Origin of the sequence: Pedobacter sp. Leaf132, from assembly GCF_920984695.1 — a bacterium.
Taxonomy (GTDB): Bacteria; Bacteroidota; Bacteroidia; order Sphingobacteriales; family Sphingobacteriaceae; genus Pedobacter.
The window spans coordinates 57672-144470 of the sequence record NZ_CAKLBO010000011.1 but is presented as its reverse complement, the minus strand read 5'-3'; the positions used below and the strand labels follow the sequence as shown (position 1 = coordinate 144470).

The following is an 86799-nucleotide window of genomic DNA, read 5'->3' as shown; positions in this document are numbered from 1 at the left end:
GATGGTGGACTACAATTACCATCGACCACACCAGGCATTAAACTTCAAATCTCCTGTAGATTTATTGCAGGAAATTTGAGGACAAAATTATACTTTTGAATGGTCTGAAAAACAGGGGAGCTTACATGCCCAATTCTAAAATATCCAAGTAGTTCTGTGGAAATCAGACCACTCATCCCATTTCCAACAAATTAACAAAAACAACAATGGACAAAATTTTAAACTTGGGAAAGTATATTTTTCCGCTTTCGTTTTTGCTTTACGTTGGCTTACATCTTGGCAAACCCAACGTTGGAGCATCCTTCGTTCCAGACTATATTCCGTTTCCCTTATTCTGGAACTACTTAACCTCAGTTTGCATCTTACTTTTCATTGTCAGTGCTTTAATTGGGAAATATGACAAGTTATCTTATTCGTTGATGGCATTGTATGTAATTTTAATGGCTATTTTAATTCATTTACCAAGGGCAATGGGATATGAATTAGTACCAGAAAATATGACTGCTAACCTGAGAAAGAAATGGAATTGGAAATGGTTAACTTTTTCCGAAATATAATGATTACAGGCGCATTACTTGCGTTTGCAAAATTTGTAGCCAAAGACAAAAGATTAATCGGTTGACTATTACGAAATCAAATTTGTACCGGCGTTTTATGATTTAGAGCGCTAAAAGAAAAGCTTTACTCCATTTTACCTTTGGTTGGTGTTATAACCAAAAACAAAATAAAATTCTCTTACCCGCCCAACCATAAAAATTGACAAAACATTCGTAAATCCAAAAGAATTTGGGAGATAAAAATGCAGGTAAATAACTGAATTTAAACATCATAAACCCAAAAATCTAATAAATATCAAAATTGGATTTACGAATGTTATTTAGTTAATATAGTCGTGTTTTGTAACTTTAGCTGTTTGCAAAATAATTCATCCCACCGCGAGCAACAAGCTGAATTTTAAAAAAATTATCAATAGAAATTCAAATCTAACCAAGGCTATTGAAATCTATTTTACATTTTTTTTATTCCATGTGAGTTTTATCCGGCAGAAGCCGTAAGCAAAGAACCTGGCAAATTATTAACTAAAACAACCTTCATTATGCCTAAGAAAGTAATCAAACATTCTGTTTTTGTAGTGTTTATATTAATTGCAAATATGAACATGCTTTTTGCCCAAAATGGTAATAAAGAGCAAAATCCTAATACAGCAGATGCATTCTACACTCTGGGCACTAAATATTATGCGGAACAGCAATACGATCTTGCCATTGACAATTACACAAAAGCCATAGTGCTTAGTCCTAAATTTGCCAATGCTTATTTAAACCGTGGTGTTTGTTACAAGAAAAAAGAGCAGTATACGGAGGCATTTGCAGATTACGCAAAAGTTATTCAATTGAACCCGAAAGAACCTGCCGTGTATAAAAACCAAGGTATTATTTATGAAATTCAGAAGAATTATGAATTGGCCGTTACAAATTATACAAAAGCTATAGAATTGGGTGGTAAAGAATACCAAGATTTATACATATATCGGGGTAACATGTATTGCGATTGGGAAAAGCCTGACTTAGCACTTGCCGATTTTCAAACGTCTGTTAAGTTATTCCCTCAAGATGCCACCGGATATAATAATATTGGATATGTGTACAGCATTAAGGAAAACTTTACACAAGCCATCACAAATTACACAAAAGCTTTAGAGCTTGACCCAAAGTATCTTTTGTCTTATATCGGTCGTGCTTATTGTTATGATGCTATTGGCAGCACCAAATTGGCAGACCTCGACCGGAAAAAATATAGCGATTTGGGCGGCAAACTTGCGGCCACAGCAGGAAGCTCAAAACGTTCTATCTATCCAAAGGGAACCTTTGATGCAGCGCTGGCCCAATCAGCATTAAGCCGTGGCTTATCTAAAATTGAAGGTAGAGCCTGCTCAAAAATTGATGGCAGAATATTTACAGCCGCAGGAACTAGAGTCGTTTTATTTCCTGTTACGCCCTATCTGGAAGAATGGTATGAACTAAGAGAGAAGAAAGAGGGTAAAAAATTATCGGTGTACATGTCAAAAGAAGCAAATAAATACGCCATTGAGGCATTTACAGACCGTAATGGAGACTTTGCATTTGATGGATTAAAACCCGGAAAATACTTCATCCAGATGATACATAATTTTAACCAGCTTAAAACCAATAGGGTTTATAACGGTCAGAATACGGCAATGCAAGGCAATACACGGGTAATAACCAACTATTATCAAGATCAGGATTACGTGGTTGAGCGTAGCGAGCGTGTAGAAAGATTTGTAGAAATTAAAAAAGATGGTGAACTTAAAAAAGTTGGCTTATCAAAAGGATTGATTAAAGGTTGTGACTGGTAATTAACGCTCCAATTGAATTATATTCTGTTCATCAAAGTAAATATTAAAATAAAAAGGTTTATTCGCTTTGCATAATCTAAAACCATTTTTTGTGTGGTAATTAACCTAAGAGGAAGCTGCGACAAGAATGCCGAAAATTATTTTAATTCTATACTTTTAACATCATCGTGGATTTAACTATCTTCACCAATAAAAATGGGTAAAATGCAATTATCAGTTCAAGATTCTGACACACTCATAGCATTGTTAAAGTTACGTTTCGATAGAAATACAAACCGACATAAAGATGTGGATTGGAGCAAAGTTGAAGCTAAGCTGAAAAGTAATCCAGAAAAACTTTGGTCGCTAAACGAAATGGAACGTACCGGTGGCGAGCCTGATGTAATTGGATATGATAAAGAAACAAACGAGTATTTATTTTGCGATTGCGCTACTGAAACACCTAAAGGTAGAAGAAGTATTTGTTACGATCGTGAGGCACTAGATAGCAGAAAGGAATTTAAGCCAGAAAACACCGCTATAGATATGGCGAATGAAATGGGTATTGAAATACTTGATGAATCGCAATACAGAGCACTACAAAAGCTTGGAAAATTTGATATGAAAACCTCAAGCTGGATAAAAACCCCAGATAATATCAGAAAATTAGGAGGTGCAATTTTTGCAGACTACAGATATGATACGGTTTTTATTTATCACAATGGTGCATCATCTTATTATGCTGCAAGAGCTTTTCGAGGAATGCTAAAGTTTTAAATTACTTTACTAAAGACTGGCAAATCGATTTTATTAAACCCGGCCCTTCGTAAATAAAACCAGTATATAATTGAACCAGACTTGCTCCGGCATCTAATTTTTCCTGTGCATCTTTTGCCGAGTGTATTCCACCAACACCGATGATAGGAAATGCTTTATTCGATTTTTCAGAAAGATATTTAATAACTTCTGTAGAACGTTCTTTAACAGGTTTGCCGCTTAAACCGCCCATTTCTCCTGATAACGTTTTTTCGGTAGCTAAATTTTCCCGGCTAATGGTGGTATTAGTTGCAATGATACCGGCAATCTTCGTTTCTGCCACAATTTCGATAATATCATCCAACTGAGCATCGGTTAAATCAGGCGCAATTTTTAATAAAATCGGACGAGAAATATTGTTTTTTAGATTGCGCTGCTGTAAAGTATTTAAAATATTTTTAAGTGGTTCCTTTTCTTGCAATTCACGCAAGCCTGGCGTATTGGGCGAGCTAACATTGACTACGAAATAATCTACCACGTCAAATAACCTGTCAAAACATTTTATGTAATCGCTTACCGCATTCTCGTTAGAAGTTGCTTTGTTTTTACCAATGTTTCCACCTACAACAATATCAGGATGTTTATCTTTAAGCATACGCAAGCGTTCTGCCATAACATCTACACCCTTATTATTGAAACCCATTCTGTTGATTAAAGCCTCATCATTAGGTAAACGAAACATTCTTGGCTTATCATTTCCGGGTTGAGGCATTGGAGTAACTGTACCAACTTCTATAAAGCCAAAACCTAAATTGCTAAGTGGCTCTACATATTCGCCATTTTTATCAAAACCAGCAGCCAAACCCACAGGATTTCTAAATTTTATACCGAAAACCTCTTTCTCCAGTCCTTTTATACTGAAATCGAAACTGCTGCGAATAATGGTTTTTCCTAACGGAAATTTATCATTAAACCATTTTAACCGCTTAACAACGAAATAATGTACGTTTTCTGGGTCAAACTTGAAGAATATTGGTTTAATAAGGCGATACATGCCACGAAGATAAATAAAATATAGAAAAATGGAAAATGGAGTTGTTTAGAGGATGAATGATGGAAAATGGAGCATGAAAGATGGAAGTGTTAATAACTGCACCTATTCTATTAATGATATATAAACCAAAATTTATATTTATTCTTACCTACCATACCATCTGTAATACATCTTCCATTATAGCTCTGCCATCACACATCCCCACCATCCATCTTCCCTCCTACATCATCTGCCTTACATCTTTATTAGTAAGCTGCTGTAAATTGCTCCTGATGATGTGCATTGTTTTCTAATTCATCAGCCAAAACGATTGATAAATCTTCAACAGATAAAATTGAACGCCCTTCTTCATTAAATACCGGTGATGTTTTTCCTAAACGATATTTACCGGTGCGACCGATGGTGATGCCTGGGTGCATTTCGATTGCCGGACTAAAAAATAACCAATCTAATTCTTTCTCTTGTTTTAAAATATTAAAATAATCTCTCACTGCTGATGCTCCAGGATAAATTTCTGCGGGGAATTGCGGTCCATCAACTAGTTGTTTTCCATCAATTTGCAAAGTACCTGCACCTCCAATAAAAATGTAACGTTTTACACCCGATGCTTTAACTGCTTTGTGAATGGCCTGGGCTCCAGCAAGGGTTTCGTTATAAAGATTTGGATTAGTCCAGCCGGGGTTAAAAGCGCTAACAATGGCGTCGGCTCCGTTTAAAGCTTCAACCAATTTTTCTGTATCCAAAATATCAACTGCAAGTTTGGTTACTTTATCATCATTGCTTTCGATTTTTTCTGTATTGCGGGCAATTGCAATTACTTCGTTTCCACGAGAAACCAACTCATTTAAAAGGGCTTTACCTACAAAGCCAGATGCGCCTATTAATGCTACTTTCATGTTCTTAATTTTTATTTATTGAATTTAAATTTGATTTAATTATTGTAATAAATTTTATTACAGTTTTATTTAAAATTTTTTATTTGAATTTTGATGCGAAATCTGCCAGGCTTTGTTTAGATAAATTATCTACCAAAGCATTTTCTGCATCGCTGTAAAGTGTATTTAAGTGTTGATTAATTTGTTTACCAATTGGACATTTTGGGTTTGGTTCGTTTTTACTTTGTCCCAAAATATTCTGATTTCTGAGAGATTTATAAACATCGCCGAGATTAATATCGCTTGCACTTTTCGCTAAAAAAGAGCCCCCACCTTTCCCCTCTTTACTGTCAACAAAGCCATGTTTACGCAAGTTCATAATTTCTTTACGTACCAAAACCGGATTAATATTAATGCTTCCAGCCAAATAATCAGAACTTACCACTGCCCCATTTGCATCATCGAGCAAAGTAAGTATGTGTAAGGAAATTGGAAAACGGCTGCTTATCATTCTGTAATTATTTTTATTACAGTACAAATGTAAAGATTTATTTAATATTTCAAAGAAATGTAAACCGAATTTTATTTTTTCGTTATTAAGCTAAAATGGTACATCATTAATTTAATGACGCACCTTTTTTTTATTTATGGTTTAAAACCTATTCTACCAAGCCGTTGATTTGTGCGTATTGCAAAAGCATAATGGTTTTTCCGTCTTTAATTGCTCCGGTTTTTATCATATCCAAAGCTTTACTGAAGGGTAATTCTAAAACCTCAATATTTTCTTGTTCTTCGTGATGACCGCCACCTTCACTTACTTTCATATCTTTTGAATATTCTGCTACAAAAAAGTATAAAATTTCTGTAACCGAACCCGGCGACATATAGGCTTCAAACACCTTTTTCACATCCTTTATTTTATAGCCGGTTTCTTCTTCTGTTTCGCGTTTTATGGCTGTTTCAGGATTATCTTTATCCACTAATCCTGCACATGTTTCGATTAACATTCCATCGTTGTTGCCATTTATATATGTTGGCAAGCGGAATTGGCGGGTTAGAATTACAGTTCCATTTTCCTTATTGTAAAGCAAAATGGTTGCTCCATTGCCCCTGTCGTAAGCTTCTCGGTTTTGCGTTTGCACGGTACCATCTTTTTTATGGTATTCGAAGGTAATTTTATTTAAGGTGTACCAATTATCTGATAGAATTTCTGTGCTTAAAATTTTAATATTTTCGTTGCTCATGCGTTTGGGCTTTAAAACCAAATGTATTAATTTTTTAACCGTTGACTGAAGTCAACGGCAATGAAATGCAATGTGAAATTAACTAATGCTCATTTATATTTTTTTTAGATAAATTTTAAGATTAGTCTAATACAAAGATTTCTCCCCTTCGGTGGAAATGATGGTAGATTATGCGGATTGAATGTTTCCTCGCCGTCTTGTTTCAACAGACCGGATTTAGATAGATGCAGCAAGCAACCGTTAATACAAGGAACTAATTTGATTTATAAACCTGATAGCAGCGAAAATCCTTTTTGATGCAGATCTTCGACAAGATCAGACTGACATGAACAAAAAGATTGCAGCGAATAGCAGGAAGATACTTTAAAAAAATGATCTGCCACTGCTTTACAAGAAATCAAAAGAGTTAAACATTTGTCTATTTCGCTTTCCAAAAGAAATTAGCTTTTAAAATTCGTACTTTTGCAGCCGAAATGATTTCAATAAATAATTTAACATTCCTAATTGGCTCCAGAGCCTTATACGAAGAAGCAAATTGGCACATTAAACCTGGTGATAGAGCTGGTTTAATTGGTGCTAACGGAACCGGAAAATCGACACTTTTAAAGATTATTGTTGGCGAATATGCCCCAACTTCCGGAACGGTTTCTATGTCTAAAGACCTGAAAATAGGGTATTTAAACCAGGATTTACTTTCTTATGAATCGCATCATTCAATTTTGCATGTAGCTATGGAAGCTTTTGAGCGCCAAAACCAACTACATGATGAAATTGAAGAGTTGCTGAAGAAAATTGAGAGCGATTATAGCGAAGAGGTTTTAAATAAATTGAGCGATAAACAGCAGGAATTTGAAGCTTTGGATGGTTACAATATCGAATACAGAGCAAACGAAATTTTGGCCGGTTTGGGTTTTAGCACTGCAGACCAACATCGTCCGCTAAATACCTTTTCGGGAGGCTGGCGTATGCGTGTAATGCTTGCGAAAATTTTACTACAAACGCCTGATATTTTGTTGCTGGATGAGCCGACCAACCACATGGATTTACCTTCCATCAAATGGCTGGAAAACTATTTGGCAAGCTTTGAAGGTGCAATTGTAATTGTATCTCACGATAGATATTTCTTAGATAAAATTGTAAACCGTACGGTAGAATCGCGTAAAGGAAAATTAACAGTTTACGCTGGTAATTATAGCTTTTATGTAGAGGAAAAAGCTTTGCGTGGCGAAATTCAAAAGGGAGAATTTAAAAATCAGCAGGCCAAAATTAAGCAGGAAGAACGTTTAATTGAGCGTTTTAAGGCAAAAGCTTCGAAAGCAAAAATGGCGCAATCGCGTATGAAAGCTTTGGATAAAATGGAGCGTATTGATGATGTGGATGATGATAACCCAACGGTAAATTTCAGCTTTAAATTTACTAAACCTTCCGGCCGACATGTTGTGCGTATTGAGCATGCAACGAAGCATTACCCAAATGTTCATATTTTGGAAGATGCTGAAGCTGTGATTGAAAAAGGCGATAAAATTGCCTTGATTGGTGCAAACGGTAAAGGTAAATCTACGTTATTGAGGATGATTGCCGGAACGGAGAAATTTGATGGTTTCTGCGAAACTGGTCATAATGTTACCACAACTTTTTTTGCTCAGCACCAGTTGGAATCTTTACATCTTGAAAATGCAATTTTGGAAGAATTACAGGCCTTTGCGCCTAAACATTCGGATACGGAATTGCGTAGCATTTTAGGCTGTTTCTTATTTACCGGCGATGATGTTTTTAAGAAAATTAAGGTTTTATCCGGTGGAGAAAAATCGCGTGTGGCTTTGGCTAAATCTTTAACCACAGATTCTAATTTCTTAATTCTGGATGAGCCAACCAATCACCTTGACATTCAATCGGTAAATATTTTGATTCAGGCTTTACAGCAATTTGAAGGTACTTTTATCGCGGTTTCACACGATAGGTATTTCCTTGATAATGTTGCTAATAAGATCTGGTTTATCGAAAATGAGCAAATCAAACAATATCCAGGAACTTATGCAGAATACGAAGAATGGAATAGTAAAAGGATAATTCCGGCTTCAAAACCAATTCCGGTAAAAATGCCAGAAAAAGTTATGGAAGCTCCGAAAACGATAACTCCAAACGCAGCAAATCAATTAAAAAAATTAAATGACGAATTGAAAAAAGTGGAAGCTTTAATCGCAGAACAAGAAACAGCTGTGAAAAATATTGAAGCTGAACTTGCTGATGAAAATGTTTATGGCAAGGCCGATAAATTAGCCGAAACCAATAAAAGATACCTTGCTTCCAAACAAGATTTAGATAATAGCCAGGCTAAATGGGAAACCTTAGCCGGAGAAATTATGGAACTGGAAGGTTAACAAATTACGTCATTGCGAAGCCGATTTTTCATCGGTTATGGCAATCTTATAAATAGAAGCCGGAGAATTTTTCTGCGGCTTTTTTGTTGCCATGGAAACAGGTTACTAGCTTCGTTTGAGCCACAGATTAACAGATTTATTGGATAATAAGTTTTTGTCTTCTGCCACGGAAAGCTCGAAGGCACAGACCTATAGCCCAAAAACTTCCGTGTAAATCCGTGTTTCAGTGGCAATATTTTTTTGTCTTTTTTCTTTTTGCCAAGGAAATACAGAAGGCTCGGAGCTATAGCCCAAAAACTTCCGTGTAAATCCGTGTTTCGTGGCAATCTTTTTATCCTTTTTCTTTTTGCCACGGAAATACAGAAGGCACGGAGCTATCACCCAAATACTTCCGGGTAAATCCGTGTTTCCGTGGCAATTTTTTTATCTTTTTTCTTTTTGCCACGGAAATACAGAAGGCTCGGAGCTATAGCCCAAAAACTTCCGTGTAAATCCGTATTTCAGTGGCAATATTTTTTTGTCTTTTTTCTTTTTGCCACGGAAATACAGAAGGCACTGAGCTATAGCCAAAAAACTTCCGTGTAAATCCGTGTTTCAGTGGCAAACTTTTTATCTTTTTTTTTGCCACGGAAATACAGAAGGCACTGAGCTATAGCCCAAAAACTTCCATGTAAATCCATGCTTCCGTGGCAATATTTTTATCCTTTTTCTTTTTGCCACGGAAATACAGAAGGCTCGGAGCTATAACCTAATACTTCCGTGTAAATCCGTGTTTCAGTGGCAATCTTTTTTTGTCTTTCCCGACTCCATATCAAATCTTTTAAAATTGATTTATACTATGTACTTTTAGTTATGCAAAAACTAATCGCAGCACTTTTACTTTTCGTTTCTACCCTATCTTTTGCCCAAACAGAAAGCACATTTACCAACGATAATAAAATTTACCTGCCAAACATTAAAACAGTTTTATGTTATAATAGCAGTAAAGAACAGTCTATACCCATCATTCTTTTAAATTCTACTGAAACCATTTCTTTTAGCTTTGATGATTTATTAGGTGGCACCAAAAACTATTGGTACAGTATAGAACATTGCACATCAGATTGGCAAACATCCAAAATTTCTACACTCGATTATCTCGATGGCTTTAATGAAGACCGAATATTTAATTACAAATACTCATCAAACACCACCCGAAAATACACGCACTATGAATTAAGTTTTCCGAACAATCAGGTCAAACCTAAAATTAGCGGAAACTATATTTTAAGGGTTTTTGAGGATAATGATAAAAAGAAACCTGTAATCTCTCAAAGGTTTTATGTACTAGAAAATGTAATCGCCATCGCTGCAGAAATTACCAATCCTTTGCAGGTAGCCGATAGAAACTTGAAACAAAAGATAAATTTTACGTTAAATCACAACATTTCAATCGCAAATCCTTATCAGGATATAAAAACAATTGTGATGCAAAATTTTAATTATAATACTTTACAGATTAATAAAAGCCCATCTTTTGTGAGGCCAAATCAGCTTGTTTTTAATGATATTAATACAAATGATTTTTGGGCTGATAACGAATTTAGGAAGTTTGATACCAGAAGCTTACGTTATAAAGCGGGCAATGTTAAAGATATTTTTAGAGATAATGAATCGGTTAGCGTAATACTTTTTCAGGATGCTCCAAGAAATAAAGAAGCCTTTGCAAATCAACTGGATGAAAATGGTAATTTCTACATCAGAAATACCGATGGTAGGGATGATAAAACGGAGGCTGAGTACTTGAGCGTACTTTTCACTTTAAATGCGCAAGCCCCATCTACCGCCGGAGATGCTTATGTTATCGGGCGTTTTAATAATTATACTTTATCTAAAGAAAATAAATTACTTTATGATGAAGGCCGAAAACAGTTTTACACTAACATATTACTAAAACAAGGACTTTACGATTACGAATATGCCTGGCTGGATAAAGCTACAAATACTGTAGAAACAAGATCATTCGAATGTTCATTTTTTCAAACCGAAAACACCTACCAGATTTTTGTTTATTACAGAAAACCGGGCGCCAGATGGGATACCTTAATAGGATTTACAAACTTATCTAACCGAATTACCGATAAGAGATAATTCAAAAACTACCTTATTTGTTACAAGATTTTTCTTCCTTTTAAAACATACTTCCTAAATTAGTAATACGATTTAGCGCAACTTAAGAAACATAAATCCCCACTAACCAACAATCATGTCTAAAAAAATAATTGCCATTGCCTTTTTATGCTTACCGCTAAGTTTTATTCAAGCTCAAACCAAATCATATACTCAAAATATAGAAGGAACATCGCTTCAATTTGATATGTTGGCTATCCCTGCCGGAACTTTTGATATGGGAAATAATGCAGGTGCTGCCGATGAAAAACCTGTGCACACAGTAAAACTTGATGCTTTTTGGATGGGAAAACATGAGGTTACCTGGAATATTTTCGAGCCATTTTTATATCGCGATTACGAATTAAAAGCCAGCAACGGGAAAATACCTGCAAATGTTGATGCAGTAACCCGACCCACCAAACCGTATTTAGATATGACCTTTGGTATGGGTAAAGAAAATCAGCCTGCTATTGCAATGACGCAATATAACGCTATACAATTTTGCAAATGGCTATACGCTCGTACAGGTGTATTTTATCGTTTACCAACCGAAGCCGAATGGGAGTATGCTTGCAGAGCAGGAAGTAAAACCAAATATGCCTTTGGAGATGATGAATCTAAATTAATGGAATACGGCTGGTATAAAGATAACAGCGAAAATAAAACGCATCCGGTAGGAAAAAAAAAACCAAATGCATGGGGTTTGCATGATATGCATGGTAATGTTGCCGAATGGACTTATGACCAATATCTGGAAAATTTTTATTCTCTTGCTAAAGATAAAGTTTCAGAAAATCCGGTTGCTAAACCAGAAAAGCTTTACCCAAACAGTGTACGTGGCGGCTCTTACGATGAAAGCGCCGACAAGCTGACCTCTTCAGTTAGATTAGCTTCAAGCCCTTCGTGGAAACAATTAGACCCACAAATTCCAAAAAGCAATTGGTGGTTTCCAGAAGCACCATTTGTTGGATTAAGATTGGTTAGACCAGTTACGCCTCCATCAAAGGAAGAAATTGATGCCTATTACAACAAAAAACCTATTGCAGATTATTAACCTAAACCAAATAAAACCACATGAAAAAATCTATTTCCTTACAAGAACGCCGTGAATTTTTAAAGGCATCGGCTTTACTTGCCGGAAGTGCAATGCTGAGTTCATTCCCGCTGGCTGGTGCTTATGCATCGGGTTCAGATACCATAAAAATTGCATTAATTGGTTGTGGTGATCGTGGTACGGGAGCTGCCTTTCAAGCTTTAAGCACAAAATACAACATTAAATTGGTTGCCATGGCCGATGCTTTTCAAGATAGAATTGATAAAAGCTATGAAGCCCTTTCGAGCAAATTTGCGGCTAAAATGGATGTTCCGAAAGAACGCCAGTTTGTAGGCTTTGATGCGTATAAACAAGCAATTCCACTGGCAGATGTGGTTCTATTAGTAACACCTCCAGGATTTAGGCCCATTCATTTTGAGGAAGCAGTTAAGCAAAACAAGCAAATTTTTATGGAGAAACCAGTTGCGGTTGATGCACCTGGAATAAGAAAAGTTTTGGCTGCCGCAGAAGAAGCGAAGAAGAAAAAATTAAACGTTGTGGTTGGATTACAGAGAAGATATCAAACCAATTATCGCGAAGCCATGAAACGCATTAATGATGGTGCAATTGGCGATATCATGTCGGGCCAGGTGTATTGGAACAGTGGCGGCGTTTGGGTTAACCCACGGAAAGCGGGCCAAACCGAAATGGAATATCAAATGAGAAACTGGTATTATTTTAACTGGTTATGCGGCGATCATATTGTAGAACAACACGTTCATAACCTTGATATTGCAAATTGGATAAAAAATGCACATCCTGTATCTGTACAGGGAACGGGCAGCCGGGCATGGAGAACCGGTAAAGATTATGGAGAAATTTATGATAACCATTCTATAGAACTAACCTACGCCGATGGTGCTGTAATTCACAGTCAATGCCGCCATTTTGAAGGTATTAGCAACCGTGTTGATGAATCTTTTATGGGTACGAAAGGTAAAATTTACTTATCAGGAAGTAACCAGGCCATAATGAAAGACTATAGCGGAAAAGAATTGTATAACCACAATACAAAAGGGAATGCAAACCCCTACCAAACCGAGCACGATGAACTTTTTGAAGCAATTTCAAAAGGCGAATATAAATTCAATAATGTTGAATATGCGGCAACCAGTACGTTTACTTCTATTATTGGTCGCTATGCAACTTATTCTGGCGAAACCATAAAATGGGATGAAGCATTAGCTGCAAATAATAGTTTAATGCCAGATAAATTTGCCTGGGATGCAATGCCAAAAGTATTGCCAGATGCAAATGGATTGTATCCATACGCAATGCCAGGAAAAACAAAAGTTCTGTAAATGCGATTGTTGCTGCTATTGCTTAATTTAATTTTGGTCAATCTTTTTTTTACAAAAAAAGAACTAAATAAATATGAATTAAATGGAATAGCGCAAGGCACAGACTATAGCATAATTTATTACGCAACAGATAGTTTAGTAAAGAAAAGCGATATTGATAGTTTATTGAATGTTATAGATTTATCAATGTCGCTTTATAAAAGCAATTCACTTATTTCAAAATTTAATTCGGGCAATGGCCCAATAAAAACGGATAAATTTATTGCAGATGTTTTGCAAAAAAGTATTGAAATAAACACCGATACAAAGGGCGCTTTTGATATTACCGTTGCACCATTGGTACAGGCATGGGGTTTTGGTCCGGCAGAGGAAAGACAAGAACCAGATGAGGCCGCAATTAAAGGTCTTCTGCATTGTGTAGGCATGAAAAACATCAGGCTAAAAAATGGAATGCTGAGTAAAACTAAACCTTGTGTTAAAATAGATTTAAACGGAATTGCTCAGGGATATAGCGTAGATTTAATTGCAGAATATCTGGAAGCGAATGGCATAACAAAATATATTGCAGAATTGGGCGGCGAGATTAGAGTTTCGGGACCAAAACCAGATGGTAACAACATCAAAATCGGCGTTGAAGGTCCGGATGCAAACGGAATACCCGTAATCAGGCACATTGTAGCCATAAATTCCGGGGCGATTACAACATCTGGCAATCATAGAAAATTTCACCAGTCGGGTTCTAAAAAAATCTCGCACCTTATAAATCCAAAAACCGGCTATCCATTAAATAATGAAATGATAAGTGTTACCGTTTATGCAAATGATGCCATTACAGCCGATGGTTACGACAATAGTTTAATGGCCATGCATATTAATGATGCTTTAAATTTCGTAGAAAAACACAAAAATATAGAAGCATACTTCGTTTATAAAAATACAGATGGTAAAATTACCGACACGCTTTCTACAGGCTTCAGGAAATTAATTTACATCGAAAATCAATCTAAAAACCAAACAGATGAAAAGAAGTGAATTTATTAAAAGCACTTTGCTCACAGCGGGTGCATTAACTACCGGAGGCACAATTACAAGTGCGTTTGCGTCTAACTCCAATCACAATTCTTTGGCCGATAAAACTTTCAATCTCGACTATGCACCGCACCAGGGCATGTTTCAAAATCATGCAGGCAAAAGTTTTTTAGATCAGATTCAATATATGTATGATAAAGGTTTCCGATCGATTGAAGACAATAGCTTTTTAGGCCGGAGCGTAGATGAACAGGAAAAAATTGGTAATCTCTTATCCAAACTTGGCATGAGAATGGGCGTTTTTGTTGTAGATGGCGGCGATAACTGGAAAACATCTTTAACAACAGGCAAAAAAGAATTCAAAGATAAGTTTATAGAAACCTGTAAAAAATCTGTTGAGGCCGCAAAGCGATGTAATGCGAAATGGCTAACAGTTGTACCAGGTTTTTACGAGCGTAATTTGCCATACGGTAATCAGTTTGCCAATGTAATTGATGCCATGCGTGCGGGTGCAGAAATTTTTGAGCCTCATGGCTTAATAATGGTTTTAGAAACCTTAAGTGATACGCCTGAACTTTTCCTTCAAAAAACAAATGAAACCTATGCGGTTTGTAAGGCGGTAAAAAGTCCATCGTGTAAAATTTTATACGATATTTACCACATGCAACGCACTGAAGGCGACTTAATTAAAACGATAGATAGATGTTGGGATGAAATTGCTTACATCCAGATTGGAGATAATCCGGGTAGAAAAGAACCAACTACCGGTGAAATCAACTATAAAAACATTTTCAAACACCTACACAGCAAAGGCTACAAAGGTGTTATGGGCATGGAGCATGGAAATTCAAAACCAGATAAAGCTGGCGAGCTAGAGGTAATCAAAGCTTATCGCGAAGTTGATAATTTTTTAGCTTGATAATAGATATAGCAGTTTTAAGGTTAACCATTTAAGAAATGTAAGTTTGAATAAGTTTACATTTCTTAAATGGTTATTCTTGCAAGGTTTATGCCTTTAAAACCCAAACAGAAACACTTTTACCATTGCAATGGAATTCGGCAAATCCATTTTCATCAATCATAATTTCGCCTTCTCTTTTGCCTAAAGCATCTACAAATGCTTTGCCAGCAAACTTTTGCCCAACTTCCATTTGTTTAAAACCTTCTTCGCCATTACTCATTAAAACAGCTAAGCCGCTATTTCCGTGTTCATCATCGCCTTCTCTTGTCCAGCCGATGCAATTTCCATGATCTAAATATTCTCTTTGCAAGCCATAAGCATGGCTGGCACGCAATTTACTCATCATTTCAACTTCCGGAATAATCGCTAAGTCTATATGTGTGTCTTCCCCTTCTGGGTTTTTATCGTCGTAAATGCCACCGTAAACATCCGGAAAAAACAGACAAGGAATGCCTTGCTCTCTAAGTAAAATTATAGAATAAGCAAGCGGTCTGAACCAAAATTCTACATAAGATTCTAAGGCTTGCAAAGGTTGCGAATCATGATTATCAACAAAAGTAACCGCTAAAGCCGGGTTAATCTGAACCAAAGTATTATCTAAAATGGTTCGCATATCAAACTCACTTTCTTCCTTACTTGCCGTATAAAAATTTTGGTGTAAAAGCGAATCAAAAATCTGTGTTCTGCCTCCTGTGGTGTCAATATATTCCAATTGACCTTCAATATCAGAAACGTTCCAATCCTCTGCAACAACAAAAAATTGGCGGTTAAACTTTTGATTTAAATGATCCAGCCACTCGATAATAAAATCCGGATTGATGTGTTTTACGGCATCAAGTCTAAAACCATCAACTTTTGTCGTTTCCACATACCATTCGCCCCAATATTTTAATTCATCAATCACCGCCTGGTTCCTATAATCAATGTCGTTGTACATTAAATAATCATAGTTACCGAGTTCAGTAGATGGCACTTTTTCAAAGCCTTCTCCTAAATGATTTTGAATGGAATAAATAGCCGTTTCTTTTATGTCTTCTGCCCAATCTACACCGCTAAAACATAAATGGTCCCAAATAAATTCAGAGTATTTGCCTTGTCGGCCTGGAAAAGTAAATTTTGTCCAGGCTTCAATTTCAAAAACATCACTTGTAAATTCTTCTCTATTATCTGGGTTTACAGTTCTAACCTTCACTTTTTCAAGCTCGTCGCCACCTGCCTTATGGTTAAAAACAATATCTGCTACAACGCTAATTTCATTTTCGTGTAAAGCATCAATAGCTTTTAAATATTCTTCTTTATTACCGTATTTGGTATTTACACCACCCTTTTGGTCAAATTCCCCTAAATCAAACAAATCATAAACTGCATAACCTACATCGTAGGCTGCATTATTCGATTTGTAAGCCGGCGGCATCCAAACCATAGTAACACCAATTTCTTTTAAGTGCGTAGCCTCGTTGGCAACTTTGGTCCACAAATTTTGTTCTTCGTTATAATACCAATGGAAAAATTGGATGATTGTTTGATTTTGCATTAATTCGCTTTTTTTTTATGCTAAGATAACAGGATAGCACATCAATTGTTTTTCAAATTATTATCACAAAATTCATTTGTTTTTTTTGGAAATGTAAGCCACCAAATCATCGGCAATTGCAGCCCCGCTTTCGCTAATAGCCGCTCCCGAAGAAACCTGTGCAACAAGCAAGCACACCTTAAAAATGTAAATTCTGTGCTTAAATCGGGATTGCGGGCTATTCCGCTCAATCTGGTTTATTTAACTCAAGTTTTTCGTCCTTTTGATGGGTTTAAACCACGCCCTGCCACTCCTAAATTTAAGAAAGGAGTTGGAAGGAAGTTATCTTATCCGTCACTCCCACAATGGCCAGAATCCTAAAGCACAACAACTTAAATCATACTACATATCAGTATGCCCATTAAAGCCAAGTGTGACCGTACGAGAGCGAAACTAATTTTAAAAATGGCGAATTAAATTACTTTTCAAATGTTTAAAGCCATTATAGCGCATTTTTATTAATTTCGCCCAATTATGAGTTTGAAAAAGAAATTTGCGAAAGAGAGTTTTACAATAATGAATGAATTGGTGTTGCCAAACGATACCAATACATTAAACAATTTAATGGGCGGACGTTTGCTGCATTGGATGGATATTGCAGCAGCAATTTCTGCTCAAAAGCACTGTAACCGCATTGTTGTAACGGCTTCTGTAGATAATGTTTCTTTTAAGCACCCAATAAAACTGGGCGACGTAATTACTATTGAAGCCAAAGTTACAAGGGCATTTAACACCTCGGTTGAGGTACGTTTAGATGTTTGGGCAGAAAATATTCCGAGTGGTGCACGCCAGAAAAGCAACGAAGCATATTATACTTTTGTAGCGGTTGACCAAAGTGCCCGCACCATTCCTGTACCTGAGCTTTTACCCGAAACTGAAGAAGAAATTGCACTTTTTGATGGCGCATTAAGACGCAGGCAGTTACGCCTCGTTTTAGGTGGAAAAATGAACCCTGATGATGCAAGTGAATTGAAAGCTTTATTTTTCAAATCGTAAATTTTACATAAATTTTCTTTCTTGTTAGGCTGATTGTCTTATTTTAGCAAACCATCATTCGCTAAAAATATGACAACATACACCATACTTATTATTTTAAGCGGATTAGTTATTTTTTCTTATCTGTTTGATTTAGTGGCTAGTAAAACCAAAATTCCTTCGGTTTTACTTTTGCTTTTACTCGGAATCGGGCTCCGTTTTTTAGTTGATTACCTTAAAATTCACACCTTCAATTTTCTCTCGGTTTTGCCAACTTTAGGTACTGTTGGACTAATTTTAATTGTATTTGAAGGTTCTTTAGAACTTAAATATGATAGAGAGAAGAATAAAATTATCAAGAGTGCATTTCTTTCTGCACTAACCATTTTGCTTGGCACAACAACCATAATCACACTAATTATTTATCAAATTTCGCATCGAGATTTATATTCATGCATTGCAAATGCAATTCCATTTAGCGTAATCAGTTCTGCAATCGCCATACCATCGGCCGCTGCCCTTGGTAAACATGATAGAGAATTTGTAATCTATGAATCTTCTTTTTCGGATATTTTAGGCATCATCATCTTTAATTTTGCCATTAGCAATCAATCTATTACGCCTTCGGCATTTATCGGCTTAGGTTTAAGCACCTTTCTTATCATATTGCTTTCGGCAATTGCCTGCGTGGTTCTATTGTATATAATGGGTAAACTTTATCACCACATAAAATTTTTCCTAATTATTTCGATACTTATACTGGTATATGCCATCGGACAATCGTACCATCTTTCTTCTTTGGTACTGATTTTAAGTACAGGTTTGTTTTTAAATAATGCTGATGCAATTCAAAATGCCTGGTTTAGAAGTGTTTTTTTGTATAAAAATTTAACCGCAGATTTATCTCAGCTCTACCAACTCTCTGCAGAAAGTGCGTTTATTTTAAGAACATTCTTCTTCGTAATTTTTGGATTTACAATGAACATACACGAACTGAACAACTTACCTATTATCACTAATGGATTATTTATCCTTTTAGCCATTTACTTAATCAGATTGTTCTTTTTAAAGGTATTTAAGGATGGAAATATCACGCCAATCTTATACATCGCACCACGCGGATTGATAAGCATATTGCTGTATTTTAACTTACCAACATCATTAAAAATGCCGGAAGTTGGTACTTCCTTCCTATTTTTAGTAGTTTTAGGAACCAGTATTTTTATGACTTTTGGCTTAATGCTTAGCAAAAGAAAAGCAGCAGAAACTGCTGCTTAAAACTAACTGCCCATTTCCAGAATTTTATCAAATTCTTCGGCTTTTAAGGGCATTACAGATAATCGGCCCTGACGAACCAAAGAAATATCTTTAAGGCTTTCTTCGGCTTTTATTTGCTCCAGAGAAACCGGATTTTTTAAGGACTCTATAGGTACTAAATCAACTACAACCCAGTTTTTATCTTCAGTTGTTGGGTCTTGATAAGATTCTTTAACAACTTTTGCTACACCAACAACATTTTTGCCTTCGTTGCTATGATAAAAAAGAACCAAATCGCCTTCTTTCATATCTCTTAAATTATTTCGGGCCTGGTAGTTTCTTACACCATCCCAAAATGTTCTTCCATCTTCATTAAATTTCTCCCAGCTGTATTTAAATGGCTCTGATTTTACTAACCAATGTTGTGCTTTAGACATGTTTTAATTGTTTGTGCAAAAATAATAATCTAAAACGAACCAACGTACATTCTTGCTTTTAAATAAAGTTTCTTTCCTTTGAACAGATAAAAACAAAACATAAAATGATGTGTTACTAGCGTTGTGTTGCTTCTAACAATTATTTAAAATCCCTATTTCTATTTAACGTAATCTCCATAAAATTCATCAGACAAAACTGATATTGCATTGAGATTAAAATTGTAATTTTATGTATGAATAAGTCTCAGACATTTTTACTTCTATTGATGCTTTCAGCAAGCGCACAAACGTTTTCTCAAACCGTTCAGCCTGATTCAATTAAAAAAATAGCAGCTACTGATGCTGAAAAATTTAAAATTAGTGATGAAAACCTGAAGAAATTTAAGGCAGAACGTAGCAAAGCTAGTTCAGATATCTTTAAACCTATATCAAGTTCTGCAAATAACGTTTCATTACTTAATGATTCTGTATATGTTATGGCTTATAAGCAAGCTGCCCACAAAAACACTAAGAATGCAATCAAATCGAGCAAGAAACATTCTGCTATAGGAACTGTTGGCTATGTAGCCGGTGGACTTGGTCTTGTGGCTTTAATATTTTTGGGATTAAATCAGATTTAATAACATAAAAAAGGGCTTCAAAATAGATTGAAACCCTTTTATTGCTATTTAAAAATATTATTTTTTGCTATCTAAAGCATTCTCAATTCTATCAGATAAATCTTGTAAATGATATTTGCTTAAACCTGTAGCAGTATTTGCACCCGTTTTAATCATAGCATCAAGTGCTCTTAATTCGCCTTTTACAACAGACGATACATCACTTTGTGATGCAGATAAACCGCCTTGAGTGCTACCGCCTCTACCTACTAAAATTGCATTAGTTGCTGTTGTAGCTGGAGTTGCTGGTTTAATAATCGAAATTAATTTATCTACATACATTTTCTGCAGATTTCTTCTGTAAACATCAATTGCCTGGTTAGATTTTAATTCTGTAAAAATAGAACCATTTAAATCGGTAAATAAATCGGTTATTTTATAGGCAGATGCGCCATCCAGAGCTTCAGCAGAAATAAGCTTAGTTAAGGTGCTTGTGCCTAATAACCTATTGATGGTTGTATTTTGCAATCTTCCAACTACTTCCAATCCATCTTCAGAGATGTTATCTAAAATTGGCTTATTCAATAACCATGTTGGTGTTTTAAACAATTGCGTATCTAAAAATGTCATTGCCTCTTTTTGTGTTGCGGCAGGTGTACGCTCATAAACAGCGCCTTCTTGTTCTACAGTTTTTGGATTTTCGTAAACACCACCAATGTTTTTAGCCACATGACCCATATAACGACCGAATTGAGTTGTTAACTGACCGTACATGTTCGAAAGGTTGTCATAACCATCAGCAGGCTCTTTAGTCCATTCAGGAAGGCTATTTAAAATTACTTTTAGATTTTTGATACCATAAGTACTTGCTTTCATCGCATTGTCTGATAAATCTTCATTTTGCGAATGCGGATCATCAGGATTTGTTTCAGTTCCAAACCATAATCTGCGGTTTTTAGCAGATTCGATAACCATTTTATTTAGAATTGGAACTTCTTGCTGAGCATTTTTAGTTTCCGGGAAGTATTTATAACCCCACTCAATTGCCCATTTATCATAATCGCCGATGCGAGGATATAATCCTTTTGGCGAAATTTTATCTTCTGGTTGCGCTACATAGTTAAAGCGGGCATAATCCATTATCGATGGTGTGTGACCGTTAGCTTCAACCCATTTTTTATCTCTCAATAATTCTGTTGGAACGGTTGAGCTTGAACCATAATTGTGACGTAAACCTAATGTATGACCAACCTCGTGAGAAGAAACAAAACGAATTAAATCGCCCATTAATTCATCGCTAAAAGTCATTTTGCGAGCTCTTGAATCAACCGCAGCAGTTTGAATCATATACCAGTCGTGTACCAATTTTTGAACATTATGAAACCAGTTAATGTGGCTTTCCATAATTTCTCCACTGCGTGGATCAGAAATACTTGGTCCGCTTGCATTGGCGATTTCTGATGGTTTGTAAACAATAGCAGAGTTACGGGCATCATCAATACTCCAGGTAGAATCTTGTTTAAAGGTTGGTGCCTCTTTACCCATTACGGCATTTTTAAAACCGGCTTTTTCAAAAGCTTTAGCCCAATCGTTAACACCCGCAATTAAATATGGCACCCATTTTTTTGGTGTTGCAGGGTCGATATAGAAAATAATTGGTTTAATTGGCTCGACTAATTCGCCACGTTTATATTTAGCTAAATCTTGTGGTTTTGGTTCTAATCTCCATCTTTTAATTAATTCTATTTCTTTTACACCCTGTGGATTCAAATCAAAATCTGTATAACCTACTGCAAAATAACCAACACGAGGATCGAAATAACGAGCCTTCATAGGTACTTTAGGTAAAATAACCAGCGAAGTGTTTAACTCAACAGTTGATGAACCTGCAGAAGCTGTACTACCCATTGAAGGCGCAGCACCACCACCAAAAGGATTTGCAGCTGCTGTTAAGCTATAGGTTTTAACCGTGCTGATTTCTACGTTAGTTGGGAAACTCCTTAAATTTAGAATATAACTTCTGTCGGCTTGTTGAGCGCCTAACCTAAATCTGGTTTTTGATAAAGGAGAACTGAAATAGAAAATATCATTATCGCTGTTTAAATAATCGGTAATATCAATTACACTTCCTTTTTTATCTGGTGTGTAAGCAGCAATATTAAAGGATGCTGCAATTGCCTGGATATTTGAATTTTTTAACGACTGGTACATTGAAGTTGTACTATCCGGGCCATAAGTTCTATAGCTTACTTTACGCATAAAAATGCGGTTGCTTGGCCCTTTTTCGAAACGGATAACCGCACTTCCAATCTGGTCGCCGGCGTAACCTTGTACCGCTCTCACTTCTGCACCCGATTTTGAAATTCTGCTAACCACTAAAATATCTCTCCCTAAAGTAGTATCAGCAATTTCAAAAAAGAATTTATCTTCGATTTTGTGCGTGGTAATCATGCCTTTACGGGTAGAGGCTTTTGAAGTAATTACCTGATCGTATGGTTTTGGCTGGGCTTTTACGCCCGAACCTAAGGCAGCTCCAGGAGCTCTTCTGGTAGAATCGCTTGTTGCAGCACCAGCGCCTTGCCTTACCTGCGCCGAAGCAAAGGTAACGGCAGAAACAGCAAACAATATGCTGAGTAAATTTTTCTTCATAACAAATTAGTTGATTTTACCGTAAATATAGCTTAGAACCTATACTAGACAATATTTTCGGTAATAACTTTTAAGTTACAAAGGCATTAATTATTATTTTTTTTTACCTTGATTGATATCTATGCAGAAAACGTGGGATTTTCTATTATTCCGATAACATTTCCGAATGGATCGAAGATACTACCAACCCAAATTGGCCCGCCAACGTTATTGGGTGCCTCATGAACGTCGATATTTAATTCAGCATAACGTTCAAAAGCTTTTTTAATATCAGTAACACCCCAATAAGTTATAGAATGATTGCCATCACTAAAACCAGCATCAACCGGATGCAAGCCCAACTCAAAACCACCTACATTATAGCCTACGTAAAAAGGCTCATCAAAATATGGTTCAATTTCGAAAACCTTTTTATACCATTCTTTTGCAGCTTCTAAATCGCTTACAGAATAAACTATTGTTCTTAATCCTTGTAACATTTTTTGATTGATTAGTTAGGTGATTGATTGGTTAGTTGGTTGTCGAAAGTTTGACAATTGTAATTGGTTTTTGGAAATAATTATTTGATTTTTTGGTTATTGCAATTTGGTAATTGTTTTTTGGCAATTGCACTTTGGTAATTGTTTTTTGGTTATTGCAATTTGGTAATTGTTTTTTGGTAATTATATAACTTAATGTACAATTTTAAAAACCAGTTCTTTTAAAAGTTCACCATCGTTAACATTTCCCGAACTATCTAAACCTTTACTTTTCAAATCATATTCTCTAAGCAAACCAATAATCTGAAAAACTTTTCCGGTATTATAATTACGTGCTGCCATCTCGTAATCTTTAATAAAATAAGGTGAAACACCCAAAGCAGAGGCTGCATCAGCTTTATTTGGTACGTAATGATATTTTAAAAGTTTTGTGAAATAGCCACCCAGATTAGCCATCACCATTACGATTGGATTTGCTTTTGGGTTACTTGCAAAATAATTTATGATTTTATTACACTTTAAAATATCGCGGATAGCCAATGCTTTTTGTAATTCAAAAACATTATATTCTTTACTAATACCGATGTTTTTTTGCACCAAATCGGCATTGATGGTTACCCCTTTTGGCACATTTAGCATTAATTTTTCAATCTCGTTGGCAATTTTTGATAAATCAGTTCCTAAATATTCTGCCATCAAGGCCGATGCCTGTTGATCTATTTTATAACCTTTTTCTTTAATAAAATCTTCAATCCATGGAACCAGTTTATAATCTCTAACTAAATCTGATTGAAAAATTAAACCGCTTTTATTTATGGCTTTATAAACCTTTTTTCTTTTATCAAAATTGGCATATTTATAAGCTAAAACTAAAATGGTACTTGGTAAAGGTTTTTCAAAATAATTTAAAACGAATTCGCCTTCTTTACTGCCAGCATCTTCCTTTCCCCACTTTAAATCTTGTGCCTCTTTAACAATTACAACCTGGTAATCAGACATCATTGGATAACGTTTTGCAGCACCTAAAACGGTTGCCATATCTGTATCTTTTCCGTATAATACAGTTTGATTGAAACCTTTTTCGGCCTCGCTCAATAATTTATCTTCGATGTAATCTGTTATTTGGTCGATGTAAAAAGCTTCTTCTCCATGCAACAAATACACAGGTTTAAATTTTCTGGCTTTTATATCTTTAATAATTTCGGAAGCAGTCATTGCTGTAAAATTACAATTTAGCTTTTACGATTTAGATAAATGTTTATAAACAATATTAACTTTGGCTCTTGTTGCTTAATTGTTCAATAGTTTGATTGATGATTGTTTAATTGTTTGATTGATGATTGCCAAATTGTTTAATTGTTTGATTATCTAAACTAAATGTTTAATCCTACCCCGCTTAACCTTCCGCCATATCCATTTAAAATTACCCAAAAAGATGGTGTGGTTTTTATTTTTGATGAGTTAAGAAAAAAGCATTTGGTTTTAACGCCTGAAGAATGGGTTAGGCAACATTTTATTCAGGATTTAATCCTTAACAAGAAATTCCCGAAAACATTAATTCAAATTGAAGGCGGCCTGATGTTAAACCAACTGCAAAAGCGTAGTGATATTTTGATTTATAACACTGCCGGAGAAAAGTTAATGCTTATTGAATGCAAAGCACCGAAAGTGAAAATTACTGAAGCTGTATTTGAGCAAGCATCGAGGTATAATTCCATACATCAAGCTAAATGGATTGTACTTACAAACGGCTTGCAACACGTATTTGCCAAGATGGATTTAATTAAAGCAAGCTTTGTTTTTACACCAGAAATGCCTGATTATCTGGATTTATAATAGAAGAAATTTTAAACCGTCATTTCGAGCTTAGCCGGGAAATCTTTAAAACTTATAATCGATTGAAGTTTACAAACTCTTTAAAGTAAATTCATTTGGCAAACTGAAGATTATAGTAGAAGATGTTAAAACCTTTACTGTCATCCTGAGGCACGAAGGATCCGTTTCCTAGGAGGCAGATCCTTCGTACCTCAGGATGACAAAGCCTTACAAATTATACTCTGGCTTCCAAACTTGTTTATTGCCAGAATAAATAGCCTCATTACACATGGCTACACATATAGCTGCCTGAGTACCGGTTTTCACATTTGATGCTGGTAGTTTGCCAGAAATAACTGATTCATAAAACTCATCAAGCGCATAAGTTGTTCCGTCTTTAGTTGGTGTATCCAAAATCGGGATTCCACCATCTTTATTTACCACGATTTTTGTTGCTCCGGTAACGCCATCAACAATACCTAATTCTTTTTTAGTTTGTTGTTCCGGATAAAAAATCCCGGTATCGGTAAGCAATGATACAGAACCTTTGGTGCCTTTAATTTTGAAGAGATAACCATCATGAGCATTACCACAAGTAGCACCGAAATTGCCAATCATACCTGCCTTTTCATACCTAAGCATGGTTTGAATATTATCGTAAGTTTCTCTACCATCTTTAAAAACGTCAATTCCGCCTGTTCCGGTAATTACATCAGGCTGTGTTTCAAAAGCCCAATTGATAAAATCTATTTGATGGGAAAGTAACTCGGCTGCTAAGCCACCAGAATATTCTTTGTACATACGCCAGTTAATCTGCCTTTCTAGTTTCGGGTCGTTAACTTTTCTACGCCAGTTTCCATTTCTATCCCAACGGCAATCTACCTGAGAAACTTCGCCCAAATAACCACTTCTTATCATATCTTTTACCTTAAAATATAGTGGCGAATAACGATACTGGTAGCCCACCTGATAAACTTGTTTTGGATGTTTTAAAACCAAACTCCGCAACTCCAAGGCCTGTGCGATGTTGTAAGTCATGGTTTTTTCTACATAAATATGTTTACCGGCCAAAACTGCATCTTTGGCGATGTGAAAATGCTCACTTAAAGGCGTTGCGATAAATACTGCATCTATATTTTTATCGTCTAAAATCTGCTTATAGTTTTTAATGGCTTTAGCCGATGCTGGTACGTATTTCTTGGTTTCATCTAACCTAAAATCTAAAACATCGCAATAAGCAACGATATTAAACTTTGCTGGCATCGATTTAATTACAGACAAAACACCCTTGCCCCTATCACCGCAGCCAATCATTGCAATATTGATTATTTTTTCGCGGTTTAAACTGAGCTTTGCAACTGCAGCATCGGCCACAAGTAAACCTGAACTGAACAAAGCTGATTTTTTAATAAACGAACGGCGGTGCATAATAGAAAAATAATCTGTTTTTAGTTGATAGCTAATTGTAAATATAAGTTTTTGGAGCGCAACGATTTGTAATTCTTGATTTTTTAATCGTCCGTCATTGCGAGGCACGAAGCAATCTATCATATATTCTCAGAGATTGCTTAGTGCCTCGCAATGACGTAATGTTGAGCAGGGCTTTAGCAAAAAAAGCGTTAATTGTAAACCCGATAGCAGCGAAAATCTTTTTAAATAAGCGCTAACCTTTAATATACCTTCATTCTGAGGAACGAAGAATCTCTTTGATAGTTGTAGATTCTTCGTTCATCAAAATGACAGAAGTTATTTAAAAAATTGCAGCGAATAGCGGGACTGTAGTCTGCCATGAAGCGGCTGACATTCATTTTCAAAAAAAAATACTAAAAACAGACCTATTTATCGAATCGGGTTTTAAAACACTCGATAAACTCAGATTACCAATTCGCCAAAGTTATGCTACTTTAAGGTTTTAATTTTGATGGTTCTAAAATCTACTTTGTTACCATGATCTTGAAGTAAAATATGTCCTTTAGCGGCCTGTCCAAAGTTTTCCCAATCTTTATACTTACTTATGGCAACCAATTTTTTAAATTCTTCTGAACCACGAACATATTCTAAAACTTTAACCCCATTTAAATAATGCTCTACTTTATTGTTAGGATAAACCACTAATCGAGCATTATTCCAACTGCCTATCGGGCGAAGATAACGTGGCTCTTTTTTAGCGGTAATTAAATCGTAAAGTGAGGCCAAAGTACGATTACCATCTCTGCCAAGTTTAGCATCCGGATGCAAAACATCATCTAAAACCTGATATTCCAGACCAATTGCCGAACCTGCGCTTTTCTCATTTAAGGTTACAAAATATTTAACCCCGCTATTTGCGCCGGGCGTAAGCTTAAATTCGAAAGACATATCAAATGCAGAAAATTCTTCTTTTGTTACAATATCGCCACCGTTTGTAGATTCTGCACCACCAGATGGCTCGACACTAATTACGCCATCAGCAATTTTCCAGCCCTTTGCCGGAAATGTAGTTTTGTGTGCGGCAACCCAACCGTTGCTCGTTTTACCATCAAAAAGCAATTTATAGCCTTCAGATTTTTCGTATTGTGATAAAGCATTTGGCGTTAAATTAACGGTGTAAATCCCTTTTAGGAATGCTTTTGGCTTTAAATTTTCGGTTTGAATATTGATGTTTTTGAAATAAACCTTTTTGCCATCGTTGCTCAATTCATTTCCAATTCCATGTACCTGCAAACCTATAAAGCCAGATTTATCCAAAGTATCGATTACGTAAGCCACAGGTTTTCCATTAACCCAGGTTTTAAGTTCGTTACCAATGTTTTCTATGCGGTAATGATTAAAGTCATTCCTTTTGTAAAGTGGTTTTGCATCCGGATTTAACTCTAAAGGATAAAGCCATAGCCTACGTGCTTCATCGTAAATACCGCCCGTCCATGCTCTTGGCGCAGGGTCTATTTCCATTTGCCTACCATAAACCAAACCTTTTCCGTTGTTTCCTTCTGGCTTTATATGGCTACGGGTTTGAATGCCCGAATTTGTAGTTTCTCCTTCAAGCTTAACATCAAGCTCGAGAATAAAATCGCCGTATTCTTGTTCGGTAATCAGAAAAGAATTTGGCGTTCCTTTTGTCATGGTGCCAACAATTGCACCTTCTTCTACTTTGTAAGGCGCTGCACCCGCAACGGCTTTCCAACCATTTAAAGTTTTACCATCAAAAAGCGGCTTTGATTTTTGTGCAAAGGCTGATAAACTAATTAATGAAAGGGTTAAAATGCTATATTTTTTTATGTTGAACATTTTTCTAGTGTTTTCGTCATTGAGAGGCACGAAGCAATCCATTAAAGAGATTGCTTCGTGACCCGCAATGACGATGTTTTATATATTAATATTTAAAAACTTTTCCGTTAGCAATTACTTCTTGTTTGCCTTCATCAAAAACTGCTTTTGCGCCTGTACGAACCGCTGCATTAGTCATGATGTTTGCAATTGAATGTGAATAACCAGCTTCTACAGGTGCATTTGGTGTTTTACGACTACGTACGCATTCCATCCAATTTCTCATGTGACCGGAAGTTAGTGCGTCGCCACCCATATTTGCGCCAGTTGCGGCTTTTATTTCCGATTTACTTAAATCTAATTCTGGCAAAAGATTGGCTTTCATACCCATCGCGGCAGCTTCTCTTTCTCTTAAACCACCTTTTGGAGATATTTTATTGGTGATTAAATTTAATTCACCACCGTTAGAATAGTAAACTTCGCCAGTATCGCCAACGCTATTTTGCATTCTCGATGTGAAGGTAACCTGAAATCCATCTTCTGAATTTGGCTGACCGTAATCAAAAACGGCTACCATCGAATCCCAGTTTCTACGTCCATCTTTCCAGGTGTAAATTCCGCCGTTTGCAACCACACTTCTTGGGTGTTTTAAATTGGTAAACCAATGTACGGTATCAATTTGGTGCGACATCCATTGTCCTGGCATACCAGAAGAATATGGCCAAAACAATCTATATTCTAAATATTTCCGAGGGTCGAATGCTTCATTCGGACGATTTAACAAAAACCTTTTCCAATCTATATCTTCTTCCTTTAATTTGGCCACTAATTCCGGCCTGCGCCAACGGCCAGGTTGATTCACATTCCAAACTAAGTCCACGGCAGTAATCGGTCCAAACTTTCCCTCCTGAATAAATTTAGCAGCGTTTGCATAGTTTTCTCCACTTCTACGCTGAGAACCAATCTGAACAATTCTATCTGTAGCTTTAACAGCTTTGAGTGCGGCTTTTGCATCGTCCATTGTTTCGGCAAAAGGTTTTTCTACGTAAGCATCGCAATTGGCTTTAACGGCTTCGATGGTATGTAAAGCATGTTGAAAATCGGCTGTGCTAATAATTACAGCATCTAAATCTTTGGTTGCATAAAGCTCGTCGTTATTTCTGCAAGCCTTTATATCATGTCCGAGTTTTTCTTTTAAATGTGCAATACCTAAATCTCTACGGTAATTCCATAAATCTGAAAGCCCAACAATATCAAAGTTTAATTCTTTGTTGTGATTCAAAAAACAAGGTAACAGCGTATCTTTAAAACGGTCAGAAAAACCGACTACGCCTACTCGAACACGGTCGTTTGCACCAATAATTCTGCCATAGCTTTTTGCGCTCATGCCCATTGTGCCGGCGTAAGTCGCCGCAGCAAATACAGCCGATTGCTTTATAAATTTTCTTCTGGAGTTTTCCATTTGAGGATTTTGGGTTTAGAATCTGATTAGAAAGTGCTCATAACATTAAACGTTTTAGCATCGTTCAATGTTACCAAAATATGATTTTTAGTTGATAGATTTAATAGGTTTTGGTAACATTTTAGAAACGGTGACACATGGGAAAGACTAGAAAACCTACACTTGTGAGGCTTAAAAGAACCTCACCCTCTGAAAGGTAGAAATTATTGAAACTTTAGTGCATTACTCTCCTTGAAGAGAGGGAAACGAAGGCTTGTGGTTTAAACCCTGATTTATAGAACGGAACAAAAACCCCTCTCTTAAAGGAGAGGGAATGTAGCAAGTTGCCTGACCAAAAACATTAATAGGGTGAGGTTATTGAGAGGGCTGTAAAAACCTCACCCTTTGAAAGGTAGAAATTATTGAAACTTTAGTGCATCCCTCTCCTTGAAGAGAGGGAAACGGAGGCTTGTGGTTTAAACCCTGATTTATAGAACGGAACAAAAATCCCTCTCTTCAAGGAGAGGGAATGTAGCAATTTGCCTGACCAAAAACATTAATAGGGTGAGTTTATTAAGAAGGCTTTAAAAACCTCACCCTTTGAAAGGTAGAAATTATTGAAACTTTAGTGCATCCCTCTCCTTGAAGAGAGGGAAACGAAGGCTTGTGGTTTAAACCCTGATTTATAGAACGGAACAAAAAATACCGCTAACTCAAATCCCTCTCTTCAAGGAGAGGGAGCGCAGCAATTTGCCTAACCACAAGCGTTGATAAGGTGAGGTTAAAAAATAATCCATAAAATCTATCCTAAAATTGTTAAGCTTTCTTCAATAATCTGAATTTTAGCTTCAGCATCTGCTTTTTTATTGCGTTCATTCTCAATAATTTCTGGCTTAGCATTTTGAACAAAACGTTCATTGCTCAATTTTGCATCAACTGATTTTAAGAAACCTTGCAGATAAACTAAATCAGCATTTAAACGGATACGTTCTGCAACGACATCAATATTTTGGGTTAGTGGAATAAAAAATTCATCCTTCCCAGCCATAAACGCCGTTGCACCAGCAACTTTATCGTTTACAATTTCAGCTTCAGAAACATTAGCCAATTTGAAAACAATGTTTAACCATCTTTCGTAATCGATATCAGAGTTTACTTTCAAACTTAATGGCAACGCCTCTTTTGGCGAAATTTGTTTCTGGTTACGTACATTTCTAATTTCTGCCACAACAGTTTTAATAACTTCAGCATCTTTTAGCAATTTATCATCAATTGCACCACCTTTAGGGTATTCTGCTACGATACAGCAATCCATTTCACCTCGCTCTGCAAACAAATCATCATGCCATAATTCTTCCGTTAAGAAAGGCATATTCGGGTGTAATAATTTTATAATTTGCTCAAAAAAGCCAATCGTAGCTTTATAACTTTCTGCATCAATTGGTTGCTGATATGCCGGCTTAACCATTTCTAAATACCAGGCACAGAAATCATCCCAAACCAATTTATAAGTAGTCATTAATGCCTCAGATAAACGATATTGCTTAAAGTTGGCTTCAATTTCTACCAAAGCTTCGTTAAAACGGCTCTCGAACCAAGAAATCGCTTGTTTATTTGGGTTTTCTAATTTTTCATCAACTTCCCAACCTTTAACCAAACGGAAAGCATTCCAAATTTTCGAAGCAAAATTACGCCCTTGTTCGCAGTAACTTTCATCGAACATTAAATCATTTCCTGCCGGAGATGACATCAACATACCAACGCGAACAGCATCTGCACCATATTTCTCAATTAATCCAATCGGGTCAGGAGAATTACCTAACGATTTAGACATTTTACGACCTAATTTATCGCGAACAATACCGGTTAAATAAACATTTGTAAATGGTTTTTTACCCATAAACTCATGCCCGGCCATAATCATACGTGCCACCCAGAAAAACATAATTTCTGGTGCGGTAACCAAATCATTTGTTGGATAGTAATAATTTATATCCTTATTATTTGGGTCTTTAAATCCATCGAAAACCGAAATTGGCCACAACCACGATGAAAACCAGGTATCCATAACATCTTCATCTTGCTTAACAAATGGCTCTAACTGATGTTTAAAGCCAGCTTTTTCAGTTTCCGAAGAGTTTTCATCCAAGTGTTTTTTCTTCCAGAATTCTTCTAATGCCTCATCTTTAGTTTTCGCAACAACCCAGTTTCCTTTATCATCGTACCAAGCCGGAATTTGCTGTCCCCACCAAAGCTGGCGAGAAATGTTCCAATCGCGAACATTTTCCATCCAATGGCGGTAAGTATTTTCAAATTTATTCGGAATCAGGTTTACATCGCCATTCAAAACATCATCTAAAGCCGGTTGCGCCAATTCTTTCATCTTTACAAACCATTGCATAGAAAGTTTTGGTTCAATAGCTGCATCAGTACGTTCTGAGAAACCAACCTGCGATTTATAGTCTTCAACTTTTTCTAAATGACCAGCCTCATCCAACAATTTAGCAATCTTTTTACGGGCAACAAATCTATCTTCACCCACTAAAATAACAGCCAACTCATTTAAGGTTCCATCATCATTTAAAATATCTGTAACCGGCAAATTATGTTTAACGCCTAATTCATAATCGTTCAAATCATGCGCTGGCGTAACTTTTAAACATCCTGTACCGAACTCAATATCAACATATTCATCCTCAATAACCGGAATTTCATGGTTAACAAGCGGCACAAAAACCTTTTTACCTTTCAAGTGCGTAAAACGTTCATCATTCGGATTAATACAAATTGCAGCATCAGCCATAATTGTCTCCGGACGAGTAGTTGCAACAGTTAGAAAGGTAGAAGGTTCTGGGTTTAAGGCTGAGGGTTGACCATCCGTCGCCGTATGCCTTTCGCTTTTTACCTCATACCTGATGTAATACAATTTCTGATTTACTTCTTTACGGATAACTTCCTCATCAGAAACCGCTGTTTTACCAGCCGGGTCCCAGTTTACCATACGGATACCACGATAAATCCAGCCTTTTTTGTACAAATGGATAAACGAATCGATTACCGCTTCCGATAAATCTTCCTCCATTGTAAAACGCGTACGGTCCCAATCGCAACTCGCACCCAATTTCTTCAATTGCTCTAAAATAATACCGCCGTATTTTTCCTTCCATTCCCAGGCATATTTCAAAAATTCTTCACGAGAAAGGTCTTTCTTATTGATGCCTTGCTCCTTCAACATCGCTACAACTTTCGCTTCAGTAGCAATCGAGGCATGGTCAGTACCAGGTACCCAGCAAGCATTTTTGCCCTGCATACGAGCTTTTCGAATCAAAACATCCTGAATAGTATTGTTCAGCATGTGCCCCATGTGCAGCACTCCGGTAACATTTGGCGGTGGAATTACAATAGTGTAAGGCTCACGCTCATCAGGTTCTGAGTGAAAAAACTTTTTCGATAGCCAATAGCTATACCATTTATCTTCTGTTTCTGCAGGATTGTACTTGGTGGAAATGCTCATGAAAAATTATTCAATATCAATTTGAGCTGCAAAAATACGTTTTTAAGGGCAAAATTTAAAGTGCAAATCATTTGAAAAGCAAGTCCAGTATTCCATTTTAACGTTAGTCCTGCTTTCATTCAAATCTTTTTGCGATTGGAAGTTTAAGCCTTTAGAATACCTGCAACAAAAAGTATTTCCACTCAATCAGGTTTACTTAACTAAAACCAGTACTCAAAACTCAAGCAATACCTTTCCACCGCCCAAATCTTGATACCTAATACTAAATACTTGATACGAACTAAATACTAATTCATTACCTTTGAAACCATGAATTCTTACCTGATAAAAGCCGCCACGATTGTAAATGAAGGGCAAAAAATAGTTGCCGATGTATTAATTAAAGACGGATTTATAGCAAAAATCGGTCAAAATCTTTCTGCACCAAATGTGCAGGAAATTAACGCCGAAGGACAATTTCTTTTACCAGGAATGATTGATGATCAAGTTCACTTTCGTGAACCAGGTTTAACCCATAAAGCTGATATTTTTACCGAAAGTATGGCAGCCGTTGCCGGTGGAATTACCTCTTTTATGGAGATGCCAAACACCGTTCCGAATACATTAACGCAAGATTTACTTGCAGATAAATATGCAATTGCCGCAGAAACCTCATTAGCTAATTACTCATTTTATATGGGTGCAAGCAATGATAATATTGAAGAAGTTTTAAAAACCGACCCCAAAAATGTGTGCGGAATTAAAGTTTTTATGGGTTCATCAACCGGAAATATGCTGGTTGACAATGAGAAAACTTTAGAAAACATTTTCAGTAAAGCACCAATTTTGGTTGCCACACATTGCGAAGATGAAGCAACTATTCGCCATAACCTTGCCGAATTTAAAGCAAAGTATGGTGATGATTTAACAATTGATATGCATCCTCTAATTAGAAGTGCAGAGGCTTGTTATAAATCATCATCTTTAGCTGTAGAATTAGCTAAACAACACCAAACCCGATTACATATTCTGCATATTTCTACAGCAAAAGAAATTGCCCTTTTTGATAATACCATTCCGCTAAAAGATAAAAAAATTACCGCCGAAGCTTGTGTTCATCACCTTTGGTTTAATGATAAAAATTATGTTGCAAAAGGGAATTTTATCAAATGGAATCCTGCAGTAAAAACAGAGGCCGACCAAAATGGAATTTTAGCTGGCGTTTTAAATGATAATATTGATGTTATCGCAACCGACCATGCGCCTCATACTTTAGAAGAAAAAAACCAGGCTTATGCACAAGCGCCATCCGGCGGACCATTAGTTCAACATGCTTTACCTGCATTACTGGAAATGCATTTGCAAGGAAAAATTTCCTTAGAAAAAATTGCAGAAAAAACAGCACACAACCTGGCCATTTGCTTTAATATTGAAAAGCGTGGATTTATTCGTGAAGGTTATTGGGCCGATTTGGTTCTGGTAGATTTAAAGGATTCATGGAAAGTAACTAAACTTAACAATTTCTATAAATGTGGCTGGAGCCCTTTTGATGGCGATACCTTCCAGGCAAGTGTAACGCATACTTTTGTATCGGGTAATTTAGCTTACCAGAAGGGTAAATTTACTACAGACCAAATTGGCAAACGTTTAACTTTTGAACGTTAGAATTGTTATATTTGGTTATTAAGTATTGTAAAAATGGAAACTTTAATCGCACATCCAAAAAATGAAGAACAGGCTACTGCATTAAAAGCGGTAATGAAAGTTTTAAAGATTGATTATGAAAGCGAAGACCGCCCGTACAATCCGGAATTTGTAGAAAAAGTTATTAAGGGTGTAAATTCAAGGAAATCTGGTAAACCTGGTAAAATAATTGACGCAAAAGCTATGTGGAAATAATTTTTTAATAACCCCTTAATTTACTGCATCCCAATTAAAATGAATATTGGTATGCAAGTAGAATTACACGAACAGGCAATTGTCGATTATGAGTTTTGGAGAAAATCGGGCAACAAATCAATTCAAAAAAAAATTGAACAATTAATTCTTGCCATTCAAGAGAATCCCTTCAATGGTATAGGCAAACCAGAACAATTGAAATACGGTTTAGCAGGTTTATGGTCTAGAAGAATCAATGAAGAACACAGAATAATTTATGATATTGTAGATAATATCTTACATATTTATTCGCTAAAAGGTCACTACAAATAATTAATGATAAATCGTTCCCTGCTCCTTAAAACTTTTATCTTAATAGGCTTTTCAATTACTATCTTCCTTTTCGGCTTCTTCCCCAACCTTATCCTTAAATATTACTCATCTGGTATTTATCCGTACATTTCATCAATTTTAAGATTCATTTCCTCAATATTTCCATTTACTATTGGCGATATTGTTTATGCGCTATTAATCGGTTTTGTACTTTACAAGATTTTCAGATTTTACAAAAAACGTAAATCATTAAAAAAAGCACACAGAATTACTGTACCATTAGAAGTTTTAAATTTCTTCCTAATCCTATACATCGTTTTTAAAATTGCCTGGGGTTTAAATTACAGTCGCCCAAGTATTATCGAGGAGTTAGGCATTGGAGATGAAAAATATACGGTAAAAGAACTGGTAATGTTGGGTAATTACTTTGTTTTAAAAGCCAATGATTTAAAATTGCAACAAAAGAAAATATCAAATTACTCTATTAAGCAATTAGAAAATAGCTCTGCAATTGCTTATCAAATAATGGAAAAGAAGAATTCATTATTTAGGTATTCAAACCCTTGTTTAAAAGCTGTTTTAAACCCATGGATTGTAAGCAAAGCTGGCATAGAAGGTTATTATACACCCTTAACCGGAGAAGCTAATATGAATACAAATCTTCCGGATTTTGTGAAACCTTACGTTTCATGCCACGAAATTGCTCATCAGTTAGGTATTGCTTATGAAGATGAAGCCAATCTTTTAGGATACTTAACGGCGAGTAACAGTCCGGATTTGAACTATCAATACTCAGCTAATTATGAAATGCTGAGGTATATTTTGTTCGAAATAAGAATAAAATCTCCGGAAGATTACAAAATACTTTACGATAAATTATCAACCGGTGTTTTAGCAGATTTTAAAACTGAAAAAGAATTCTGGCGTAAATATAACGGTGAAATGTTTGGCTACATGGATACTGCCTTTGATAGTTTTTTAAAATTAAACAATCAGAAAAAAGGTATAAACAGCTATCAGGATATTGTAATTTGGCTTTGGAATATCCATAAGAATAAGTTGAAAGTTTAGACAGCCAAACTTATAACTTACAACTTTTAACCTATAACTATTACCCGTGTATCGCCTCTTTTGTTCCGAAACTTTGAATTAATTCTCCTTCAAAATCTAACCATTCCTTCCAGCGTTTATCTACATCAACATCAGTACTGTACTTTCTGGCAAAATTTAAGAAAGTGGTATAATGCGTTGCTTCCGAAATCATTAGCTCATGATAAAATTTGGCTAATTCTTCGTCTTTAATGTTTTGTGAAAGTACACGAAAACGTTCGCAACTTCTGGCTTCAATCATTGCAGCAAACAATAATCTATCAATAAAGGCCTGATTTCTGCTACCGTCTTTTTTACTGAATTTTACCAAACGTCCTACGTAATCATCCTTGCGCTCACGAGTTAGTGTATAACCACGTTGTTTTATAATTTCAATTACCATCTGAAAATGTTGCATTTCTTCAATAGCAATGGCCGTTAATTCATCAACTAAATCCTGATGTTCCGAATTTTGAGTAATTAAGGTTATGGCGTTAGATGCTGCCTTTTGTTCGCACCAGGCATGGTCTGATAGGATTTCTTCTAAATTTGATTCAGCTATATTTGCCCAACGTGGGTCTGTTAATAATTTTAATCCTAACATGTGGTTTTTAATTCGAAAGGCAAAATTAAGAATATTTAACATACGTTTGGCATCTCCCGCAGATTTAGAAGATGGCCGCAGAGTTTGGATCTCAATCTGCGAAAATCAAAATTATCTGCAGGAGCTAAAAAAAAGACCTTATTTTGCAGAAATATTAGATTATGACTGCAAAAAAACTACTCATTATTGGATTTGTTTGGCCAGAGCCAACTTCATCAGCCGCTGGCACGAGAATGATTCAATTGGTAGATTTATTTTTGAATAATGGCTATGAAATTACCTTTGCTTCAGCCGCTTCAAAAAGTGATTTTAGTTATGATTTTAGTGGAAAAAGTGTTTTTGAGCAGGAAATAAAATTAAACGATGAAAGTTTCAACTCATTTTTGAAAGAATTAATGCCGGATGTTGTACTATTCGATCGTTTTATGGTAGAGGAGCAATACGGATGGCGAGTACAACAAGAATGCCCAAATGCATTAAGAATTTTAGACACCGAGGATTTACATTTTTTTAGAAGCGCCAGACAAATCAGCAATAAAAAAAACGGTGCCTTAAATTTACATAATGACGTTGCCAAAAGAGAAATCGCATCGATTTTACGTTGTGATTTATCGCTGATAATTTCAGAGATTGAGATGAGGATTCTTCATGAGCAGTTTAAAATTGATTTTTCTCTGCTATATTATTTGCCGTTTATCGAGCAAAAAATTACACAAGAAACCATTCAGAATTGGATTCCATTTGAAAATAGAGCTGATTTTATTTTTATTGGAAACTTTTTACATGAGCCTAATTGGAATACCGTTCAGGTTTTAAAAACCAAAGTTTGGCCTGTTTTAAGGAAAGAATTACCTGATGCAACTATGAATATTTACGGTTCTTACGCATCGCAGAAGGTTTTACAACTAAACAATAAAAGCGAGAAATTTTTAATAAAAGGCAGAGCAGAAAATGCTCAGCAAACCATTGCTAAACATAAAATTTTACTGGCACCAATACAATTTGGAGCTGGAGTAAAAGGAAAATTTATTGATGCGATGCAAGTTGGAACGCCATCTGTAACAACAACGATTGGCGCCGAAGCCATGAAAGGCTCGTTAAACTGGAGTGGTGTTATTGATGACGATTTAGATATTTTAATTGAGAAGACAGTTGAATTATATCAAGATAAAGGCAAATGGTTTAGCGCTCAACAAAATGGTGTAAAGATTATTAATGAACGATATGCTATAGAAGAAACAGCAAATAATTTCATGATTATTATAGAAAATTTTGACTTAGCAAAACACCGCCAAAACAACTTTATCGGTCAAATCTTAAATCACCATACAAATCAATCTACAAAATACATGTCTTTATGGATTGAAGAGAAAAATAAAAGCTAAATACAAATTACACAGCTTTCTTCAGACTAGTTTAATTGATTTTTCTTAAGAAATGCAACTAAACTATGTTTTTAAACCTGATGGAAACGGCAGCTCCCGATTTTTCATCGGGACTACAGTGTACAGCAGGGCTGCATTAACCGAAAAGTGATGTACCCTGCTTTTCGAAAATGTAAAATTTAAGCTTTAAACAAATGCCGAAAAGCCAGTAATTGCCCGCCCAACGATTAATGTATTGATTTCTTTTGTGCCTTCATAAGAATAAATGGCTTCAGCATCGGCCACGAATCGAGCCACGTTATATTCCAGTAAAATCCCGTTTCCGCCCATTACCTCGCGGGCTTTACTCACCACATCTCGTGTGCGTAACGAGCAAAAAACCTTCGCCAATGATGCATGTTCATCTTTTAACAACCCCTGGTCTTGCAATTGCGACAACCTAAAACACAGCGTTTGCATAGCGGTTAAATTCGAAAGCATTTCTACTAAATGATTCTGGATTAATTGAAAGGATGCAATAGGTTTTCCGAATTGTTTTCTGGTTCTGGTGTAATCCAAGGCGTTTTCGTAAGCGCCGCGAGCGCAACCTACCGCTTGCCAAGCAACTCCTGCCCTTGTCATTTGCAAAACTTTTGCCGTATCCTTAAACGAATTTGCGTTTTGAAGTCTGTCACTTTCCTCTATCTCACAATTTGTTAAGGTTATAATTCCGTTCTGAACAATCCTCAAGGCCATTTTATCTTGCATCTTTTCTACTGCAAAACCTGGATTATCTTTTTTAACAATAAAGCCTTTTACTTCATTACTATCCTCATCGCGGGCCCAAATAATTAAAATATCGGCAAAGGTTGCATTACCAATCCATTTTTTCTGTCCATTTAAAATCCATTTTCCGTTAATTTGTTTACAAGTTGTAGTCAAGCCACCTGCCGCCGCAGAACCAACTTCAGGTTCGGTTAACCCAAAGGCGCCAATTATTTTAAATTTTTGCATCAAGGGTAACCATTGTTGCTTTTGTTCTTCAGACCCGCATAAATATATAGAACCCATTGCCAAGCCACTTTGCACGCCAAAAAATGTAGAAATTGATGTATCGATTCTGGCCATTTCCATTGCCAGAATGCCTTCCATTAAGTTTGATTTTCCTGGGCAACCATATCCTTTATAGGTTAAACCACAAATATTAAGTTCGGCTAGTTTAGGGATAATTTCAAAAGGAAATTCTGCTCTGTTCCAATAATGATTTACGATTGGCTTAACTTCCTTTTCCAAAAAAGCCCGAACTTTTAATTGCAATTCGCGATCTTCTTCTTTCAAAGTTTCATCACCTAACTGATAAAAATCGCCATCAATTGGAGGCAATTCTTTCTTTTTTCCAGAGCCGCCCATCATTTTCATCATGCCGGCAATTTGCTTATCATCAAGGCTAGAAATCGTTTCAACCATTTGCGGTAAGTTTACCTTTTTCGAAAGTGCATCTAACTTCGCAAAATCTACATGTTTAAAAAGATTGTAAGCGTTTTTTATGGATGAGAATATATTAGCCATAATTATTCGTTTTGAGAATAACAAACAAGAGTCGATTTTGTTGCAAAGTGCGCTTAAGTGCGCTTTCCGGAGGATTTAACTATTTTTTTTGAAAATTAAGATATAAGCGTATTTTTACGCCCTAATTGAATTTTACGCTCCAAAATACATCCTTAATGCTCAAAAAATTATTCTGCAAACATAGCTACAAAAGATCTACCGATAAATTATTAAAAATAGGACACAGTAAACACGGACCGCTAATATTGGCAGTTTTTGTTTGCGATAAATGTGGTAAAAAGGTTAAAAGACTACCTTAAATCGAACAAATTATCAACCCCTAAAAGTTTTCTGGAAGTAAACCCTTCGCCAAAAGTAGCACCAATACTTTTACCGAATTCTCTTGAGCGGCCAATAACCGTTTCAAAAAATTCTGGTGAAGAAATATAGGTTTGCAAACCATCAACATCAGGATTATAAAATTGAGTTTTAAAAGCTTTTATAGACTCGATTTTTTTATCCATGTGCTCCGAAATATCAACAATGATATCTGGTTTCAAATATCTGTCTTGGATGTATTGCAGTAGTAATCTTGGCCGATGAGCGGCTTGTTTTTGTCCCTCAAGTTCTGTTTCGATTTTTGGTAAACCAGATAAAAATACAGAATCATATACCAAATCGCCGGCTCTGCCATGGTCGGGATGGCGGTCTTCTAATGCATTACTTAAAATAATTTCTGGTTGATATTTTCTTATCGCCTTAATAACCTCTAAACGATGAAATTCATCATTTTGAAAAAAGCCATCACGCAGCCTTAAATTTTCGCGTACATGTAAACCTAATATTTTTGCAGAATCTGCAGCTTCTTCATCACGAGTTTCGGCTGTACCTCTTGTACCTAGTTCGCCTCTGGTTAAATCTACAATTCCAACTTTTTTACCGAGTGCAATGTGCTTTAAAATCGTTCCCGAACAGCAAAGTTCTGCATCATCAGGATGAACAGCTATAACTAAAATATCTAACTTCATTATTATTTTGCATCCAGCAGGCGCTGAATTTTTTTCTTGATTTTTGAACTTAAGGGTTTTGTAAAGGGGAAAAAATAATCTTCTACTTCGCCTTTTTTATTGATAAGATATTTATGAAAATTCCACCTCGGTGTAGATGAAAGTTTGGCATTGTGCTTTTTGTCACTCAAAAACTGATACAACGGATGGGCATGTGCTCCACGTACCATTATTTTATCAAACACAGGAAATTTTACACCGTGGTTTATTTCGCAAAAGCTACTAATGTCACTACCGGTTAAAGGCTCCTGCTTGCCAAAATCATTAGTAGGAAAACCTAAAATTTCAAAATCCTGATTTCCTATTTCATCTTTTAGTTTTTGCAATTCTCCAAGTTGGGGTGTAAAACCACACTCTGAGGCTGTATTTACAATTAGCAAAACTTTGTTTCGGAAAGCTGAGAGCGGTTGCTCCTCGCCTGTTATCTTCTTCACTTTAAATGAATAGATATTAGGAGTATTTTCTTTCATTCTTTAATTATTGATAGAACCCTGAAGCCCTAATGATAGATTCAATGTCTCTATCTTCGTTTATGTTGTACTCGCTTTTTAAATTATGGCCAACAACGCGGGCAATAACCTGGTAAGAAAACGCTGCGAAACCACCTTTTGTTTGCTTCACAATATCGTATGTTGTACGGCCCACTTCTCTATCAATAAGTTTTGTTAAAATTTTTCCTTGCGTAATCGTTAAATCTTTTATTTCACGATTAAACATATCCTTAATTTCCTTATCACACTGCTTAACTAAATCTTTTTGGCGCTTTTTCTCTGTTGTTGTAACTAAATCCCGCTCCAACTGCTCGTATCTGCGTTTTGCAAACAAGGCGTAAGGCATTACCTTTAAAACGTTGTAGCGCAAACGGTTATACGCAGCTTGTTCTGCCGGCGATTTAAAAATATGAGGAGCTGTAATGGTAACATCATAAAGCTGCATCCATGGTATCATTACGCCATTATCATTTGTAGAGGCTACACGAATGGTATCTAGCTTACCCAATTTAGGGAAAACGGGCTCTGTATTTTCTTGTGCTTTCAAACTTGCACTGAAAATCATGACAAAAAATAGAATGATTAGCCCTTTAAATTTCATAAATTTATACCTTAACAAAGTTAGGGGTTATTTCATATATTAGGAGTTTTATAAAACTAATATAGGTTTTATTGAATAATAAGACGCAATATTTTACGCAAAAAATACAAATGAAAACAGAGTTAGTGATTGATTTAGAGGCCGAGAAGAAAGAAATATTAAAAAGATACCGGGCATTGCTCCGTGCAAGCAAATCCACATTACAAAAAGGAGATAAAAAAGAAATCAGAAAAGCATTTGATATGGCCTTGGAAAGCCATAAAGATATGCGAAGAAAATCTGGTGAACCATATATTTATCATCCAATTGCGGTTGCTCAAATTGCTGCAGAAGAAATTGGATTAGGTACAACATCTATAGTTTGCGCTTTATTGCACGATGTTGTTGAAGATACCGATATTACGCTTGAGGATATTGAACGCGAATTTGGCAAAAAAACAGCAAAAATTATTGATGGATTAACCAAAATATCTGGCGTATTTGATACAAATAGTTCTTTACAGGCAGAGAATTTCCGTAAAATGTTATTAACCCTTGCCGATGATGTTAGGGTAATTTTAATCAAGTTAGCCGATAGGCTTCATAATATGCGTACGATGGATTTTATGCCTCGCCATAAGCAGCTAAAAATCGCATCAGAAACCATTTATTTGTACGCTCCATTAGCGCATCGTTTAGGTTTATATGCCATAAAATCAGAACTCGAAGATTTATCAATGAAATATCTGGAGCCTGAAACTTACAAATTCATCGCAAAAAAATTAAACGAGAAAAAAGCAGAACGCAATTTATTTATCAAAAAGTTTGTAGAACCAATTGATGAAATCGTTTCTGAACAGGGTTTGCTTGCAAATGTTTACGGTCGCCCAAAATCCATTCATTCCATTTGGAATAAAATGAAGAAGAAAAATATTCCTTTTGAGGAGGTTTATGATCTTTTTGCCATCAGGATTATTTTGGATAGCCCTTATGAAAACGAAAAAGCAGATTGCTGGAAAGCCTATTCTATTGTTACAGATTTATACCGCCCAAACCCCGATCGTTTGCGTGATTGGGTATCTTCTCCGAAAGGAAATGGATATGAATCTTTACACACAACGGTAATGGGTCCACGCGGGCAATGGGTTGAGGTGCAGATACGTACACAACGAATGAACGAAATTGCTGAAAAAGGTTTTGCAGCACATTGGAAATATAAAGAATCGAGCAATGATAATGGCTTAGACCAATGGATTCAAAAAGTTCGTGAAATGCTAAATAACCCTGAAGCAAATGCTTTAGATTTTCTTGATGATTTTAAAATGAATTTATTCTCTGATGAGATATTCATTTTTACACCAAAAGGAGCTTTGATTCAATTGCCATTAGGTGCAACCGCACTCGATTTTGCCTTCGAAATCCATACTGATGTTGGAGCGACCTGTATTGGTGCAAAAGTGAATCATAAATTGGTACCGATTTCTTACAAACTTCAAAATGGAGATCAGGTAGAAATCATTACTTCGAGCAAACAAGCTCCAAAAGAAGATTGGCTAAACGTTGTGGTTACAGCGAAAGCGAAATCGAAAATAAAATCATCACTAAAAGAAGAAAAAAGAAAGATTGCCGAAACCGGAAAAGAAATTTTAGAGCGTAAGTTAAAGTCATTAAAAATTACATACAACACTGATAATTTAAACAAAATCAGTTATTTCTTTAAACTTTCTTCAACGCAAGAATTATTTATACAGGTTGCATTAGGAAAAATCGAACTTAAGGATATTAAAGAATATCTGGTAAGTGAAAAAGAAATTGAAACCCGTGGACCTGAGCGACCTGAAAATTTAAGTGTTGATGCCATAAAAGGCAAAATGAAAGGAACAGAATCAGACATTTTGCTTATTGGTGAAGACATGCAAAAGATAGATTACACGCTTGCTGCATGTTGTAACCCGATTCCTGGCGATGATGTTTTTGGTTTTATTACGGTTAGTGAGGGCATCAAAATACACCGTACAAACTGCCCTAATGCTGCCCAGTTAATGTCTAATTATGGCTATAGAATTGTTAAAGCCAAGTGGAATAAGCAAAAAGAATTAACTTTCTTAACTGGTTTACGCATTATGGGTATTGATGATGTTGGCTTAATTAATAACATTACAAAGGTAATCTCAAACGATTTTAAAGTTAATATGCGTTCGATTACTGTTGATACAAATGAGGGAATTTTTGATGGCTCGATAATGATTTTCGTGAATGATACTGAACATTTGGAGCAGTTAATAAAAAATTTAATGGAAGTACGCGGCGTAACAGGTGTTACCAGGTTTGATGCTTAGTCAGCCGGGAGTCAGGCGTTTGAGGGCACAGGTTTTAATTATTGTCTTAAAACTTGTAAATCCAAAGATTAATATCTACAGACTTCTGTCTCCAAAAGCCAGACTTATTACAACATTTCAACAATCAAAAGGTACAACAATCCAACAATTTAACTACCTTTGAACGGAGTTTAAAAACTATGTCAGAACAAAAAACAAATGAGCTGGTTCGTAAAATTTTTGAAGCTTATTTAGAGAACAAAAATCTACGAAAAACACCTGAACGTTTCGCAATATTAGAAGAAATCTACTCGCGAAATGACCATTTTGATGTTGAAACCCTGTACATTCACATGAAAAATCAAAAGTATCGTGTTAGCCGTGCAACGGTTTACAATACTTTAGAATTGTTAGTTTCATGTGATTTGGTTACCAAACATCAGTTTGGCAAAAACATGGCACAATTTGAAAAATCTTATGGCTATCGCCAGCACGATCATGTTATTTGCATCGAGTGTGGCAAAGTGGTCGAGTTTTGCGATCCGCGTATTCACCAGATTCAAACCATGGTTGGCGATCTTTTAAAATTCGATGTTAAACACCACTCATTAAACCTTTATGGCTTTTGCTCAGATTGTAGCATGGCTAATAAAGTAAATCAGCACGCTGCTACAGCTGCTAAAATTGAAGCAAATTAAATCAATCCAAAAAAATAAAACCAGCTTAATTTTTTAATAATGACGCAAGTAGATGTACTTCTCGGCCTGCAATGGGGTGATGAAGGAAAGGGAAAAATCGTTGACGTTCTTAGTCCGAAATATGATCTTATTGCCCGTTTTCAGGGCGGCCCAAATGCCGGACATACTTTGGAGTTCGATGGTAAAAAATTTGTTTTAAATACTATTCCATCAGGTATTTTTAACGATGATACCATGAATCTTATCGGTAACGGAGTGGTTATCGATCCAATTATTTTAAAAAGAGAGCTAGATAACCTGAAAAAAGCTGGTCATGATCCAGTTGCCGATGGCAAACTAGTTATTGCCCGTAAAGCTCATTTAATTTTACCTACACACCAGTTGTTAGATGCGGCAAATGAGGCTCGCATGGGTAAAAACAAAATCGGCTCTACTTTAAAAGGAATTGGCCCTACTTATATGGATAAAACAGGCCGTAACGGTTTACGCGTAGGCGATACCACACTTCCTGATTTTAAAGAACGTTATAAAAAACTGGTAGAAAAACACACCGAAATTCTTTCTCATTACGAATTCGAATATGAATTAGCAGAAAAAGAAGCAGCGTTTTTTGAGGCTATAGAATTTTTAAAATCTATACCACATGTAGATAGCGAGCATTTCGTAAACGGTTATCTAAAAGAAGGTAAAGCGGTTTTGGCTGAAGGTGCACAAGGCACTTTATTAGATGTTGATTTTGGTTCATACCCTTTCGTAACATCAAGTAACACAACAACTGCAGGTGCTTGTACCGGTTTAGGCATTGCCCCAAACAAAGTTGGTGCTGTTTATGGCATTTTTAAAGCCTACTGCACACGCGTAGGCGGCGGCCCGTTCCCAACCGAATTAGACAACGAAATAGGAGAAAACTTACGTGCTTTGGGTCATGAGTTTGGCGCAACAACTGGCCGTGCCCGTCGTTGCGGATGGATTGACTTACCTGCTTTAAAATATGCCATCATGTTAAACGGTGTAACCGAATTAATTATGATGAAAGCTGATGTGTTGGATACTTTTGACACCATTTATGCTTGTACACATTACGAATATAATGGCGAAACAATTGATTATATGCCTTACGACATTATTTCTATCGAGCCAAAACCAGTGCTAAAAGCTATTGATGGCTGGGCAACCGATGTTACTAAAATTACTTCTGTTGATGAAATTCCAGCTAAATTAAACGATTACATCGCATTCTTAGAAAAAGAATTAGAAGTGCCAATCAAATTTTTATCAGTTGGTCCGGATAGAGCACAAACATTAGAGTTATAATTTCTATTGTCCAACAGTCTGAAAGGCTCGTCATTTCGGGCGAAGCCGAGAAATCTTTATAATTAATTTAAAGATTTATTCACTTCAGTCTAAATGAAGATTTAATCAAAAAACATTTCAAAGCAATCCAAATTTGGGTTGCTTTTTTTATTTGAAAAGCAATGCAATTAAATCTATTTACGTCCAGTCCCGCCAATGTTTCAAGTTACGGTTTTAGGTTCTGCAAAAATTAAAGATTCTGCTTCCGTAAGCTTTCCACTTATGTCGGGTTTAGTTACCTTTGCCACTGCTTGAAAAACCAAAAAAACAACACAGATTTTAAACAAAAGGCATTGCATTGGGCAAACCAATTCGATGTTTGTTGTCTTTTAGATTCAAATCAGTATAAAGACCAATATTCTGCTTATGAATTCATCATTGCTGCTGGTGTACACGATGAACTAAAAACTAGTGCTGGTACAGCTTTTAATAAACTTAAAACCTTTTACGAAAACCATAAAACCTGGTTATTAGGTTTTTTGAGTTACGATTTAAAAAATGAATTAGAAGATTTGCAATCTGCCAATTCTGATAAGTTAGGCTTTCCTGATTTGTACTTTTTTGTACCCAGATTCTTAATTGCTTTTAAAAATGGTATTGCAGAAGTCTTGTTGGGCGATGATTCCATCATTGATGAAATAAATTGTTATACAGTTAAAAAACCAACTACATTAACGAATCTTAAAATCAATCAAAAACTTTCAAAAGCTCAATACATCAATAAGGTTAATGGATTAAAAAACCACATCCTCCGTGGCGATATCTACGAAGTAAATTTTTGCCAGGAATTTTTTGCAGAACATGCAATCATAAACCCGGCAGAAACCTTTGAAACACTTAATAAACTATCTCCTACGCCTTTTGCAGGGTATTTTAAAATTTATAATAAATATATATTATCGGCTACGCCTGAGCGTTTTTTATGTAAAAGAGGCCCAACATTGGTATCACAACCAATTAAAGGTACAGCAAAAAGAAGCATTGATTTTGAAGAAGATGAGCAAATCAAAAAGACCCTGCAAAATGATATAAAAGAACAAGCAGAAAATGTAATGATAGTTGATCTGGTTCGCCATGATCTTACAAAATCTGCCCTTAAAGGCTCCGTTAAAGTTGATGAATTATTTGGAATATATACCTTTCCACAAGTTCATCAAATGATTTCGACAATAAGTTGTAAGCTTAATCCAGAAATGCATTTTGTTGATGCGATAAAAAATGCTTTCCCTATGGGCTCTATGACGGGTGCGCCAAAAGTTAAGGCTATGAAATTAATTGAAGAATTTGAAGTTTCGAAACGAGGAGTTTATTCGGGTTCATTTGGTTGCATTACGCCTAATGGAGATTTCGATTTCAATGTGGTTATCCGCAGTATCCTTTATAATCAAGAAAACAAATATTTATCATTTCAGGTTGGTGGAGCAATAACTTTTCAATCAGAAGCAGAGAAAGAATATGATGAATGTCTGCTTAAAGCCAGCGCAATTCTTAAGGTATTAGGAAATTAAGACTTTAATCGTTGATAAACCTTTATTAATTACGTCAATTGCGAGGCAAGAAGCAATAACGATTGGCTTAAAGTTTCCTACAACAAAAAAAGGTTGAAAGCATTATACTTTCAACCTTAAACTTTTTACTTTCAACTTTCCACTATTTCTTATAATACTGTTGTGCTTCTGGCAAATATTTTTGAATTTGAGCAATACGTGTTGCATCGCTTGGGTGCGTACTTAAAAATTCAGCTGGTTTTTGAGCTCCTGCAGAAGCCGCCGACATTCTATTCCAGAATGCAGTTGCATTTTGAGGATTATAACCTGCCATCGCCATAAAAATTAAGCCTAATCTATCCGCTTCTAATTCTTGGTTTCTACTAAATTTCAGCATCGCTACTTGTCCGCCGATACCGTAACCAGCATTAAATACTGATTGTACTTGTGGATTTTTAGACAATGCTGCACCAGCTATTGAACCTAAACCTTGCGCAACCATTTCGTTAGACATACGTTCTGCCGAATGACCAGCAATTGCGTGTGCAATTTCGTGTCCCATTACAGTAGCCAAACCTGCATCATCCTGTGTTACTGGTAAAATACCTGTGTAAACCACAATTTTTCCACCTGGCATACACCATGCATTTTTCTCATTATTCTGAACAACGTTAACTTCCCATTGATAATCTGCAATTAAATTACCATAGTTATTACTGTTCATATATGATTTTACTGCACTGATAAGTTTTGCCCCAACAGTTTTAACCCTTAAAGCTTGTGCATTTGATGCTGGTAAAACTGTACTTTTATTTTCATTTAAGAATGTACTATAAGCTTGAAAAGCCATAGGTAAAACCTGATCATTACTCACTAAATCGAATCTGCTTCGCCCAGTTAATGGAACTGTAGAGCAAGAATTAAACAATAAAGCAGCAGCTACACCAGCTGTTAAAAATAACTTTTTCATAATGCGTTTTTAAAGGTTTGGTAAATTACCCTATGTGAAACATAAAGTTTACCAATAAGTTTTTAGTGAATGTGTTTTTGTTAATTAATTTGTCTTTTTCCTAAACAAATACACTTTAGATTCTTTGCCTTTCAGCAATCTTTCGAGATTTTTTTGGTGGGTTACCAGTATCAAAATACATACTGCCATGCCGTAAAGCACTTCAGATTTTATAGAAACCTGAAAAAGAAATACAACACTTAACGGAAATGTAAAGCCAGCACAAATAGAACTTAGCGAAACATATTTTGTTAATAATAGCACAACCACGAAAACCAGAACACAAAGCATAGATGCGTGGAAGTTAACTGCCAAAATCATTCCAAAAAGTGTTGCGACTCCCTTACCGCCTCTAAAACCTGCAAAAATTGGAAACAAATGCCCCATTACTGCAGTTACACCTAAGGCAAGTTGGTAATTAACAAAAACTACAGAATTTTGCGGACCGGTAACAGACATACCGATAAGATAAGCGAGATTAGTTGCAGTGTAGCCTTTAGCAATATCAATAATCATTACGGCGATACCTGCCTTTTTGCCTAGAACGCGGAAAGTATTGGTTGCGCCAGCGTTTCCACTGCCATATTCTCTAACATCAACCCCATAAAAAGCCTGACCTAACCATACAGCCGTTGGAATAGACCCAAAAAGGTATGCAAAAAGCAGTGCAGTGAGAGAATATACCGTGACCATAGCCTACAATGATACAAAAAATAAGCTTTTCATTATATATCGAATTATAGATTAATATGCTTTCAAGCTCATATCTAAGCTTTTAACTGAATGTGTTAAAGCGCCCATAGAGATAAAATCTACGCCACATGCCGCATATTCTTCAACATTCTCTTCCGTAATGCCTCCAGATGCTTCGGTTATGAACCTGCCATCAACTAATTTTACAGCTTTAGAAAGATTTTCAAAATTGAAATTATCAAGCATGATCCTATCTGCCCCGCCAGCATCAAGTACTTGATTTAATTCCTCAATATTCCTCACTTCAATTTCAATTTGAAGAGATTTATTTTTTTCTTTAAGATATTTTCTTGCAGAATTAATTGCATTGCTAATACCACCGGCATAATCTACATGATTATCTTTTATCAAAATCATATCATATAAGCCTATTCTGTGGTTAACGCCACCGCCTATTCTTACTGCCCATTTTTCAAGATAGCGCAAACCAGGTGTTGTTTTTCTGGTATCTAAAAGCTTTGTTTTTGTGTTACTTAATTTAGAAACTATTCTGTTGGTTTTAGTTGCTATACCACTCATTCTTTGCATGCAATTTAATACCAATCTCTCTGCAATAAGAATTGAATGAGTGCTGCCATAAACCGTTAAAGCAATGTCACCAACTTTAACAACGTCACCATCGTTCAGCAAAACCTCAACTTTTAAAGTTGCATCAACTTCTTCAAAAATTAATAGCGCAAGTTCAATTCCGGCTAAAATACCGTCTTCCTTAATAATTAATTTAGCTTTACCTTGTGTACTCGCCGGGATTGTAGATAGTGCTGTATGGTCGCCATCGCCAACATCTTCTGCAAGGGCATTTTTAATGAATTGTGATAGAAGTTCTTTATCCAAAATAATGGTTTTTACACCTCAAAAATAACAATAATTTGTGATTAGACAATTTAACCTTAAGAATGATTAGACTTAATCTTTGGCCGGTTCTATTCTCAATTCGGTGATGAGAAAAGCATTATTAAATTTTTTCATCGTTATAGAAACTCTAAAGGTTTCTTTTGACGTGATAAGTGATATTACACCAAACCTATAATTCTGGCTGTTATTTATCCGGTGGAAAATACTCGTTTTTGTTGGCTGGTGTTTGCTGAAAAAATCTTTAAGAATTTGTTCACCCTGTGCTTTAGAGTATACATCTTCTTCATCAATAATAATCAACTCTATAGTCGGCGCAAAATTTTTCGAAATTTCTTTGGAGTTTCCTGATCTGAAATATGAGGATAAATCATCTATAATATCAGCTTGAAGCCCAATTGAACTATATATTGGCGATAAGGCAACTAAGAATAAAAATAAGCTTCGGATCATTTTTGTACTATATACCGACCCTATAGCTAAAATTATGCCATTAGCATATCAAAAAAAGGATTTCTTAATTTGTATAAGCTTCAATAAAGCTATATTTGCTTTGTAAAGATTTTATAAAACACCAGTTGTATTAAAATGTTTTAAAATAAGCTTTATAATATTGCCGCTACCGCATAGCCTTTATTCATAATCATAACGAAATCTATGCTTAAAAAACTTAAAACGAATGAAAAATAAAAAACTTGCTCTCCTTATTCTTGATGGATGGGGCTACGGAAAACACGACAATTCTGATGCTGCCTACGCTGCTAACACTCCATTTTTCGATTCATTGATTCAAAAATATCCAAACTCTAAATTAGAAGCATCTGGAGAAGCAGTTGGTTTACCAGCCGGACAAATGGGTAACTCGGAAGTTGGACACATGAATTTGGGCGCCGGAAGAGTAGTTTATCAGGAACTTGGAAGAATAAATAAAGCAATTGCCGACAGAGAATTACATAGCAATCCAATTTTAGTTAATGCTTTTGAATACGCAAAAGCCAATAACAAAGCAGTACATTTTATTGGTTTAGTTTCTAACGGAGGTGTACATGCGCACATTGAGCACCTAAAGGCATTATGCGATGCCGCTAATGAAGCAAACGTACAAAATAGTTATGTGCATGCCTTTTTAGATGGCAGAGATACCGACCCAAACTCTGGTTTAGGTTTCATTACAGATTTAGAAAATCATATCCAAAATTCATCAACAAAACTGGCTACTTTAATAGGCCGTTATTATGCAATGGATAGAGATAATCGTTGGGAACGCGTTAAAGAAGCATACGATGTAATGGTTAATGGTGTAGGTGAAAAATCTCAGGATGCATTAGCCAGTATAAGAAAATCTTACAGCGAAGGTGTAACAGACGAATTTATAAAGCCAGTGGTTTTAACACAAGCTAATGGAGCGCCTATTGCAACCATTAAAAATGATGATGTTGTAATTTGCTTCAATTTTAGAACAGATAGAGGTAGAGAAATTACATCAGCATTAACGCAAAAAGATTTTCCAGAACAGCAAATGCATAAATTACCGTTGTATTATGTTACAATGACAACTTATGATGAAAGTTTTGAGCGTGTAAATGTTGTTTTTACAAAGGATGATTTAACTCATACTATCGGACAGGTTTTAGCAGAACAAGGCAAAAACCAAATCAGAATTGCCGAAACAGAGAAATACCCTCATGTAACTTTCTTCTTTTCTGGAGGAAGAGAAACAGAATTTGCAAATGAGAAACGTATTTTGGTGCCTTCGCCAAAAGTTGCAACTTACGATTTACAGCCAGAAATGAGTGCTGCTGGAATTACAGATGCCATAACAAAAGAAATGGAAACAGGTTGGGCAGATTTTATTTGCTTAAACTTTGCCAATCCGGATATGGTTGGGCATACTGGTGTTTTCGAAGCCGTGATAAAAGCTGTGGAAACTGCTGATAAATGTGCAGAAACTGTTGTGAATAAAGGTTTGGAAAATGGATATTCATTTATCTTGCTTGCAGACCATGGCAATTCTGAATTTATGGTTAATAAGGACGGTTCACCTAATACGGCCCATACAACCAACCTAGTTCCATGCATTTTAATTGATAGCGATTATCATCAAATTGCAGATGGCAAATTAGGAGATATTGCGCCAACTGTTTTAAAAATATTAGGCCTAAACATCCCTGAAGAAATGACAGGCAACGTTTTAGTATAATGAACAAGAAATTAATATTTTTCGTATTTGCATTGGGTTTGCTTTCTTGCAATCAGGAAAAGCAAATAAAGGCAAATACAGATTTGTTATATTTTGATATTAAAGGATATTTTCAAAAAGAAAGTTTAAGACTACAGAAATTAAATCCAAAAATTTTAAAAGAAGTAAATATTAATGGTTCTGCCGAAACTAAAAAGCTAACCATTAAAGACTGGGAAAAAGAATTTTCCATTTTTGCGAATGCGGATATAAATAAAGCATCGTGGAGAGGAAGTTTTAAAGTTCAGAAAAATGATGAGGAGGTAACCTACACATCCTCAAACAAAAGAATACCAATTAAGAAGGTAGCTGTAAAATATTTTGGAGATGAGGTTAAGAAAGTTGAAATCATTATTTCGAACAAAAATATCCTCTACACTTCTGGTGATAGCCTTATTTATTATCCGGACAGTTTATATCTTGTTAAGAAACATCAAAAAATTAAACTTCTTAAGGCCAAAAAGTATCAGATAAAAGAAATATTTTAGACAAAAAAGGGCGAAATGTATTAAACATTTCGCCCTTTTTTATGATTTTCAAACATTACTTTAAGCTTGCAATTTGCGCTTTATCATAAGTAATCCAATCAATTATATCTTTTCTTAATGGCTGCAAGGTTAAAACCTTTTGAAAATCAGCTATCGAATTATTAAACAAAGCAACGCAAGCTTGTTTTTCTAAGTTTTTCTTCGCTTTAAAAGATTTGAAGATTGCATAATCTTTATAAGCTAAACCCCTGTTTTGAAGCATTTGGGTATCCTCTTCCCCACTCAACTCGCTTGCTTTAGTAAAATCTTTAATTGCGGCCAAGTAAAAATTTTCTCTCAATGAATTTAAAGATTGCTTAGGGTCGTTTGCAACATTTAAGCGTGCTTTACCTCTATAGTAGTATGCCGAAACTTCGGTTGGTTTTAAAACAATTAAATTGCTGTAAGTTGTTATCGAATTTTCATAATCACCGCTTTGGTAATATGAATAACCCAGCATCTTTTGTACATTAACATTATTTGGGTCTTTAGCGCCTGCTTTTTCTAATTGTGTAACTGCTGTTTTATAGTCACCTTTTAGCATTGCATCCATTATTTTTTTATCAATGCTACTTTGTGCGTAACTACTTGTTGATGAGATAATAATTAACCCTAAAATGGTATGTTTAATAAAGTTCATGTACTAATAATAAGTTTACAAATCTAAAATTTCAACAGAAACATTAGAGAAATATTCACGCAATATAAATCAATTCTTAGAAAATTAAGCGCTTTAATTTTTTTACATTGACTAAAACACTTAAACAATAGCATTAACGTAAGAATTTACTTTATATGATATTTGGCGAATAATTTATAATTCTCTGCCTTTTTATCATAACCTAATACCAATTTAGGCCTAACATTAAATTAAATGAACTTTGGCACAGGAGTTGAATTTAATGTATATAGATTAAACACACGCAAATCACCAACGACTTAACTGCCAGTTTGTCGTTATAAAGAACAACAATGAGTAAACACGATATATTTGATTTTAATACAGCAATGCCGATTATTAATGAGGATACCGAATTTTTCCCGCTGATGTCTCAGCAGGATGAGGAAGATATGAATAACGAGGAAACGCCTGAAGTTTTAGCGATATTACCATTACGTAATACTGTTTTATTTCCTGGCGTTGTTATTCCTATCACGGTTGGAAGAGATAAATCAATAAAATTGATTAAAGAAGCTTACAAAGGCAATAAAATAATTGGTGTTGTTTCTCAAAAAGATGTTTCGATTGAAGATCCAACGTTTGAGCAACTTAATACAGTTGGTACCGTAGCGCACATCATTAAATTACTTCAAATGCCTGATGGAAATACTACGGTTATCATTCAGGGTAAACAACGTTTCAGTTTAATTGCTGAGGTTCAGAATGAGCCATATATAACGGCAACAATTAAAAAGTTTGAAGAACAAAAACACAAAGCTGATAAAGAGTTTAAGGCATTAATTGCATCAATAAGAGAAATGTCGGCTCAAATTATTCAGCTTTCTCCAAATATTCCTACTGAAGCCAGCATTGCACTTAAAAATATAGAAAGCACTTCATTTTTGATAAACTTTATATCATCAAACATGAATGCCGAAATGGCTGATAAGCAAAAAATCCTTGAAATGGATAATTTGCTAAATAGAGCGCAAAAAGTGATGGAGCTTTTGATGGTGGAGTTGCAAATGCTTGAATTGAGAAATCAAATTCAGTCAAAAGTTCGTACGGATTTAGATAAGCAACAAAGAGATTATTTTTTAAATCAGCAGTTAAAAACCATTCAGGAAGAATTAGGTGGAAGTTCTGCAGATATCGAATTTGATGCTTTACAAGAAAGAGCTAAAAAGAAAAAATGGTCTAAACAAGTGGATACCCATTTTGATAAAGAGCTTGATAAACTTGGTAGAATGAATCCTGCTGCGCCAGATTATTCGGTACAGTTGAATTATTTGGAATTATTGCTTGATTTACCTTGGAGCGAATTAACTAAAGATAACTTTGATTTAAAGCGAGCCCAGCGGATTTTAGATAAAGACCACTTTGGCCTTGAAAAAGTTAAACAACGCATAATAGAATATCTGGCAGTTTTAAAACTGAAAAGAGATATGAAAGCGCCAATCCTTTGTTTGGTTGGCCCTCCGGGAGTTGGTAAAACATCTTTAGGAAAATCAATTGCCAAAGCCTTAGGACGTAATTATGTTCGTATGGCACTTGGTGGTATCAGAGATGAAGCCGAAGTTCGCGGACATAGAAAAACTTATATTGGTGCAATGCCAGGTAGAATTATTTCATCAATTAAAAAAGCTGGCGCCGATAATCCTGTTTTTGTTTTAGATGAAATTGATAAAGTTGGAACTGATCACAGAGGCGATCCTTCATCAGCTTTGCTTGAAGTTTTAGATCCTGAACAAAACAACGCTTTCTATGATCATTACGTAGAAGTAGATTACGATTTATCTAACGTTTTATTCATTGCAACCGCAAATTCATTAAGCACTATTCAACCGGCTTTGCTCGATCGTATGGAAATTATCGAAGTAAATGGCTACACAATTGAAGAGAAAATAGAAATCGCAAAGAAATTTTTATTACCAAAACAAAAAGAAAATCATGGTTTAAAACTTAAAGATATTGTACTTAAACCAAATTTGATTGAGAAAGTAATTGAAGATTATACAAGAGAAAGCGGTGTGCGTGGTTTAGAGAAAAAAATTGGTTCGTTGGTACGCGGTGTGGCAACTAAGCTGGCTATGGAAGAAGAATACAATATTACCTTAACCAATGACGATGTAGAGCGGATTTTAGGAGCGCCAATCTACGATAAGGATTTATACGAAGGTAATGAGGTTGCAGGTGTTGTTACCGGTTTAGCCTGGACAAGCGTTGGTGGAGATATTTTATTCATCGAATCGAGCTTAAGTCCTGGTAAAGGGAAACTTACTTTAACGGGTAATTTAGGTGATGTAATGAAAGAATCTGCTGTTATTGCCTTGGCGTATTTAAGAGCACATGCAAGTGAGTTTGGTATAGATTACACTTTATTTGATAATTGGGATGTTCACGTACACGTTCCGGCTGGTGCAACGCCAAAAGATGGCCCATCGGCAGGTGTAACCATGCTAACAGCATTAACATCGGCCTTTACGCAGCGAAAAGTAAAACAACATTTAGCAATGACTGGTGAGATTACATTACGTGGTAAAGTTTTGCCTGTTGGAGGAATTAAAGAAAAAATTCTTGCGGCCAAAAGAGCAAACATTAAAGAAATTATTTTATGCAAAAGCAACAGAAAGGATATTTTAGAGATTAAAGAAAGTTACATCAAAGACCTTAAGTTTCATTATGTAACTGAAATGAGTGAGGTAATTGAACTTGCTTTATTAAAAAATAAAGTTAAAAAACCACTGGATTTAAGCATAAAAACAACTGCAATTGTTAATTAATATTCAATAATTTACAATAATTGAATTGTGTAGATAATTTATTCAATTACATTAAATACTTTTATAGTCCCGATAATTATCGGGACTTTTTTTATGAAATCATTTTTACTATCTACAATTGCAGTATTACTTTATTGCTCGGCAAGTGCGCAAAGCTTTAAAAACGAGTTTGGCTTTAAAACTGAAAACGATGCTTACCTCGCAACTTTAAATGATAGATATTATACCAATGGCCTATTTATTTACTACAGGCGAGCATTAAACCCAGCTAATTTAACTGAAAACATAGAAAAGAAAACCTATGAAATTTCGGTTGGGCAAAAGATATATACACCTTATTGGGGAATGGTTGCTAACAAAGAAGACCAAGATAGACCTTTCGCAGGATACTTATATGCCGGCGCTTCATATTCAGTTTTTTATAAGAAAGAAAGTTTAATTAAAACTTCTGTTGAAATAGGAACAGTAGGAAAAAATTCGCTTGCTCAAGGCGCTCAAGAATTCCTTCATAAAACGGTTGGCTTTTATACACCTGCCGGATGGGATTACCAAATCAGAAATGAATTAGCGCTCAACCTATCTGCGAGCTACAGCAAATTGCTTATCCGCTCCAACGATAATGTGGTAGATTTAAGTGGAAACGGATATGCAAATTTAGGAACAACATTCAGCGGCCTGGGTGCTTCAGCAGTTTTTAGAACTGGTAGACTGAATCAGTTATTTAATTCTGCCTACCATAATGCAGTAATTGGAGAAGCTAAAACCAAGAGATTAAATAATTCGGAGTTTTTCTTCTATTTAAAACCGCAATTAAATGTGGTAGCTTATGATGCTACAATACAAGGCAGCTTGTTTAAGAATAATAGTCCGGTAACATTTGGTATTAAACCTGTAGTTTTTGAACAGCAATTTGGTGTTAATTACAGCTCACAGAGATTTACGATTGATTTTAATGTGATTTTTAAGACCAAAGAAGTTAAAAGTGCTGCGAAAGCTCAAAATTATGGAGGTTTGAGCTTGTATTATAGATTTGGAAAGTAATAGAAAAGGGATTTCCTTTAAAAGTCCATCCCCTATACCTTTTAATTGGTCAATTTTACCGAATTTGTGGCAACATATTGATCAAAATAAGCCATAACTTTGGCTTTTTTACTTGCATCATCAATAAAATAATATATTGGTCGAAATCCATCTTCCGATGCACCAATAAACCTCGCTCTTTCTTCTGTTCGAGAATTAAGCCAATCAGAAATATTCAAAAATACTTTCTTACTAAAGGTTTGTTCTTTTAACAATTTCATGTCGCCGCCTGTCGAAGTGTAGTAAACCTTTGCAAACGAGTTTGCATTTAAATTTTGTAGATCTATGTCGTCTAAATTTCCGGTTGGTAATCCAAAAGTATTTTTCATTGCATATCTCTGTCCTTCCATACTTATCTTCTGCCTATCGCCACCTCTCGAAACTGCCTGATAAATAACATCAAATTTTGCTCCTATATTAACACCAATCAAAACATGAGTTCCATATTTTTTAATTAGGTTTTCCGCATCAAGCGAATTTAAATCTTGCTTAAATTGATTAGTTATAAAGTTATTTACCGATTTATCATAATAGAACCTAAAGTTTTTTCTAATCATATAATTGGAATAATAGCCATAAACAAAATTTACATTTGCTGTGGTCGAAGCGGGAAAAGCTTCATTTACTGTGTTTCCAAAAATCTTTAAGCCCTTTGTTTCGGTATAATAATTTGAGAATTGTTCAGATAAATCTACTGCATCTTTAGCAATTAAAGTTTTCCAAGAAAATTTTGTACCCCTACTCAAGCTGACGGTATGCATTGGAGATGCATCAAAACGAGGTATATCAACTACGTTCGCCCTAATAGAAGTTTCACTATCGAAATTCTCGGTAACATCGTAGCCATAACCTAAATAATTGTAGGTAGCTGATGGTTGATACAATAATTTAGGCTCAACTGTAGAGCCTGTTATTGTTAAGGGTATGTCTGGAGATAGCTTTTCTACAGGAGTAATGATTTCTTCAACATCCTTTTTACAAGAAATAAGCGCAGCCGATACGGCTAAGGCAAATAGCAATTTTTTCATATTTTTCATTTGTGTGTGTGAACAATATTAATCATTTAACTTAAGACTTAGTTAAATGATTAAGAGTTTGATTAAAATTTTTAATGAAATGAAAAATATGATTGTGGTTTAGATTAGTTGATTAGAAATCTGGCTTAAATCTGTTTTTTTTCTTTTCAGAATTTGCAGCTTTATTCTTTAGCCTCTTCTCAATAACACCTTTTGGAATTTTCGTTGGCTTTCGCTTCTTCTCAACCAAAAGCGATTTCCTTATCAAATCAATTAATTTGAAAATTGTTTTTTCCTTGTTCATCAATTGACTCCTATCCTCTTGCGATACAATATGCAGCAAACCTTCTGCATCAATACGATTTGAGAGTTTATCTGACAACAATAGTTTTTCTTCATCAGATAAAAAATCTGCAGAGCTAATATTAAATATCAATTCTACTTTGCTCGAAACTTTATTTACATTTTGCCCACCTTTGCCGCCGCTTCTTGATGTTTTAAAAGATACACTTTTAAGGATTTGGGCTTTGTCTGGAATCATAAATTTTCAAATATTTAAAAAATAAAAAGGTTTTAAAGAAGACAAACCTACATTTTTATCGTTGCCATACAAAACATACTATTTTGTTTTTTGGCAGATAAATTATAACTTCAAGGCTTCATTCCTAAAAATTCGAGTATCACATCATGAACCAACAAACCTTTGTTGAAAAACTAGGCTATTTCTTGCGAACCATCCTATTCGTAATTATTTGCACCGTATTTATTTTCCTTCTTTTATGGACATTTTGCTACTCCCTTCACGTATTTTATTTGTTCCTGGCAACCTTAATTTTTGCAATTTTTTCATATTTCCGCAAAAAAAATAGAAAATTTATAACCATAACATTATTATCTGGCATTGCTTTATTTGTAATTTCAACGCCTTATAACTTACGCCAGTATAATAACCATGCAGCTGCTTTTCAAGATCAAATTAACCGCGGCTATCATTTACAATTTAAAGAAAAATGCGCCATTTACGGTACTTTATTAATTGTAATTACCGGAGACATAATTCCATTTCCAGAAGCCAGCATCCAAAATTTTTACTTGCTGTTTCCAAAAGATAGTAAAACCAGAATTTTTTATGATGATGATTTTCTGCAAGCGCCAGATATTCAAAAAATGATGCATCTAAAAGGAAAAAATAGTGTGGCCTGGAATAAATGGGGTGAACGTTTTAATGGTAATTTTAGATTTGCAGCCGCATTTGACCCATGCACTTTAGAGATTACAGATGAAGGAGACCACAAAAAAGCCACATTGGTTACCTATTTTAATTATCGCAAAAACTACACAACACACAATGCAAACCATGTTTTAAATGGCTTATTTGCATTTAGAATTGATGAAGGATTATTTTGGTATTTAGAGCATGAAGGCTGGTTACATCCATACAATTCAGTTTGGATTGCTAAAATAAAAAAATAAAAAAATGCGAACTTTTAAGTTCGCATTTTTGTTTTCCAAGCTAATTATTCATTATTGTGCGCCTATTTTATTTACATTTGCAGCACAATGAAAAAGAATATTGTTGTAGCTATTGATGGCTATTCATCTTGCGGAAAAAGTACGCTCGCAAAAGCACTTGCCAAAAAATTAGGCTTTATTTATGTAGATAGCGGAGCAATGTACCGGGCGGTTACCTTATATTTTTTACGAAACAATATTGATATAAGCAATGATGAAAAAGTTACAGATGCGTTACAACATATCGAATTGAATTTTCATTCCAGAGATTACCAATCTCACATTACTTTAAATGGCGAGGAAGTTTCTGATGAAATCCGTTTAATGCCTGTTTCTGAAAATGTTAGTGAAGTTTCTGCTCATAAAGTTGTACGCCACGAAATGGTAAAGCAGCAACAAAGAATGGGCAAATCGAAAAACATTGTAATGGATGGCCGTGATATCGGAACCACGGTTTTTCCGAACGCACCGGTAAAGTTTTTTATGACTGCCGACCCAAAAATCAGGGCAGAAAGAAGGTATAAAGAACTAGAAAGCAAGGGCAATAATTCCACTACTTTAGAAGAGGTTTTTGAAAATCTTGCCCACAGAGACTATGCTGATACAACCCGCAAAGAAAGTCCGTTGGTTAGAGCTGATGATGCTATTATTTTAGATAATACCAATTTAACTCAAGATGAACAATTGGCTTTCGCCTTAGAAAAAGTTGAGCTTCATTTAAATTAAACTATATAATTCATTTTCTTAGCCTACTGAATTAATTTAATTTCATATTTTTAGCAAAACCCTAAAATGCTAATCATGAAATTAAAATTTCTTTCTTTAATTGCCTTATTTATTTGCTTTTCAAACTTTAAATCTCAAGCTCAAAAAGGCTGGATTAATCTTTTTAATGGGAAAGATCTAAAAGACTGGACTGTGAAGATAGCCAAGCATGATTTGAATGATAATTATGGAAATACTTTCCGCGTTGAGGATGGTTTAATGAAAGTGAAATATGATGGCTATACCGATTTCAACCAGCAATATGGACATATTTATTATAAAAAGCCTTTTTCATATTATTTGCTAAGCGTTACTTACCGTTTTGTTGGCGAACAAGCCAAAGGCGGTGAAGGTTGGGCTTTAAGAAATAGTGGAGCAATGCTTCATTGTCAGGCGCCAGAAACCATATTAAAAGATCAGGATTTCCCTATATCAATTGAAGGGCAAATTCTTGGTGGCGATGGCGAGCATGAAAGACATACCAGTAATGTTTGCACCCCAGGAACACAAATCAATTTTCAAGGCAAATTATTTACACAACACTGCCTTGATTCTAAATCAAAAACTTATCATGGCGACCAATGGGTTACCGCACAATTTTTAGTTCTTGGCGATTCTGTAATTAAACACATCATTGATAACGAAGTAGTTCTGGAATATACAAAACCTCAAATTGGTGGTGGCAGTGTTTCAAATTTCGACCCTAAAGTAAAAACTGATGGTACACCACTTACTTCTGGTTACATTTCTTTGCAAAGCGAAAGCCATCCAATCGAGTTTAAAACAGTAAAACTTTTCGATTTACAATCTTATTCAAACAATAAAGAAAAGCTTGATAAAATTTTGAAGAAAATACTCAATCAAAAATAATCACCTAATCTCTGTTCAGATCCTTTAAAAAAACTAAGTTATCAAATGAATAGGAAAAAGTTTGTTAGCAGTTTTGAAAGCGATCACGATAACTAAAATTGTTATACAGGGAGCAACTCGTGATGGTGAGATATTTTGCTAAATATTATAATTTCTGAGTTTTAACCTGAGGTTTGTTACCTTTGGCACATTAAATGTGCATAAAGCATTTTAAACTGTGCAAGCATTTTCAGGCTTTGCCAAATCAAACAAATAACATAATGACTAAATTTTTATTTACTTTTTTTGCCCTCGCTCTATTAAATATACAACTTCAGGCACAAGAAATGTACCGCGTAAAAGCTGATAGATTGAATGTTAGAGCAACAGCAGAATCATCGAGTAAAGTTATTGGTTATGTAAAACAAGGCGAAACTGTACCTGTGTTGGATGCAACAAATGCTAAATTTTATAAAGTAAAAATTAAAAGTGGCGAAGGTTACGTGAGTAAAGATTTTTTGGAGAAGATTGCTTCACAAACTGCGGCTCCACAAAATAATGCAAGGCCAGATACTACTCAAGCAAATAGCCAAACGACGACAAAAACAGAAGATATTTATCGGGTAACAACAGATAATCTTCGTGTTAGAGATAAAGCTGACCCTAAAAGTAAGGTTATAGGTTATTTACCAGAAAATGAGAACGTTGCTGTAATAGATTCTACAAACAATAGTTACTTTAAAATAAAAGTAACAAACGGCGAAGGTTATGTAAGTAAAGAGTTTTTAGTTAGAGTATCGCCAGTTAAAAAGGCAGAAGCTCCGGTTGTAGCCGCCTCTGTTCCGAAGATTACTAAAGATTACTCAAACATAATCTTAATGGTTGTTAGCGCAGTTATACTGATTGCCATACTGTTTTTTATCTTTAAATATGCAAAAGGAAATGGTGTATTTATTTCGATTGTAACATTAGTCGTTTTGGTTATGGGCTACTTCTGCTACATTACGTTTTTAAAAGAAAAAACCATTTCTGGCCAGTTTGCAACTACAGAGGATGTTCAATACCAATCATTCGATTTTAAAAGCAAAGATTTGGTAACTGTTACCGATGTTTTTACAGGCTCCTCTTTTAGTTCAAAATACATTATTGAAGGTGATATGATAAAGTTATATGACCAGCAGAATACTATTATGTTATTGATTAGAGATGAAAATACTTTAATTGGTGAAGGGTTTACGAGAGGTGTTTTTACCAAGAAATAATCAGAAACTTCCTTATTAAAGGCTTAGCTTTAAAATTTTTTATCGTTAACGGCTGCCATAGTGATTAAAGTGCTTTTTGATACAGACTTATTCCGCCCAATCGCGTCATTTCAAATATTTAGATAGAATAACGACGAAGCTAATGATAGTAATCTTTTAAATAGAATTAAGCTTCTCTATCAGGAACTTAGAAACCTCGTTAAAATAGCGTTTACGGCCATAACCCATAACCCATTGTATGCCTTGAGTTGCATTAGTAATGAAAACCTCTTCTGCTTCATTCAAAATTTCCGGACTGATTTGCGCTTCAATTAGCTCCATATCATTCATTTTCGCAATTTCCATGATAGCGCTTCTCATTACACCGCCCACACAACCTTCGGTTAAAGCTGGCGTGTAAATTTGCTTGTTGTAAACTACAAATACGTTTGCGCTAATACTTTCGCATAAAAAGCCATTCTGGTTTAAAATCATTGCTTCATCTAGTCGGTTTTGGCTTTTGAAAATACCTGCCATAACATAAAGCAATGCATTTGAGGTTTTGAAGTTTGATAAACGATTAATTGGCTTGGTCATTTCATCAAACACATCGATAATTAAACCTTTCGCATTTAATTCGTACAGGTTTGTTTTTAAAGGAATACCTTCTAAAATGTAACCAGCCTTATTTATTTCGGGCGTGTAAACACCAGCACCAGTTCTGTAAACCGATAACCTAAACCTAACATTACCATTCCATTTATTACGCTTGCAAAGCTCAGCAGTTTTCTGTTTGATGAAATAATCATCCATCAAGGCATATCCATCCATTTTAAGTGCTTTCATACCTGCTACAAGCCTATCGGCATGCAACTCTGCAAACTGAAGTTTATTGTTTATCATCCGCATACTTTCGAATAAGCCATCGCCGAATTTAAAACCTCGGTTAGATGCGGTTAGAACAGGTAATTCTGCTAACTGAAATTCATCATTAAATAGTATGTATTGCTGAACCATATTTTAAGATGCCGCGATATAATTTTCCCATTTGTTTAATGCTGCTTTAAAATCGGCAGGCAATGGCGATTCAAAAAACATATATTCTTTTGTTGTAGGATGAATAAAACCTAAACTTTGCGCATGCAGCGCCTGGCGGGGCAATAACTCGAAACAGTTATCTACAAATTGTTTGTATTTATTAAAGGTTGTTCCTTTCAAAATTTTATCGCCTCCATACATGGTATCGTTAAATAACGGATGACCAATGTGTTGCATGTGGGCTCTTATTTGATGTGTACGGCCGGTTTCTAATTCGCAACTGATTAATGTTACATAACCTAAACGTTTTAAAACCTTGTAGTGTGTTACAGACCATTTGCCTTTCTCTTCATCATCGTAAATATCCATAACCCGCCTGTCTTTTACACTTCTGCCAATGTAACCATTAACCGTGCCATCATGCTCAATATCGCCCCAAACCAAAGCAATATATTTTCTGGTGATGCTGTGATCAAAAAACTGGCGTGCTAAATGAGTTATCGATTTTTCATTTTTACTAATTAACAACAAGCCGCTGGTATCTTTATCTATTCTATGCACCAAGCCTGGGCGGCCATCGTTGCCCGGTAATTGTGGAAGTTGCTCAAAATGAAATGCCAAAGCATTAACGAGCGTACCTGTATAATTATTAAAGCCAGGGTGAACAACCATTCCAGCAACTTTATTTACCACAAGCAAATCGCTGTCTTCATAAATAATATCAAGTGGAATATCCTCCGGATAAACTTCAGTATCGCGTGGCGGATGAGGCAAAACAACAGAAATTTCATCCAAAGGTTTAACCTTGTAGCTTGGTTTAATCTGCTTTTTATTCACTAAAACATTACCGGCATCAATTGCATTTTGAATACGATTGCGAGAAGCATTTTCTACACGAACCATTAAAAATTTATCTATTCGCAACAGCGACTGCCCTTTGTCGACAATAATTTTTAAGTGTTCATATAATTCTTGTTCTTCTGATTCTTGCAAGTCGGCAATATTTTCCATTAGGCAAAAATATGTTTTTTAAGTGGATAAAATTTGAATTAAGAATCACAGAAAAAACAAAGAAATATGTTAGCGGGGTATGTTTAGCTTATTTATGCTTCTATTCGCATTACGTTTATGTTAAATATTTTGATTATTAGCATTTTAACCTAAATGAATCGTATCTTCGCATATAAATTATATAACAGCTCCATGAAACAAACGCTCCATTTTCATTTAGGTGTGCAAATATTACCCCAACACCTTAATCTAAAAAAATGCTCTTTATTCAATTTTATTTGAGAGGTAGCACATTTTTAAGATGCTGATGCAGAATTAAATAAATACGCATTAAGTTTATATTAACAAATCAAAAACAATTTGCCAAGAATTAATGTTTGGCTTATTATTTGCTCTCAACTATTAGTAAAACAAAAATCCTATGAAAAATTTTACCCAAAATGTAAAGATTGTTCTAAATTTCTTTCCTTATCTAGTAAGAAAGATATATTTTAAGTAATCACCCGGCTAAAAGAACAAAAGAAACACTTGCCATTAGCAGGTGTTTTTTATTTTTACACGTGTTTGAAAAAATATACAGTCCAGTAGAGCAAATAAAGCTTGCTCCGTTTAACAACCTTTATGTTAAACGAGATGATTTAATCGATCCTTTTATTTCTGGTAATAAATGGCGCAAGTTAAAGTACATACTTCAAAGCGCTGAAAAAGAAGCTAAAAATCATTTAGTAACCTTTGGCGGGGCTTATTCCAATCATCTTTTAGCAACCGCTGCTGTAGCAGCAAAAGCCAGCCTAACTTCTACAGCATTTGTTCGTGGTGAACGTGTTGAAAATGAAATGCTTCTACTTTGTACCCTATTCGGGATGAATTTAATTTTTATCGATAGAGAAGCTTACAAAGACAAAAAATCTTTATTTAAAAAACATTTCGGCGATGATAAAAACGCCTATTTTATTGATGAAGGAGGTGCGTCTTTGCAGGCCACTTTAGGTTGTGCAGAAATTATCGACGAATTATTAGAACCCTATACACACATTTTTTGCGCCGCCGGAACCGGAACTACCTCAGCAGGTCTATTAAAAGGCATTTTAAATCATAAACTTAAAACTAAACTAAACATTATACCTGTTTTAAAGGGTGGAGATTTTATAAAGAACGAAGTTTCTAAATATGTTTCGAACACCGAAAATTTAGTATTGCATACAGATTATCATTTCGGTGGTTACGCAAAAACAACCCCAGAACTTATCAGCTTTATAAAGAAATTTACCTCGAGCACCGGTTTATTAATTGACCCGGTTTATACCGCTAAAATGTTTTATGCAGTTATTGATTTGCAGAAAAATAATTACTTCACACACAACGACAAAATACTTACCATACATTCTGGGGGCCTAATGGGGATTTTCGGAATGAAAGATAAATTTACTATCTCATCAACTATTAAATAAGCTCATATTTAACAATAATCAATTGAGCAATAAATGTTTAAATAAAAAAAGCCCATTGACACAATGGGCTTAAAGTTCGCGAGGAGATTGTCGTTTTATAACCTGGGTTAAAAAAGGGAGCAATCATCTTCAGCATGTATTCAATAAACACAACCAAGGGCTTAAGCGAAATAAAATCGACCTTTAATTAAAAATGAAGTTTTATTCAAGACAATCGGCTAGCATTTAATGGAGCAGCAGACATAAAGCCAGCTGTTTGCAAAATTCTTATTTCAAATATATTGCTTTGGGTATTGATTTACAAATGCTTTTTATATTAAGTTTTTAAATCAACATCTTTATTTATAATATCATTTTCAAAAAACTGAGCTAATTCATCAATGGCTTTCAATGAGTTAAAATCATTTGTTTTAAATGGTTTGGCCAGGTGCGCTTTAACCTGCTTATATTTTGCAGATTTAGTTTTATCTTCAACACTGTTAAATGCCGTAACCAGCACAACAAATATTTGATCATAGAAAGGATTTTTTTCTAATTCATCAAGTATTTCCCAACCGCTTAAACCGGGCATGCTTATATCAAGAAAAATCAGGAAATTAATTTCTGCTGATGCCTGAGCATTTATATAATTTAAGGCAGATTGCCCATCGGGAAAATAATCTGTATCCCAAACCGGTCGGCAATCTTCAATCATTATTTTATGAATAAACAAAACCAGTTTATCATCATCTATAACTATTGCCCTTTTACGTTTCATAAAACTTTTAAGTAAAATTTTTTCGGTCTGATTTTATATCAACATAAATGTTTTATTGATATCCTAACGAAGATAAAATCAATTTATCAAATTTTTGTAACCATTCTATTCATTTTTATTCGGAAAGAATTTTAAAACCTCCAGAACATAAGTGTACCGGTAACTTAGGCACTGACCGTTTAGCTGCATTTTTATTCCAAGCATCTAGTTATGGAAATGGTTTGGCAACAGATGATTTGTATATTTTATATACCAATGCTGCTGTACGAAAAGGCTTTATGAATAGAGCAAGCAGAACAAGTGCTTAAAATTCGGCAAATGTGATAACGAAATATAATAACACTAAAATTTTTGAGGAAGGTGTTAAAGTGATTCGTTTATCAGAAGTTTATTTAATTCGTGCTGAGGCGAGGGCTAAACAAACAGGAAAAGATGCATTAGCTGCAGCAAATTTGGATGTAATTTCAAAGCATGCTGATGCATCTGTGGCAACAACAACTGCTACCCGTGCAGCTTTGCAAAGCCTAATTTTAGTAGAAAACCGTAAAGAATTTGCTTTTGAAGGTCATCGTTTGTTCGACTTAATCCGTAATAGATTAGGTTTTACTAAATATCGTACCGGAGGTACTACCATTCCTATTCCTGCAAATTCAAACAAAACAATTTTGCCAATTCCATTGGCAGAAACCGAATATAGAGCAGAATGATGGTTATAAATAGATTTTCATTAACCCGATAATGCCTAAAATGGATTTTTTCATTAATATGTAAAGAGCCATTATTTTTATAAAGATGCTTCATTAGCATAAAAAGCTAAATTGCCATCATCCTACTCTTAGCATTTCAATACAAATGTTTCTGCTTACACATACTTTCAAAACCCAATTAAGTTCTCATCTAATAATGATAGATAAAATAGATTTAATATGTTCTCTAAATGAAAACACTAAAACTGTTCAACCTTTTGCTCATTTGTCTCAATTTTGTTCATTATGCCCAAAAGTTTCCATAACTAATTAACTTTAGCCTAATCGCTTTTGAAATCTACCTTCAATTGCAACATAAACCCTGCTAACCAAAGTATTTTGCCAAAAGGCATTTAATATTCACCTACCTATGAAAAACATTATTTTATTTTTTTTTCTGCTAAGTAGCCATAGTTTGCTTGCTCAAAAACCCTTTGTAGATTTATCAGGTTTTAAGAAAAATGGCGCAATTGCTACCGTAAATCAAAAAATAATAACTTTAAGCTGGCCAGCAGGCGAAAAAGGTGTAGGAAGAATACAATTAGATTTGGATGAAAAAAATCCGTTATTCAAAAGTATCCAGTTAGGAAAAGGCAATAAATTTAAAGAGATTATTGCGGGATTAGACCCGGCATTTGTACTTACAATTGGTAAACGTACACTTAGCCCATCAAGCGGTGGTTGGGATGTATTTTTCGATAGAGTACCTCGAAAACCTTATAAATCTTATGCGGTTGATATTGCGAAGAAAAGTGCAAAAATATCAACAAACGGACAACATACAATCGTTACCATAGCCGGTGCAAATGCAGATAGATTTAAGGGCAATATAGAAATTACCTTATATAATGGCAGTCCGTTATTTAATGTGGCAGCAGTTTTATCTACAGAAACAGATTCTACGGCAATTCTTTATGATGCAGGTTTAGTTAATAAAAAAGCTTTATGGAAATCAATGGCATGGGCTGATATCGATGATAAAATGCAATCGAGCAAACCAACCGCTAGCGATACCAGCCGAAATTTAGAAGTTAAATACAGAACCATAATTGGAGAAAGCACAGGCGGAAGTTTGGCTTTATTTCCTGCACCGCACCAATATTTTTATCCTTTGGATGAAGCATTCAATCTGAAATTCACTTGGTACGGCAAAAATTTTCATAATTTAATACCAGAATTTGGAATGGGTATAAGGCAAGATCCATTAGGCGATAAAAGATATGTACCTTGGTTTAATGCGCCACCAAAAACCGAACAACGCCTTAATTTTTTCTGCTTGATAGATACTGATGATGCGACAAAAACGCTTGATGAAGTAAAACTATTTACACATGGTGATAAATTTAAACCGGTTAAGGGCTACAAAACTTTGGCTACTCATTTTCATAATGAGTTTATTAGCGATGTGGCACTATCTGGTAAGGAAATTCCTGAAAAGCCTGAATTTGTAGATGTGCTTAAAAAACACGGTTTAGATATTGTAAAGCTTGCAGAGTTTCATGGACCGGGCCATCCTAAAGGACCTGAAATTGAAAGAATAAAGGAGCTAAAATCTCTTTTTGAACAAACTAAACGACTCTCTGATTCAACCTTTCTGTTGTTACCCGGAGAAGAAGCCAATAACTTTTATGGTGGCCATTGGCTTGCATTTTTCCCCAAACCGGTTTATTGGATTATGTCGCGGAAAGCTGAAGAACCTTTTCTTACAGATGTAGCCGGGCTTGGGAAAGTTTATCGTGTTGCGAATAAAGAAGAAATGCTTAAATTATTGGAGCTGGAAAATGGCTTAGCCTGGACTGCTCATGCACGTACGAAAGCATCAACAGGTTATCCTGATAATTATAAAGAAGAAGCATTTTTTAAATCAGACACCTATTTAGGAGCAGCCTGGAAAGCAATTCCTGCAGATTTATCAATTGCTACATTAAGCCAGCGTGTTTTAAAATTATACGATGATATGGCCAACTGGGGCTTAAAAAAACATGTATTATCAGAAGCGGATATTTTTACAATTACACATCAGAATGAAATGTATGCGCACTTAAATGTTAATTATCTGGAAATGGACAAGCTACCAAATTACGAGCAAGGTTGGCAACCCGTTTTAGATGCACTTAGAAAAGGGAAATTTTTTGTATCTACCGGAGAAGTTGTGATTCCAAATTTTAGCATCAATAATAAAAAATCAGGCGAAGCCTTAAAATTAGATGATGCGGGTAATGCATTAATTAAGCTGAAACTGGATTGGACTTTCCCGATGAATTATGCAGAAATTGTTTCGGGTGATGGAAAAGAAATATATCGGGAACGCTTTAATTTGAATGATACGAGCGCTTTTGGTCAGAAAGATTATAGCTGGAAAGTTAATTTAAAAGGCAGAAAATGGGTAAGATTAGAGGCTTGGGACATAGCAGCCAATGGTGCTTTTACGCAAATGATTTGGCTGGAGTAATTTCCAGCCAAATCATTTCTTTTTTTAGTTCAGCCCGATTTTAATCAAATTGAAAGAATAAGGTTTTAAGCGCACATTTAGGCCTTTACCTTTCATATTGTAAATACTTTTTTGCGGACTAACCGCTAAAGGATTTTCAAAAGAATTCAATTGATTTAAATTATCATCGCTCATCGTTTCTATTGAATATTTTGATTTTAGTTTGGCCTTTCCGAGCAGAGTAAAATCAATATGCTGCTCTTCCGCAGCATTATTTGCAATTTTTATTATTAATTCTTTTTTGGTTTTATCCAATACCGATGATGCATATAATCCATTTTGCCCGGTAATATTTTTTCCATTTAAAGTTATAGCTATTACATCGGTACCTTTATTTGTAGAAAATAGCTTTTGTATATAATAATCTGGTGTTCCGTACGATTTTAAATTATCAACCCAAATCATGTCAGGCGCCCATTGCCATGCATCTACATGAGCAAAAAGTGGTGCATACGATGCCATTTGAACAACATCGGCGTTACGCTCTAAACCTGTCATGAGCGATGCAGAAGCCAACGCACTTTGCCAGTTATTCTTTTCCTTACCAGTTAAATTTTTATCAGCATGTACAGCATATTCCCCTACAAAAACTTTGGTATCATTTCTTGGGTAATTATCATACCGACCGGCGTTTTTTAGAAACCACTCTGCCGAACGATAGTAGTGCTCATCGATAAAATCTGCCTTTTCATTTCTTAAATAATTATCGAGCAGGTTAAAACGATCGCCTTCTGGGTCGGTGCCAGAGCTATAAATTAATTTGATGTTTGGATACTTTGCCTTAATTGCAGCCTTAAACAAAGCCACACGCTCCATATACTGCGGACCCCAATTCTCATTTCCCACGCCTAACATCTTTAAATTAAAAGGTTTTGCGTGCCCTAATTCAATTCTTTTTTTACCCCAAACAGTAGAAGCATCGCCATTGGCAAACTCAATTAAATCCAAAGCATCCTGAATGTAAGGCTGCAATTCATCGAGCGCAACCACTTCGCCAGAATTAAACTGGCAAGCCATACCACAATTTAAAATCGGTAATGCATCCGAGCCTATATCTTCTGCCAATTGAAAATACTCAAAAAAACCTAAGCCAAAGCTTTGGTAATAATCTGGCGCAGGGCGATGAGCAAATTCATTGTTCCACCGGTTTACAATCATTTTTCTACCTTCGATTGGTCCGATTGTATTTTTCCATTGATACCGATTAGCTAAATCGGTGCCTTCTACAATGCATCCACCAGGAAAACGGATAAAGCCAGGCTTCATATCTGCTAACAACTGAACCATATCAGCCCTTAAACCTTGAGGCCGGTTTTTCCAGGTATCTCCAGGAAATAATGAAATCATATCTAAATCGATATGGCCATTGCCTTTAAATACTATAGAAAATTTGGCTTTTGCACTACTTTCTGTCGCAACAAAACTTAGCGATTGTTTATGCCATCCATCACCAATATTATCGGGTTTAAAATTACCCTGAGCGATAATTTTATTATTTTCATCCTTAAGCTGTAAAACCATGGTAACGCCAACTTTTGCCTGGCGATACATTACAGAAAAATTATAACTCAAATCTTTTTTTACACCAATTCCTTTAAAACCTTCATTTACAAGTTCAAAATCGGTAGTGTTTTTGTGCACTTGCAAATACCTTGGGTTTGCCTGATTTACTTCTTTGCGGTTAACAACCAAAACTTCGCCTTCTTGCGGCTTATCTCTAACGATAGACCAACCCATTAATGGCTTCGCAAATTCGAAAGACCTGTTCTTAATTAATTCTGCATAAATGCCACCATCAGCCCCAAAATTAATATCCTCAAAAAAAACACCCCACATATTTGGCTGCACTTTGGCAATGCTTTTATTCGTCTCCAAGTTTATGATATGATTATTTTGAGCATGGACAAATGATACTGCAAAAAACTTAATCGCAATAACACTGCAAAACCAATACTTTAAATTTGAATGGATTGTCATTAGAAATATTTTTTTTTATAGATAAGTCTTTAATTTCCAGATGTTAATATGGAAACCGGGAACCAAACACTCATTTCGCCTAAACCTCTGTTTGCCCAGGCATAATAAGGAATTAACTTTAAAGCAACGTCTTTATTATTTTCAGTTGAAGATTTTGAATGCGCTTTACCTTCTAATTGTACAACACCGTTTAATAGTTCAGGATGATATGCATATTTAAATTTTTGGGTTTCAAGAATTTCTAAGGCACTTATTTTAGCTAAATTATCGGCAGCTTCAGCGCAATATGTTATTGGCCCGCGTTGAAAACTCAATTTATTCATGTCTTCTTTCAGAATATCATTTGCTATAACATTTTTTACCTCCATTGGAAGAACATATTCAATTTTATCGCCAGGCTGCCAAGTTCTTTCGATAGTAACATAACCATCAATGAGCTTATATTTTACTGCTTTTCCGTTTAGTTTGATGCTAAATTTACCTTGATTTTTTTGCTGAAATTTGTATAAATCAGAAGGTATAGCTTCGTTATTGGCCCATCCCGGTAAGCGGAATTTTAATGCAAAATTTGTAGCTACAGTAGGTTCAATATCAAAGTTTAAATTTCCATCCCATGGGTAATTATTTTTTTGAGTGATACTAACCGCCTTATTGCCAATATTTAAATTGGTAGAGCTTGCAACAAATAAATTAATGTAAACCTGATTTTGAGTTTGTGCATAAATATAACCACTTAATGAGGGTAAAAAACGCGACATATTAGTTGGGCAGCACGAGCATTCAAACCAACCAGAACGACCAGGCTCTACATCTTTATGCTTAGGTCCATCAAAAATTTGCATTGCATTTGTATAAAAAAATGTTTTACCATCCAAGCCCACGCCCGATAACAGAGCGTTATACATTACCTTCTCCATCACATCAATATACTTAGAGTTTCCATGTAGTAAAAACATGCGCTGGTTCCAGTATACATTGCCAATGGCGGCACAAGTTTCGTTGTAGGCAGTAGCATTTGGAAGTTCGTAATTATCTCCAAAGCGTTCTCCATCTGGTACGGCACCAATACCACCGTTAACATACATTTTTTTGCTGCACATGTTATCCCAAATTTTATCTATTGCGGCTACATACATTTTATCACCTGTTAAGGCAGCCACATCCGCAACGCCTGCATATAAATACATGGCCCTAACTGCATGGCCTACTGCTTCTGCCTGCTGTGTTATTGGTAAATGATCTTGCCAGTAAGCACCGTTTTTCCATGGGTTTGAATCTTTGGCATCGTACTTTTTAATGCCCCTTTGGTTGATAAAGAATTTGGCCAGGTTTAAATATTTTTCGTTTGATGTTATACGATATAAGCGCACCAAAGCCATTTCTATAATTTCATGTCCGGGTGCTACTGCCAGTTTACCTTCTCCAAAAGTATTAACCAACAAATCGGCATTTTTTATTGCAATATCTAATAAATTACGTTTTCCGGTTGCTTGGTAATGCGCAACAGCTGATTCTATTAAATGCCCTGAATTATACAACTCATGACTCATATTTCCTTCATTTACCCAGCGTTGTTTACCAGACCACGATGGTGGATTAGCCGGATTAATTGTTCTAGCTGTATACAAATAGCCATCAGGTTCTTGAGCATTTGCTATAACCACAACTAATGAATCGATGTACCTTTCTAATTTTTTATCAGGATATACAGCCAGCGAGTAAGAAGCGCCTTCTATAGTTTTGTAGATATCCGTATCATCAAAAACAAAAGTTGTACAAAACTTACCGGTTTTGGAGGCGGCCATTTCAAAATTTTTTATTCTTCCGGTGTTTTCACATCGGGCAAAAGATGTTGGTATGGTTACTAATTTATTTGTTTCGATACGGGGCAGCCAAAACTTATCAAGCAATTTTACCTTCGTAAATTCTATTGGTTTTATAGTATAATCTTGTAGGTTTTGCGCATGCGATAAGTTCGCAATCAATACCAAAAAAATAAAAATCCTTTTCATCTTTTGTTCTTAAATCATCGTGTAAAGTGGAGCGCAAAAATTTATTTAAGATAAAAAACTTCTTCCAGAGGGAAAGAAAGCGGCTCATAAGTTGCACTGGTTTCCATTATATCGCTCATATAAGCCCACCATTTTTGCATAACAGGTTGTGCTGGCAAGGCTTTTAGTAATACTGAATTGTGAATTTTCAGTACTGCAAACAGCTCAGCATTATCTCTATCTAAAAAGATTGAATAATCAGATACGCCCGTTTCTTTTAATAAAGCAGACAATTCCGGCCAGATAGCGTCGTGTCGTTTTCGATACTCCTCTTCAAAACCTTTTATTAATTTCATTTTAAAGGCAATCCGCTCCATTTGCTATTTTTTAAGGGAATTAAGAATTGGCGTTTCTATCGCCGTGATTGTTGCAGCCTTATCATTTAGTAATTCTAAAACCTGAATGCTGTTATCACCCGTTTTCAACCATTCTTTAGGAACATAAATAGTTTGTTGCGGACCAATTGACCAATATTTTCCCAAATTATGTCCGTTAATCCAAACCACACCTTTACCCCAATTTTGCATATCCAAATAAGTATCTCCGGTTTTTGAAAGTTTAAAAGACCCTGTGCTAAATGTTGGTCCGAAGTTAGATGTATTGGTCGATTGCTTTTTGGCAAAACCTTCTACATTACTGAAAGGCAAACTAAACATTTTCCAATTTTCTATTACAGCGCCATTAAATGAAACATTTTCGGTTATGCCTTTTTTGTTTTCTAATAAATACTTACCAAAATTAATCCGCCCCATATTTTCTACAAAAATATCCAACTGTAGCTTTCCGCTTGGCAAATCAAGGCTTAGGCTATCCTGATTTAACCTCCTATCTAAAATACCAACCTGTTTACCATTGATAAAGATGATTGCATAATCTCTCAATTTATTGATTTTAAGTGAACCTTTTTTACCCCCAGTTATTTGCGTACGGTAAAGCATGTAGCCATAATCTTGCTTTAAATCTTCAAACGTTAGCGGCTTAGCATTTTCTACACCGGTAGTAAGGTTATTAAACACGTAATATTTTTTATCAAGCTGAAAAGGTTTAATAGAAATTGCCAACTTAGCCGCCGGAATGGCCGGAAGTTTAACATCTTTAGGCAAGTGTTTTTGAATTACTGCCCTAAACTGTTTAAATTTTTCTGTTGCATTACCGGCTTCATTTAACGGTGCATCATAATCGTAACTACTTATTTGAGGCTCATAAGGCGAGGTATCTTTATAATTTGCGCCATTCATAAATCCTCTCGTTGTTCCTCCATGAAACATGTACATATTTATAGAAATGCCTGCTTTTAATACAGAATCTAATTTGCCCGTATATTGCTCAGCCGGAACCGTGTGGTGCGGGGTACCCCACCAATCGAACCAGGCTGGATACCATTCAGCTATAAAATACGGACCAACGCCATTGTGGTATTTGTTAATTGCAGCTTTTACCCTATCAGGATTGTCCTGACCATTAATTGCAGGTAGCAAACCGTTTAAATGACCGCCCACAATATCAACCTCAGGATCGCAAGTGTATAATAAACCATCAAAACCAGCTTCTATAAACATCTTTCTATTGATGGCTAAATATTCCTTATCTGCCGCGAAAGAACCATATTCATTTTCTACCTGAACCATTAAAATATTACCACCATGATTTACTTGTAATTGGGCAAGTTGTTTTCCAACAGCGTTGATGTATTTTTTGTATTCATTTAAATATTCTTGCTGCTTACTTCTAACCACAAGCGATTTTTCGTTTTGCAACCAGTAAGGGTAGCCACCAAACTCCCATTCGGCACAAACGTAAGGGCTTGGCCTTAAGATAACCCATAAGCCTTCTTCCTGGGCAATTTTTACAAAAGCAGCAATATCGTTGTTACCTGAAAAATCAAACTTGCCCTTTTGTGGTTCGTGTAAATTCCAGAAAACGTAAGTACCAATGGTATTTAAGCCCATCGCCTTCGCCATTTTCATTCTATCTCTCCAGGCTTCTTTTGGCACCCTCGGATAATGGATTTCTCCGGAAATGATTTGGAAAGGTTTATCATCCAATAGAAAATTATTATCGCTTAATTTAAAGCTGTGCTGAGCATTTTGAGCATAAACTGATGCTGAAATACACAAAACCACAAGCAAGAAAATGTATTTTTTTAATGTGTTCATAAATAGATTTTTTGGCAAAAGAATTTTAGCATTGCAATTTTATGCAACGTAAAGCAACCTTTGCCGGTGTAATATTTTATTTAAAGATGTTAAGATCCCACTTGTCTAGCCAGCTGATCTCCATTTTTTGGTTATTAAACTTAATTGGCAACCATAGATAGCGGCCATCAATAGCATTTTTTGGTGCCCACTTATCAGCCATAAAAATAAACTGCCCTTTTTTTCCGGGTGCAGGTAACACGTATGTGCTTTGGCCACCATAGGTGATGTTGGCGTTTTCACCTATGCAGGGATTACCCATGTATTCCCACGGACCCCAAATAGAATTTGATTTGAACCACCTTGCAGGATTTGGATCCCAGCCTGTACAACCGGAACCAACCATATAATAAGTTCCATCCTTTTTAAAAAGCGCAGGAGCTTCAGTTTGATGCCCTACATAAATCCTTATAAATTTTCCGGTATGGCTTAAGTAATCATCACTTAACTCTGCCAAATGAAGTGTGAAATTTTCTTCAGATGAAAAAATATGATAGGCTTTACCATCATCATCAACAAAAACAGTCATATCTCTAGCCATTTGTCCGCCAGGTAAATCGCGACAGAAAAAACCATCACTTTTATTGGCTGGCTTTGTACAGTTTACCTGATCGGCCAATGATGTTCCTTCATGATAAAAAGGCAAAATACCCGGATTTGGACGATAGCTTTTAACGAATGTATATGGCCCGGTTGCTTTGTCGGCAACAGCAAGCCCGGTGCGGGCAGCTTCGTAACCTTTACCTAGCAACTCCAGGTGAAACCACATTACAAATTTCTTTGTTTTCTTATTGTAAACAACTTTTGGTCGCTCCAGAATACAACCTTTTGCAATGTCGCTTTTTAAATCATCAGAAACCCGAAGCGCTATACCTTCATCTTTCCAATTATATAAGTCTTTTGATGAATAGCAATGTACACCAACCTGTGCAGTATTTCCTTTTTCGCCTGCTACTTTATGTTCTCCAAACCAATAATAAACACCTTTACTTTCCACTATACCTCCGCCATGGGCATTAATATGAACACCCTTATCATCTTTCCATAATTGGCCAGGATAAAAAGCATTTTGCTTTTTCTGAGCAAATACCACATTGGATGAAAAAGCAATAATTAGCCAAAGGAAACAGGAGGTTTTAATTTTAAGCATGATTTTTTATTTCGGGTTGAAAAGGCAAGTTAGTGAATAAAAAATATCGGGAAGACAAAAAAGCGTCTCCCCGATTAACTAACCACAATAAATTAGTATCCAGGATTTTGTGTTAGCACAGCATCCTTATTTAGTTGAATTTCGCCTAACGGAATTGGTAATAAAAGTGCTTTTGAAGTTAAGCCTGTAATTGGTTTTGATTTATCGCCAGAATTTAATCTTAATGCTCTTTCTACCAAAGTTCCGGTTCTCATCAAAGTCATCCTTCTGTTTTCTTCACCAATTAATTCTCTCGCACGCTCATCTAAAATAAAATCTTTAGTCATTTGCGCAGCTGTAACCTGGTCGGCATTTGCTCTTGTTCTTAGCACATTAATTGTATTTGCCGCTTCTGCTGTTTTACCTTGTGCAACCTGAGCTTCAGCTAATAATAAATAGGTTTCTCCTAAACGCATTAAAATAAAATCTTTAATCATAGCGAAACCGAATGTATCATTTGGATCAAAAGCGCCCCATTTGGTTGTACTTGGGCAGATATTTATCAAAGTATCTGGTCCTGTAAAAGGTACTTGCTTACCAAATCTGGCTGCATAAGTTGGACTTGGATCATTGTAATAATACTTTCTGCGGATGTTGTACTGAGAATTACGAATATCATTTCCTTTGTATAAACCATACAATACCCAGTTACTTAAACGTAACCTACCAATAGATCTTCCACCCAATGAATCGGCTAAGGCCATACCTGCAATGTTGTAATATGCAGCACCCCATACCCTTCTTTGTTGTGGCGAATTTGTTATCCCGCCAACAACTGAATTTGGATTTTCTTGCTCCAACACCCAGATAGATTCGGTGTTTCCTTGCGAACGGCGTTGGTTGCCATATTGAAACATATCCGAATAATAATCGCCAGGTAAACTGGTTTTTGCACCAAATCTGTTTTTAATTAAACTAAATTTTCCGCTCGAAATAATGGCTTGAGCTTGTGCTTCGGCCAAGTCAGGCTTATTCATACGAAGATATACTTCTGCCAGAAGTTGCATAGCCATAAACTTATTTGCTCTGCCATACATTTTACCTTTAGTATTAGTTTTAACCGCTTCAATATCGGGTAAATTGGCAACTGCATAAAGTAAATCACTAACGATAAAATTATTTACATCAGCAATCGGTGCCCTAACAAAGTCAATCTTCGGACCTGTTAATGCTTTAGTAATTAAAGGAACACCACCATATAATGTTGCTAAATTATTGTAAGCATAAGCTCTGAAAAATTTAGCTTCGGCACTAACCTGTGCTTTACCTCTGGCGCTTAAACTTGTTGTTGAAGGATTTTCTACCCCATCTACAATCGTATTTGTTAAGTTAACCAAGATGTAATACCTGTTCCAGGTACGGGCAGAACCACCATCAGTTGCGGCTAGGGTTTCGTAATTGTAATAAGGTATTTCTACACCTTGCTGGTTATTTGTTGCGTTTGCAACATCAGTACCAACTTGCCAAACACTCGGCCACCCTTGTTGGTCAGACCACGAGAATATGGTACTGGTATGATTATAAAGCCCAACTAAAGAAGCTTCAAATCCAAGTGAATCTGTAACTGTTAAAGGGGTGTAAGAAGAGAAAGGTTTTTCATCCAAAAAGGCCTTTTTGCAAGATGAAAATGCGAAAAGCATAGTCACTGCGGCTGCTATAATTGTTATATTCTTTTTCATGATAAATAAATTAACGTAATGAAACATTTAAACCGAATACAAATGTTCTGGTTAAAGGATAATTATTGGTCCAATCGCCAGATCCTCTTGAAGAGTAATTGTTCTCCGGATCCCATCCAATCCAATTTGTAAAAGTGTGCAGGTTACGACCGCTCGCATATACTGTTAATCCGCCTAAATGTAATTTATCAAGCATAGATTGACCGAAAACATAACTTAAAGTGACGTCTTTTATACGCGTATAACTTGCATCTGAAGCGTATCCATAACCTAAAGTGTTGTTATAAGATAAAGCCGGGCGGGTTTGACTCATGTTTTCCGGTGTCCAGTATCCGATTTCTGCAGGTGTATTTCTTCTACCCGTTTCATCACCATAAGTTAAATCCTGATTGTTCTTTGTCATTCCTTGAGCGGTTTGGATGAAAACACTTAGATTAATGTTTTTATAGTGAAAAGTATTTGTTAAACCACCAGTCCATTTTGGAGCAGCTTGACCTAAAATTTTTCTATCATCTCCAGTGATTTTTCCATCGCCGTTTAAATCGCTAAATTTTAAGCTACCAGGCCTTGCGGTTGGATCTTGTTTAGAAACATCTTCACCTGTTTGCCAAACGCCAGTCATTTCATAATCGTAAACAACACTAATTGGTTTACCAATAAACCATCTGTTACCTATATCATCTTTACCATCGCCATATAAATCGGTAATTTTATTTTTGTTTGTTGCAAATACAACCATGGTTTCCCATCTAAAATCTTTACCGGCAAAGTTTTGTGTGTTTAACGTTATCTCTAAACCTTTGTTGGTGGTTTTACCTATATTTTCGAGTACGTTAGAGTAACCAGTAATAATTGGTAAACTTCTGCTTAACAGCAATCCACTGGTTTTATTTTCGTAAGCTTCAATACTACCGTTAATTCTGTTGTTTAAAATTCCAAAATCTAAACCAATATTAGCAGTTTTAGTCGTTTCCCATTGTAAAGATGAGTTACCCAAGTTGGCTGGAAAAACGCCAATTGTACTGATTCCGTTAAATGGCGAGCGACCAGTATTATCTGTTGTGATAGTACGATAAACACTAACCGCTTCATTACCAGTTTTACCGTAAGATAAACGTAGTTTTAAGTTGTTAAAAAACTTGGCATCTTTCATGAAACCTTCGTTGGTGATGTTCCAGCCGAATGCTGCTGAAGGGAAAACACCATATTTAGTTGTATTAGCACCAAAAACTGATGAACCATCTCTTCTAGCTGTTAAAGTGAATAAATAGCGGCTATCGTAAGAGTAAAATAAACGGCCCATTTGAGAGTTGATACCATATCTATCTCTGTAACTACCACTTGTTTGTGTAGAACCAGCACCGATATTATCTAAACCTAATTCATCATTGATAAAACCTGTTGCACCTGCTGTAGTTTCAAAGTATTTACGCTCCTGAGAACTGTAAAGTGCGGTGATATCAAAGTGATGCTTTTTAATATCCTTTGAATAAGTTAAAATATTTTCGATGGTGTAGCTGTTTGTTGAAGAATTAAAACTTCTGGCCGTGCCATTATTATCATTAGCTAAACGCCCAATGTAACTACCTTCTCTTTTAGGAAAGTAAGTGTAACCAGCATTTAATCTGTATTTTAAACCGGTTAAAGCTCCCGGAAATTTAACTTCGGCGTAGCCGTTACCATTTAAATTTGTTGTTCTGCTGATTTGAGTAGTTGTTAAACCTAATAAAGGATTGGTGTAAAGCTGCTCTGGTTCCATTGGAAATATTTTATATGTTCCGTTTGGATTATAAAGCTGACCATAAGGGCTCATAGCCGTAGCAAACAGTAAGTTTGCTCTGCCACCATCGTAATTATTGCTGGTTAAAAATAATGAAGTACCAACTGTTAAAAAGCTAGTTACATTTACATCAAGGTTAGAACGTAAACCAAGGCGTTTAAAATTATATCCTTTAACAACACCTTTTTGGTCTAAATAATCGCCTGAAATAAAATATTTTACATCCTGAGAACCGCCAGATATACCAACATTATGGTCTTGAATAATTCCTTGTTGCGTAGCCTCTTTTACCCAATCTACTGTAGTGCCTGCATTATATGCTGGTAACTCACCAATATTTGGCACCGGCCTTTGCTGTACCTGACCTGTCTGCTTTAAAAAATCTGCATATTTTTGTGCGTATTCTGCGCCGCTTCTAGGCTCTAATATGTTTGAAATATTTTCGATACCTGCATAACCACTATAACGAATAATTGGCTTGCCACTTGTTCCCCTTTTTGTTGTGATTAAAATAACACCATTTGAACCGTTTGTACCATATATGGCAGTTGCACTCGCATCTTTTAATATCTCTACCGAAGCAATATCATTTGGGTTAATGTCGTTTAATGAGCCACCTGTTTTGCTTAATGGAACACCATCAACAACCACAAATGGGCCTGTACCTGCAGTAATAGAGTTTTGACCTCTGATTAAAGCATTTGGCTGACTTCCCGGAACGGTTGAGGTAGTAGTGACATTTACACCGGCAACAGCACCTTCAATTGATTGTAGAATGTTGGTAACCGGCAATTGAGATAACCTGGATTTAGGTACAGAAACCACCGAACCCGTTACATCAGAACGCTTCTGCGTACCGTAACCAACAACAACAACATCATTTAGCGTTTTATCATCAGCTTCATCAAGCTTTACGTTTAACTGATCATTATTTGCAACAACAATTGTTTTGCTCGTGTAGCCTACGTAGCTATAAGTTAAACTTTCGCCTTTGGCTGCTGCAATTTTATACCTTCCGTTACCATCTGTTATGGCTAATTTAGTGGTATTTACATTTTTTACGGTTACTCCTGGTATTGGTAAGCCTTTGGTATCTTGAATAGTACCGCTTACTTCTGTGATAACGCCTTGAGCGTATAGGTTACTGAAACCTGTATTAGCAATTAAAAATATTGCAAACAGTACCAGTAAACACCTTTTTGGTGATGGTAATTTTTTAAGCATAGTTTTATTTGGTTAGTTAGTTTTTTGATTTATTATCAATTTCAAAAAGAGATGTTTGAAACAAATGGGGCTTTTAGTAAAAGCGGATGAGGTCTTAACTACTTGTCATAAATTATTAATTTGGTTATCACAAATAAGAAGATAAATCGGCTTTATAGTGAGGGGTAGAACGGTAATTAAGCGGGGTAAAATTGGTAATTTTATCCAAAAAAGGGGCTTAAGGGCTATTTTTTAAATTTACAAACGTAAAAACTACGTTTATTTTAAAAAAGCCTGTTAGTCCCCTTCCACATTTATAAATCCAATTATCTTAAGTCCTGGCTATGGTCATTCGGGAAATCTTCTCCCGACCAAATTCGCTGAGCACTCCATTTAGCTGCCGGGTTTGCCCAAAATGGGTCGCTGGCAGGTAATCCTAATGGGAGAAAAATATTTGTACAGATGTAAGGGCTGCCTTGATTATTATAAAAATCGCCTAAATCTGGTTGATTTCCGTATAAACCAATGGTTAACCAACCATTATTATAAGTAGTTGGGCTCACTAAAGTTTTTTTAATTACCGCAGTTAAGGCACAACGCACCTGGGCCGGGCTTAATTGTTTAGGCAAAGCATTTCGAAGCGCCATATCTGCCAAATGATGAAATGCTGCACCACGGTAAATGATAGACCTGCCTGTTGCAGGATAAGTGCCATCAGTATTAATTAAACGCTCTTGTAATATGGCATAACGTTCGTTTCGTTTTCTAATCTTCTCAAACATCGAATTATAATCCTTAACCTTTGCGCCGATTATTTCTGAGATTTTGGCCAGGTAAGGATGAATTACATAGCTATTGTAATAATCAAAGGCATAAGTGCTTCCATCTTTATACATGCCATCGCCTACGTACCATTGCTCCATCTGCTGCAAAGCGTAATCAACTCGCATTGGGTCCCAGCTGTAGCCAAATTTTGCTAAAAAAGCCTCATTCATTGCAGAAAACAGTAACCAGTTAGAAAATACCGGCTTAAACCTTTTCGTAGTTACGATGGATTTCATCATTAAAAGCCTGTGTTTTTCACCTAAATTTTCCCAAAGCCATGGCGCTCTGATAAAAGCTAAAGCAACGTATGATGCATCAACCAACTGCTGGCCGCCGATATCATAATTCATAAAATCTTTAGCGTTTGAATCTAATGAATTTTTTAAGCCTTGTATTGCCCATTCGCGGTATTGCTTTCTTAATGCAACTTCTTTTTCATCGCCGCCTTCTAACTGTAGCCAGGGCGCAACACCACTTAAAACCCTTCCTAAAACCTCTACATATTGAACTTTTATTCTATGTTCTTTATTATCAATATGGATGGATGTAACCTTTGGCATATTAATCTTCAAACTATCTTTAGCCAAATTGTATAAAACAGGTTTTACCATTTTATCCATTTGCTGCAACCAAAATTGCCTGTCGGTTAACGTAGCGGTTTGCTTAATCGTTTTTTTCTTTTGGCTAAAAGCCGATGTTGAAACAGAAAGTATCAGTATAAATATTGATAGTTTAATTGCGGAATATTTCATATTATGGTTAGGTTTTTATTTTTTTAAAAATCTGTAAAATTCGCAGCCGGCCAGTAAAAATGCACCTACACCAAAATTTGAGGTTGAGTTTTGGTCAACAATTTGACCTGGAATGGCTTTCTCGCCAATAGGCTGAACATAACCCACTTTTCCGCTATCTTGCAATGCTGTTTTTGATAAATAATTCCAGCCGTTTAAAGCAGATTCTTTATAAATTTTGTTTTTAAGGTAGCCATTGTTGATGCCCCAAAATAAGCCATAGGTAAAAAATGCAGTACCACTGGTTTCGGGTCCGGGGGCATGTTCAGCATCCAACATACTTCTGGTCCAATAACCTTCTTTTTGCTGGCATTTCACAATAGCATCAGCCATGATTTTATATTTCGTTACAAATTCATCTCTGTTTTTATCATCTTTTGGCAAATCTTTTAATACTTTGGCCAAACCTGCAAATACCCAACCGTCGCCACGTGCCCAAAAATCTTTTTTACCATTAACGCTTTTATGCTTTGGATATACATACTTAGCATCTCTGTAATAAAGCCCTGCTTCTTTATCGTACATAATGCTGTTGGCATAAGCAAAATATTCGTGTAATTTTTCTAAATACTGTTTATTGCCAGTGGTTTTATAGAGTTTTGTCATAACCGGCATAACCATGTATAAACCATCCGCCCACCACCAATAATCGTTATTAGGCGTACTCATCTCAAACTCCATAACTTCTTTAGCCCTGGCAATTTTATATTCTTGCTTATCCAAATGATATAAATCTATATAAGTTTGAAAACAAATTTGCCAATCGCCAAAAAGTACATAATCGTCAGTTTCGCCATATTTGTATTTCCAGGTACTTTTGTCTTTAGATTTTGCACCCATCCATTGATTGTGAACTGCCCAATCTTCAGAATATTTTTGATAAACCTTGTTCTGGGTAAGCGCAACCACTTCCATATTACCGGTATGGTAAGCCGCATTATCCCAAAAGGAACGTACTTGCGGTGGATTATTGCTTTGCCAAAATTGGTTAGCCTTATCAATAATTTTCAGCACCTCGGCTTTAGCCGGAAGTTTTTGAGCATAACTTGTTATTTTAAGTAAAACAAGCAACACAATTAAGAAATACTTTTTCATCTGTTTATTATTTTAAACTGTTTAAAAACATCAGTTTCTTTAATTTTTTATCGGGTTAATCCCTTTGATTGTTGGAATTACTTTTTTTATCGTTCCATCGGCATTGAACTCCATTTTATCGATGCAAACTTCTCTATTGTATCCTGCGGCATCGCCCATCGTAATACCTTTAGGCAAATTAAAACGGTGGTAAATCATATACCATTCATCTTTACCCGGAATTTGAATCACACTGTTATGTCCTGTTCCATAAATACCGAGTTGTGGAGCTTTAGATAAAATCAAATTATCATTGGGGATGGTGATTTCGCCATTTGGAGTGTCAGAATAACCATAACGAACACGGTAATTTTCGCTTCTGGTATCATCTTCAGACCATAAGAAATAATATTTTCCATTACGATAAAAAACCTCTGTACCTTCTCTAAAATCTTTATTTGGGGTAATCACTTTTATCGAATTTGTGTCGATTGAAACCATATCTGAATTTAATGGTGCAACAGCCATATAGCCATTCCCCCAATACAAATAACTTCGGCTTGTTTTAGGGTCAGTAAAAACATCAGGATCAATTTCTTGTCCGCCTTTAATACCTTTTGGTTTCTTAGCAATTAAGGCTTTGCCGCTATCTTTAAAAGGACCATTTGGATTATCTGATACCGCAACACCAATTTTTTGAGCGGCTGTGAAATAGTAAAAATATTTATACTCGCTACCTATTTTTTTCTCAGCTATGGTTGGTGCCCAGGCATTTCTTTTGCCCCAACTCACATCTTTTTCCAAATCTAGAATTGTTCCTTCATCTTTCCAGTTTACTAAATCAGTTGATGAAAAGGTTTTAAAATATTTACCGCTCCAACCTGTAAAACCATCACTGGTTGGGTATAAATAGTATTTTTTAGTTTTGTTTGAATAGATAATTTCAGGGTCGGCATAGTAACCCGATAATACCGGATTGTTGTTTATTTCAGCGCTTGCCTTGTAGGTTTCGGCGGTTTTACCACCAATTGAAAGAGTAATTTCAGTTGAAGCTTCACTAAAATCTATCGGTTTATTTGGTGCAATGCTTATTCCCGGAAGGTTATAGAACTGCAAATCAACAGCTTTTAAGTTTGAACCGTATTTTAATGGAAAGTAAACGGTTTTATCTTTTTCATCAATCACAATGTTATTCCGCTTTATAGAAGATGAACCGGCCGATTCGAGCACGGCTTTAGCACTATACCACTTTGCTAATAAACGTTTCGCTTCAATAGCA

General features: G+C 35.6%; 71 protein-coding genes (1 of these 71 cut by a window edge). 33 read left to right on the top strand and 38 right to left on the bottom strand.

The genetic code is table 11. The annotated features are described in order from the left end of the window. Positions 1 to 206: 206 nt before the first annotated feature. From LUA86_RS17175 to LUA86_RS17165, 3 genes are all read left to right on the top strand, one after another. Complete coding sequence (locus tag LUA86_RS17175) at positions 207 to 557, top strand: hypothetical protein (protein ID WP_231465070.1); 351 nt, start codon at positions 207 to 209, stop codon at positions 555 to 557. A 539-nt stretch (positions 558 to 1096) separates the two neighbouring features. After that, the gene (locus tag LUA86_RS17170; protein ID WP_231465068.1) at positions 1097 to 2377 is read left to right on the top strand and encodes a tetratricopeptide repeat protein; all 1281 of its coding nucleotides are present in this window, start codon (positions 1097 to 1099) and stop codon (positions 2375 to 2377) included. Positions 2378 to 2581: 204 nt separating this feature from the next. Further along, positions 2582 to 3133: a DUF4256 domain-containing protein gene (locus tag LUA86_RS17165; protein ID WP_231465066.1), complete on the top strand. Its 552-nt coding sequence runs from the start codon at positions 2582 to 2584 to the stop codon at positions 3131 to 3133. A gap of 1 nt (position 3134) precedes the next feature. On the opposite strand, the gene LUA86_RS17160 is transcribed toward LUA86_RS17165, so the two are convergent. The 4 genes from LUA86_RS17160 to nudK all read right to left on the bottom strand — a co-directional run bounded on the left by LUA86_RS17160 (position 3135) and on the right by nudK (position 6285). Further along, positions 3135 to 4166 (bottom strand): quinone-dependent dihydroorotate dehydrogenase, encoded by a 1032-nt coding sequence (locus tag LUA86_RS17160; RefSeq protein WP_231465064.1) that lies wholly within the window; start codon positions 4164 to 4166, stop codon positions 3135 to 3137. A gap of 245 nt (positions 4167 to 4411) precedes the next feature. After that, positions 4412 to 5062 carry an NAD(P)-dependent oxidoreductase gene (locus LUA86_RS17155; protein WP_231465062.1) on the bottom strand — a complete coding sequence of 217 codons (651 nt, stop codon included), beginning with the start codon at positions 5060 to 5062 and terminating at the stop codon, positions 4412 to 4414. A gap of 79 nt (positions 5063 to 5141) precedes the next feature. After that, the gene (locus LUA86_RS17150) at positions 5142 to 5552 is read right to left on the bottom strand and encodes an Rrf2 family transcriptional regulator (RefSeq protein ID WP_231465060.1); all 411 of its coding nucleotides are present in this window, start codon (positions 5550 to 5552) and stop codon (positions 5142 to 5144) included. 148 nt (positions 5553 to 5700) lie between these two features. Continuing rightward, positions 5701 to 6285: a GDP-mannose pyrophosphatase NudK gene (nudK, locus tag LUA86_RS17145; protein ID WP_231465058.1), complete on the bottom strand. Its 585-nt coding sequence runs from the start codon at positions 6283 to 6285 to the stop codon at positions 5701 to 5703. Positions 6286 to 6758: 473 nt separating this feature from the next. Between nudK and LUA86_RS17140 the strand changes: the two genes are divergently transcribed. The 6 genes from LUA86_RS17140 to LUA86_RS17115 all read left to right on the top strand — a co-directional run bounded on the left by LUA86_RS17140 (position 6759) and on the right by LUA86_RS17115 (position 15159). Beyond that, positions 6759 to 8666, top strand: a complete 1908-nt coding sequence (locus LUA86_RS17140) for an ABC-F family ATP-binding cassette domain-containing protein (protein WP_231465056.1) — start codon at positions 6759 to 6761, stop codon at positions 8664 to 8666. An 852-nt stretch (positions 8667 to 9518) separates the two neighbouring features. Next, entirely contained in the window at positions 9519 to 10796 is a 1278-nt protein-coding gene (locus tag LUA86_RS17135) for a DUF5103 domain-containing protein (protein ID WP_231465054.1), read from the top strand. A 115-nt stretch (positions 10797 to 10911) separates the two neighbouring features. Then, the gene (locus tag LUA86_RS17130; protein ID WP_231465052.1) at positions 10912 to 11871 is read left to right on the top strand and encodes an SUMF1/EgtB/PvdO family nonheme iron enzyme; all 960 of its coding nucleotides are present in this window, start codon (positions 10912 to 10914) and stop codon (positions 11869 to 11871) included. Positions 11872 to 11891: 20 nt separating this feature from the next. Continuing rightward, positions 11892 to 13211, top strand: a complete 1320-nt coding sequence (locus LUA86_RS17125) for a Gfo/Idh/MocA family protein (protein ID WP_231465050.1) — start codon at positions 11892 to 11894, stop codon at positions 13209 to 13211. A gap of 33 nt (positions 13212 to 13244) precedes the next feature. Next, on the top strand, positions 13245 to 14243 hold the full coding sequence (locus LUA86_RS17120) for an FAD:protein FMN transferase (RefSeq protein WP_231465048.1): 999 nt from the start codon (positions 13245 to 13247) through the stop codon (positions 14241 to 14243). After that, positions 14230 to 15159 (top strand): hydroxypyruvate isomerase family protein, encoded by a 930-nt coding sequence (locus tag LUA86_RS17115; RefSeq protein WP_231465046.1) that lies wholly within the window; start codon positions 14230 to 14232, stop codon positions 15157 to 15159. The genes LUA86_RS17120 and LUA86_RS17115 overlap by 14 nt, the downstream gene beginning before the upstream one ends. Before the next feature lie 88 nt (positions 15160 to 15247). Here LUA86_RS17115 and LUA86_RS17110 read toward each other — a convergent pair whose 3' ends face one another. Continuing rightward, positions 15248 to 16735, bottom strand: coding sequence for an alpha-amylase (locus LUA86_RS17110; protein ID WP_231465044.1), 1488 nt, complete (start codon positions 16733 to 16735; stop codon positions 15248 to 15250). A gap of 513 nt (positions 16736 to 17248) precedes the next feature. Between LUA86_RS17110 and LUA86_RS17105 the strand changes: the two genes are divergently transcribed. Both LUA86_RS17105 and LUA86_RS17100 read left to right on the top strand, forming a co-directional pair. Continuing rightward, positions 17249 to 17770 carry an acyl-CoA thioesterase gene (locus LUA86_RS17105; RefSeq protein ID WP_231465042.1) on the top strand — a complete coding sequence of 174 codons (522 nt, stop codon included), beginning with the start codon at positions 17249 to 17251 and terminating at the stop codon, positions 17768 to 17770. 69 nt (positions 17771 to 17839) lie between these two features. Beyond that, on the top strand, positions 17840 to 19027 hold the full coding sequence (locus LUA86_RS17100; protein WP_231465040.1) for a cation:proton antiporter: 1188 nt from the start codon (positions 17840 to 17842) through the stop codon (positions 19025 to 19027). Positions 19028 to 19029: 2 nt separating this feature from the next. Here the strand turns inward: LUA86_RS17100 and LUA86_RS17095 are convergent, their stop codons facing one another. Continuing rightward, positions 19030 to 19443 carry an EVE domain-containing protein gene (locus LUA86_RS17095; protein WP_231465038.1) on the bottom strand — a complete coding sequence of 138 codons (414 nt, stop codon included), beginning with the start codon at positions 19441 to 19443 and terminating at the stop codon, positions 19030 to 19032. 233 nt (positions 19444 to 19676) lie between these two features. Here LUA86_RS17095 and LUA86_RS17090 point away from each other — a divergent pair, with 233 nt between their 5' ends. Beyond that, positions 19677 to 20063, top strand: a complete 387-nt coding sequence (locus LUA86_RS17090; protein ID WP_231465036.1) for a hypothetical protein — start codon at positions 19677 to 19679, stop codon at positions 20061 to 20063. 57 nt (positions 20064 to 20120) lie between these two features. On the opposite strand, the gene LUA86_RS17085 is transcribed toward LUA86_RS17090, so the two are convergent. The 3 genes from LUA86_RS17085 to holA all read right to left on the bottom strand — a co-directional run bounded on the left by LUA86_RS17085 (position 20121) and on the right by holA (position 24385). Beyond that, a complete protein-coding gene (locus LUA86_RS17085) occupies positions 20121 to 22691 on the bottom strand; it encodes a zinc-dependent metalloprotease (protein WP_231465035.1) in 2571 nt (856 codons plus the stop codon). A gap of 119 nt (positions 22692 to 22810) precedes the next feature. Continuing rightward, positions 22811 to 23170, bottom strand: a complete 360-nt coding sequence (locus tag LUA86_RS17080) for a VOC family protein (protein ID WP_231465033.1) — start codon at positions 23168 to 23170, stop codon at positions 22811 to 22813. A 192-nt stretch (positions 23171 to 23362) separates the two neighbouring features. After that, a complete protein-coding gene (holA, locus tag LUA86_RS17075) occupies positions 23363 to 24385 on the bottom strand; it encodes a DNA polymerase III subunit delta (RefSeq protein WP_231465031.1) in 1023 nt (340 codons plus the stop codon). Between the two features lie 162 nt (positions 24386 to 24547). Between holA and LUA86_RS17070 the strand changes: the two genes are divergently transcribed. Next, a complete protein-coding gene (locus tag LUA86_RS17070) occupies positions 24548 to 25006 on the top strand; it encodes a type I restriction enzyme HsdR N-terminal domain-containing protein (RefSeq protein ID WP_231465029.1) in 459 nt (152 codons plus the stop codon). Between the two features lie 207 nt (positions 25007 to 25213). Here LUA86_RS17070 and LUA86_RS17065 read toward each other — a convergent pair whose 3' ends face one another. From LUA86_RS17065 to LUA86_RS17050, 4 genes are all read right to left on the bottom strand, one after another. After that, positions 25214 to 26536 (bottom strand): Gfo/Idh/MocA family protein, encoded by a 1323-nt coding sequence (locus LUA86_RS17065; protein WP_231465027.1) that lies wholly within the window; start codon positions 26534 to 26536, stop codon positions 25214 to 25216. A gap of 348 nt (positions 26537 to 26884) precedes the next feature. Beyond that, positions 26885 to 28252, bottom strand: a complete 1368-nt coding sequence (locus tag LUA86_RS17060; RefSeq protein ID WP_231465025.1) for a DUF1080 domain-containing protein — start codon at positions 28250 to 28252, stop codon at positions 26885 to 26887. Positions 28253 to 28337: 85 nt separating this feature from the next. Next, positions 28338 to 29693, bottom strand: a complete 1356-nt coding sequence (locus LUA86_RS17055) for a Gfo/Idh/MocA family protein (protein ID WP_231465024.1) — start codon at positions 29691 to 29693, stop codon at positions 28338 to 28340. Positions 29694 to 30474: 781 nt separating this feature from the next. Further along, positions 30475 to 33186 carry a valine--tRNA ligase gene (locus LUA86_RS17050; RefSeq protein ID WP_231465022.1) on the bottom strand — a complete coding sequence of 904 codons (2712 nt, stop codon included), beginning with the start codon at positions 33184 to 33186 and terminating at the stop codon, positions 30475 to 30477. 309 nt (positions 33187 to 33495) lie between these two features. On the opposite strand from LUA86_RS17050, the gene LUA86_RS17045 reads away from it, so the two are divergent. Genes LUA86_RS17045 through LUA86_RS17030 form a run of 4 tightly spaced genes read left to right on the top strand, consistent with a single transcriptional unit; the run spans position 33496 to position 36447 of the window. Further along, positions 33496 to 34830 carry a dihydroorotase gene (locus LUA86_RS17045; protein WP_231465020.1) on the top strand — a complete coding sequence of 445 codons (1335 nt, stop codon included), beginning with the start codon at positions 33496 to 33498 and terminating at the stop codon, positions 34828 to 34830. A gap of 33 nt (positions 34831 to 34863) precedes the next feature. Then, complete coding sequence (locus LUA86_RS17040; RefSeq protein WP_231465019.1) at positions 34864 to 35064, top strand: DUF2683 family protein; 201 nt, start codon at positions 34864 to 34866, stop codon at positions 35062 to 35064. 51 nt (positions 35065 to 35115) lie between these two features. Continuing rightward, positions 35116 to 35376: a Txe/YoeB family addiction module toxin gene (locus LUA86_RS17035; protein ID WP_231465017.1), complete on the top strand. Its 261-nt coding sequence runs from the start codon at positions 35116 to 35118 to the stop codon at positions 35374 to 35376. A gap of 3 nt (positions 35377 to 35379) precedes the next feature. Then, positions 35380 to 36447 (top strand): DUF3810 domain-containing protein, encoded by a 1068-nt coding sequence (locus LUA86_RS17030; RefSeq protein ID WP_231465015.1) that lies wholly within the window; start codon positions 35380 to 35382, stop codon positions 36445 to 36447. A 40-nt stretch (positions 36448 to 36487) separates the two neighbouring features. Here the strand turns inward: LUA86_RS17030 and LUA86_RS17025 are convergent, their stop codons facing one another. Then, complete coding sequence (locus LUA86_RS17025) at positions 36488 to 37069, bottom strand: tRNA-(ms[2]io[6]A)-hydroxylase (RefSeq protein WP_231465014.1); 582 nt, start codon at positions 37067 to 37069, stop codon at positions 36488 to 36490. 161 nt (positions 37070 to 37230) lie between these two features. Between LUA86_RS17025 and LUA86_RS17020 the strand changes: the two genes are divergently transcribed. After that, positions 37231 to 38454 (top strand): glycosyltransferase, encoded by a 1224-nt coding sequence (locus LUA86_RS17020; RefSeq protein WP_231465012.1) that lies wholly within the window; start codon positions 37231 to 37233, stop codon positions 38452 to 38454. 186 nt (positions 38455 to 38640) lie between these two features. On the opposite strand, the gene LUA86_RS17015 is transcribed toward LUA86_RS17020, so the two are convergent. The 4 genes from LUA86_RS17015 to LUA86_RS17000 form a co-directional block, all read right to left on the bottom strand. Further along, positions 38641 to 40002, bottom strand: coding sequence for an acyl-CoA dehydrogenase family protein (locus tag LUA86_RS17015; protein ID WP_231465010.1), 1362 nt, complete (start codon positions 40000 to 40002; stop codon positions 38641 to 38643). 290 nt (positions 40003 to 40292) lie between these two features. Further along, on the bottom strand, positions 40293 to 41009 hold the full coding sequence (bshB1, locus tag LUA86_RS17010; protein ID WP_231465008.1) for a bacillithiol biosynthesis deacetylase BshB1: 717 nt from the start codon (positions 41007 to 41009) through the stop codon (positions 40293 to 40295). A 2-nt stretch (positions 41010 to 41011) separates the two neighbouring features. After that, positions 41012 to 41518 (bottom strand): glutathione peroxidase, encoded by a 507-nt coding sequence (locus LUA86_RS17005; protein WP_231465006.1) that lies wholly within the window; start codon positions 41516 to 41518, stop codon positions 41012 to 41014. 7 nt (positions 41519 to 41525) lie between these two features. Beyond that, positions 41526 to 42140, bottom strand: a complete 615-nt coding sequence (locus LUA86_RS17000) for a DUF4294 domain-containing protein (protein ID WP_231465004.1) — start codon at positions 42138 to 42140, stop codon at positions 41526 to 41528. Positions 42141 to 42250: 110 nt separating this feature from the next. On the opposite strand from LUA86_RS17000, the gene LUA86_RS16995 reads away from it, so the two are divergent. The 4 genes from LUA86_RS16995 (at position 42251) to LUA86_RS16980 (ending at position 47996) form a co-directional block, all read left to right on the top strand. Continuing rightward, on the top strand, positions 42251 to 44458 hold the full coding sequence (locus LUA86_RS16995) for a bifunctional (p)ppGpp synthetase/guanosine-3',5'-bis(diphosphate) 3'-pyrophosphohydrolase (RefSeq protein WP_231465002.1): 2208 nt from the start codon (positions 42251 to 42253) through the stop codon (positions 44456 to 44458). Positions 44459 to 44637: 179 nt separating this feature from the next. Further along, positions 44638 to 45135 carry a Fur family transcriptional regulator gene (locus LUA86_RS16990; protein WP_231465000.1) on the top strand — a complete coding sequence of 166 codons (498 nt, stop codon included), beginning with the start codon at positions 44638 to 44640 and terminating at the stop codon, positions 45133 to 45135. 39 nt (positions 45136 to 45174) lie between these two features. Continuing rightward, positions 45175 to 46449, top strand: a complete 1275-nt coding sequence (locus LUA86_RS16985; protein WP_231464998.1) for an adenylosuccinate synthase — start codon at positions 45175 to 45177, stop codon at positions 46447 to 46449. Positions 46450 to 46739: 290 nt separating this feature from the next. Then, the gene (locus tag LUA86_RS16980) at positions 46740 to 47996 is read left to right on the top strand and encodes an anthranilate synthase component I family protein (protein WP_231464996.1); all 1257 of its coding nucleotides are present in this window, start codon (positions 46740 to 46742) and stop codon (positions 47994 to 47996) included. 142 nt (positions 47997 to 48138) lie between these two features. Here the strand turns inward: LUA86_RS16980 and LUA86_RS16975 are convergent, their stop codons facing one another. The 4 genes from LUA86_RS16975 to LUA86_RS16960 form a co-directional block, all read right to left on the bottom strand. Then, entirely contained in the window at positions 48139 to 48945 is an 807-nt protein-coding gene (locus LUA86_RS16975) for a M48 family metallopeptidase (RefSeq protein ID WP_231464994.1), read from the bottom strand. An 84-nt stretch (positions 48946 to 49029) separates the two neighbouring features. After that, complete coding sequence (gene plsY, locus LUA86_RS16970) at positions 49030 to 49677, bottom strand: glycerol-3-phosphate 1-O-acyltransferase PlsY (RefSeq protein WP_231464992.1); 648 nt, start codon at positions 49675 to 49677, stop codon at positions 49030 to 49032. A 51-nt stretch (positions 49678 to 49728) separates the two neighbouring features. After that, positions 49729 to 50571, bottom strand: a complete 843-nt coding sequence (nadC, locus tag LUA86_RS16965; protein WP_231464990.1) for a carboxylating nicotinate-nucleotide diphosphorylase — start codon at positions 50569 to 50571, stop codon at positions 49729 to 49731. Between the two features lie 72 nt (positions 50572 to 50643). Beyond that, positions 50644 to 51042: a DUF4783 domain-containing protein gene (locus LUA86_RS16960; protein WP_231464988.1), complete on the bottom strand. Its 399-nt coding sequence runs from the start codon at positions 51040 to 51042 to the stop codon at positions 50644 to 50646. Between the two features lie 226 nt (positions 51043 to 51268). On the opposite strand from LUA86_RS16960, the gene gpmI reads away from it, so the two are divergent. Together gpmI and LUA86_RS16950 are read left to right on the top strand one after the other, a co-directional pair. Continuing rightward, positions 51269 to 52789 carry a 2,3-bisphosphoglycerate-independent phosphoglycerate mutase gene (gpmI, locus tag LUA86_RS16955; RefSeq protein ID WP_231464986.1) on the top strand — a complete coding sequence of 507 codons (1521 nt, stop codon included), beginning with the start codon at positions 51269 to 51271 and terminating at the stop codon, positions 52787 to 52789. Further along, a complete protein-coding gene (locus LUA86_RS16950; RefSeq protein WP_231464985.1) occupies positions 52789 to 53316 on the top strand; it encodes a hypothetical protein in 528 nt (175 codons plus the stop codon). The genes gpmI and LUA86_RS16950 overlap by 1 nt, the downstream gene beginning before the upstream one ends. Before the next feature lie 55 nt (positions 53317 to 53371). On the opposite strand, the gene LUA86_RS16945 is transcribed toward LUA86_RS16950, so the two are convergent. Next, positions 53372 to 53995: a tetratricopeptide repeat protein gene (locus tag LUA86_RS16945; protein ID WP_231464983.1), complete on the bottom strand. Its 624-nt coding sequence runs from the start codon at positions 53993 to 53995 to the stop codon at positions 53372 to 53374. Positions 53996 to 54327: 332 nt separating this feature from the next. Between LUA86_RS16945 and lon the strand changes: the two genes are divergently transcribed. Both lon and LUA86_RS16935 read left to right on the top strand, forming a co-directional pair. After that, a complete protein-coding gene (lon, locus tag LUA86_RS16940; protein ID WP_231464982.1) occupies positions 54328 to 56799 on the top strand; it encodes an endopeptidase La in 2472 nt (823 codons plus the stop codon). Between the two features lie 93 nt (positions 56800 to 56892). Next, on the top strand, positions 56893 to 57840 hold the full coding sequence (locus tag LUA86_RS16935) for a lipid A deacylase LpxR family protein (protein WP_231464980.1): 948 nt from the start codon (positions 56893 to 56895) through the stop codon (positions 57838 to 57840). A gap of 41 nt (positions 57841 to 57881) precedes the next feature. On the opposite strand, the gene LUA86_RS16930 is transcribed toward LUA86_RS16935, so the two are convergent. Next, entirely contained in the window at positions 57882 to 58907 is a 1026-nt protein-coding gene (locus LUA86_RS16930; protein WP_231464978.1) for an MAC/perforin domain-containing protein, read from the bottom strand. A 121-nt stretch (positions 58908 to 59028) separates the two neighbouring features. After that, positions 59029 to 59436, bottom strand: a complete 408-nt coding sequence (gene arfB, locus LUA86_RS16925; protein ID WP_231464976.1) for an alternative ribosome rescue aminoacyl-tRNA hydrolase ArfB — start codon at positions 59434 to 59436, stop codon at positions 59029 to 59031. Between the two features lie 146 nt (positions 59437 to 59582). Between arfB and LUA86_RS16920 the strand changes: the two genes are divergently transcribed. The 4 genes from LUA86_RS16920 to LUA86_RS16905 all read left to right on the top strand — a co-directional run bounded on the left by LUA86_RS16920 (position 59583) and on the right by LUA86_RS16905 (position 63283). After that, positions 59583 to 60368, top strand: a complete 786-nt coding sequence (locus LUA86_RS16920; RefSeq protein ID WP_231464974.1) for a hypothetical protein — start codon at positions 59583 to 59585, stop codon at positions 60366 to 60368. A gap of 87 nt (positions 60369 to 60455) precedes the next feature. Then, on the top strand, positions 60456 to 61133 hold the full coding sequence (gene cmk, locus LUA86_RS16915; RefSeq protein ID WP_231464972.1) for a (d)CMP kinase: 678 nt from the start codon (positions 60456 to 60458) through the stop codon (positions 61131 to 61133). A 75-nt stretch (positions 61134 to 61208) separates the two neighbouring features. Further along, complete coding sequence (locus LUA86_RS16910; RefSeq protein WP_231464971.1) at positions 61209 to 62042, top strand: DUF1080 domain-containing protein; 834 nt, start codon at positions 61209 to 61211, stop codon at positions 62040 to 62042. A gap of 260 nt (positions 62043 to 62302) precedes the next feature. Next, positions 62303 to 63283: an SH3 domain-containing protein gene (locus tag LUA86_RS16905; RefSeq protein ID WP_231464969.1), complete on the top strand. Its 981-nt coding sequence runs from the start codon at positions 62303 to 62305 to the stop codon at positions 63281 to 63283. Between the two features lie 156 nt (positions 63284 to 63439). Here the strand turns inward: LUA86_RS16905 and LUA86_RS16900 are convergent, their stop codons facing one another. Together LUA86_RS16900 and LUA86_RS16895 are read right to left on the bottom strand one after the other, a co-directional pair. Further along, a complete protein-coding gene (locus tag LUA86_RS16900; protein WP_231464967.1) occupies positions 63440 to 64279 on the bottom strand; it encodes an aminotransferase class IV in 840 nt (279 codons plus the stop codon). 3 nt (positions 64280 to 64282) lie between these two features. Further along, positions 64283 to 65311, bottom strand: coding sequence for an RluA family pseudouridine synthase (locus tag LUA86_RS16895; protein ID WP_231464965.1), 1029 nt, complete (start codon positions 65309 to 65311; stop codon positions 64283 to 64285). Positions 65312 to 65871: 560 nt separating this feature from the next. Between LUA86_RS16895 and LUA86_RS16890 the strand changes: the two genes are divergently transcribed. Continuing rightward, complete coding sequence (locus tag LUA86_RS16890; RefSeq protein ID WP_231464963.1) at positions 65872 to 66762, top strand: 1-aminocyclopropane-1-carboxylate deaminase/D-cysteine desulfhydrase; 891 nt, start codon at positions 65872 to 65874, stop codon at positions 66760 to 66762. 316 nt (positions 66763 to 67078) lie between these two features. On the opposite strand, the gene LUA86_RS16885 is transcribed toward LUA86_RS16890, so the two are convergent. After that, positions 67079 to 67519 carry a response regulator gene (locus LUA86_RS16885; RefSeq protein WP_231464961.1) on the bottom strand — a complete coding sequence of 147 codons (441 nt, stop codon included), beginning with the start codon at positions 67517 to 67519 and terminating at the stop codon, positions 67079 to 67081. Positions 67520 to 67839: 320 nt separating this feature from the next. On the opposite strand from LUA86_RS16885, the gene LUA86_RS16880 reads away from it, so the two are divergent. Together LUA86_RS16880 and LUA86_RS16875 are read left to right on the top strand one after the other, a co-directional pair. Then, positions 67840 to 68226, top strand: coding sequence for a RagB/SusD family nutrient uptake outer membrane protein (locus tag LUA86_RS16880; RefSeq protein ID WP_231464959.1), 387 nt, complete (start codon positions 67840 to 67842; stop codon positions 68224 to 68226). A gap of 409 nt (positions 68227 to 68635) precedes the next feature. Further along, the gene (locus LUA86_RS16875) at positions 68636 to 70717 is read left to right on the top strand and encodes a hypothetical protein (RefSeq protein WP_231464957.1); all 2082 of its coding nucleotides are present in this window, start codon (positions 68636 to 68638) and stop codon (positions 70715 to 70717) included. A gap of 24 nt (positions 70718 to 70741) precedes the next feature. Here the strand turns inward: LUA86_RS16875 and LUA86_RS16870 are convergent, their stop codons facing one another. The 10 genes from LUA86_RS16870 to LUA86_RS16825 all read right to left on the bottom strand — a co-directional run. Further along, positions 70742 to 72631 (bottom strand): alpha-L-arabinofuranosidase C-terminal domain-containing protein, encoded by a 1890-nt coding sequence (locus LUA86_RS16870; RefSeq protein WP_231464955.1) that lies wholly within the window; start codon positions 72629 to 72631, stop codon positions 70742 to 70744. A 131-nt stretch (positions 72632 to 72762) separates the two neighbouring features. Next, positions 72763 to 74745: a glycoside hydrolase family 127 protein gene (locus LUA86_RS16865; RefSeq protein ID WP_231464953.1), complete on the bottom strand. Its 1983-nt coding sequence runs from the start codon at positions 74743 to 74745 to the stop codon at positions 72763 to 72765. Positions 74746 to 74786: 41 nt separating this feature from the next. After that, a complete protein-coding gene (gene rhaM / locus LUA86_RS16860; protein WP_231464951.1) occupies positions 74787 to 75101 on the bottom strand; it encodes an L-rhamnose mutarotase in 315 nt (104 codons plus the stop codon). 3 nt (positions 75102 to 75104) lie between these two features. Then, entirely contained in the window at positions 75105 to 76940 is a 1836-nt protein-coding gene (locus tag LUA86_RS16855; protein ID WP_231464949.1) for a beta-galactosidase family protein, read from the bottom strand. Between the two features lie 76 nt (positions 76941 to 77016). Beyond that, entirely contained in the window at positions 77017 to 78129 is a 1113-nt protein-coding gene (locus LUA86_RS16850; RefSeq protein WP_231464947.1) for a glycoside hydrolase family 43 protein, read from the bottom strand. A gap of 92 nt (positions 78130 to 78221) precedes the next feature. Then, positions 78222 to 79847, bottom strand: a complete 1626-nt coding sequence (locus tag LUA86_RS16845) for a RagB/SusD family nutrient uptake outer membrane protein (RefSeq protein ID WP_231464945.1) — start codon at positions 79845 to 79847, stop codon at positions 78222 to 78224. A gap of 10 nt (positions 79848 to 79857) precedes the next feature. Next, positions 79858 to 82851 carry a TonB-dependent receptor gene (locus LUA86_RS16840; RefSeq protein WP_231464943.1) on the bottom strand — a complete coding sequence of 998 codons (2994 nt, stop codon included), beginning with the start codon at positions 82849 to 82851 and terminating at the stop codon, positions 79858 to 79860. A gap of 305 nt (positions 82852 to 83156) precedes the next feature. Further along, a complete protein-coding gene (locus LUA86_RS16835; protein WP_231464941.1) occupies positions 83157 to 84407 on the bottom strand; it encodes a DUF2264 domain-containing protein in 1251 nt (416 codons plus the stop codon). Positions 84408 to 84422: 15 nt separating this feature from the next. Continuing rightward, positions 84423 to 85541 carry a glycoside hydrolase family 88 protein gene (locus tag LUA86_RS16830; protein WP_231464939.1) on the bottom strand — a complete coding sequence of 373 codons (1119 nt, stop codon included), beginning with the start codon at positions 85539 to 85541 and terminating at the stop codon, positions 84423 to 84425. Between the two features lie 39 nt (positions 85542 to 85580). Then, positions 85581 to 86799, bottom strand: the 3' portion of a protein-coding gene (locus tag LUA86_RS16825) for a family 43 glycosylhydrolase (RefSeq protein WP_231464938.1). Its footprint extends 932 nt past the window's final position; 1219 of the gene's 2151 nt are visible here — the last part of the coding sequence; its start codon lies off the right edge, out of view; the stop codon is at positions 85581 to 85583.

Coding starts and splice junctions, on each gene's coding strand:
- LUA86_RS17175 (WP_231465070.1), top strand. CDS start 207: ATGGACAAAATTTTAAACTTGGGAAAGTATATTTTTCCGCTTTCGTTT.
- LUA86_RS17170 (WP_231465068.1), top strand. CDS start 1,097: ATGCCTAAGAAAGTAATCAAACATTCTGTTTTTGTAGTGTTTATATTA.
- LUA86_RS17165 (WP_231465066.1), top strand. CDS start 2,582: ATGCAATTATCAGTTCAAGATTCTGACACACTCATAGCATTGTTAAAG.
- LUA86_RS17160 (WP_231465064.1), bottom strand. CDS start 4,166: ATGTATCGCCTTATTAAACCAATATTCTTCAAGTTTGACCCAGAAAAC.
- LUA86_RS17155 (WP_231465062.1), bottom strand. CDS start 5,062: ATGAAAGTAGCATTAATAGGCGCATCTGGCTTTGTAGGTAAAGCCCTT.
- LUA86_RS17150 (WP_231465060.1), bottom strand. CDS start 5,552: ATGATAAGCAGCCGTTTTCCAATTTCCTTACACATACTTACTTTGCTC.
- nudK (WP_231465058.1), bottom strand. CDS start 6,285: ATGAGCAACGAAAATATTAAAATTTTAAGCACAGAAATTCTATCAGAT.
- LUA86_RS17140 (WP_231465056.1), top strand. CDS start 6,759: ATGATTTCAATAAATAATTTAACATTCCTAATTGGCTCCAGAGCCTTA.
- LUA86_RS17135 (WP_231465054.1), top strand. CDS start 9,519: ATGCAAAAACTAATCGCAGCACTTTTACTTTTCGTTTCTACCCTATCT.
- LUA86_RS17130 (WP_231465052.1), top strand. CDS start 10,912: ATGTCTAAAAAAATAATTGCCATTGCCTTTTTATGCTTACCGCTAAGT.
- LUA86_RS17125 (WP_231465050.1), top strand. CDS start 11,892: ATGAAAAAATCTATTTCCTTACAAGAACGCCGTGAATTTTTAAAGGCA.
- LUA86_RS17115 (WP_231465046.1), top strand. CDS start 14,230: ATGAAAAGAAGTGAATTTATTAAAAGCACTTTGCTCACAGCGGGTGCA.
- LUA86_RS17110 (WP_231465044.1), bottom strand. CDS start 16,735: ATGCAAAATCAAACAATCATCCAATTTTTCCATTGGTATTATAACGAA.
- LUA86_RS17105 (WP_231465042.1), top strand. CDS start 17,249: ATGAGTTTGAAAAAGAAATTTGCGAAAGAGAGTTTTACAATAATGAAT.
- LUA86_RS17100 (WP_231465040.1), top strand. CDS start 17,840: ATGACAACATACACCATACTTATTATTTTAAGCGGATTAGTTATTTTT.
- LUA86_RS17095 (WP_231465038.1), bottom strand. CDS start 19,443: ATGTCTAAAGCACAACATTGGTTAGTAAAATCAGAGCCATTTAAATAC.
- LUA86_RS17090 (WP_231465036.1), top strand. CDS start 19,677: ATGAATAAGTCTCAGACATTTTTACTTCTATTGATGCTTTCAGCAAGC.
- LUA86_RS17085 (WP_231465035.1), bottom strand. CDS start 22,691: ATGAAGAAAAATTTACTCAGCATATTGTTTGCTGTTTCTGCCGTTACC.
- LUA86_RS17080 (WP_231465033.1), bottom strand. CDS start 23,170: ATGTTACAAGGATTAAGAACAATAGTTTATTCTGTAAGCGATTTAGAA.
- holA (WP_231465031.1), bottom strand. CDS start 24,385: ATGACTGCTTCCGAAATTATTAAAGATATAAAAGCCAGAAAATTTAAA.
- LUA86_RS17070 (WP_231465029.1), top strand. CDS start 24,548: ATGTTTAATCCTACCCCGCTTAACCTTCCGCCATATCCATTTAAAATT.
- LUA86_RS17065 (WP_231465027.1), bottom strand. CDS start 26,536: ATGATAGATTGCTTCGTGCCTCGCAATGACGGACGATTAAAAAATCAA.
- LUA86_RS17060 (WP_231465025.1), bottom strand. CDS start 28,252: ATGTTCAACATAAAAAAATATAGCATTTTAACCCTTTCATTAATTAGT.
- LUA86_RS17055 (WP_231465024.1), bottom strand. CDS start 29,693: ATGGAAAACTCCAGAAGAAAATTTATAAAGCAATCGGCTGTATTTGCT.
- LUA86_RS17050 (WP_231465022.1), bottom strand. CDS start 33,186: ATGAGCATTTCCACCAAGTACAATCCTGCAGAAACAGAAGATAAATGG.
- LUA86_RS17045 (WP_231465020.1), top strand. CDS start 33,496: ATGAATTCTTACCTGATAAAAGCCGCCACGATTGTAAATGAAGGGCAA.
- LUA86_RS17040 (WP_231465019.1), top strand. CDS start 34,864: ATGGAAACTTTAATCGCACATCCAAAAAATGAAGAACAGGCTACTGCA.
- LUA86_RS17035 (WP_231465017.1), top strand. CDS start 35,116: ATGCAAGTAGAATTACACGAACAGGCAATTGTCGATTATGAGTTTTGG.
- LUA86_RS17030 (WP_231465015.1), top strand. CDS start 35,380: ATGATAAATCGTTCCCTGCTCCTTAAAACTTTTATCTTAATAGGCTTT.
- LUA86_RS17025 (WP_231465014.1), bottom strand. CDS start 37,069: ATGTTAGGATTAAAATTATTAACAGACCCACGTTGGGCAAATATAGCT.
- LUA86_RS17020 (WP_231465012.1), top strand. CDS start 37,231: ATGACTGCAAAAAAACTACTCATTATTGGATTTGTTTGGCCAGAGCCA.
- LUA86_RS17015 (WP_231465010.1), bottom strand. CDS start 40,002: ATGGCTAATATATTCTCATCCATAAAAAACGCTTACAATCTTTTTAAA.
- bshB1 (WP_231465008.1), bottom strand. CDS start 41,009: ATGAAGTTAGATATTTTAGTTATAGCTGTTCATCCTGATGATGCAGAA.
- LUA86_RS17005 (WP_231465006.1), bottom strand. CDS start 41,518: ATGAAAGAAAATACTCCTAATATCTATTCATTTAAAGTGAAGAAGATA.
- LUA86_RS17000 (WP_231465004.1), bottom strand. CDS start 42,140: ATGAAATTTAAAGGGCTAATCATTCTATTTTTTGTCATGATTTTCAGT.
- LUA86_RS16995 (WP_231465002.1), top strand. CDS start 42,251: ATGAAAACAGAGTTAGTGATTGATTTAGAGGCCGAGAAGAAAGAAATA.
- LUA86_RS16990 (WP_231465000.1), top strand. CDS start 44,638: ATGTCAGAACAAAAAACAAATGAGCTGGTTCGTAAAATTTTTGAAGCT.
- LUA86_RS16985 (WP_231464998.1), top strand. CDS start 45,175: ATGACGCAAGTAGATGTACTTCTCGGCCTGCAATGGGGTGATGAAGGA.
- LUA86_RS16975 (WP_231464994.1), bottom strand. CDS start 48,945: ATGAAAAAGTTATTTTTAACAGCTGGTGTAGCTGCTGCTTTATTGTTT.
- plsY (WP_231464992.1), bottom strand. CDS start 49,677: ATGGTCACGGTATATTCTCTCACTGCACTGCTTTTTGCATACCTTTTT.
- LUA86_RS16960 (WP_231464988.1), bottom strand. CDS start 51,042: ATGATCCGAAGCTTATTTTTATTCTTAGTTGCCTTATCGCCAATATAT.
- gpmI (WP_231464986.1), top strand. CDS start 51,269: ATGAAAAATAAAAAACTTGCTCTCCTTATTCTTGATGGATGGGGCTAC.
- LUA86_RS16950 (WP_231464985.1), top strand. CDS start 52,789: ATGAACAAGAAATTAATATTTTTCGTATTTGCATTGGGTTTGCTTTCT.
- LUA86_RS16945 (WP_231464983.1), bottom strand. CDS start 53,995: ATGAACTTTATTAAACATACCATTTTAGGGTTAATTATTATCTCATCA.
- lon (WP_231464982.1), top strand. CDS start 54,328: ATGAGTAAACACGATATATTTGATTTTAATACAGCAATGCCGATTATT.
- LUA86_RS16935 (WP_231464980.1), top strand. CDS start 56,893: ATGAAATCATTTTTACTATCTACAATTGCAGTATTACTTTATTGCTCG.
- LUA86_RS16930 (WP_231464978.1), bottom strand. CDS start 58,907: ATGAAAAAATTGCTATTTGCCTTAGCCGTATCGGCTGCGCTTATTTCT.
- arfB (WP_231464976.1), bottom strand. CDS start 59,436: ATGATTCCAGACAAAGCCCAAATCCTTAAAAGTGTATCTTTTAAAACA.
- LUA86_RS16920 (WP_231464974.1), top strand. CDS start 59,583: ATGAACCAACAAACCTTTGTTGAAAAACTAGGCTATTTCTTGCGAACC.
- cmk (WP_231464972.1), top strand. CDS start 60,456: ATGAAAAAGAATATTGTTGTAGCTATTGATGGCTATTCATCTTGCGGA.
- LUA86_RS16910 (WP_231464971.1), top strand. CDS start 61,209: ATGAAATTAAAATTTCTTTCTTTAATTGCCTTATTTATTTGCTTTTCA.
- LUA86_RS16905 (WP_231464969.1), top strand. CDS start 62,303: ATGACTAAATTTTTATTTACTTTTTTTGCCCTCGCTCTATTAAATATA.
- LUA86_RS16900 (WP_231464967.1), bottom strand. CDS start 64,279: ATGGTTCAGCAATACATACTATTTAATGATGAATTTCAGTTAGCAGAA.
- LUA86_RS16895 (WP_231464965.1), bottom strand. CDS start 65,311: ATGGAAAATATTGCCGACTTGCAAGAATCAGAAGAACAAGAATTATAT.
- LUA86_RS16885 (WP_231464961.1), bottom strand. CDS start 67,519: ATGAAACGTAAAAGGGCAATAGTTATAGATGATGATAAACTGGTTTTG.
- LUA86_RS16875 (WP_231464957.1), top strand. CDS start 68,636: ATGAAAAACATTATTTTATTTTTTTTTCTGCTAAGTAGCCATAGTTTG.
- LUA86_RS16865 (WP_231464953.1), bottom strand. CDS start 74,745: ATGAAAAGGATTTTTATTTTTTTGGTATTGATTGCGAACTTATCGCAT.
- rhaM (WP_231464951.1), bottom strand. CDS start 75,101: ATGGAGCGGATTGCCTTTAAAATGAAATTAATAAAAGGTTTTGAAGAG.
- LUA86_RS16855 (WP_231464949.1), bottom strand. CDS start 76,940: ATGAACACATTAAAAAAATACATTTTCTTGCTTGTGGTTTTGTGTATT.
- LUA86_RS16850 (WP_231464947.1), bottom strand. CDS start 78,129: ATGCTTAAAATTAAAACCTCCTGTTTCCTTTGGCTAATTATTGCTTTT.
- LUA86_RS16845 (WP_231464945.1), bottom strand. CDS start 79,847: ATGAAAAAGAATATAACAATTATAGCAGCCGCAGTGACTATGCTTTTC.
- LUA86_RS16840 (WP_231464943.1), bottom strand. CDS start 82,851: ATGCTTAAAAAATTACCATCACCAAAAAGGTGTTTACTGGTACTGTTT.
- LUA86_RS16835 (WP_231464941.1), bottom strand. CDS start 84,407: ATGAAATATTCCGCAATTAAACTATCAATATTTATACTGATACTTTCT.
- LUA86_RS16830 (WP_231464939.1), bottom strand. CDS start 85,541: ATGAAAAAGTATTTCTTAATTGTGTTGCTTGTTTTACTTAAAATAACA.